This window comes from Neobacillus niacini NBRC 15566, assembly GCF_001591505.1.
Classification (GTDB): Bacteria; Bacillota; Bacilli; order Bacillales; family Cytobacillaceae; genus Neobacillus; species Neobacillus niacini.
Map to the genome: position 1 here is coordinate 1 of NZ_BCVA01000011.1, position 115,343 is coordinate 115,343.

114 protein-coding genes and 2 riboswitches (1 of these 116 running past the window's edge) are annotated in these 115,343 nt (G+C 37.0%); of the genes, 51 read left to right on the forward strand and 63 right to left on the reverse strand.

Annotated features, from left to right (window positions below; translation table 11 throughout):
* Both BANA01_RS30180 and BANA01_RS11180 read left to right on the forward strand, forming a co-directional pair.
* Positions 1-218 (forward strand): hypothetical protein (locus tag BANA01_RS30180; RefSeq protein ID WP_218008392.1); only part of this gene is annotated, 218 nt, incomplete at its 5' end.
* 95 nt (positions 219-313) lie between these two features.
* Positions 314-1,186, forward strand: coding sequence for an SDR family oxidoreductase (locus BANA01_RS11180; protein WP_063253166.1), 873 nt, complete (start codon positions 314-316; stop codon positions 1,184-1,186).
* A 48-nt stretch (positions 1,187-1,234) separates the two neighbouring features.
* On the opposite strand, the gene BANA01_RS11185 is transcribed toward BANA01_RS11180, so the two are convergent.
* Both BANA01_RS11185 and asnB read right to left on the reverse strand, forming a co-directional pair.
* A complete protein-coding gene (locus BANA01_RS11185; RefSeq protein ID WP_063253167.1) occupies positions 1,235-2,743 on the reverse strand; it encodes an alpha-amylase family glycosyl hydrolase in 1,509 nt (502 codons plus the stop codon).
* Between the two features lie 62 nt (positions 2,744-2,805).
* The gene (gene asnB / locus BANA01_RS11190) at positions 2,806-4,656 is read right to left on the reverse strand and encodes an asparagine synthase (glutamine-hydrolyzing) (RefSeq protein WP_063253168.1); all 1,851 of its coding nucleotides are present in this window, start codon (positions 4,654-4,656) and stop codon (positions 2,806-2,808) included.
* A gap of 164 nt (positions 4,657-4,820) precedes the next feature.
* Between asnB and BANA01_RS11195 the strand changes: the two genes are divergently transcribed.
* Positions 4,821-5,384: a DUF2777 domain-containing protein gene (locus BANA01_RS11195; RefSeq protein WP_063253169.1), complete on the forward strand. Its 564-nt coding sequence runs from the start codon at positions 4,821-4,823 to the stop codon at positions 5,382-5,384.
* Positions 5,385-5,426: 42 nt separating this feature from the next.
* Here BANA01_RS11195 and BANA01_RS11200 read toward each other — a convergent pair whose 3' ends face one another.
* Positions 5,427-6,455, reverse strand: coding sequence for a ThiF family adenylyltransferase (locus BANA01_RS11200; protein ID WP_063253170.1), 1,029 nt, complete (start codon positions 6,453-6,455; stop codon positions 5,427-5,429).
* 221 nt (positions 6,456-6,676) lie between these two features.
* Between BANA01_RS11200 and BANA01_RS11205 the strand changes: the two genes are divergently transcribed.
* A complete protein-coding gene (locus BANA01_RS11205; protein WP_063253272.1) occupies positions 6,677-8,506 on the forward strand; it encodes an aldehyde ferredoxin oxidoreductase family protein in 1,830 nt (609 codons plus the stop codon).
* 55 nt (positions 8,507-8,561) lie between these two features.
* On the opposite strand, the gene BANA01_RS11210 is transcribed toward BANA01_RS11205, so the two are convergent.
* The 4 genes from BANA01_RS11210 to BANA01_RS11225 form a co-directional block, all read right to left on the reverse strand.
* The gene (locus tag BANA01_RS11210) at positions 8,562-8,834 is read right to left on the reverse strand and encodes a MoaD-like domain-containing protein (RefSeq protein ID WP_063253171.1); all 273 of its coding nucleotides are present in this window, start codon (positions 8,832-8,834) and stop codon (positions 8,562-8,564) included.
* Between the two features lies 1 nt (position 8,835).
* On the reverse strand, positions 8,836-9,108 hold the full coding sequence (locus tag BANA01_RS11215) for a ubiquitin-like small modifier protein 1 (protein WP_063253172.1): 273 nt from the start codon (positions 9,106-9,108) through the stop codon (positions 8,836-8,838).
* Positions 9,109-9,225: 117 nt separating this feature from the next.
* A complete protein-coding gene (locus BANA01_RS11220) occupies positions 9,226-9,585 on the reverse strand; it encodes a YisL family protein (RefSeq protein ID WP_063253173.1) in 360 nt (119 codons plus the stop codon).
* Between the two features lie 78 nt (positions 9,586-9,663).
* Entirely contained in the window at positions 9,664-10,272 is a 609-nt protein-coding gene (locus tag BANA01_RS11225) for an ATPase, T2SS/T4P/T4SS family (protein WP_063253174.1), read from the reverse strand.
* Positions 10,273-10,478: 206 nt separating this feature from the next.
* A riboswitch (cyclic di-GMP riboswitch) is annotated at positions 10,479-10,565 on the reverse strand.
* A 229-nt stretch (positions 10,566-10,794) separates the two neighbouring features.
* Here BANA01_RS11225 and BANA01_RS11230 point away from each other — a divergent pair.
* From BANA01_RS11230 to BANA01_RS11255, 6 genes are all read left to right on the forward strand, one after another.
* Positions 10,795-11,019, forward strand: a complete 225-nt coding sequence (locus BANA01_RS11230) for a spore germination protein (protein WP_063253175.1) — start codon at positions 10,795-10,797, stop codon at positions 11,017-11,019.
* A gap of 17 nt (positions 11,020-11,036) precedes the next feature.
* Positions 11,037-11,279, forward strand: a complete 243-nt coding sequence (locus tag BANA01_RS11235) for a spore germination protein GerPB (protein WP_063253176.1) — start codon at positions 11,037-11,039, stop codon at positions 11,277-11,279.
* A gap of 9 nt (positions 11,280-11,288) precedes the next feature.
* Positions 11,289-11,909, forward strand: a complete 621-nt coding sequence (gerPC, locus tag BANA01_RS11240) for a spore germination protein GerPC (RefSeq protein ID WP_063253177.1) — start codon at positions 11,289-11,291, stop codon at positions 11,907-11,909.
* Positions 11,899-12,069, forward strand: a complete 171-nt coding sequence (locus BANA01_RS11245) for a hypothetical protein (protein WP_063253178.1) — start codon at positions 11,899-11,901, stop codon at positions 12,067-12,069. The genes gerPC and BANA01_RS11245 overlap by 11 nt, the downstream gene beginning before the upstream one ends.
* A gap of 14 nt (positions 12,070-12,083) precedes the next feature.
* Positions 12,084-12,464 carry a spore germination protein GerPE gene (locus tag BANA01_RS11250; RefSeq protein WP_063253179.1) on the forward strand — a complete coding sequence of 127 codons (381 nt, stop codon included), beginning with the start codon at positions 12,084-12,086 and terminating at the stop codon, positions 12,462-12,464.
* A 64-nt stretch (positions 12,465-12,528) separates the two neighbouring features.
* Positions 12,529-12,747, forward strand: coding sequence for a spore germination protein (locus BANA01_RS11255; protein ID WP_063253180.1), 219 nt, complete (start codon positions 12,529-12,531; stop codon positions 12,745-12,747).
* Positions 12,748-12,788: 41 nt separating this feature from the next.
* Here the strand turns inward: BANA01_RS11255 and addA are convergent, their stop codons facing one another.
* The 5 genes from addA to BANA01_RS11280 form a co-directional block, all read right to left on the reverse strand.
* Positions 12,789-16,565, reverse strand: a complete 3,777-nt coding sequence (gene addA / locus BANA01_RS11260) for a helicase-exonuclease AddAB subunit AddA (protein ID WP_063253181.1) — start codon at positions 16,563-16,565, stop codon at positions 12,789-12,791.
* Positions 16,558-20,052: a helicase-exonuclease AddAB subunit AddB gene (gene addB / locus BANA01_RS11265; protein ID WP_063253182.1), complete on the reverse strand. Its 3,495-nt coding sequence runs from the start codon at positions 20,050-20,052 to the stop codon at positions 16,558-16,560. The genes addA and addB overlap by 8 nt, the downstream gene beginning before the upstream one ends.
* A gap of 176 nt (positions 20,053-20,228) precedes the next feature.
* Entirely contained in the window at positions 20,229-20,783 is a 555-nt protein-coding gene (gene lepB, locus BANA01_RS11270) for a signal peptidase I (protein ID WP_063253183.1), read from the reverse strand.
* Positions 20,784-20,785: 2 nt separating this feature from the next.
* The gene (locus tag BANA01_RS11275) at positions 20,786-21,439 is read right to left on the reverse strand and encodes a TVP38/TMEM64 family protein (RefSeq protein ID WP_063253184.1); all 654 of its coding nucleotides are present in this window, start codon (positions 21,437-21,439) and stop codon (positions 20,786-20,788) included.
* Positions 21,440-21,483: 44 nt separating this feature from the next.
* On the reverse strand, positions 21,484-22,428 hold the full coding sequence (locus BANA01_RS11280) for an LCP family protein (RefSeq protein WP_063253185.1): 945 nt from the start codon (positions 22,426-22,428) through the stop codon (positions 21,484-21,486).
* Between the two features lie 228 nt (positions 22,429-22,656).
* Here BANA01_RS11280 and BANA01_RS11285 point away from each other — a divergent pair, with 228 nt between their 5' ends.
* Positions 22,657-23,022 carry a YhjD family protein gene (locus BANA01_RS11285; RefSeq protein ID WP_063253186.1) on the forward strand — a complete coding sequence of 122 codons (366 nt, stop codon included), beginning with the start codon at positions 22,657-22,659 and terminating at the stop codon, positions 23,020-23,022.
* Between the two features lie 4 nt (positions 23,023-23,026).
* Here BANA01_RS11285 and BANA01_RS11290 read toward each other — a convergent pair whose 3' ends face one another.
* Positions 23,027-23,599, reverse strand: coding sequence for a competence protein ComK (locus BANA01_RS11290; protein ID WP_235847114.1), 573 nt, complete (start codon positions 23,597-23,599; stop codon positions 23,027-23,029).
* Between the two features lie 186 nt (positions 23,600-23,785).
* Here BANA01_RS11290 and BANA01_RS11295 point away from each other — a divergent pair, with 186 nt between their 5' ends.
* Positions 23,786-24,019 carry an IDEAL domain-containing protein gene (locus BANA01_RS11295; protein ID WP_063253188.1) on the forward strand — a complete coding sequence of 78 codons (234 nt, stop codon included), beginning with the start codon at positions 23,786-23,788 and terminating at the stop codon, positions 24,017-24,019.
* 54 nt (positions 24,020-24,073) lie between these two features.
* Here BANA01_RS11295 and BANA01_RS11300 read toward each other — a convergent pair whose 3' ends face one another.
* From BANA01_RS11300 to BANA01_RS11315, 4 genes are all read right to left on the reverse strand, one after another.
* Complete coding sequence (locus tag BANA01_RS11300) at positions 24,074-25,342, reverse strand: M48 family metallopeptidase (protein ID WP_063253189.1); 1,269 nt, start codon at positions 25,340-25,342, stop codon at positions 24,074-24,076.
* Between the two features lie 89 nt (positions 25,343-25,431).
* Complete coding sequence (locus BANA01_RS11305) at positions 25,432-25,740, reverse strand: AzlD domain-containing protein (protein WP_063253190.1); 309 nt, start codon at positions 25,738-25,740, stop codon at positions 25,432-25,434.
* Complete coding sequence (locus tag BANA01_RS11310; RefSeq protein ID WP_063253191.1) at positions 25,730-26,461, reverse strand: AzlC family ABC transporter permease; 732 nt, start codon at positions 26,459-26,461, stop codon at positions 25,730-25,732. Before BANA01_RS11310 ends, BANA01_RS11305 begins: the two co-directional genes overlap by 11 nt.
* 106 nt (positions 26,462-26,567) lie before the next feature.
* The gene (locus tag BANA01_RS11315) at positions 26,568-28,124 is read right to left on the reverse strand and encodes a fatty acid--CoA ligase family protein (protein WP_063253192.1); all 1,557 of its coding nucleotides are present in this window, start codon (positions 28,122-28,124) and stop codon (positions 26,568-26,570) included.
* A gap of 195 nt (positions 28,125-28,319) precedes the next feature.
* Between BANA01_RS11315 and BANA01_RS29105 the strand changes: the two genes are divergently transcribed.
* On the forward strand, positions 28,320-30,515 hold the full coding sequence (locus BANA01_RS29105; RefSeq protein ID WP_082799491.1) for a YheC/YheD family protein: 2,196 nt from the start codon (positions 28,320-28,322) through the stop codon (positions 30,513-30,515).
* 41 nt (positions 30,516-30,556) lie between these two features.
* Here BANA01_RS29105 and BANA01_RS11325 read toward each other — a convergent pair whose 3' ends face one another.
* Complete coding sequence (locus BANA01_RS11325; RefSeq protein WP_063253193.1) at positions 30,557-31,777, reverse strand: ATP-grasp domain-containing protein; 1,221 nt, start codon at positions 31,775-31,777, stop codon at positions 30,557-30,559.
* Between the two features lie 204 nt (positions 31,778-31,981).
* Here BANA01_RS11325 and BANA01_RS11330 point away from each other — a divergent pair, with 204 nt between their 5' ends.
* Both BANA01_RS11330 and BANA01_RS11335 read left to right on the forward strand, forming a co-directional pair.
* Positions 31,982-33,364 carry a Mur ligase family protein gene (locus BANA01_RS11330; RefSeq protein WP_063253194.1) on the forward strand — a complete coding sequence of 461 codons (1,383 nt, stop codon included), beginning with the start codon at positions 31,982-31,984 and terminating at the stop codon, positions 33,362-33,364.
* Between the two features lie 121 nt (positions 33,365-33,485).
* Positions 33,486-34,898, forward strand: coding sequence for a C40 family peptidase (locus BANA01_RS11335; protein ID WP_063253195.1), 1,413 nt, complete (start codon positions 33,486-33,488; stop codon positions 34,896-34,898).
* A gap of 39 nt (positions 34,899-34,937) precedes the next feature.
* Here the strand turns inward: BANA01_RS11335 and BANA01_RS11340 are convergent, their stop codons facing one another.
* The 6 genes from BANA01_RS11340 to hemE all read right to left on the reverse strand — a co-directional run bounded on the left by BANA01_RS11340 (position 34,938) and on the right by hemE (position 40,851).
* A complete protein-coding gene (locus BANA01_RS11340; protein WP_218008393.1) occupies positions 34,938-35,297 on the reverse strand; it encodes a GNAT family N-acetyltransferase in 360 nt (119 codons plus the stop codon).
* Positions 35,298-35,447: 150 nt separating this feature from the next.
* Positions 35,448-36,434 (reverse strand): lipoate--protein ligase, encoded by a 987-nt coding sequence (locus BANA01_RS11345; RefSeq protein WP_063253197.1) that lies wholly within the window; start codon positions 36,432-36,434, stop codon positions 35,448-35,450.
* 15 nt (positions 36,435-36,449) lie between these two features.
* A complete protein-coding gene (locus tag BANA01_RS11350) occupies positions 36,450-37,184 on the reverse strand; it encodes an MBL fold metallo-hydrolase (RefSeq protein WP_063253198.1) in 735 nt (244 codons plus the stop codon).
* Positions 37,185-37,237: 53 nt separating this feature from the next.
* Positions 37,238-38,659: a protoporphyrinogen oxidase gene (hemY, locus tag BANA01_RS11355; protein WP_063253199.1), complete on the reverse strand. Its 1,422-nt coding sequence runs from the start codon at positions 38,657-38,659 to the stop codon at positions 37,238-37,240.
* A gap of 19 nt (positions 38,660-38,678) precedes the next feature.
* Positions 38,679-39,626: a ferrochelatase gene (gene hemH, locus BANA01_RS11360; protein WP_063253200.1), complete on the reverse strand. Its 948-nt coding sequence runs from the start codon at positions 39,624-39,626 to the stop codon at positions 38,679-38,681.
* A gap of 178 nt (positions 39,627-39,804) precedes the next feature.
* The gene (gene hemE, locus BANA01_RS11365) at positions 39,805-40,851 is read right to left on the reverse strand and encodes a uroporphyrinogen decarboxylase (protein ID WP_063253201.1); all 1,047 of its coding nucleotides are present in this window, start codon (positions 40,849-40,851) and stop codon (positions 39,805-39,807) included.
* A 226-nt stretch (positions 40,852-41,077) separates the two neighbouring features.
* Here hemE and BANA01_RS11370 point away from each other — a divergent pair, with 226 nt between their 5' ends.
* Together BANA01_RS11370 and BANA01_RS11375 are read left to right on the forward strand one after the other, a co-directional pair.
* Positions 41,078-41,578, forward strand: a complete 501-nt coding sequence (locus BANA01_RS11370) for an antibiotic biosynthesis monooxygenase family protein (protein WP_235847115.1) — start codon at positions 41,078-41,080, stop codon at positions 41,576-41,578.
* A 208-nt stretch (positions 41,579-41,786) separates the two neighbouring features.
* Positions 41,787-43,184, forward strand: coding sequence for a hypothetical protein (locus BANA01_RS11375; protein ID WP_063253203.1), 1,398 nt, complete (start codon positions 41,787-41,789; stop codon positions 43,182-43,184).
* Between the two features lie 64 nt (positions 43,185-43,248).
* On the opposite strand, the gene BANA01_RS11380 is transcribed toward BANA01_RS11375, so the two are convergent.
* The gene (locus BANA01_RS11380) at positions 43,249-43,887 is read right to left on the reverse strand and encodes a phosphatase PAP2 family protein (protein WP_063253204.1); all 639 of its coding nucleotides are present in this window, start codon (positions 43,885-43,887) and stop codon (positions 43,249-43,251) included.
* A gap of 128 nt (positions 43,888-44,015) precedes the next feature.
* On the opposite strand from BANA01_RS11380, the gene BANA01_RS11385 reads away from it, so the two are divergent.
* Positions 44,016-45,194: a M20 family metallopeptidase gene (locus tag BANA01_RS11385; protein WP_063253205.1), complete on the forward strand. Its 1,179-nt coding sequence runs from the start codon at positions 44,016-44,018 to the stop codon at positions 45,192-45,194.
* Between the two features lie 19 nt (positions 45,195-45,213).
* Here the strand turns inward: BANA01_RS11385 and BANA01_RS11390 are convergent, their stop codons facing one another.
* Genes BANA01_RS11390 through BANA01_RS11400 form a run of 3 tightly spaced genes read right to left on the reverse strand, consistent with a single transcriptional unit; the run spans position 45,214 to position 47,928 of the window.
* A complete protein-coding gene (locus BANA01_RS11390; protein ID WP_063253206.1) occupies positions 45,214-45,936 on the reverse strand; it encodes an EcsC family protein in 723 nt (240 codons plus the stop codon).
* Positions 45,937-45,983: 47 nt separating this feature from the next.
* Positions 45,984-47,195 carry an ABC transporter permease gene (locus BANA01_RS11395; protein ID WP_063253207.1) on the reverse strand — a complete coding sequence of 404 codons (1,212 nt, stop codon included), beginning with the start codon at positions 47,193-47,195 and terminating at the stop codon, positions 45,984-45,986.
* Positions 47,188-47,928 (reverse strand): ABC transporter ATP-binding protein, encoded by a 741-nt coding sequence (locus tag BANA01_RS11400; RefSeq protein WP_063253208.1) that lies wholly within the window; start codon positions 47,926-47,928, stop codon positions 47,188-47,190. The genes BANA01_RS11395 and BANA01_RS11400 overlap by 8 nt, the downstream gene beginning before the upstream one ends.
* A 588-nt stretch (positions 47,929-48,516) precedes the next feature.
* Here BANA01_RS11400 and BANA01_RS11405 point away from each other — a divergent pair.
* Together BANA01_RS11405 and BANA01_RS11410 are read left to right on the forward strand one after the other, a co-directional pair.
* Positions 48,517-48,936: an HIT family protein gene (locus BANA01_RS11405; protein WP_063253209.1), complete on the forward strand. Its 420-nt coding sequence runs from the start codon at positions 48,517-48,519 to the stop codon at positions 48,934-48,936.
* 140 nt (positions 48,937-49,076) lie between these two features.
* Positions 49,077-49,601 carry a tryptophan transporter gene (locus BANA01_RS11410; protein ID WP_063253210.1) on the forward strand — a complete coding sequence of 175 codons (525 nt, stop codon included), beginning with the start codon at positions 49,077-49,079 and terminating at the stop codon, positions 49,599-49,601.
* A gap of 58 nt (positions 49,602-49,659) precedes the next feature.
* On the opposite strand, the gene yhzF is transcribed toward BANA01_RS11410, so the two are convergent.
* On the reverse strand, positions 49,660-49,848 hold the full coding sequence (gene yhzF, locus BANA01_RS11415) for a membrane protein YhzF (RefSeq protein ID WP_063253211.1): 189 nt from the start codon (positions 49,846-49,848) through the stop codon (positions 49,660-49,662).
* A 275-nt stretch (positions 49,849-50,123) separates the two neighbouring features.
* Here yhzF and BANA01_RS11420 point away from each other — a divergent pair, with 275 nt between their 5' ends.
* Entirely contained in the window at positions 50,124-50,699 is a 576-nt protein-coding gene (locus BANA01_RS11420; RefSeq protein WP_063253212.1) for an HTH-type transcriptional regulator Hpr, read from the forward strand.
* On the opposite strand, the gene BANA01_RS11425 is transcribed toward BANA01_RS11420, so the two are convergent.
* On the reverse strand, positions 50,696-51,034 hold the full coding sequence (locus tag BANA01_RS11425) for a DUF1878 family protein (protein WP_063253213.1): 339 nt from the start codon (positions 51,032-51,034) through the stop codon (positions 50,696-50,698). The genes BANA01_RS11420 and BANA01_RS11425 overlap by 4 nt on opposite strands.
* A gap of 219 nt (positions 51,035-51,253) precedes the next feature.
* On the opposite strand from BANA01_RS11425, the gene BANA01_RS11430 reads away from it, so the two are divergent.
* Positions 51,254-51,433, forward strand: a complete 180-nt coding sequence (locus BANA01_RS11430) for a hypothetical protein (RefSeq protein ID WP_063253273.1) — start codon at positions 51,254-51,256, stop codon at positions 51,431-51,433.
* An 83-nt stretch (positions 51,434-51,516) separates the two neighbouring features.
* On the opposite strand, the gene BANA01_RS11435 is transcribed toward BANA01_RS11430, so the two are convergent.
* Both BANA01_RS11435 and BANA01_RS11440 read right to left on the reverse strand, forming a co-directional pair.
* Positions 51,517-51,609, reverse strand: a complete 93-nt coding sequence (locus BANA01_RS11435; protein WP_063253214.1) for a YjcZ family sporulation protein — start codon at positions 51,607-51,609, stop codon at positions 51,517-51,519.
* A gap of 60 nt (positions 51,610-51,669) precedes the next feature.
* On the reverse strand, positions 51,670-51,759 hold the full coding sequence (locus tag BANA01_RS11440) for a YjcZ family sporulation protein (protein ID WP_063253215.1): 90 nt from the start codon (positions 51,757-51,759) through the stop codon (positions 51,670-51,672).
* A 327-nt stretch (positions 51,760-52,086) separates the two neighbouring features.
* On the opposite strand from BANA01_RS11440, the gene BANA01_RS11445 reads away from it, so the two are divergent.
* On the forward strand, positions 52,087-52,947 hold the full coding sequence (locus BANA01_RS11445; RefSeq protein ID WP_063253216.1) for a peptidylprolyl isomerase: 861 nt from the start codon (positions 52,087-52,089) through the stop codon (positions 52,945-52,947).
* A gap of 40 nt (positions 52,948-52,987) precedes the next feature.
* Here the strand turns inward: BANA01_RS11445 and BANA01_RS11450 are convergent, their stop codons facing one another.
* The 6 genes from BANA01_RS11450 to BANA01_RS11475 form a co-directional block, all read right to left on the reverse strand.
* Positions 52,988-53,176 (reverse strand): sporulation YhaL family protein, encoded by a 189-nt coding sequence (locus BANA01_RS11450; protein ID WP_063253217.1) that lies wholly within the window; start codon positions 53,174-53,176, stop codon positions 52,988-52,990.
* Positions 53,177-53,287: 111 nt separating this feature from the next.
* On the reverse strand, positions 53,288-54,232 hold the full coding sequence (gene yhaM / locus BANA01_RS11455; RefSeq protein ID WP_063253218.1) for a 3'-5' exoribonuclease YhaM: 945 nt from the start codon (positions 54,230-54,232) through the stop codon (positions 53,288-53,290).
* Between the two features lie 38 nt (positions 54,233-54,270).
* Complete coding sequence (locus tag BANA01_RS11460; RefSeq protein ID WP_063253219.1) at positions 54,271-57,273, reverse strand: ATP-binding protein; 3,003 nt, start codon at positions 57,271-57,273, stop codon at positions 54,271-54,273.
* A gap of 16 nt (positions 57,274-57,289) precedes the next feature.
* On the reverse strand, positions 57,290-58,507 hold the full coding sequence (locus tag BANA01_RS11465) for a metallophosphoesterase family protein (protein ID WP_063253220.1): 1,218 nt from the start codon (positions 58,505-58,507) through the stop codon (positions 57,290-57,292).
* A gap of 113 nt (positions 58,508-58,620) precedes the next feature.
* Positions 58,621-59,874 (reverse strand): ABC transporter permease, encoded by a 1,254-nt coding sequence (locus BANA01_RS11470; RefSeq protein ID WP_063253221.1) that lies wholly within the window; start codon positions 59,872-59,874, stop codon positions 58,621-58,623.
* The gene (locus tag BANA01_RS11475; protein ID WP_063253222.1) at positions 59,867-60,766 is read right to left on the reverse strand and encodes an ABC transporter ATP-binding protein; all 900 of its coding nucleotides are present in this window, start codon (positions 60,764-60,766) and stop codon (positions 59,867-59,869) included. Before BANA01_RS11475 ends, BANA01_RS11470 begins: the two co-directional genes overlap by 8 nt.
* 116 nt (positions 60,767-60,882) lie before the next feature.
* Between BANA01_RS11475 and BANA01_RS11480 the strand changes: the two genes are divergently transcribed.
* On the forward strand, positions 60,883-61,068 hold the full coding sequence (locus BANA01_RS11480) for a YhzD family protein (RefSeq protein ID WP_063253223.1): 186 nt from the start codon (positions 60,883-60,885) through the stop codon (positions 61,066-61,068).
* Positions 61,069-61,117: 49 nt separating this feature from the next.
* Here BANA01_RS11480 and BANA01_RS11485 read toward each other — a convergent pair whose 3' ends face one another.
* From BANA01_RS11485 to BANA01_RS11510, 5 genes are all read right to left on the reverse strand, one after another.
* Entirely contained in the window at positions 61,118-61,906 is a 789-nt protein-coding gene (locus BANA01_RS11485) for an enoyl-CoA hydratase (protein ID WP_063253224.1), read from the reverse strand.
* A 159-nt stretch (positions 61,907-62,065) separates the two neighbouring features.
* On the reverse strand, positions 62,066-63,682 hold the full coding sequence (locus BANA01_RS11490; RefSeq protein WP_063253225.1) for a long-chain fatty acid--CoA ligase: 1,617 nt from the start codon (positions 63,680-63,682) through the stop codon (positions 62,066-62,068).
* 359 nt (positions 63,683-64,041) lie between these two features.
* A complete protein-coding gene (locus BANA01_RS11500; RefSeq protein WP_063253227.1) occupies positions 64,042-65,553 on the reverse strand; it encodes a coproporphyrinogen III oxidase in 1,512 nt (503 codons plus the stop codon).
* 123 nt (positions 65,554-65,676) lie between these two features.
* Complete coding sequence (locus BANA01_RS11505; protein WP_063253228.1) at positions 65,677-66,546, reverse strand: Cof-type HAD-IIB family hydrolase; 870 nt, start codon at positions 66,544-66,546, stop codon at positions 65,677-65,679.
* 126 nt (positions 66,547-66,672) lie between these two features.
* Positions 66,673-67,023 (reverse strand): YlbF/YmcA family competence regulator, encoded by a 351-nt coding sequence (locus tag BANA01_RS11510; protein ID WP_063253229.1) that lies wholly within the window; start codon positions 67,021-67,023, stop codon positions 66,673-66,675.
* Positions 67,024-67,329: 306 nt separating this feature from the next.
* Here BANA01_RS11510 and BANA01_RS11515 point away from each other — a divergent pair, with 306 nt between their 5' ends.
* The 8 genes from BANA01_RS11515 to BANA01_RS11550 all read left to right on the forward strand — a co-directional run bounded on the left by BANA01_RS11515 (position 67,330) and on the right by BANA01_RS11550 (position 74,855).
* A complete protein-coding gene (locus tag BANA01_RS11515; protein WP_169803685.1) occupies positions 67,330-68,562 on the forward strand; it encodes a YheC/YheD family endospore coat-associated protein in 1,233 nt (410 codons plus the stop codon).
* A complete protein-coding gene (locus BANA01_RS11520) occupies positions 68,563-69,666 on the forward strand; it encodes a YheC/YheD family endospore coat-associated protein (protein ID WP_063253231.1) in 1,104 nt (367 codons plus the stop codon). It begins immediately after the preceding gene.
* Positions 69,644-71,011 (forward strand): YheC/YheD family endospore coat-associated protein, encoded by a 1,368-nt coding sequence (locus BANA01_RS11525; protein ID WP_063253232.1) that lies wholly within the window; start codon positions 69,644-69,646, stop codon positions 71,009-71,011. The genes BANA01_RS11520 and BANA01_RS11525 overlap by 23 nt, the downstream gene beginning before the upstream one ends.
* Positions 71,005-72,069: a YheC/YheD family endospore coat-associated protein gene (locus tag BANA01_RS11530; RefSeq protein ID WP_235847116.1), complete on the forward strand. Its 1,065-nt coding sequence runs from the start codon at positions 71,005-71,007 to the stop codon at positions 72,067-72,069. The genes BANA01_RS11525 and BANA01_RS11530 overlap by 7 nt, the downstream gene beginning before the upstream one ends.
* Before the next feature lie 75 nt (positions 72,070-72,144).
* On the forward strand, positions 72,145-72,354 hold the full coding sequence (locus BANA01_RS11535; RefSeq protein WP_034675245.1) for a YheE family protein: 210 nt from the start codon (positions 72,145-72,147) through the stop codon (positions 72,352-72,354).
* Positions 72,355-72,411: 57 nt separating this feature from the next.
* On the forward strand, positions 72,412-72,615 hold the full coding sequence (locus BANA01_RS11540; protein WP_157411767.1) for a hypothetical protein: 204 nt from the start codon (positions 72,412-72,414) through the stop codon (positions 72,613-72,615).
* Between the two features lie 108 nt (positions 72,616-72,723).
* On the forward strand, positions 72,724-73,626 hold the full coding sequence (locus tag BANA01_RS11545; protein WP_034675248.1) for a PucR family transcriptional regulator: 903 nt from the start codon (positions 72,724-72,726) through the stop codon (positions 73,624-73,626).
* A 119-nt stretch (positions 73,627-73,745) separates the two neighbouring features.
* Entirely contained in the window at positions 73,746-74,855 is a 1,110-nt protein-coding gene (locus tag BANA01_RS11550) for an ABC transporter ATP-binding protein (RefSeq protein WP_034675251.1), read from the forward strand.
* 43 nt (positions 74,856-74,898) lie between these two features.
* Here the strand turns inward: BANA01_RS11550 and BANA01_RS29110 are convergent, their stop codons facing one another.
* On the reverse strand, positions 74,899-75,141 hold the full coding sequence (locus BANA01_RS29110; protein ID WP_082799493.1) for a hypothetical protein: 243 nt from the start codon (positions 75,139-75,141) through the stop codon (positions 74,899-74,901).
* Positions 75,142-75,522: 381 nt separating this feature from the next.
* Here BANA01_RS29110 and BANA01_RS11555 point away from each other — a divergent pair, with 381 nt between their 5' ends.
* Positions 75,523-75,726, forward strand: a complete 204-nt coding sequence (locus tag BANA01_RS11555) for an alpha/beta-type small acid-soluble spore protein (RefSeq protein ID WP_034675254.1) — start codon at positions 75,523-75,525, stop codon at positions 75,724-75,726.
* Between the two features lie 76 nt (positions 75,727-75,802).
* Here the strand turns inward: BANA01_RS11555 and fumC are convergent, their stop codons facing one another.
* The 12 genes from fumC to thiT all read right to left on the reverse strand — a co-directional run bounded on the left by fumC (position 75,803) and on the right by thiT (position 88,571).
* Entirely contained in the window at positions 75,803-77,182 is a 1,380-nt protein-coding gene (gene fumC / locus BANA01_RS11560; RefSeq protein WP_034675257.1) for a class II fumarate hydratase, read from the reverse strand.
* Between the two features lie 273 nt (positions 77,183-77,455).
* On the reverse strand, positions 77,456-79,471 hold the full coding sequence (locus tag BANA01_RS11565; protein ID WP_034675260.1) for an ABC transporter ATP-binding protein: 2,016 nt from the start codon (positions 79,469-79,471) through the stop codon (positions 77,456-77,458).
* Positions 79,468-81,225, reverse strand: coding sequence for an ABC transporter ATP-binding protein (locus BANA01_RS11570; protein WP_063253233.1), 1,758 nt, complete (start codon positions 81,223-81,225; stop codon positions 79,468-79,470). The genes BANA01_RS11565 and BANA01_RS11570 overlap by 4 nt, the downstream gene beginning before the upstream one ends.
* Before the next feature lie 319 nt (positions 81,226-81,544).
* Entirely contained in the window at positions 81,545-81,745 is a 201-nt protein-coding gene (locus BANA01_RS11575) for a hypothetical protein (protein WP_063253234.1), read from the reverse strand.
* On the reverse strand, positions 81,742-82,089 hold the full coding sequence (locus BANA01_RS11580) for a YxlC family protein (RefSeq protein WP_063253235.1): 348 nt from the start codon (positions 82,087-82,089) through the stop codon (positions 81,742-81,744). Before BANA01_RS11580 ends, BANA01_RS11575 begins: the two co-directional genes overlap by 4 nt.
* Complete coding sequence (gene sigY / locus BANA01_RS11585; protein WP_063253236.1) at positions 82,043-82,600, reverse strand: RNA polymerase sigma factor SigY; 558 nt, start codon at positions 82,598-82,600, stop codon at positions 82,043-82,045. The genes BANA01_RS11580 and sigY overlap by 47 nt, the downstream gene beginning before the upstream one ends.
* Positions 82,601-82,738: 138 nt before the next feature.
* A complete protein-coding gene (locus tag BANA01_RS11590; RefSeq protein WP_063253237.1) occupies positions 82,739-84,763 on the reverse strand; it encodes a transglycosylase domain-containing protein in 2,025 nt (674 codons plus the stop codon).
* Between the two features lie 128 nt (positions 84,764-84,891).
* A complete protein-coding gene (locus BANA01_RS11595; protein WP_063253238.1) occupies positions 84,892-85,347 on the reverse strand; it encodes a helix-turn-helix transcriptional regulator in 456 nt (151 codons plus the stop codon).
* A 105-nt stretch (positions 85,348-85,452) separates the two neighbouring features.
* Positions 85,453-85,608 carry a FeoB-associated Cys-rich membrane protein gene (locus BANA01_RS11600; protein ID WP_063253239.1) on the reverse strand — a complete coding sequence of 52 codons (156 nt, stop codon included), beginning with the start codon at positions 85,606-85,608 and terminating at the stop codon, positions 85,453-85,455.
* Between the two features lie 18 nt (positions 85,609-85,626).
* A complete protein-coding gene (gene feoB / locus BANA01_RS11605; protein WP_063253240.1) occupies positions 85,627-87,633 on the reverse strand; it encodes a ferrous iron transport protein B in 2,007 nt (668 codons plus the stop codon).
* Positions 87,634-87,858 carry a FeoA family protein gene (locus BANA01_RS11610; RefSeq protein WP_174524419.1) on the reverse strand — a complete coding sequence of 75 codons (225 nt, stop codon included), beginning with the start codon at positions 87,856-87,858 and terminating at the stop codon, positions 87,634-87,636.
* A gap of 137 nt (positions 87,859-87,995) precedes the next feature.
* Positions 87,996-88,571: an energy-coupled thiamine transporter ThiT gene (gene thiT / locus BANA01_RS11615; RefSeq protein WP_063253242.1), complete on the reverse strand. Its 576-nt coding sequence runs from the start codon at positions 88,569-88,571 to the stop codon at positions 87,996-87,998.
* 128 nt (positions 88,572-88,699) lie between these two features.
* A riboswitch (TPP riboswitch) is annotated at positions 88,700-88,806 on the reverse strand.
* A 196-nt stretch (positions 88,807-89,002) separates the two neighbouring features.
* On the opposite strand from thiT, the gene BANA01_RS11620 reads away from it, so the two are divergent.
* The 4 genes from BANA01_RS11620 (at position 89,003) to BANA01_RS29910 (ending at position 92,431) form a co-directional block, all read left to right on the forward strand.
* Complete coding sequence (locus BANA01_RS11620; protein WP_063253243.1) at positions 89,003-90,136, forward strand: histidine kinase N-terminal domain-containing protein; 1,134 nt, start codon at positions 89,003-89,005, stop codon at positions 90,134-90,136.
* 200 nt (positions 90,137-90,336) lie between these two features.
* Complete coding sequence (locus BANA01_RS11625; RefSeq protein WP_235847117.1) at positions 90,337-90,714, forward strand: MerR family transcriptional regulator; 378 nt, start codon at positions 90,337-90,339, stop codon at positions 90,712-90,714.
* Between the two features lie 63 nt (positions 90,715-90,777).
* Entirely contained in the window at positions 90,778-92,127 is a 1,350-nt protein-coding gene (locus BANA01_RS11630; RefSeq protein ID WP_063253245.1) for a hemolysin family protein, read from the forward strand.
* 127 nt (positions 92,128-92,254) lie between these two features.
* Positions 92,255-92,431 carry a hypothetical protein gene (locus tag BANA01_RS29910; RefSeq protein ID WP_169803686.1) on the forward strand — a complete coding sequence of 59 codons (177 nt, stop codon included), beginning with the start codon at positions 92,255-92,257 and terminating at the stop codon, positions 92,429-92,431.
* An 80-nt stretch (positions 92,432-92,511) separates the two neighbouring features.
* Here BANA01_RS29910 and BANA01_RS11635 read toward each other — a convergent pair whose 3' ends face one another.
* Positions 92,512-92,847, reverse strand: coding sequence for a hypothetical protein (locus BANA01_RS11635; RefSeq protein ID WP_063253246.1), 336 nt, complete (start codon positions 92,845-92,847; stop codon positions 92,512-92,514).
* Positions 92,848-93,069: 222 nt separating this feature from the next.
* Between BANA01_RS11635 and BANA01_RS11640 the strand changes: the two genes are divergently transcribed.
* The 5 genes from BANA01_RS11640 to BANA01_RS11660 all read left to right on the forward strand — a co-directional run bounded on the left by BANA01_RS11640 (position 93,070) and on the right by BANA01_RS11660 (position 97,197).
* Positions 93,070-93,444, forward strand: a complete 375-nt coding sequence (locus BANA01_RS11640; protein WP_063253247.1) for a HesB/YadR/YfhF family protein — start codon at positions 93,070-93,072, stop codon at positions 93,442-93,444.
* 275 nt (positions 93,445-93,719) lie between these two features.
* Positions 93,720-94,433: a F0F1 ATP synthase subunit A gene (atpB, locus tag BANA01_RS11645; RefSeq protein WP_063253248.1), complete on the forward strand. Its 714-nt coding sequence runs from the start codon at positions 93,720-93,722 to the stop codon at positions 94,431-94,433.
* 49 nt (positions 94,434-94,482) lie between these two features.
* The gene (locus tag BANA01_RS11650) at positions 94,483-94,869 is read left to right on the forward strand and encodes an ATP synthase F0 subunit B (RefSeq protein ID WP_063253249.1); all 387 of its coding nucleotides are present in this window, start codon (positions 94,483-94,485) and stop codon (positions 94,867-94,869) included.
* Between the two features lie 5 nt (positions 94,870-94,874).
* A complete protein-coding gene (locus BANA01_RS11655) occupies positions 94,875-95,852 on the forward strand; it encodes a DUF3939 domain-containing protein (RefSeq protein WP_063253250.1) in 978 nt (325 codons plus the stop codon).
* An 88-nt stretch (positions 95,853-95,940) separates the two neighbouring features.
* Positions 95,941-97,197: a DUF445 domain-containing protein gene (locus tag BANA01_RS11660; protein ID WP_082799494.1), complete on the forward strand. Its 1,257-nt coding sequence runs from the start codon at positions 95,941-95,943 to the stop codon at positions 97,195-97,197.
* A gap of 72 nt (positions 97,198-97,269) precedes the next feature.
* Here the strand turns inward: BANA01_RS11660 and BANA01_RS11665 are convergent, their stop codons facing one another.
* Entirely contained in the window at positions 97,270-98,556 is a 1,287-nt protein-coding gene (locus BANA01_RS11665) for a purine/pyrimidine permease (protein ID WP_063253252.1), read from the reverse strand.
* A 284-nt stretch (positions 98,557-98,840) separates the two neighbouring features.
* On the opposite strand from BANA01_RS11665, the gene BANA01_RS11670 reads away from it, so the two are divergent.
* Complete coding sequence (locus tag BANA01_RS11670) at positions 98,841-100,550, forward strand: PucR family transcriptional regulator (RefSeq protein ID WP_063253253.1); 1,710 nt, start codon at positions 98,841-98,843, stop codon at positions 100,548-100,550.
* A 42-nt stretch (positions 100,551-100,592) separates the two neighbouring features.
* On the opposite strand, the gene BANA01_RS11675 is transcribed toward BANA01_RS11670, so the two are convergent.
* The 3 genes from BANA01_RS11675 to BANA01_RS11685 all read right to left on the reverse strand — a co-directional run bounded on the left by BANA01_RS11675 (position 100,593) and on the right by BANA01_RS11685 (position 104,715).
* Positions 100,593-101,813 carry an amidohydrolase family protein gene (locus BANA01_RS11675; protein ID WP_063253254.1) on the reverse strand — a complete coding sequence of 407 codons (1,221 nt, stop codon included), beginning with the start codon at positions 101,811-101,813 and terminating at the stop codon, positions 100,593-100,595.
* 13 nt (positions 101,814-101,826) lie between these two features.
* Positions 101,827-103,065: an amidohydrolase family protein gene (locus tag BANA01_RS11680; protein WP_063253255.1), complete on the reverse strand. Its 1,239-nt coding sequence runs from the start codon at positions 103,063-103,065 to the stop codon at positions 101,827-101,829.
* 72 nt (positions 103,066-103,137) lie between these two features.
* Positions 103,138-104,715: a glutathione ABC transporter substrate-binding protein gene (locus tag BANA01_RS11685; RefSeq protein WP_063253256.1), complete on the reverse strand. Its 1,578-nt coding sequence runs from the start codon at positions 104,713-104,715 to the stop codon at positions 103,138-103,140.
* A 339-nt stretch (positions 104,716-105,054) separates the two neighbouring features.
* On the opposite strand from BANA01_RS11685, the gene BANA01_RS11690 reads away from it, so the two are divergent.
* The 8 genes from BANA01_RS11690 (at position 105,055) to ncs1 (ending at position 113,197) form a co-directional block, all read left to right on the forward strand.
* On the forward strand, positions 105,055-105,909 hold the full coding sequence (locus BANA01_RS11690) for an ABC transporter permease (RefSeq protein ID WP_235847118.1): 855 nt from the start codon (positions 105,055-105,057) through the stop codon (positions 105,907-105,909).
* 14 nt (positions 105,910-105,923) lie between these two features.
* Positions 105,924-106,844 carry a nickel ABC transporter permease gene (gene nikB / locus BANA01_RS11695; RefSeq protein ID WP_063253258.1) on the forward strand — a complete coding sequence of 307 codons (921 nt, stop codon included), beginning with the start codon at positions 105,924-105,926 and terminating at the stop codon, positions 106,842-106,844.
* Between the two features lie 16 nt (positions 106,845-106,860).
* Positions 106,861-107,880 (forward strand): ABC transporter ATP-binding protein, encoded by a 1,020-nt coding sequence (locus BANA01_RS11700; RefSeq protein WP_063253275.1) that lies wholly within the window; start codon positions 106,861-106,863, stop codon positions 107,878-107,880.
* The gene (locus BANA01_RS11705; protein WP_063253259.1) at positions 107,880-108,872 is read left to right on the forward strand and encodes an ABC transporter ATP-binding protein; all 993 of its coding nucleotides are present in this window, start codon (positions 107,880-107,882) and stop codon (positions 108,870-108,872) included. The genes BANA01_RS11700 and BANA01_RS11705 overlap by 1 nt, the downstream gene beginning before the upstream one ends.
* A gap of 99 nt (positions 108,873-108,971) precedes the next feature.
* The gene (locus tag BANA01_RS11710) at positions 108,972-109,721 is read left to right on the forward strand and encodes a sensor histidine kinase (RefSeq protein ID WP_063253260.1); all 750 of its coding nucleotides are present in this window, start codon (positions 108,972-108,974) and stop codon (positions 109,719-109,721) included.
* An 18-nt stretch (positions 109,722-109,739) separates the two neighbouring features.
* Complete coding sequence (locus BANA01_RS11715; RefSeq protein ID WP_063253261.1) at positions 109,740-110,432, forward strand: response regulator transcription factor; 693 nt, start codon at positions 109,740-109,742, stop codon at positions 110,430-110,432.
* Positions 110,429-111,742 carry a sodium:solute symporter family transporter gene (locus BANA01_RS11720; protein WP_063253262.1) on the forward strand — a complete coding sequence of 438 codons (1,314 nt, stop codon included), beginning with the start codon at positions 110,429-110,431 and terminating at the stop codon, positions 111,740-111,742. The genes BANA01_RS11715 and BANA01_RS11720 overlap by 4 nt, the downstream gene beginning before the upstream one ends.
* A gap of 12 nt (positions 111,743-111,754) precedes the next feature.
* A complete protein-coding gene (ncs1, locus tag BANA01_RS11725) occupies positions 111,755-113,197 on the forward strand; it encodes an NCS1 family nucleobase:cation symporter (protein WP_063253263.1) in 1,443 nt (480 codons plus the stop codon).
* Positions 113,198-113,267: 70 nt separating this feature from the next.
* Here the strand turns inward: ncs1 and BANA01_RS11730 are convergent, their stop codons facing one another.
* On the reverse strand, positions 113,268-114,836 hold the full coding sequence (locus BANA01_RS11730) for a glutathione ABC transporter substrate-binding protein (RefSeq protein ID WP_063253264.1): 1,569 nt from the start codon (positions 114,834-114,836) through the stop codon (positions 113,268-113,270).
* Positions 114,837-115,017: 181 nt separating this feature from the next.
* Positions 115,018-115,343, reverse strand: partial view of an amidohydrolase gene (locus BANA01_RS11735; RefSeq protein WP_063253265.1) — the end only. 898 nt of this gene lie beyond the right edge of the window; the window shows 326 of its 1,224 coding nt (coding positions 899-1,224); its start codon lies beyond the right edge, outside the window; its stop codon occupies positions 115,018-115,020.

Below are 115,343 nucleotides of genomic sequence, written 5' to 3' on the forward strand. Positions count from 1 at the left end.
CGGACAGGCAAGCCCCAATTCTGGGGGAAGATGTCCGAATACAGGGCTCATTCAGACAGGGCGAGCCCCATAATAGCTATGCTGTCCAAATCATGGTCCCATTTGGACAGGCAAGCTCCAATTCTAGTAGAAGCTGTCCGAATGAGGGGCTCATTCAGACTCGCCAAACCATAAAATTACAAAAGCTGTCCGAATTGTCGGCCTCACAATGTAGATAAACTCAAAAAAATATCATTGCAGCTTTTTTATTTTCTAATATTTTCGTTCATTTTCCTCAAACTAACAAGGTAAATAAACTTGGAGGTAAAAATGAATGTCCAATAACCAAAAACAACAAAAAAATACTTTTCCATCACAGCACCAAAATCGCCAGCCTGGTATTGAAAGTGACATGAACCCTCGTCCTGTTTCTGTTGATCAAAACTATAAAAGTGCTGGTAAGTTAGCCGGTAAAACAGCCATTATCACCGGAGGGGATAGCGGCATTGGTAAATCCGTTGCCATTTATTTTGCCAAAGAAGGTGCGGATGTCGTGATTGTCTATTTGGATGAGCATCAGGATGCAGAAGAAACACAAGGACTCGTTGAAGCAGAAGGACGCAGATGTCTGCTTTTTTCCGGTGACGCAGGCAATGAGGAATTTTGTAAGGAAACCGTTAGTAAAACGATGGACCAATTTGGGAAAATTGATATTTTAGTCAACAATGCTGCAGAGCAGCACCCACAGAAAAGTCTGTTAGATATTTCGTCCGCGCAGCTTGAAAAAACGTTTCGGACCAATATTTTCTCGTATTTCTATATGGCTAAAATGGTCCTGCCCCATCTGAAACAAGGATCAACCATTATCAATACGGCGTCCGTTACGGCTTATGCCGGCAATGAGCAATTATTAGATTACTCTGCAACAAAAGGTGCGATTGTGACCTTTACACGTTCCCTGGCAAAATCGCTTGCCCCACAAGGTATAAGGGTAAATGGCGTAGCACCGGGTCCTATTTGGACGCCGTTGATTCCCTCTACGTTTAATGAAGACCAGGTGGCAAGCTTTGGTTCAACTACACCAATGGGCAGAGCGGGACAGCCATTTGAGCTTGGCCCAAGCTATGTATACCTCGCTTCTGATGATTCTTCCTACGTAAGCGGACAAATCCTTCATGTAAATGGAGGAGAAATCGTAAATGGATAGCCTATAAAGAAAGCGCGATACTCTATTAGCAGTATCGCGCTTCCCTTTTTACTTTCTTCTTTTCCTAATTTTTAATATAAAAATAGTGAACAAGATGTACACCGCAACCAAGGAACCCACTAAAGGCATATTGATGCCGCTTTTTTTTGTTAAGACATAAATCTCTGATTCATCACGGTCGATGATTAGGTCATATTGATCACCATTGCTCCGAACCAAATCTCCGTTAAGCAATCCTCGTAATTCTTTATCACCTTCAATTTGCTCATTGTTTAAGGTAATGTTTTGAGATTCACTTGTATTATTTATGGCAATAATCGCTGTTTCATCTTGGTAGACACGTTTGTAAACTGCCATTCCATCTTTTTCGTAAATCATTTCCATACTTCCTCGGGTTAACGAAGGAAGTTGATTCCGGAGCTCACCAAGCTTGGTTATATAGTCAATGAGTTCCTTCTCAGTCCGAAAATTCATTGGCTGGCGATTATCTGGAATTTCTCCCCCATTTAAAGCAATTTCACTTCCATAAAAAACAACTGGGATACCGGGTGTTGAATAAATATAAGTTAATGCCGTTTTCCAGCGTGCTCCTGGAAAATGTTTATTTGAAACGATATCTTGTGTAAATCTAGGTGTAAATTCGTTATCAAAAAATTGCGGCTGTACTTCTAGCTTTTGAACCTTGCTATCATTTAATGGGCCAAAGGTTTGATTAGTAGCAGCAAAGGCATTCCTTAAATCTTCAATATGTTGATAATCAGTAAGGCTGTCAATTCCTGCCTCAACATATTTTCTGGGGTCTGCTACACTGTTTGTAGAAGTGATCCCTAACAGAAAAAAGTCTTCCTTTTCGCTTTTAACCTCTTTTGAAAAATCACTCCAAAAGGAAACAGGTACATAATTTACTTCTGGAAGACTATAACCGTCAATATCCGTCTCGTTAATCCACCATTTAGCAGCGTCCAATAAGTATTCCTTTACCTCAGGGTTGTCCTGATTAAGGTCAGGCAAACCGTTCACCCATCCATTTTCTAATTCATCCTGTTCCTTTGAGTCGCTCGTTTCCTGCTTCTCATGAAACCAATTTTTCTTGGATGAATCCATCAACCATGGGTGTTCAAGAGAGACGTTATTGGATACAAAATCAATAACCACCTTCATCTCTCGTTTATGTGCTTCTTGCACAAGTTTTTTAAACGTTTTCATTGAGCCAAAATGTTCATCCGGTTTATAAAAGTCATTCACCCAGTACCCATGATATCCACCAGCAGTATTATCAAATATTGATGTTAATCGGATCGCTGTGAAGCCCATTTCATTAAGATAGTCCAATTTATCAATGACTCCTTGAAAATCACCGCCATTATAGGCGAGCGGGTCGAGTGTATTCACTTCCTTATCATTATTTGTATTTGCATTAAAAAAGCGATCAACCATGATCGAATAAATGGTTTCATCCTGCCATAATCGGCCATCTCTCTGGGTTTCTGCATGTGCAGGTATCACCGTAATAAGCAAAAAACAGATTAAAATAAGTGTAATTAAGGTTTTTTTCATGTTCAATCCCCTTCCATACACTCATTTTAATCTAATAAAGTTGTGAATCCAACTATTAATGTCTACCCATTTACTATATTAATATTGTAATCTTTAAACCATATATCGAGTTGAATGAAGTAAGCTAATAGTTGTGGACCTGACATCAACTGACCAAACCAAGGTTCTTTGAAGGAATTACCACCTGATTCGACAAGTTCATTAAGTAATTCACGATTAAATAATTCATATAGTACCGAGGACTTATCTGCTAATATCTCCTTCAACTGTTGTTGAACTGCTAATGTATATTCTGGATTATGGGTTTTGGGATACGGGCTTTTCTTTCGATAAAGTACTTCCTCTGAAAGTATTCCTTCAAAAGCTTTTCTCAAAATACCCTTTTCTCTGCCATGAATCATTTTTATATCCCAAGGAATATTCCAAACGTATTCAACAAGACGGTGATCTGCAAAAGGAACCCTGACCTCAAGACTTGCTCCCATACTCATCCGATCTTTTCTATCAAGCAGCGTTGTCATAAAATGTGTCATATTAATATAGAAAAGCTCTCGCCTCTTTGCTTCCTCTGGGCTCTCTCCATCCAATCTAGGTGTTTCCCGGATGGCCTGATTGTACTTTTCAATTACATAGTCCTTGAGATTCAATCTTTGCTGCCAATCAGCTCTTAACAAATTATTTCTTTCATGAACAGAACGCATCCAAGGGAAACTCGGTCTCTCTAAATCTTCCTTGCGATGAAACCATGGATATCCTCCAAAAATCTCATCCGCACACTCTCCAGAAAGACTCACAACAAAGTCCTGCTTTATTTCCTTACAGAACCAAAGTAAGGATGAATCAATGTCAGCCATACCAGGACAGTCGCGAACATGAACCGATTCTGTTAAGTCTTTCACTAACTGTTGCTGAGAAATTGTTTTGAAATGGTGCTTTGTATGAAACTCCTTGGTTACAATGTTAATCCATTTCTCATCTGCATTTGGCTGGAATTCATTTGCTTTGAAAAATTGATCGTTTCCTTCATAGTCAATAGAATACGTATGAAGCTGACCTTTTCCTTGGTCTTTAAATCCTTTAGCAGCAATCGCTGTAATAATACTTGAATCAAGCCCGCCTGATAAGAAGGTTGAAAGCGGCACATCTGATACAAGCTGTCTTGTTACAGCGTCTGTTACCAAATATCGTACCTTTTCTGCTGTTTCTTCCACATTATCCTTATGCACATCACTCTTAACATTCCAATAGCGCCATATCTTTAAGCCATTTTTCGAAAAGGTCAGAGCGTGTGCCGGCCTTAATTCCTTAATGCCTTTAAAGATTCCAGATCCAGGTGTTCTCGAAGGGCCTAAACCGAAAATTTCTGCAAGCCCCTCATATTCCAGTTCTGTTTTCATTCCCGGGTTTGCAAGTATAGCCTTAATTTCCGAAGCAAATATAATTCCGTTATTTAATTCCGTATAAAACAATGGTTTTACTCCCAATCGGTCACGGCCAATAAACAATTGTTCTCGCTCTTGATCCCAAATTGCAAATGCATAGATACCGTTGAAATAATTTACGCACTCTTCCGCCCATTCTATATAGGCAGTTAACAGAACTTCTGTATCAGAATGACCTTTGAAAGAATATCCTTTAGTAAGGAGAATTTTGCGGATATCTTCGGTATTATAAAGTTCACCGTTGTAACAAACGGTGTACTCATTACCTTCCTTTTGTTTTGTCATTGGCTGCCTTCCGCCTTCAGGATCCACAACAATCAGGCGCTTATGACCAAACACTGCATGTGTTTGAACCCAGAGATTCGTTTCATCTGGTCCTCTTTTGGCTAGAGTTTTGGTCATTTTTTCGATCGTATCTTTTTCGTCTCTTAAATCTTTTGTAAAATCAACCCATCCTGAAACTCCGCACATATATTTCTCCTCTCTCCAGTAATTGACACTGGATATCATTGAATGCTTTTATTCTATTCAGCCCAATTTATTTGGTAAATTGTCCAAATTAAAGATAAACAAGTTATAAAATCTCACAAAGATGTCTACAAAGAAAAAGAAAGCATTAGGCACGGAGGTTAAACATGAATCGACAACAAAGAATTAAACTATTGGATTTTCAACTGAGGGCCTATAACGAAGGAACAGTTGAACAAATTAGTGATCAATGGATCTTTTTTGATGAAGAAACAGAAGAAGCAGCAATGCTCGATGACTTCCTTCAGCAAGAGATTGAAATATTTCGTGTAAATCGTTGGAGGAAAGGAATCTTAATAGAATCGGGAAAGATTCGATGTGGAAATGAAATTATCATGATTCGTGACCATGACAAGGTTAGAATCAGAAAGCATTTAATTTACTCATTAGAAAGACTTTTAGAGGGAATGAATGATGATGCCTTTTTCCAATTTGTTACCACATTAAATTCTTTAGATTTTTCTATTTATGATTGTATTTATTGTTATAATCATCTATCATTCTTATCCGATGATAATCAAAGAGATGGAGTAAACTTTATTGTCTTCGATAATCAAGAGCAAATTTGTAATGTTCAGCACCATTTTTGCTATTTCGAAAAGGTAAATGACCGCTTTGAATTCACCTTAAATACAGGGAAACGATTGGTTATAGAAAAGATGATATCTTAAGGAAAAAGGTGTGGTTTCTTATTAAGAAGACCACACCTTTTTCTAGTTGCCTATATATTTTGTAAAAAGGGATTTTGCTTTCACGATGTCATCGGTACCATGGACTAGTACACGACCATCCTTGAATACGACGATGGTAGTTTCATCATTGGGAGAAAAACGAAGTAAAAATTCGTTTCCGCTGACTTTCCCATTCTGTTTTAGGCGTTCACTAAGCTTATGTAAATTGCGTTCCCGTTTTTCTCTAAAATATATTTGCACGGTATCTCTCCCGCATAAAGAACTATAAGTTTCCTGGACTGCAGACAAACGATCAAGGAATTCAAATTGTCGTTTTACACATGCAGGGCATTGTGGATTTTTCCCCTCAGTTGTATCCATTGAAAAAAAGGAAGTTTCCCAAATATCGATTTGCTCAAGATTAGTATTCGTCACAGCCCCTAACAGTAATTTAATGGCTTCCATAGCTTGAAAAGAACCTATAATATCTGTAATTGTCGACAAAACACCAATTGTATCACAGGTCTCGCCCCTCCCATCTGGTACTTGTGGAAATAGACATCGATAACACGGTGTTATTCCAGGTTTAATGACGGCAAACATTCCTCTTGAACTTACTGCAGCCCCATGGACCCAGGGAATTTGATATTTAACAGCAACATCATTAATTAGGTAGCGAGTCATAAAATTATCAGTACCATCAACAATAACATCAACCCCAGACAATAATTCCTCTGCGTTATCAAGATTTAAATCTGTGATAACTGCCTCAACCTTAACCGAAGAGTTAATAGAGTTCAGCCTCTTTTTAGCAGCAACTGCCTTTGGAAGATTTAGAGTTACATCTTCTTCATTAAAAAGTGATTGACGCTGCAGATTGGAAAGATCAACTACATCTCTATCAATTAACCGAATATATCCTACACCTGAACGGACCATGTGATTGGCACAGACTGTTCCCAATGCACCGACACCGACAATAGCAACTTTGCTGTTGAGTAGTTTCAGCTGTCCCTCTTTCCCTATCCCTGAAAAAAGAATTTGTCTTGAATATCGCCCTAATTCGTTCATATTATATTCCTCTTTTCTAGATTAGTAGTAAATTCTAACGAGTTCAGCAATCTATGTTAATTTTAGTGGATTTTTGGAAAAGTTTAAATATTAAATATATAAAAATAATTGTATAATAGTAATTGGGTTTATTTATTAATTTTGTGAGGAATATCCTATTAATATTTTTAATATCGATGGGAGATAAGCTTCAATTTATTAATGAAAGAGAGGGAAAAACATTGAATTTAGGCGGTTTTTTAAACAAAGAAGTGGTGGTTGATTTAACATCAGGTACAATCAATTACAGACCTATTAACGAAGAGGATGCAAAAAAGTACATTGGCGGCCGTGGTCTCGGCGTAAAATATGTACTTGATAACGGCCCGGAAGTAGAGCCTTTATCTCCTGAGAACATTCTTTGTATCATGACTGGCCCTGTAACCGGCTCACGTTCTTCCATGAGTGGACGTCTTTGTGTTGTGACGAAGTCTCCGTTAACAGGTACCGTTACAGACTCTCATATGGGTGGATGGACCGCTGCACGATTAAAATGGGCAGGTGTCGATAATATCATCCTAACGGGTAAAAGTGACAAACCAGTTTATCTTTATATTGAGGATGGAAAAGCGGAACTGCGTGATGCTTCTAACCTTTGGGGCAAAGGAACTAGAGAAACAGTTAAAACGTTGCAAGCTAGATACGGAGAACAAGACCTTAGTGTCATGACGATCGGGCAAGCAGGTGAAAACACCGTTAAGTTTGCTTCCTTTATTAACGAACATGATCGCGCTGCTGGACGTGGCGGAACTGCCGCTGTTGCAGGCTATAAAAAATTGAAAGCGGTTGTAATTAAAGCTGCTCAAAAAGGAAATATGCCGCAGCCTAAGTTAGAAACTGAATATAAAGAGGCTAACAAAAAGGCAGTAAAGGCTATTCTTGACGGTGGATTAACGGCTCCAAATAAGGGTGGTCTTTCTGTTTACGGTACAAACGTATTAACAAACATTATCAATGAGGTTGGGGCGCTTCCAACAAAGAATTCACAGTTCACTCATTGGGATGAGGCAGAAAAGCATAGTGGGGAATATGTAAACGAGCACTTGCTGGTTAAAAACAATACTTGCCATGCATGTCCCGTAGGCTGCAAAATCGAAGTTGAAGTGAAAGATGGAAAGTATAAAACAAGAGTCGAAAGTATTGAGTTTGAATCTGCTTGGTCCTTAGGCTCAAACTGCTTATTAAGTGATGCTGAGGCTATTTCTTATCTGATTGACCGCTGTAATGAGTACGGTCTTGATACCATTGAACTTGGCCACTGCTTCTCTGTTACAATGGAGGCTTATGAAAAAGGATTGATTACAGAAGAGCTTATCTGGGGCGATGCCGATTCGATGATTGACTTAACGAAGAAAATTGCATTCCGTGAAGGCTTTGGCGGCACTCTTGCTGAGGGCCCTGCAAAAGCAACAGCTTTATGGGGCGCACCAGAACTTTCGATGTCTGTAAAAGGTCAATCAATTCCTGCCTATGACCCTCGTGGTATTCAAGGAATTGGACTTGGTTATGCCACTAGTAACCGTGGAGCCTGCCATTTACGCGGCTATACCGTTGCCAGTGAGATTGCCGGGATTCCTGAGCCAACTGATCGCCTAAAACCTGAAGGAAAAGGTGAGCTATTAAAAATATTCCAAGATATGCTTGCTTTCTCTGATTCTATGAATATTTGCAAGTTTTCCTCATTCTCAGAAAATGCAGAGCATTATGCAGAGCAATACAGCACAATGACTGGAATACCGATGACAGCAGATGATGTGATGAAGGCTGGAGAAAGAATCTATAATCTTGAGCGCTATTATAATAACTTGGCTGGATTCAACAAAGAAGAAGATGATTATCTGCCAAAACGATTTACGGAAGAGCCTGCCTCTGGTAATAGTGCAGGAGAAGTGAGCCGTATGGATATCATGCTTAAAGAGTATTACCAAGTCCGGGGCTGGCAAGATGGAAAGGTCACCGAAGCTAAGCTTCGCGAGCTAGAAATCATCGACCCTGAAAATCAATTGGTTTAAGGAATAATCAAAGGCTTCTGCATATTTTGCAGAAGCCTTTTGATTGGTTTAGAAATTATCCGCCGATTCTCCTTGTTTTGACCCGGTAATTTTTGATAAGCTCATTAAGCGTCATGTCATCTGAGGCACAAAATCGGATATGAACACTATTGACTTTAAATGTAGAAGTTATCGATAATTCCTCTTCCCTTACGATTTCTCCATACCAGTGGTCAGATTTATATATGTAAGGAAATTGATTCGTAATTTGTTTGCCGCCTAACTCTTCAAAATATAATCCGAGGTGCTCTCGATTGATTCCGCGAAACTCCAATTCCTGCTGCAGCATATTAACCACCTGCAACTGGAGGAAAAAGTGCAAATTGATCGGTTTCTTTTACAATGGTCTTAAGACCATCCAAATGAATAATATTTCTTCCGTTAATGAATACATGAACAAATGGAAGAAGCTCTTTTTCAGGCGTAAATATTTCATCCTTAAGATCAGGGAACATTTCCACCATCTTATCAAGTACATCAATGACCTGCTGCCCTTCCGGTCTAACTTCTACCCCAACTCCGCCGCAAATTTGCCGGAGATTCGCAAACACTCTTACTAGCATAACAAACACTCCTCTCCCCTTACTTAAATAGTAAAACTATTTGCACTTCTTGTCATCTTTTTTTGAACTAAAAAAAGAGCAGCCGGTAAACCGACTGCTCTTTCTAACAAATTAATCTTATACGTAAAAAATCGACATTGGCAGTTTATCAAATCCTAAATACAATACAAGTAAGAAGGCGATAACGAACTGTATCCACAAAACGGAAGTCTTTCTATTTTGTGCAACCTTGCTAAGGATCATTTCAAATAAACCAATGACCCAAATGCCTACTACGGCTTTTAATATATACAACAAATCAATATTAGACACCATGAATAGAAGTCCAACACCCGTTGCAATGATTAACAGATAAAGAACACGCAGAATCATTCGCACAATTTTAGCGCCCTTTTCTTTCCCGCCTTTTAGTAAAAATATAGCGACAATAAACAAAATTAGGGCTAATACCCAAGCTGTAACGTGACCATGAATCATTTAATCTTCCTCCTATGTATCAATAGCTTATAGCAACACTATCATACCATAGGCCTTGCCAAAATTCCTAAAGAAAAGCTAATAATAAGAACCTTCTAGTGGATTCACAGTAAAAATATCTCTAAGCACAATATTGTCATCCTTGATCCCCTGAACCTCTGTTATCTTCGTAATTTTTCTTTTTCCATCATTTAAGCGTGAAAGGTGGATTATGATGTCAATAGTACCAGCGATTTGTTCCCTAATCTCATTGATAGGCAAATTCATCCCTTCAAGATAGGCAATGACTTCTAAACGGTCAATCATATTACGCGGGCTGCTGGAATGTCCTGTTGCAAGAAAACCATCAAGTCCTCTATTTTGTTTCCGAAGTATTTCACGTACATTTTTACCACGAACATCTCCAAGAATATTCCTTTCCTCTCTTGGAATGAAAGTAGAAAGGGCATTGGCAAGGGTTTTTTTACCTGCACCTGCTCCTCCGCTCACTACGATATTTAACCTAGCTCTCACACATGTAGAGAGGAAGAGGGCCATTTCTTTTGACATGGTCCCGTTACAAATTAAATCCTGTAAGTCTAGAGGTTTCCAGGAATACTTTCTATTAGCCAGCCTAGCCGAATTGTATAATTTGTGATTAATACCTTGTCCCTGATGATTTTGTTCGATTTGTTTTAATAGCCCCATAGATTCCACCCACCTTGTTTGTTTTTTGAAAACCAATTTACTCTCAAAACTTAAAGAAAATATGAACGAACGGTTAGGCAGGGGTCGATAAACAGATAAAAACAACCCCGCCTTTACCGAAAGGGGGGTTAACAAATGAAGTACAACAGTGTACATAGAAAGACCTATGTAAACAATGCTGTTATCTACGAAAAACACCCTGTTCTTTCGGTAACTGGCTGGCGTAGTGCAAATGCACCTTAGCCCCTTTAGCTTTGCGTCACTGATTTTCATCAGTTTTGCCTTTATCGAGAATCAGTGTTTTTACATTTCCGACTGATCTCTTAAATCTATCTTAAGTCCTTTTGCCTTCATCTCATATCCTACTATTTTATCATTTTTCACAAACAAATAGGTAATTTTACCTAATTCTATAATTTTCCCAACCAATTAAGGTTGGATTTACTTTATTTGGGCGAATGAATCACATTACACCAACCCATACATAAGATATTAGGAGAAAAAAGGTAAAGGGTGTTGTTTATGCCAGCGATTGTAGGAGTTGCACAAGTCATATCACTTGGCAGCAGTTCCGTTTTTCATATTGGAGATGTCTACAAAATTATGCCATTTTCATCTGCAAGAACTTTCTCCGGTGCCGGTTCATTTAATACGGGTGAAAGTTTAAATGTTCATAATAATAATTTAAGTAATACGAACACAAACGATTCAGATGGTATTGATCAAGGAATCTTCCTTAATGCTTAAGGAAAGGTTGGTTTTTTATGAATTTTTATATCCAGCAATCCATTCAAATAAACTTTATTAAAATTAGCAGTATAACAAATTCTTCTGTCCTGCAGATTGGCAGTGCTGGAATTATTAAACCTGCCTCATATTTGTATAACACTGGAGGTTTTACAACGCCCGCACCAACTGCAGGAGGTACTCAGACTACAACCGGGCAATCTGGCAGCCCCGCAGTGCCATTATCAGGTACAGGTTCGAGAGAAGAAGATTCAAAGTGAGGTGATGGTATGTACCAGGATTATTCACAACTTCTTCAATGGGTCCAGATGACTTTACAGGCACAGGAAAATAGAATTGCAACTCTTGAACACACCATTCTAAAACTTCAGGAAGAAATAAATCAATTAAAAGATAAGCCAAGTATTCGGGTTGATAAGATTGAATACAAATTCGATCAATTAAAGGTTGAAACTCTTGAAGGAACCTTAAACATTGGACTAAATCCATCCGATTTGGCAAATATTGAAGATTTTGCCGTGGAAAATCAATCCTTAAAAACACCTATCCATCCTAAGGCACAAATGCAGCGTTCTATGAAAATCGAAGAATCTATTTATCAGTATTTAGAAACCGAACTGCCAGTGCTATTTAAGGAAACTCAAAACCAAATAAATGTTAGATTAGATGATTCCTATTTAGCTTTTATTAAACAAGATATCATGAAACAGCTTCCAGCCAGGATTGATTACCATATACAAAATGCTGGAGCCAATGAGCGGAATGGCGAACAATTCTCAGAGGAGAGCATTGTCGAATTACTTAAACAGGAAATTAGAAAAGGAATTTTAATCTTTATTAATCATTTACCAGAGAATGTGAAAGGAATGAATACACAAAATGAACTTTGAGGTATATAATCGAGATCTCCATGTTGATACCATTAGAATAATAGGAGTTGCAAGTTCGTCGCTCGTGATGGTAGGCGACACACAAACTATTCAATTGGCGTCAACTTTTGACACTCCCGCTGAATCACTTATCATCGGGCCGTTTGTCCCACTTTTTTAGGGGTGCTAAAGTTTATGCTCCAGAGATCTTCTGTCGTAAACAGGGTTAATGTGACCTCTGCTTCCTTTGCCTCTATCATTCAGCTTGGAGATTCCCGTATTATTAATGGATTTTCACGTGCCTTGGCTGTTCAAAGGGAAGCTGAAGTTTTTAATACAAAAGAAGGTAATTTTTCAAACTATCCTGTGTTTTCTGAACCAATCCCTTTTTTGCCAATAAATGAGAGTATTACGATATCTACTCATAATTGCCTTCCTATCATTAAGGTCAACACTATATCTATCCTTGCAATGTCCTCGGATGCCATACTGCATGTAGGAAACAGTGAAAACGTCTCAATGGAAGTAAGGGTTAAACATATCAGACAACTGCAGCATAGAGGGGGTGAACAATGACAAGGCCGTTAGAATACAATATCACAAGCTCGCTAAGGGCAAGTAAAGAAAAGGATGTTAGTAAATGCCAGCGATAATGGGTCCAGTTCAAATTGTGAATGTAAGCGGTGGAATTGTTCATTTTGGGGATACGGTATATATTTCTCCAAAAAGTGCTACAAAGACCAATGCAGGTTCTGGAGGCTTTAATACAGGAGGAATTATATTTACTGCTAGCGGTTTAAGCGGCACAAATGTTCTTGATGCTAATTTGCTTGACCAGCCAATTGGCGGAAATAATTAGAAACGACATAAACGAGGATGTTTATGTCGTTTTCTAATTGACTATAGCTTTACTACATGAGCACCGTCAAAGAAGAATAAAAATCTTTCATCGACTTTTCTTTTCCAAATTCTCTCCAATGCTTGCGTGTAAAGATTGATTTGCAGCAGGTACCGTTGTTCAAGTATTGGTTTGGCCTGTTCAAAACCACCTTTGTAACGATCTCTTATCCCGTCTGATTTAAAATCAATAAGAACAAGGCCATTTTCATCCTCAAACACACAGTCGATTATCCCCTGAACAAACACAGATTCATCTTGGCCCTTCCATGTTGGATAAACTTCAGCAGCAGGTAAGGATAGGGTAAAAGGAATCTCACGGCTCACTGCCTTTGCCTTTAACATCCTCTTACCTAAATCTGACTCAAAAAATTTCCCAATGAGCTGTGTATCAATGACCTCCGCCTGTTCGACCGTTATCAGCTCATTATTAACCATGGCCTCGATTTGTGTCTTAACAGATTCTATTGTCACAGGTCTTGCTAAATCGACATGCTGCATGACCATATGGAGGGCAGTCCCTCTTTCAGCAGGGCTAAGCGCCTTTTCCTGCATAAACTTAGGGCGTTTTGTAATCGATTTTTTAAATTTGCTTAATAATTCAGTACCACTATGCTCATCGGACATTTCCCTCTGACGTTTCATTTCGGATACGGATTGCTTCGAGCGATGGGTTGAGGCATTGGCAAAGTAGTATTCCCATGTTAAACGAGACTGAATTTCTTCTTTAAAAGGAGATGTTAAAGGTATCATTTCCTTATTCTCTACCTTATCTAGGAGGGTGTCCTCCTCCAAGCTTTTAATAACTTCCTGATTTTTGACTTCGTCTGCATGTATTATTGTAATTTTCCAAGCAGAAGGGTGACAGGTTATTTCATCAGGAAGGAATGAGTTTTGAATCTCACTCTTCATTAATTCTTTACTGTCTTTGTGACGAATTAACGCAGGGCCAACCCAATCCATGTAACAGCCTGCCGCCGCTCTTTCATAATCCTTGAGAAGCCAGTTTTGATTAGTAGAAACATCAGACCACTGATCTATTTTCTTTTCTGTATCCTTCATAGTCCCTATTAAATATAACTTTTCCTTGGCCCGTGTAAGCGCCACATACAGAACCCGCATTTCTTCTGCAAGCATTTCCATCTTCTTTCTACGCTTAAAAGCTATTTGAGGCAAAGATGGATAGGAAATTCGTTTTTCCACATTTACATACTTTGATGCAAAGCCGAACTCTTTGTCGAGCATATAAGGCTTCCGGATATCAGACAGATTAAAATTACGCGACAATCCTGCAATAAACACAACTGGAAATTCTAGTCCTTTACTGCTATGAATGGTCATAATCCGCACAACATCTTCTTGCTCTCCGAGTGCTCTTGCTGCTCCTAGGTCATCGCCTCTTTCAATCATTCTTTCTACAAATCGCAGAAAGCGGAATAACCCTCGAAATGAAGTTTGTTCATATTGCCTTGCACGATCATACAACGCTCGTAAGTTTGCCTGCCGCTGTTTACCACCTGGCAAACCACCTGCAAAGTCATAAAACTGTGTATCCCGGTAAAGCTGCCAAATTAAATCTGATAGCGAACCCTGACGTGCCATCGAACGCCATTGTTCCAAAAAGTCATAAAAACGACGAACCTTTTCATATAAAAACACTGTTTTTTCTGTTGGTCCGCTTCTACAGAAATTCTTAACAGCCTCCCAAAAAGTCCCCTTGTTGTACATACGTATTTGTGCGAGTTCCTCCTCGTTGAGCCCAACAATTGGAGACCGTAAGACCGAAGCCAACGGTATATCTTGAAATGGGTTATCAATCACTCTTAGCAACGACATCATGATCGCTACTTCCGTTGCTTCAAAATAACCAGAGGAAAGGTTCGCATAAATCGGTATGCCCTGTTGTTTAAATTCCTCCATTATTTGTGGTGCCCAGGTCATGGAGCGAAGAAGAATCACTATATCTCGATACATAATCGGACGATAAGAATTGGTTTTTGGGTTATAAACCTTGGTTTCATTCTCGATCAACTGTTTAATTTTTGAAGCCATTACTCTTGCTTCAAGCTGGGATTTTTCTAAATCCACCTCATCAAACTCAGAAGGTCCGATCTCCGTTTCTGCTTCAGCTGCTTCTGCAGATAATTCTTTACTATCATTATTTTGATCGATAAGTAATAGCTCAATTGGAAATGGTTCATCTTCTGGATATGGTGCACCCGGCCTTAATTCAGCAGCTTCATCATATTCAATTTCTCCAACCTTTACACCCATAAGTTGTTTAAATAAATAGTTTGTCCCATCCAGTACTTCTTTCCGGCTTCTAAAATTACGAGCCAGATCAATTCGTAATCCAGTGCCATTACCATCCTGCCTGAAACGGTTATATTTTCCTAAAAATAAATTAGGCTCAGCTAATCGAAACCGATAAATGGACTGTTTGACGTCGCCCACCATGAACAGATTACCATTCGTCTCATCTTCTTTTGATACCAGCTTTAATATGGTTTCCTGAACCATATTGACATCTTGGTATTCATCCACAAATACTTCATTAAACTGTTGGCGATAAGCTACCGCTGCTTCCGATGGAAGAAACTCTCCTGCAGTATTTATTTCTCCTGTCAATATTTCTAGGCAATAATGTTCTAAATCGGCATAGTCCACAAGTCCTTTTTCACGCTTCGCTTTCTCAAAGCGCGAAGAGAAAACAGTGACCAAATGAACCAGTGTTTCAATGAGCGGGCGCATTTCAGCCATATCCCGTAAGAAGCCTTCTGGTTTTCGCAAAAACAGCTCTTCTTTAATATCTTGGATCCTCTTTTTAGCCTTATCACGTAGTTTTTGCGCTTTTTCAGTCAACTCTTTGTCGAAGTGATCGCCTTTAACTTGTTTTGCTCGGGAAAATGACCATGTCTGCATGGCCTGATAAAGAGCTGACCACGAGTCACGGTTTGCCTGGATAAGCGTATTAATCACATTTATATCATCAAGAAAATTTTCCGCCCTTGGTGCCGGACCACCTGGAAGCTTTGTCACTTCCAAGCCCCGCTCAATCAATTCCTTTGCACCTTCCAATTGAAGTTCCATATCAAAAACAAGCGCTTGAATGAATGGTAATTCTTCAAGATTTGTAATAGAAGCAACATCATACATACCTATCATTGACTGTAAATAATGACTAGGCACAGGGTTTGACCGTGCAAAATCATAAATATCTCTCACTATATCCATTAGGGCACTATCACTGCGATCGCTGGTAAAGGAATCTACTAGCCTAAAAAATGGCTCATTATCTTTTTTTCCATACTCCTCTTCAAATAGCTCGTCCATGACTTCATCCCGAATTAATTGTGCCTCTGTTTCATCAGCAATTCTAAATCCAGGGTCAACATCAATAAGGTAATAGTATTTACGGATAACCTCCATGCAAAAGGAATGCAATGTGGAGATGGAGGCTTTGTTTAATAGGCTAAGCTGCTTTCGTAAATGCCTGGATCCGGGATCCTTATTAATCGCTTTTTCCAATGCTTCTCCGATACGATGACGCATTTCAGCTGCAGATGCGTTCGTAAATGTTACCACTAATAACTCATCCACATTAATAGGGTCTTCTTCTGATAGAATCTTTTGGATAATTCGCTCGACCAAAACCGCTGTTTTACCTGAGCCTGCTGCGGCTGCGACAAGAATATCTTTATTTTTCCCCATAATCGCTTTCCATTGGTCTTCCGTCCAGGTTGCCCCCTCTGGTTTAGGAGGTATTACAAAATTACTCATTTACGCCAACCTCCTTCCTTATTAATTCAAAGATTGTTTCCTTAGGCTGCGGTGTTAGAATTCGATATTGATTTTCAATCGACTCATCAAATTGACAAACGGATTTGTAGGCACAAAATGTACATGGTGTTTTATCTTTCAGTTTATAAGGAGCAATGTCAACTTGACCATCCACGATAGCCTCTCCTGTAGTTTGATAGAGCTTCCGGACATAATCCCTTAAATTATCAAATTCATTTAGACTTGCAACTTTTGATTTTTTCGTCAGATTCCCATCTTTTTTTATGCCTGCTGAGATAATCTGTGAATCACCTGATTCAAGTGTTTGGTCCATGAGTTTAAGGACATCTGGGTCACCCATCATTAAACCATTCATCTTGAATTTTTTCATGATTTCCTTTTCGATTTCTTCAATCGTCAATAATTTAGTAGTGCTTATTAATGGGTTATGGACATGGAAATAAAGGACTCCCGCTGGGCTTGCTTTCATTTCTACCAGTTGGTCAGAATGTGTAATGACTATATCTAGGTAGGTTAACATTTGCAGGGCTAGTCCATAGTATACCTCGTTCAGGTTAACATCCTTTTCACTCGATTTATAATCAATTACACGTAAGTACGTACTATCATTAACACCCTTTGCTTGATCGACCCTATCGATACGGCCAGCTAGTTCCATTCGTTTGCCATTTTTTAATGAAAACGTTAATGGCGGAAGCTTGCCATTACGTCCAAAGCTCAATTCTAATCCGATTGGTGAGAATCCACTTACTTTTGCATGTTCGCTTAATACTTGAGATGCCCGGGTAATAATTTGTTCTAATTTTCGTTTGATATAATGATGACGTTCCGAACTTAAAAGAATTTCATTTTGCAGCTTAGGAGCTAAAGCACTCACCGCTTCTTTGGCCAGTTCTTCACATTGTTTCTTTGTAAGAGATGCCCAGCTAAGTCTTTGTTCATTGACATAATCAGAGATATGTTTTAAAGCAGCATGAAATAATTCACCTATGTCAGGAGCTTCCAATCGGAAAACCTTCCGTTCACGAAGCTTTAGCCCGTGCTGTGCAAAATGGGAAAAGGCACAGCCATTGTACAATTCCATTCGTGAAACACTCGCCTGTATGGTATCCCCATATAATTCGTCGGCTGTTTCCTTTGAAAGCTGTACCGTTTGGTTGGTATAGAAGAGACTAGCGAATACTTTCTCTGCTCTTTGCTTCCACTCACCGCTGATATAAAAGTTATATACATCCCACCACAAATCGGATATAGGATAATTCCGCTTTTTCAACTGAAGCTGTGAAGTCAAGTAAGAAAGAGTGGTTTTGTGATTAGTAACAAAGTTTAACTGTTCTTCTTCTGTTAGCTCAGCAGGATCGGTACCATAAAAATGTTCTGCTAAATTTGGATACATATCTTTTAATCTTTTAATATACGAGGAAGCTATTAATGCCTTTCCTTCATCATTGGCAAGCGGGTAACTCACGTAAAGAGATTCTGATGGTGTCGTTAGGGCCTTGTAAGCTATAAAATGCTCATCCAATAGCCGTGTTCTGCTGCTTGGAGCTACGATTAAATCTGATTCCATTAACATTTCACGCTCATCATCAGATAATATCCCTTCATCGGCAATCTTTGCTGGTAATACCCCCTCATTTACACCAACAATAAAAGCTGTTTTTATATCTGTCAGTCGAGATTTCTCCAAGTCTCCGATGATAACCTGATCTAGAGCTGGAGGAATAAGTGAAAAATAGAGTGATTCGAATCCTGCTTCCAAGATAGCAGCGAAAGACTTTAAGGAAACCGCCTCATCTCCTAATATTTCCACATATTGATCCAATAGATCAATACAGGCATTCCATACCTGATCATGCTCACGCATTTTGACTAGATTTCCTTTCTGTTCGGCTTCCATTTTCCAATTTTCTAGTTTTGAAGGAATATCTAATTCTTCTAGATATAAGTAGATTGCTTCACAAAGTTTCCGGCCCGTGTCTGCCTTTTTAAGCCTTCTTGATAACCGTAGAATGGGTGCTGTTACCATAAGCTTTAATTCATTCAATTGCTGTTCTATTTCTTTTTCCGCGTCGGTTTGCACATTTGTTTCCATCTCCAGACCATTGAAGCGACGGTATGTCCAGCGGTCTTTACTTGTCCATTTACTGCCTTTAATTCCATAGGCAAGTACATAGTTTTCTAGTCTATCCATTTTTTCCCGTATTCGATCTGGATTTTCATGCAGCGGGTATATCAATTCAGTTTTTATTACTCTAAAAACAGGCTCATAACGCCAAAATGATTGAATTACCTCCATAGTTGACCGGATTAATTCAATCAATGGGTGATTCAGCATTGTTCTCTTTTGGTCAATAAAAAACGGAATTTGATAATCAGAGAAAACAGGCTCTACGATATCATGATAATCAGTGCCATTCCTTATCAATAGGGCTACGTCTTTATACCGATAATTCTTTTCCCGAACTAACTGAAGAATTTCGCGTGCAATCCCCTCTATCTCTGCTCTTCGATTAACAGCTTGCCCTATATAGATGTCTGTTTTTCCATCATAAGGGGCTGCTGGTCTGGTATCAAAATGTCTCTCTAAATGCTGTAAAGATAACTGATTCCATTTCTGCTGCTCAGATAGAAAGAGCGGAGACTCCATTTCAATTCCTTCCGCTTGTGCTAAATTGTATAAAGTGGTGCACGTATCACTTGTTAATCGAAATAAATCCAATTCATCTGGCACCATTTCAAAGGAAGTTTTGTCAGTTGTCATGGTAATCGTTACTCTCTGACAATGTTTCATTATCTGTTGTATGACAAGGTATTCTTGTGGCGTAAAGCTATAAAATCCATCTATATAGATTTCTGCCTCTTTTAAGTAGGTGGATTCAGAAACCTTTTCTGAAAGCAAACGAAAATAATCTTCTGAACTGATATACTTACCAAAGACTTCATCTTCAAATTGTCTATATATAATCTCTAAATCATTTAGTTTATCTTGTAAGGCTCTAGAAGCATTTTCACTATTTCTATTACCCTTCCCTGCCTTATCAATCAACTCATCTGGGGTAATACAATAACGTTTAAACTCAGTAATCATCTGTTCAACTTGCTGAACAAAACCATTTTTATCAGCGGCCCGCTGGAATAATTTTAATTCGTCTTTCTTATCCTCTATAATTTTTCTAATAAGCATGCTTAGTCCAACACTACTTAGATGATATCGGCTAATACCTCCAGCCTCCTGCAATATTCTCCAAGCTAACCGTGAGAAACTGTACACTTGTGCACGTATCATTCCACCAAGTTTTGGATTGGTCGCTAAGCGGTATTCTGTTGAAAAAGTCATCTGTTCTGGAACAATATAAATAATCGGTGCACCCTCTGGATTTTCCAGCAGCCGATCTTCAATTTCATTCATACACATTTGTGTTTTACCGCTTCCCGACCTTCCGGTAATCATTCTTAATGACATGTTTCTTCCTCACTTTCCGATTACCCTGTTTTAAAATTACTTACTCTCATTTTATCATAAAATGAGCACAAACGTTTGGAACACTTCTTACAGATTAAAACCAGTAATGGTAATTTATAAACAAAAAAGAGAGTCGATATTATCATCGTACTCTCAGGTTTCTACTCTATTCTAATTTAGAATTGTACATCCATTTCGTTTAGCGGCCAATACCGGAGGTCAACCTTTCCTACAACCTGGGTTACAGAGATGAATCCAAAATGTCTGCTGTCCCAGCTGCCTAAGCGATTATCTCCTAGCACGAATAGCTTTCCTTCTGGTACTGTACTTTCACCTGTTATTTCCTTCAAACTAAAATCACCTGTAAGTTTGATACCAGGTATTTCTTGCTTATAAACAGATAAAAACGGTTCGTTGTATTTGTGTCCATTGATATATAATTGATCATCTTTAAACTCAATCTTATCTCCTGGAAGCCCGATTACTCGCTTGACGTAATCTTCTTTCTCATTTGCATGGAATACTATGACATCAAAACGGCTCAAATCACTAATTTGGTAGCCCAGCTTATTAACTACTAATTTGTTCCCATCCTGGAGAGTAGGCATCATTGATTCTCCCTCGACCACATAATTAGAAAAGAAAAAAGTTCGTATAAAAGCGAAAATAATAATACCAATTGCAAAAGCCTTAACCCATTCGATCCCCTCTTTTTTCCATTCAATATTCACCTTTAACTCCTCCTTTTCTTCAACTCTTTACCTCTATTTATCTCCTCATTATGGTCATTTTCCATCCTCTTATTCAATCTTACTTCAATTCTTTTTCCAACATACCAAAGAATAAAAATAACTAGAAAAACGATGGCAGTACGGTAAGGCTGAGTAATCAATGATTGAAGGTCATAGCCAACAAAGCTGATGGTAAAAATCATCACCATCTTACCAATTGCTACAGCAAGCATATATTGATAAATACTAATTTTCGAAAGAGCCGCTACAACATTTACCACAACAGATGGTGTAAATGGGAAACAAAGGAGCAAAAAGAGCGGTCCAAAGCCATGTCGATCTACCCAGTCCATCAACTTTTGAACCTTTGAGTGTTTTGATAGAAAAGAAAAAACTCTCTTTTGTCCATACTTCCTTATAAGGAAAAAAAGCAGCAGCGCTCCTAAAAAAGACCCCAGCCAAGAATATAAAAATCCCAGCCATAATCCAAAAGCACTGGCATTAGCCATTACAAAAATAACCAATGGCAAAAAAGGTAAAAATGCTTCAATCATGGGCAGCACTACACCGGGTATTGGGCCAAAGGACCGGTACTCTTGAATTAAGTCCATTATATTTTCTAGTGTGAACCATGCCTTGATTGCTTCAATGTCCATATGATTGCTCCTTACTTCATACATTGTTGCTGTTTGTTTGTTTTTTATTTAGTTAAAAACTGGTGAAAAGCTTCCCTATTCATCTCTAAATTTAAATCTAGAACAGATCCTTCCCCTTTTATTCTTGCGTCTTCATATCCGTTATCAATTGGAATTCTAAAGGTCTGAATATTTCCTCTATCTTTTGCAAAGAAATCTTTTGCCATAAACAATATATCCCCGGTATCCATGTTTGTATTGATATAGGGTGTAACTACACCAATTAATTTCGGGAGTTTGGGGATGGTTTGAATTCCTGAAAGCTGGTCGCTTATCGCCTGAAGTGCCTGCTGCTGACGTTGAACCCGGCCAAAGTCACCTATCGCATCGTGTCGAAAACGTACAAAACTAAGCATTTGTTCGCCATTTAGTCTTTGCAGTCCTGGTTCTAGTGGAACTTCAACATATGCTGACATTTTCTTTTCAACATTTATTTCTACGCCATTCGGAAATGCCTCATCAACCAATTGCACAAAGCCTTCAAAATCGACAATGGCATAATATTGTAAATCAATATCAAAGTTTTCTTTTATTGTTTTCCTCATTAATTCAGGACCGCCACGCATAAAGGCAGAATTAATTTTATGTTTACCCTCACCTGGGATATTTACATAAATGTCTCTCATTATAGAAGTCAGCTTATAAGTGCCTTTGTCTTCATTATAATGTGCAATCATGATAGTATCCGCCCGTGATACTTCCTCGCCCGCTCTGGCATCGCTTCCTAATAAAAGAATATTGGTGGCCCCATATTGATCTTTTTTACCTTCAAACGTGTAAACTTCTTCATTAACATTATTTTCCTTATTCATTTTCTTTAATGATTGATTAACTCCTTGTTTATACTGAAAATATGTATAACCTGCAGTTCCTCCAAATAGTAGCAGCAGGACCAATAGTATTGAAGTCTTTTTCCTTTTTTTCTTTTTTGTGTGTCTATCGTATCTCATACCAGATTCACCTATCTATGTCATATTTTTTAGAACAAATTTATTGTGTACATATATAATTCATTTTCCCCGAAGAAATATCCTTCTATCAAAAACTTTCTCATACAAGTACCAAATTTTGCAAACAAAAAACGCAAGCTTTAAAGCATTGCGTTTTCCATCAGACTTTTGTATGATAAATTAAGAACAAATGTTCGAATTCATTATTTGAAAGGGGTCGATGACGGGATGACCAGAATTCCAGAGGAAGATCGTAATATAATGGAAAAAGCCATCTATTTGCCTATGGTATTAATTGTCTTAAATCGTGATTTAACCGTTGTAGAAAACAGTCCTTTTAAATTAAAAAAACCATACTTAGAACTAATTGAAGAAACCATGAAAAGCATTCAAACGGAATTAGCTGAAGTGAAACGATATATGAAGAAGAATAATCTGAGAGTAATGGAAACAAAACGGGATGAAGCCTTTACCATGTATATGTTTTTATATAAAGGGTATGAAGAGGCTCATAATTACTTTAATCCAAGAATACGCAACAAAGTTCAAGAACTAATGGAGTTCTATTTTCTAAAACAGTACCTGTCCCGTTAAGATATTATTGTTTATCCTTAACCTTATGTTTGCCATATTGATAAAAGTTTTCTGAAGCCTCCATGGGTTTTGGCCGTTGTAATAAATAAAAGGATTTTTTTTCATTGTACTCAATTCTTTGCATTAACTTCGTTCTTAAGTAAGCTGTTCTCTCCAGTTGAGAAATGATTGAACTGCACGAAACAGGGAATTTAAAAGACTGATTATTATTAAAAAGGATTAAAGTTTCTTGGGGATTTACTCGATCGTAATCTTTTACATGTTCATGGGAAATCCAAATACATTCTTGACGGGTTGGTGATGTGGTAGGGAAGAAAAAAATGCGGTTTGTAGGATCAATTGCAATGGGAATCTTATGCGCATACCCAACTAACTGTTTGGTGCCATTCCTACGACCTTCATAATCACTTCCATAGTATTCACAACTATTTCTTATAATTTCGAGTGGTTTATAGGGAGATAAAAATTTGTCCTCTACTTCGAAAATCTCCGAATAAATTTTACTGCCATACGCGATAGGTTTAATAAACATCGTAAATGGATTTACCTCATACTCTTCAATTTGTTTTAGCTTCAATATGCTCAACTCCATTAGCAATTTTATCCATCATATCATGTTTAAAATTTGGTTTATTTATTTTTCTGAATTGTTGCGAATTTATTCACAAAGTTATTACAGAAAAATAAAACTGAAAATTATAAATATTAATTGATATTATCAAAAAAACCCCATATAATATTAAAAAGCATCGAGGTGATTTTGATGAATGAGAAATCATACACGGAATTAATGAAAATTGGTGCCATGAAACGTCAACGGAAAGAGAATTTTGTCCAGGATTTGTACATTGAAATGCTCTTATCAGAGATTCAATTAAATGTCGAAAGAGAAAAACTGCTGAAGAAAATTGACCGTGCGATTGACCATCGCGATAAACAAAACTTTTACCTTTTATCAAAACAATTAGTTGAAATAAACAAACGGTTTGGAACGTAAGCTTTTTAAAATAAAAACGGGAAAGGAGATTAAATTCTCCTTTCCCGTTTTTATTTATTTGCGTTGTTTAACTTCATATTCTTCAAGCATTGAAATACGCTCAAGCATTGAAGGATGACTGTAACGGAATATTTTTACTAATAAAGGCGGGTTAATCTGGCTTAGTCCCGAGCGGGTTAATTCTTGGAAGGATGTTATCGCAGCTTCAGGATTCTGTGTCATATTAATCGCATATCTGTCAGCCCTGGTTTCCTCATACCGAGAAATGAGATTAGAGATTGGACTGGACGCAAACAAAAGCATGGAAATGATCATGAAAAAGAGCGGTAAGGAACGAATATCTTTTACGTCTGGAATTTTCAATTCTTTTCCATATCGCCCAATTGCCCAATTCATAATTCGATACGTTAAATACAACCCCAAAAGTGAGAACAATAAATATAAAGCGATTCCGATATAGATATGCTTTTCAACATAATGACAGATTTCATGTGCCATGATAAATAAAATTTGATCATCTGATAATTTATTTAAAGTAGTATCCCATAGTACAATCCTTGCGTTTGAGCCAATCCCTGATACATATGCATTTAAGGAATTTGTCTCCTTGGACATATTCACTTCAAAAACATGTTCGGCGGGAATTTGCGCTTTATCTGCTAAAGCTAATATCTTCGTTTCTAATTCTTTATTTTTCAAAGGATAAAAATCATTATATAACGGGTCAATGATTACGGGCTGTAGAAACATCATAAACAAGGTAAAGGGTATCGACAATATCCAGGCATAGAGCCACCAGCGTTTAACACTTTTTTTCATGAGCCAATATAAAACTGGGACAATAATCAGTAAAGTCCCGTAATTAATCCAAAAATCAATTAACTCCTCCTTCATCCAAGAAGCAAAGGTTTGTGTTGAAATGTTATAAGTTTTTGACAAAGTGTAACTGATATAGCTTAGTGGCAATGTAGCCAAAAAAGCAAAAAATGAAAGCCATATCATATATATAGCTGTTTGAAGCAGCTTATACTTGGACGAATTTTCAGCCCATGATTTAAATGCTTTTGAAAAGCCAAACAGTAAAATCAGAAAATAGAAAAGCCATTCAAATGGTGTTGATAAGAAAAATAACAAATTTCTAATTTTTGAATACTCTTCACTCAGCATTAATTCCCTGCCATTTAAAAAAGTAGCAGGATCAGCTTTCGTCCCTTGATATTCAAAAGGCAGGTTTGAGTCTGCAAAGTAAAATAAATACCAATAAAAAAACAACCCATATATTACATAGGCCAAAACTGCATAGACTCCCATTTTTCTAACCATGTTTTGTCCCCCTTTTTGTACAAACTCTCTATATTTAGTTTAGTTATAAAGTTCATATTTAGAACTAAAAAAAGCCGGGCTATACCGGCTTAGAGAAAATAAGAATATATAGCAAGAACTGTAATCGAGCCTAGAACTACAATGATAACATTTGCCCCTAAAAAAGCAGCACCAAAGGCGGCAGCGGCACCAGCAATTCCATACCAAATATCATCTTTTTGAAGAAATAAAATCGCCGGGAATATTAGTGCACCAAGGGTTGCATACGGAACATTTTTTAGTACACCTTGGATAAATGGCGGCAGCTCCATACCTTTAAACAATACAAACGGAAGCATTCTTGGTATATATGTAACTAACCCCATTCCAATAATCATCCATACTATTTCACTTTTCATGCTTTACACCCCAATGCCTTGCTTTTATGACGTCAATCAGTTCAATTATTATAGCGGATAAAATGGTAGATATAACGATTGCCCATCCTTGAGCCATAATGCCTCCGAATGTAAAAATCGTATTAAATATCGCCGCAAGAAGTGCTAGAAATATTACCTTCGCACTTTTTTTCAGCGAAGGAACTAAGAGGCCAATAAACATGGCATAAAGCGCCACGCCCATACTCTCTTGTAATGTTTGTGGAAGACTTGCCCCTATCAAATGACCAATCCCAGTGAATATTACCCAACTCGAATAGGCTAACAAATTAACTCCAAACATAAAACCAGAAGTCACTGTCCCTTCTCTCGTTGCAGCCACTGAAAAGGTCTCATCTGTAATTCCAAATGAATAAAGCATTTTAGTGCCAAGATGATCATCTTCACACTTTTCAGTTAAAGAAGTCGACATTAAAAAATGACGAATGTTTACAATAAAAGTAGTTAAAACTATTTCAACTATTCCTGTCCCATAGGCAATTAAACTTAATGAAATATACTGTGAGGCACCAGCAAATACAATCAAGCTCATCAATACCGATTCATAAATAGAAAGCCCTGATGTTTTGGCAAGAAGACCAAAAGTCAATGCAATCGGAAAATAACCAATACCAATGCTAATTCCTGCCTGTAGTCCTTTTTTAAATTCAGTCGATTCTTTTCCTATTGCAAAATCAGACAACCTTATCTCCCTCTTTCTCCCCTTGAATCAAAAGTAAATTTTATCAAACTTTTGAAAATAATGAAATAAAAAAACATGGCGAGGATTCAGCCATGTTTCCTTGTTTTTATACCGTCTGTGTAATTTGTGCTTTTAACGCCCTTCGCAGGATTTTTCCAGTTGTGTTTTTTGGAAGTTCTTCTAGAAATTCTATTGTTGAAGGAACTTTATACTTAGCTAAATGTTCTCTGCAAAACTCAAGTAATTGCTCCTCAGTCGTATTCGGATTTTTGCTCACAACATAACATTTTACTGCTTCTCCGAGATTTGAATCTGGTACACCAAGAACGGCTGCTTCTACTACATCAGGATGATTATAGAGGACTTCTTCTACCTCACGAGGATAGACATTAAAACCGCCGACAATAATCAAATCCTTCTTCCTATCTACGATATAAAAATATCCATCTTCATCCATTCTTGCTAAATCACCTGTATATAACCAGCCATCACGTATAGCTGCTGCTGTTTCTTCCGGCATTTTGTAATAGCCTTTCATGATATTGGGACCAGATACAATTAATTCACCCACTGCTCCAACCGGCAGGTCCTCTCCTAGTTCATTTACAATTTTGTTCTCAACGTGAAGAATAGAGGTTCCAATTGAACCAGCTTTACGCGGTCGGTCCAGTGGATTGAAGCAGGTAACCGGTGAAGCCTCAGACAAACCGTATCCCTCAGAAACACGGACATTAAATTTCTTTTCAAAGTTAGAAAGCAGGGCAACTGGTAATGAAGCTCCGCCAGATATACATAATCTTAGAGATTTAAAATCTTCAGGGTTGCCTTCAGGGTATTGGAATAAGAAATTATACATCGTTGGAACTCCGGCAAAAACGGTTGCTTCATACTCTTTGGCTAATTCAAAAATTTCTTTCGGACTAAATTTTGGGGCAATCAATAAGGTAGCCCCACTTAATAATGGTGCATTTAAAGCCACAGTTAAGCAAAACACATGGAACATAGGGAGAGTAGTGATGACACGATCTTGATCATTCATCCTTAAATAATCGCCCACATCGCTAGCATTGCTATATAAATTTTTATGAGTTAGCATTGCACCTTTAGGTTTCCCAGTGGTACCAGAAGTATAAAGAATAATCGCAGTGTCATCATCCTGAAGCTCCGGTCCTATAAAGGAAAGATCACCAGAGGCAACTACTTCTGTAAACGATTTCATTTTAGAGTAAAGTGAGAGTGATTCAATATTTTGCTGGGGGATACCATTTTGACTAGTTTCACAGAATACAAATTTCTCTACCTTAGGTAAAAAAGCATGGACTTTTTCTGCTAATGGAATAGCCATATCGAGCGCAACGACAACTTTTACATCACCGTTATTTAATATGTAACCAATTTCATCTGGTGTATAGATTGGATTAACTGGAATGACAGTAGCTCCCAACCTCAATGCCCCATATAAACTTATAACGAAATGAGGTGAGTTCCCAAGTAACAAAGCTACATGATCACCTTGTTTAACCCCTAACTTTTCAAGCCCAGAAGCGAAGCTTGTAATCGCTCCATCCAATTCGGCATATGTAGTACCTTGTCCCATAAAATAGTAGGCAGTTTTGTCTGCTGCATATTTAGCAGTTTCCTGAAGTCTAGATGATAAATTCATAATTTCCCTCCTCCTTATGAATGAATACTCATTCACTAAATCGTAAAAATTTTCTAAATATATTATATTTAAAGAAATTTAAGTATTCAAGCAAAATTTTTTTGTATTAGTCAAATTTCTACTTCCGCAGATATCCATATCAAAATCCCCTTCTACATCATATTTTATCAGTATGTAATAAGAAGGGGGATTTGTATGACCTTAATAGGCATGCTGCATCATAGAAAAGATCCTAATACTGTTATTAAGTCCTATGCCTATGCTGTTGTCGCAATGGCAGAAGGCGCGGATTTCATATATTTTACTCCAAAGAGTGTAAGTTTCGAAAATCAAACCATTGAGGGTTATGTATATAAAAATGGCTCTTGGCAGAAAAAAATTACACCATTCCCAGATGTTATCTATAATACAGGGAGCCCTGAGAAACTTGAAGCCTCAAAAGATATCATTAATCAGCTAAGGGAAACCATTCCTTTTACTACTGTTTCATTAGGGAATAAATGGGGTATTAATGAACGCTTAAAAAAAGGGAAGGAATTTTCTAAGTACTTAATTCCAGCCAAGATTCTTCAGGAATGGAAAGATCTACTGAATTTTCAAACCTTGTATCAGGATGTGGTTGTCAAACCGATGGATGGAAGGAAAGGACAAGGTATTTATTTTATTAAGAAGTGCGACCAAGGATTTATTGTTAATAAAGATTCTAAGGATAAAGTCTATACCCAAAATGAGTTGAAAGAGTTTCTCCAATCTTTACTTCAAGAAAACACATATATTGTTCAGCCATATGTTAAAAGCAAAACAAAAACGGGTCTTATTTTTGACTTTCGTCTGCATGCGCAAAAAAATGGAGAAGGCAAATGGGTCATTACGACTATTTATCCTCGAATAGCCTCAGATGGTACGATTGTAACCAATATTAATAATGGCGGGTACACCAATTATTTAATGCCGTTTCTCAACCAAGAATTTAATGACGAGGAAGCCCTTAATATTAAGCGAACATTAGAATACTTTACACTTGCTCTTGCCCGTCATCTTGACGAGCTTCAAATGCTGGAATTTTCAGAAGTCATTGATGAGATAGGAATTGATGTTGGTTTAGATGAAAATCAAAAACTATGGATTTATGAAGTAAACTGGCGTCCCGGCTGTCCCCCAGCATTTTATTTAGAACTTGATGTTGTTCGAAATACAATTCAATATGCAATTTATTTAGCCAATAATTACGAAAAAGTTAAACAGGACATCAGGCAATTTAAAAAGAAAGATATGGAAAAAAGAAAAGTGCCCATTATTGCAGTAACAGGCAGCGCCGGAAAAACCACGACAAAATCGTTTATTACATCAATTCTTAAAACAAGATGGAACACCTTCGAATCGAAAGATTATTGGAATCGGACAGATCATACACAAATACATGCTGATTTAATTAATTCCAGTCATCAAGCGGTTGTTTTAGAGTATGGAATGGGGTTCCCCGGAGTCATTACAGAACATTGCCGTATCATTCAGCCAAATATTAGTGTCATTACAAATGTGGGAATGGCACATATAGGTAACTTCGACGGAGATATCAAAAAAATTGCCAAGGCAAAATCTGAATTAATTCATGGAACAAAGAAAAACGGTATCTTATTTATTAACAAGGATTGCGAAAATTCAAAGTTACTCGAAACCGATCAGTTTAAAGGAAAAATTATCACAACAGGAATAAAAAATCCGGCTGATTATCGTGCATATGATGTCTCTTATGCTGAGAATGGGATGGAATTTAAAGTAAAACTTCAAGACAAAGAATGGTTATTCTTTATTCCGATTTATGGTGAACATCATGTTTATAACGCACTGAATGCTATAGGCGTTGCTGATTATTTAGGATTTTCTCCGGAGGAAATAAAATCCGGTTTACTCTTTAGAAAGCCTCCGCGCCGTTTAACGGTCTACCAATTAAAACAAGCCATCACCTTAATTGATGACTCTGTTCATTCCACACCGCAAGGAGTTAAAGCAGCCATCGATGTCTTTAAAAATATTAGCCCCAATCGAAAAATAGCCGTCCTTGGCCGAATGATTGGGCTTGGTAACCGAAGAGTTGAGCAATATCAACAAATTGGTAAATACCTTGTTAAACAGGGAGTTGACATGGTTATTACTTACGGTCGTTATGCACAGGGGATTGGATATGAGGCAATTGCTGCAGGTCTTCCGATTGAAAATTTCAAACATTTCATGGATGAAGATGCGATGCACGAATACCTCCTAAATGTTTTGCAAGAAAATGATTCCATTCTTGTAAAAGGAGCAAGTATTATGAATATGTTTAATACCGTCCAATTTCTCAAATCCGCTATTGGTATCGATAATAGACAAACTACTTCAGAAAAATAACGATAAAAAGATCCCCATATAAACCAGTATGGGGATCTTTTCTACTCTATTCTAAGATGAAAGGTAATCTCATTTGCAGCCTGCTTTGCTATCCTTTCTGCTTCTTCTAGCGTATCTCCTTTTGCAATAACATACGCATAGCGGTGCCCCATGGATAAAGGAGGTGTCACATACGTTCCACTCTTCGGTTTGACGTACACTTCCACCACACCAGGTATAGACATTGCCCTTCTCTTGCCTGTTACTTTTTCTAAAAAGCCTTTATTTTCAAGGATGACATACTGTGTAAAGACATAATGACTTGTGGTCTTTTCTAAAGAGGGGGTCTCACCTATTAACAATTTTAGTGTTTCTTCTACTAAGCTATAACCAAAAGCAGCTTGAATCATCTTATTCATTGCCCCGCCGGAAATTCGTGGGTTTATTTCGATTAGTTTCCATCCATCCTCCGTCAATCTTAGTTCTAAATGAAAGGCACCATTTTGAAATTTTAAGGAGGATACAATTGTGTCTATTATATCTAGTAAACCCTCCTCTAGCTGCTTGGGTACTTCTGCTAACACGCCATATCCCGTTACAATAAACCGTTTTCCCTTGGTAATTTCTTGCTTGATAACGGCACAAATGAGAACTTCCCAGTTAGTGACTAAAACCTCAACTAAATATTGGTCTCCCTCCACATATTCTTCAATGATGATCGTTTCATTTGGGTTTTTTGCACGCACCTTACCTGCGTTTTTTTCTAATGCTTTCATATTCTCTGCAAAGATGACATCCTTTGAGCCAGTTGAGGAAGCACACTTCACCACCACAGGAAACTTTAATTTCGGGTCAGTAAGATCAACTGGCATTTGCATATCTTTTGTAATTAACTTAAATCTTGGAGTAAATGATTGGTTGGCGAAAGTTGATCTAGTGGTATCTTTATTTTCCATTATAGCAAGGGCTTCCGTTGATAAATAGTTCACGCAATATTCATCAGCCAACCTTGAAGCTGTCTGAACATATTTTGCAACAAAAGTAGTAATGATTACGATCTCATGTCCACGTTGCTGCAATAACTCAATTTGTTGTTTTATTTCTTCGATCTTGCTAAGGTCGATTAAAGTCATATGATGGACATCCTGATATTCGCTTCTTTGCTGCATTTGCTTTTCAAGATTAGTAAAAACAACCGTATAATAACCTAATTCATTTGCGACTTTTACAGCCTCTCTGCTTGACCCGGATTTATTTACACCGATAAATATGATCGTTCTCATTCTTCTCACTCCTATTTTCCACTGACAAAGATGAACGCCCTATATGTTATGAAGGAATTAAACTTTTGTATGGACTTTTTCAACATTTCTTGGAATTTAGACGGACCAAACCATGTATTTACATGGTTAAATGTACAGTCCCATCGTAAAAGAACTCATAAAATAACAGGTAACGTATTATAGGATTGGAAGTGAATAAAATTCATGAAAGCTTTTTCCATTTTCGAAATTCGCCTTATCATCAATGGTGAATTGCTTCAAGGCTCTGATGATTTACTTGTTGACTATATACCTTATTATCAAAATATAAATAGGAGAAAAAGAAATGTACTCATTTTTATAAGAAATAAATCTGATTTGGACCTCGGCTATATTAAGACAAGACTTCCTTGTGCAATTGTAATTGACAATGATTTCGATGGACTTAAATCCATAGAGGAATTAACGGTCATTAAAGTAAAAAATGTAAAGAGAGCATTTTGGAACTTTGTTCAATTTTATCGAGGGTTATTTACGATTCCGGTAATAGCAGTAACCGGTACATGTGGCAAGACAACCACTAAGGAAATGATTGCGCATATCCTTAGAGAGGAGAAGAAAAAGGTCCAAGCCACTAAAAGCAGCGCTAATTCCCGGCTTGCACATTTACACTATTTACTTGGAATAAATGAGGATACGGATGCTGCAGTAATTGAAACGGCTGTAGGCAAGCCAGGGGATATTTTATATGCTTCTAGATTTTTCAAACCAACAATTGGGATTATTACAAACATTGGTGCCTGTCATTTAAATGCCTGCAAAACCATTGACGCCTATGTTGCAGCAAAAGGAGAAATGGTTTCATGCTTAGACGATAGTGGTGTTTTGATTTTAAATGCAGACGATGAAAAAACGAAAACAATTTCCTTAGAGCACTTTAAAGGTAAGATTGTATACTTTGGCATTAAGAACCATGCTGACTTCTATGCAACAGACATTCAATATGGTAACGGCGGCATGAATTTTAATCTTAAACTAAAAGAGATTAGTTTACCTGTATTTGTTCCAGGGTATGGAGAACACCAGGTTGCCAATGCCCTGGCTGCCTTTGCTGCTATAAATGAATTAGGCATAGACGTAACACAGGCGGCAAAACGGTTGCACTCATTTAAGAACCTTGGGAGACATTTGGAAATAACTAAGGGGTACAATGGCGCTACTATTATTGATGATACTTGGAATTTTAATACTACTTCGTTGGAAGCAGCGATGCAGGTTTTAAACTATGCAGCTGAAGGAAAACATAGAATCGCTTTGTTTACTGATATGGCTGCACTCGGAGATTACAGTCTTCAACTGCATAAGGAAGCAGGTGAAATCGTCAAAAAATATGGGGTAGATACAATTATTACAATTGGTAATCGCTCTAAAGAAATGGCCCACTATACACATGACCTTGGGTTAAAATGCACGATCCATTCATTACATGAATATGAACAGGTGTATTCACTGCTAAAGGAAATTTTAAATAAAAATTCAACATTATTAATTAAAAGCTTTGGAAATAACACCTCCATGATTGAATTAGCTTCTTTTTTTAAAAGATAATTTCTCCTAAAATATGGAACCACAGGTGGGAATTTCCTCGGTTTCTCCTCCAATTTCTATGTTAAGATGAGGTTGTTCCTACTCGAGGAGTAAACAAAACAGGAAGCGAGGAGAAACATTTATGAAAAAGAAATTGATTACAACATCTGTGGCGCTAATGATAACTTTTAGTGGAATGAGTATTCCTACTTTAAATATAACGACAAATCATGCAGCAGCTGCCACAACGGCAATACCTAACCCTTATAATAACCAAGCTGCAGTTGACGCTAAAGCAGACCAAATCATCGCAACAGCGAAGGATTTAATCGGAAAAGCTACGTACGGTACGAAGAAACTAACCTACCCTTATCAATTTACTTGTGCAACATTTGTAAATTATGTATTTGCGCAAAATGGTGTTGATATAGCGACTGAGACAGAAGAATATATGATGGAACAAGGCTATGAAGTTCCAAGAGATCAACTACAAAAAGGTGACCTCGTTTTCTTTGACGCTAATCCAACTAATACTGATCCTACCGATCATCTTGGGATCTATATTGGCGATAATAAGATTATTCACATGGCAAACCCTGAATTAGATATTACCATTTCTGATTTGGATAGCACTTCTTATTACCGTAACAATTATGTGAAAGCGAAAAGAGTACTTCCTAGTCTCTTATCAGCAAATCCTGCTACAAAAGGTGACCAAGTGGTGGCTGGTTACTTCGCTTTGAAAGACAAGGTGAAAATTAATTCAACAACGAATAACGCAGCAACTTCAACCTTTACAAATGCGGGATTAATTGATCATATCTATAAGACAGCAGGTATTAATTTAGGTACAACAAACATGACTGAGCAAATGAAATTAGGTGAGCCCGTTTCTAAGGATAATCTAAAAAAAGGTGACCTTGTATTCTTCAACAATACTACAGGTTCTAACACACCAGCTTTAGTAGGTATTTACGGAGGCGACCATCGTTTACTTTTAGCATCTACTGCCTATGGAACTGTGACTAGAATTTTGTTCCTGCCTTATTATAATGACTTGCACTATATTACTGCGAGACGTGTGATTACGGAAACACCAGTAACAACTACAGCACCTGCACCAACGCCAGCACCTGCACCAACGCCGGCACCTGCACCAACGCCGGCACCTGCACCTGTAGTGCCAACTAAAGCTGATTCTATTGTTACTACTGCTACAAGCCTCATAGGAAAAGCAAACTTTGGCTATGTTTATAATGAAAGTACGTTAACATTTACGCCTGGTGGTTTTACAAAGTATGTTTATAATCAGCATGGGATAAACTTAAAGTCAACTCTAGCCAGTTACCAAGCTACATTAGGACAGCATGTCGAGAAGGCTAATCTTCAAAAAGGCGATTTAATTTTCTTTGGCGGAACAACCATTAGCAACGTAGGAATCTATATAGGTGATAACCAATTCATCCATCTAATTAGAGGTAAAGGAACCATCAAAGAAACTTTAAATTCTGATTGGGCAACGCAAAATTACAAAACTGCCCGCCGAGTTTTATAAACGAAAGAGGAGCAAATTTGCTCCTCTTTTTGTTATAGTTCATATTCTTTTTTCCACATAAGTTATACTCTTTCTTTTTCCAGTTGCGACAAAATCATTTTTTAAGTAAAGTCTCAAAGAATAAGGAGTACACTTTGCTTTAATAAGATTCTTATTTAAGGTTTCCACATACTTGTCCCGTTCTTCAAATAAACGTTTGTAAATACCCTTCCCCCTAAATTCTTTTCTAACAAAATCCGTATTGTAATAAACAAATGTTTCCTTTATAACACATGACACAATACCCACAATCTCTTCTCCATACTTGGCGCCAAACCAAATTGTATTTTCTGTATTCCTAATTCTCATATTTCCCCTGAGTACGTAAGGCACAATTGGAGATATTTCATGAAATGTCATCAGAGAAATGGTAATATTCATCATCCTCAACTCCAGCAGATATTTAGTACCTTTGATACTATATGAAAAGGATTTATAACTTGTCTGTGTAAAGATACCGGATAGATGGCCTAAAAAAACACACGGTGAATATTTTCACCGTGCTGAACTCTAATAAATTAGGTCGATAAATTCTTCTTTTGATACGTTTCCGAAATAATAAGTTATGTCGACATCTTTAAGTACAGCTTCTAGCTCACTTTTTTCATAGCGAACATGCTTTAGTTTAGTTTCAATATCACTTACATCACCAACACCAAAAAAGTCGCCATAGATTTTACAGTTCTCGATGACTCCTTTATCAACATCCAAGCGGACATCTATGTGCCCCACTGGGAAACGATGAGAATGCTGAAGATTGAATTTCGGCGATTTCCCGTAGTTCCATTCCCAATTCTGGTAGCGTTCCTTGGATAGTTGGTGGATTTTCTCCCAATCCTCTTCCGTTAGTACATATTCCGTTACCGCTTGCCCTTGGAAGATAAACTTCAACAAGGCAGAACGAAACTCTTCAATCGTCCATTTATCTGTCAAGAATTCTGAAATATTAGCCACTCTACTCCGAACAGACTTGATTCCCTTGGATTCAATTTTGTCTTTCTTCACTCTTAAGCTTGAGACAATGTGATCCATTTCCGAATTAAAGAGAAGCGTCCCATGGGTGAACATACTCCCTCTTGTTGAGAACTGAGCATTCCCTGATATTTTCCTGCCCTCAGCTAAAATATCATTTCTACCACTTAATTCTGCATTAACTCCCATCTGTTTCAGTGCCGCAATTACAGGCTCTGTAAACTTGCGGAAGTTATGAAAGCTATCGCCGTCATCTTTTGTGATAAAGCTATAATTAAGATTGCCAAGGTCGTGATAGACGGCTCCCCCGCCAGACAATCTGCGTACCACATGGATACCGTTACTCTCAACATACTCTGTATTAATTTCTTCTACTGAATTTTGGTTTTTTCCAATGATAATTGATGGTTCATTTATGTAAAATAATAAATAGGATTCATTAATATCGAGATTTTTTAACGCATACTCTTCAATGGCAAGATTTATTCTCGGGTCGGTAATACCTTTATTATCGATAAATAACATACTTTCTTCCCCTTCTTATAGTGAAATGGTTTGAAATTCTTCTGCTAGTTTTATTATACCAGTATATTCTGTACTAGCTTCACTAATCAGCTTAGATAAATCTCCGTAATGCGGCAAATGGGTTAAAATCAATTGTTTAACACCGGCTCTGGCAGCAAATCTTCCCGCGTCAATGCTATTCATATGTCCCGCAGACTTCCCATTTTGGTGTTGATAAAAATTACATTCACATAACAATAGATCAGCACCTTTAGTAAACTCAATAAATTCTTCTTTAAAGGAACTATCTGCTGTGTAAACAATTGACTTTCCGTTTGCTTCTATCCTCATGGCATAGCAAGCCACTGGATGATCTGTTTTTAAAAAGGAAACCTTAAAGGGTCCAACAGTAAGCACTGCATTAGGTGAATATGTAATTCCCTTTGTAATTTCTTTATAGGTTAACTTCGTAAATTCCGCATTGTCCAATGAGTGTCCATAGATTGGTAATGTCGGAAAACTCTTTCCTAAGAAGCCCTGGATTAACCGAGCGTGCTGCAGGACTCCAATATCCGCAATGTGATCTGGATGATAGTGAGAAACTAAAACAGCGTCGAGCTCTTCCGGCTCAATGATATTTTGCATTTTTGCAAGAATGCCGCTGCCACAATCAATCAATAGTTTAAATTCTTCATGTTCCAGTAAATACCCTGAACTTGCGCCATTTTGTTTTGGGTATCCGCCCCAAAACCCAATAATTGTTAACTTCAACTAAATACCCCCTTGGTTAAAAAAAAGAAGCTATTTATAAAACAGCTTCGCGTTTATTCTTTAACATTTAGATACTCTAATACAGATTTTACAGCTTCTTCACCTTGATCAATACAATCAGGAAGCCCTACACCGCCGAATGAGGCACTCGCTAAAAAGACACCTGGAAGCTCTGATTTGATATGCTTTCTGATGGTCTCTAAACGCTGTTTATGTCCCACTGTGTATTGCGGCATGGAATCCTTCCAGCGTGAAACAACAGCAAACTCAGGCTGCATTCCAATATCCATTGTCCTGCTTAAATCATCAAGAACAATCTGAATAATTCTATCATCAGAAAGATCAACTATCGTTTCGTCTCCTGCTCTTCCTACATAACAGCGAAGCAGCACCTTACCTTTTGGAGTAGAATGAACCCACTTTTTATGTGTCCAAGTGCAAGCTGTTATTGAATAATCACCATTTCTAGATACAACAAATCCTGTGCCGTCAATATCATTTTTTATTGCTTCTTCAGGAAATGCCAGAGCCACCGTTGCCACAGATGTTGACGGTACTGACTTAAAAGGATCAAAAAAACGATAGTCTGAAAACATAGATTGAGTTATTTTATGCGGTGTTGCCGCAACAATACAATCCGCAATCAATGTTTCACCGTTATTCAGATATAGCTCATATAGATGATTAGTCTTTGTAATTTTATCGACTCTGTGCCCTTTTAAGATTGATTTAGGGTCCAGTTTCGCTTCAATACCTTCTGCAAAGGACTGAAGGCCAGACTTAAAGGTTAAAAATACCCCTTTTTTCTTCTCAGCAGGTTGATTTGCTATCGGTTTGGATGGTGTGGTTTTCTTCATCCCAAGGATAAGGCTGCGATATTTTTGTTCAACCTCATAAAATTGTGGAAAGGTTGACATTAAACTCATTTGATCAATATCACCCGCATAAATACCCGATAATAACGGTTCAATTAAATTTTCAACTACCTCATCGCCCAACCTTCTTCGAAAAAACTCACCTAAAGATTGGTCAGTATTTCCTGCGGACCTTGGTAAGATAAAATCCGCAGCTGCTCTTAGTTTACCTGGTATTGAAAACAACCCCGTCGTTATAAATGGTCCTATTTCAGTCGGAATACCCATAATGGAGCCCCCAGGCATCGAATAGAGCTTGTCATTTACAAGAACATAGGATTTCCCGGTAGAATTAGATACCAGCTGCTCCTCCATCCCTACTTCCTTAGCAAGTCTAATCATGCTCACTTTTCTAGCTAAGAAGGAATCGGGACCTCTTTCAATGGTGAAACCGTCTCTTATCACGGTTTGCATTTTACCTCCGAGACGTTGTGAAGCTTCGATCAATTTGATTTCAAGAGGCAGCTTTTTATCATTTATGATTTTTTGAAGATAGAATGCCGCAGTAAGGCCCGCTATTCCGCCCCCAATAATGGCTACCTTCTTTTTTTCTTCCGTCACGGATGTCACCCTTCTTTCTTTATTCTGATTGCAATTGGCTGGATAATTTTTTTAGTATGACCGTTGCCATAGCATCAATTAAATCATCATGTGCGTTCGGCATTTCAGGACGGTAGTATTTTGCTCCTACCTCCTCTGCCGCTATTCTACACTCATAATCGTTATCATAGAGGACTTCCAAGTGTTCGCATACAAAGCCCACTGGCGCATAAACAAATGCTTTATAGGAATGTTCTTTTGCTAAGTCCCTCGTTAAATCCTGTACGTCTGGTCCTAACCATGGATCAAGAGTGTTCCCCGCACTTTGCCAGCCAATCGTATATTTAGTGACACCAGCATGTCTTGCAATTAAATCAGCGGTTTCCTGAAGCTGGCTTGGATAAGGGTCACCAAACTGTAAGATTTTCTCTGGAAGACTATGCGCTGAAACAATCATCATAGCGTCATTTTTTTCTTCTTGGGGCATTTGATCATATATTTCCTTAATTCTATCTGCCCAGTAATTAATAAATTTAGGTTCATCATACCAGCTATCAACGGAAGTAATTTTAATACCTCCAAGTTTTTCTGCTTCTTCATTTGCCCTGTTATTATAGGACTTAATGCTAAAAGTGGAATAATGAGGCGCCAATACAATACTAATTGCCTCTTTCATTCCATCTGCGTGCATTTCCTTAACAGCATCCTCGATAAATGGTTCAATATGCTTTAAGCCAAGATACATTTTGAATTGTATTTCATCTTGAAGCTTATTAAGATGTTCTTCTAGTTTTTTTGCCTGCTCCATCGTAATTTTAGCTAATGGTGAAATACCGCCAATTGCTTCATAGCGATTTCTTAACTCTTCAATCATTTCTGGAGTAGGCTTTCTGCCACGGCGAATATGTGTATAGTAACGTTCCAAGTCATCTAAATGATAGGGGGTACCGTATGCCATTACGAGTAAACCCATTTTCTTTTTCGTCATCTTCCGCACCTCGTTTTTATTTCTTGCTGCTTTATCAAAAATGAAGATTTCATCCTATGTTAAGGGCTCATATCAGGATTTAGAGGGCCTCTAATTTTTTAGGGCCCTCTTTTTCATGCATATTATATTGTGCCAAAAAAACACTTATCTTACCAATATTAACACTCGATGACAGTATTTATCTGCTTCGTTTTGAGGCAGAATACTCATGGACAAATGAAGTTAATTTCTTTAAGGTTGCAGGGTTTACGGATGGGAAAACGCCATGGCCAAGATTAAAGATATAGCCGCCCTGAGCCATCCCTTGGTCTAAAATTGCTTTAGCTCTTTCTTCAATCACTTCCCAAGGGGATAACAGGATTGCTGGATCGAGATTACCTTGAACCGTTTTATGAATCCCCATTTCTCTTGCTTGTTGAATCGGAAGACGCCAGTCCAATCCAACTACATCAACCGGAAGGTCATTCCACTCTAAAGCAAGATGACTCGCACCTACTCCAAACATAATAAGTGGAACATTCTCTTCTTTCAGTTCTGTGAAAATCCTATTCATGACTGGCTTAATAAAATAGCGGTAGTCCTCGACATTTAGAGCTCCAACCCAAGAATCAAAAATTTGAATCGCTTTAACTCCGGCCGTAATTTGTGATTTCACATATGTAATAATCATATCAGCAAGTTTTTCCATAAGCGCAAACCATGCTTTTGGTTCTGAGTACATGAATGCTTTCGTCTTATTATAGTTTTTCGAAGGTCCTCCCTCAATCATATAACTAGCGAGCGTGAAAGGAGCCCCGGAAAATCCAATTAAAGGTACTGACAATTGTTCTTCGGTTAATAATTTAATCGTATCTAAAACGTATGGTACATCCTCCTCCGGATGAATTTCTCCAAGTTTTTCAACATCTGCTAATGATGTAATTGGATTGTCGATGACAGGACCAATTCCTGATTTTATTTCAACCTGCATACCAATCGCCGGCAGCGGCGTCATGATATCTTTATAAAGTATAGCCGCATCAACATTGTACTGCTCTACTGGAAGGCGGGTTACATACGCACAAAGCTCAGGCTGGTGAGTAATTTCAAATAATGAGTACTTTTCTTTAATTTCTCTGTACTCTGGCTGTGAACGACCTGCTTGACGCATGTACCAAACTGGGACATGATCTGTCTTTTCTCCTCTTGCTGCTTTTAAAAATGTATCGTTGATTTGCTTCATCATGTAAATAAATCCACCTTTCAAAAGACATGTCTCGTTATATTCTAATATATGTAGCAAAAAATTAACAACTTTATAGAGTACATAGCACTGTTTTCACTATATCGATTATTCCTATTTATGTATAGGTTACAATGGAAAGTGTCAAAAAAAAGTCGTTTTTATGTAGGAATGAATTTATATAAGTTAGGGAACATACCCTTATAAATAAAAATTAACGAATGAGGTAATGAAAATGAATGTATATATCACCACAGGGACTTTTGAATACTTGAAAGGAATAGAAATGACGTATCCTTCTGAATCAATGGCAACCATGGTTAACCAAGATGGTGCCCTCCTGTTGCATGAAACTAGTAAAACGTCAGTATTTAAGGAGCCAAGGAAATATGAGATATTAGAATCATCAGGGTTAATTGGGAAGGAAGGCTTTGCTGTTATAAACAACATACCAATAACAGAAGAAAGCGTCCCTCTATTTGAACACCAATTTAAGGATCTTCCCAGCCTGCTAGAGAAAGAAAAGGGTTTTATAGCCATTCGAGTCCTACGCCCTTTATCATCAAATACTTATATAATCCTAACAATTTGGGAAAGTGCGATTACCTTTGAAAACAGAAAAACACTTTTGGATTCTGAGATAAAAAAAGCTTATGAAAATGTTAAACACTCACACATATTTACTAGCGCACCATATGTCAGCAAATATACTATCGTTACTCCACAATAAGGTTTCAAAATAAATCCCCGACACTTGGTCACATGAACCTCTCATGTGATCTTTTTTGCTTTTTCCTACACTTGATTTGGTCACATTTTATAAATAAATTTTTTTAAAAACCTCTCACCACAGAAATCTTATTTCATATTCTGTATTACATCCAAAGGGCGAATTACCTAATTATTGCACTTAGATGAAGATGAAAGGAGGTCATTGTATGCTTGTCGAGCTTTCCGCTCTTCATTGGATATATGTTGTCTTTATTGCTCTTATTATCGGATTTATGGTCAAACGAAGAGATACCACCCTAATTTGTATCCTCGGAATATTCCTTATTGCTATTACTGCGACGGGCTCCTTAAGCAGTTCGGTTAGCAGCATCTTCAACAGTTTTATTTACGCAATTACAGAGTTGTTATCGACTATTTTAGTCATCTCGATTATTGTAGCTATGAGTAAAACATTAACATCTACTGGAATAAACGATGTCATGATTTCACCTTTTACAAAACTAATTCGTAACCCTGCGCTCGCCTATTGGACCATTGGTATATTAATGATGGTCATTTCCTGGTTCTTTTGGCCGTCACCGGCTGTTGCGCTTCTTGGAGCCGTACTGCTTCCAGTCGCCTTACGAGCAGGTCTGCCAGCTTTGGGAGTGGCCATGGCAATGAACTTGTTTGGGCATGGTATAGCCTTATCAGGAGACTTCGTCATTCAGGCAGCGCCAAAATTAACATCGGACGCAGCAGGAATTCCAATCGGTGATGTTATCAATGCTAGTATTCCTTTAGTATTTGTAATGGGGATTGTGACTACTATCGCTGCCTTCTATTTTTTAAGAAGAGATATGAAGAATGGTGTGTTGCAGCCAACCCCATTTGTACCTATAGAATCAACCGAAGAAACCACATCCGAGAAAAAACTTCTCACGATTGGGCAAAAGCGATTTTTTGCCATTCTCGTTCCGATTTTATTTGCTATAGACGTTGCCTCTATGTTTATCCTTGACCTTACTGGAGGAGACGCCACTGCTTTAGTCGGGGGAACATCGATTTTCATCCTTCTCTTAATCACAATGGTAAGCCATAAAAACAAAGGTCTCGAAAAAACAACCAGCTATTTAATAGAAGGATTTACTTTCGGATTTAAAGTCTTTGGTCCGGTAATCCCAATAGCAGCCTTCTTCTATTTAGGTGATGCTGGATTTGGTAAGATAATCGGAGATTTTTTACCAGATGGTTCTCAAGGTATTGTAAATGATCTAGGGATTGCACTAGCCAATATTGTTCCATTAAGTAAAGTGGTCGGAGCAGTCACTCTAACCACTGTAGGAGCGATTACAGGTTTAGATGGTTCTGGATTTTCAGGAATATCACTCGCAGGTTCAGTAGCAGGTTTGTTTGCTGTTGCAATTGGTAAAGGTGTGGCAACTCTAACAGCCCTTGGCCAAATAGCAGCCATTTGGATTGGGGGCGGAACATTGGTACCCTGGGCATTAATCCCTGCAGCCGCAATTTGTAACGTCGACCCTTTTGAATTAGCAAGGCGAAATCTTCTCCCAGTGGTTATTGGTCTTGTAGTGACTACTATCGTAGCAATGTTTTTAATCTAAAGGTATCATCCTGACTAAATGATTAACATTACAGCAAACAAAAAAGAGGCATCCGCCTCTTTTTCTATGTTTTTCTCAATCTTTTTTTAACAAGTTGGTATATATAGATCGATAAGAACAGCCAGATATATCCAAATGCAAAACCAGCGATTACATCTGTTGGATAATGTACTTGGAGTATGATACGGCTTGCACCAATCAGCAAGAGTAACAATACGGTGACAGTCACAACAATCCTTTTAGCAGCTGGAGACTTCATCCCCTCTTGCATGAGATAAGCTGTAAAAAAGTAAAAAACTAATCCAACCATTGCATGTCCACTAGGAAAACTTAAACTGTCAACATGTGCAAAATGTTCTAATTCGGGTCTTGGACGTGCAATCCAATCCTTTAAAAGCCTATTCGCTTCATTTCCCAATCCGGTTGATAAGGAGAGTGCCGCTGCTCCCAAGAAATGCCGTTTTCTTAATAATAGCCAAACCAATACAATCAATGCAACGATACCAATACCCTTTTTATCACCTAATTCGGTCACCAAAAGAAAAAAAGGATGCAGGGTGTCAGGTACATCTGCAAATAAATCTGCTAGTTTAGTATCTAACCAAAAAGCTTCTTTTGCTGCCACTTTAATAGAAATAAAAATGGCAATGATAACAGCTAAACATAAGAATATGTACGAAAAATTATTCCCTTTTGTTTTCATAGATTAGTTAAATCCTTTCTGATTCAAAATTCTTTAAAATTATAAATAAAAAGACAGTAAAAATCTACATAATAGTGTAAAAGTGTTAAAATAGTTTGAAAATGGGATTATTGATTGGAGGATGCCATATGTTGAACCATTTGTTTTCAAAATTAGAAGATTACTATGATGAAATGGTCACAATACGCAGGTTTATGCACCAACACCCAGAATTGTCCTTTCAGGAATTTAACACGGCCCAATATATAAAGAAGTTTTACGAAAAACTTGGAATCGAAGTAAAAGGAAATGTTGGCGGAAATGGTGTTATTGCAAAAGTATATGGCAATACTCCCGGCAAAACTGTGGCATTAAGGGCAGACTTTGATGCGTTACCCATTCATGATGAAAAGGATGTACCTTATAAATCATTAATTCCTGGTGTGATGCATGCTTGTGGTCATGATGGACATACCGCTACCCTTCTTATCCTTGCAAAAGTTCTAAATGAACTGAGGGGTGACCTAGAAGGAAACTATGTCTTCATCCATCAGCACGCTGAAGAATATGCACCAGGTGGAGCAATCACCATGATTGAGGATGGCTGCTTAGAAGGTGTTGATGTCATATTTGGAACTCATTTGTGGGCAAGTGAACCGACGGGGACAATCCAATATCGTACTGGTCCAATAATGGCTGCAGCTGATCGCTTCGAAATAGATCTACAGGGTAAAGGTGGCCACGGTGCACAGCCTCATAAAACAAAGGATGCCATCGTCACAGCTTCACAGTTAGTTTTAAATCTTCAACAAATTGTCAGCCGGAAGGTGAATCCAGTTGAATCAGCTGTAGTCACCGTAGGCTCTTTTATGTCTGAAAATGCCTTTAATGTAATCGCGGATAAAGCGAAGCTCGTCGGCACCGTCCGAACCTTTAATGATGATGTTCGCCAATACATTGAAGAAGAAATGGAAAGAATTATTCAAGGCACATGCCACTTGTCCGGCAGCACCTATACCTTTTTATATGAGAGAGGTTATCCAGCAGTAGTCAATCATGCAAAAGAAACAGAATTTCTCATTACTGCGGCTAAGGATGTTCCTGAGGTATTGAACATTGAAGAATCGGAGCCGCAAATGGGGGGAGAAGATTTTTCTTATTACTTAAAGGAAATACCCGGAACTTTCTTTTTTACAGGCGCAAAACCACCTGGTGCCACCCCAGGATATCCGCATCATCATCCAAAGTTTGATATCGATGAAAACGCAATGTTGATAGCAGCCAAAACACTCGGGACAGCCGCAATAAAAATACACAGTACTAAATAAGCTAAGCCCCTAAACTCGGTTAAAGTTCAGGGGCTTTTTTTAGGATCCTCAATCTATATACGTTCATCGCAGTTTCTCCCAAATGTTTGAGAAGATTGTTATTGGCATAAGCACCTACAAACGCTCCAATTCCAGGAACTAACTGGAACATCTTAACGAGATCGATATAATCTCTATATTCCTGTTGAAATTTACGCCAATCCATTTCAACGAGCTCCTGCTTTCTCATATCCCAATTTTCAATCTCTGATAATGTTTCGCGGCGTATTTCATCACTAGAAAATGCAAGCTGGAAAATATGAAGAATAAACAGCCGCTCTTCAAACTCTTTCGTGTTAAAACCATAAATGGCAGCCGCTTCAAAAAGAAATTTCATTTTAATCGACAGGAGTAAGGGAAAATCAGCCAGCCCCAGAAGAATTCCACCGGCGCCCGTTCCTGCACCTTCGACCAAAGCTGTTTTTTGGAAGACCGCTGTTTTTTTTCGCATTAATTCATCGCGTTCTTCCAGTGTCAGACCAGCAGCTTGATTTTTGTTGGTCGTAAGCTGCGATCCAAATAAGGTGGTTTTCACCATACCCTTTATGCTTTCTGTCATCACCTCGTGTACCTTATCAGGGATCATTTCATTTATTTTCCCTTGCGCTTTTTTAGAAATCCGATTCATCATCCCCGAACGTCTGGTTAATTTTCTTTTCCATTCGACCACTTCACCATATACTTTTAGCTCATATTCATTCATACTTACACCCCCTCAGCAAATAGATATTAGGCTTTTATCCAATCCATTCATGCTTTTAGTCTTTTCTTACTATAAACAGTAACAAATAAAAAACTAAACAAGAGTCCAGATAGGAAAATTAATAACGAAAAGATCCATTCCCCTTTAAACAAGATCACTAACGCAAATATGGAGGATTGAATAAACAAAATCCTAGTAAGAAGGGAATGAAAAGCAGTTAATTTATACTCTTGGGAAACTGGATACAAATCAATCCAAAGCTTGTTCTGGTGATGATTCCATAATGGCAGAAGCTGGAATCCGGTTAAATAGATAAATAAGAGCGAAAATACGACCTGCCCTGCTCCAAAGGAGATAAAATACAGTGCTACCCCGCCTATTACCGTTAATCGAATAAAAAGACCCAAATAATCAGATGATCTCAAGAATGTTCTTGCGAATAAATAATCAAAGGTTTTAGCTTGTGAAAAGGGTATCTGATTAATCAACATATCAAGCCATTTTCTTCTTTTCACGGTATCTTTTAATTTTGGTACATCTGTGAATAAATTCGCTAATCGATAAAAAGAAGCCATCCTCTTTTCTTCTTGTGCAATAAGCAAATCCCATTTCAAACCCATTTTTTCCGCCCTGACATAGAACGCGCGATAATAAGAAGCCATAATCAAAGCAAATATTAATAAAAAAAGGATAGGTGCGTTATTGAAAAGCAAAAAAGTAAATAACACATTAATGAAAAAACGGACGACCATGTCCGAAGTATAAACGGACGGCTGCACATAAAAGTGGATTTTCCAATTTACTGCAATATTCCAGCCCTTGATAACCAACAAAACCATTAAGAAGATAAAAAAGGATTGAAAGCCATTTTCGCTGACATGAGCATACATAGGCATGACAATGGCTAAAACCATTAATAGAATGTATCCCTGAAAAACTAAACTAAGCAGCCCAGAACGTAAAAAGTACCCTTTTAAACGCGTTTCAAGTGGAATTAAAAACACTTGGTCTGCTTCAAGTAAAAAAGTATAAACAGGGCTGTGTGTTAAAAATACACCTAAAATAACAGCAATAATGATCTCCGCGGGAAAATCAGGAGACAATGATTTTACCCAGTCTTGATAATAAAAAGCAGCTGTGCCTAATAAAAACAAAAGGACAACGACTAGATGGCCATTAAGAATATATCGAAGATAAACACCAAATTCTTTTAAACGATGAACAGATCGGTCTTTCCATAGCTTTTTATCATCAAACATAATTTTCTTCCTTCGTTAATTGGATATATAGGTCATCTAAAGAAGCTTGTGGCATCGAGAACTGTTCTCTCAAATCAGTAAGAGTACCCTTTGCACGAATCTTTCCTTCATGAAGAATAACGAATCTGTCACAGTACTTTTCTGCGGTGGTAAGAATATGGGTTGACATTAATATGCCCGCCCCGTTTTCTTTCATTTTTTTCATTAAATCAAGTAATGACTGAATTCCTAGTGGATCAAGACCTACAAATGGCTCATCAACAATATAGAGGGAAGGCTGCACCAGAAAAGCACACATGATCATTACCTTTTGTTTCATTCCTTTTGAAAAATGAGCTGGAAACCATTTCAGTCTTTTCTCCATTCGAAACTGTGTTAATAAATTTCCAATTCTTTTTTTATATGTAGACTCATCTAATCCGTATGCCATAGCCGTTAATCGTAAATGTTCTTCAAGGGTGAGTTCTTCGTAGAGTACCGGAGTTTCCGGGACAAAGGTAAACATTTTTCGATAAGCTTCCTTATTTTCAGTAATTGATTTTCCATTTATTTTCACGGCCCCGCTATGAGGCTCCATTAAACCGATAATGTGTTTAATCGTTGTACTTTTCCCGGCACCATTTAGACCGATTAGTCCTACTAATTCTTTTTCCTTTACCTCAAAAGTGACATCTTTTAGGACTGGATTTCTTGTATATCCTCCTGTAAGGCTTTCTATCGATAATAAAGACATGTGCTCCGTCCTTCCATAGCATAATAATTACCTTACATTTTACCAAAACAATGGCCATAAAAATAGGAATTCAAATTTTTGATGTTTTTTTGTATATTCTTCTCGAAACGGGTTATCATAATATTCGAAGGGGAAACACCTACTCGATGAAGTGATTCATCAAAAATTTGAAATGAGGTGTCTGTCAAAGACATTTAACTTTTCAAACCAGTAGCTTCTAAACGTTTCAAATAAGGGGATGGTTGTTTTGCACAAGTTGCCTGGTAACCATTTAGAGTTCATTTAACACCAGCTATTTATCAAAAAATAAATGAGGTGTTTACGGCAGATTATCATCCGTTTTTATAAGTTGATGCAACTATAAAAACAACATAGGGGATGGTCAGCTTGAACAATAATTACTGTTTATAAAAAACACTAAATTGTCAAATGAGGTGTTTATCAAACGTAATTCCTGATGAACGTATAATATGAAGCAATTCCCCTTCGAGAGGGCAGGATTCCATGCGGATCCTGTCTCTTTCTTTTTTTATTGCTCATTTATATGGTAAAATACGGATATAAAAACCAAAAGGGGTTGTATAGATAATGAGTGATTGTATCTTTTGTAAAATTGTTAATGGTGATATCCCTGCTGCGAAGGTGTATGAAAATGAACATATTATTGCCTTCCTTGATATCAGTCAGGTGACAAAAGGACATACATTGGTCATCCCGAAAGTACATAAAGAAAATTTATTTGAATTGACTCCTGAAATATCTAAAAACCTGTTCGAATCTGTACCCGAAATTGCCAATGCACTAAAAAAGGAGTTTAGTCCACTCGGATTAAATCTCGTTAATAATAACGGGGAACATGCAGGGCAAACAGTATTTCATTTCCATATTCATTTAATCCCGCGCTATGGTAAAGGAGACGGATTTGGAGCAGTTTGGAAAAGCAATACTAGCGATTATACTCAACAGACACTGCAAGAAATGGCAGCAAATATCAATAAACACCTCTAACAAAAGATTGAATTGTCCGAAAATTATTTCTTTATCATTTTTATATTCCTGTGATATAATGAAAACAAGTTTTTCGCTGCAGGCATTTAGGGCACTGCAGGAGGAACTAATAGCTTAGTTAAGCAGAGGAGAGATGAGAAATGAATACAAAGAATCTAGTAGTCCTATCACTGTTGGCGGGAATTGGGGTAGTTTTGCATACGGTAATGCCAGCCTTCCTCACTATTAAACCAGATATGATGCTGGCAATGATGTTTTTGGGTATTATTCTTATTCCAGAAATTAAAAGTGTTATGTTACTGTCAATTGTAACTGGAGGTCTTTCCGCACTCACAACAGGTTTTCCCGGAGGCCAACTTCCAAATATCATTGATAAGCCCATAACTGCCTTAGTCTTTTTTGGTTTATTTTTGGCATTAAAGCAATACCGAAACTCCATTATTAGTGTGGCCGTCTTAACTGCAATTGGGACATTAGTTTCAGGATCTGTCTTTTTAGGTTCTGCCTATTACATTGTAGGCTTACCAAGTTCTTTCACAGCTTTATTTGCTGCTGGTGTTTTACCTGCAGTTGCACTGAACACAATTATTATGGTTATTTTGTATCCAGTTGCTCTTTCAGTTGTAAAAAGAACAAAGACATCACCTATTGTCATTTCAAAATAACACAAAAAGAAAAGAACCCGAGAAAGGTTCTTTTCTTTCTATAACATCAAATACATGATTAAAAGCGTGATAAAATAATTGTCACTAGCAAAAATATCACGCCAGCGCCTGCTAAAGATGCAGCTCTCTTCTTTAAAACTTGTTTAGGTGGATAAAATCCTGGTCTTTTTAAAGCTAGAGCATTCCAAAAAGCACTGATAAATAGCACTATACTTAGCAAAAAAAGGACCGAAGTTACGCTCTTCATTTAATACCCCCTATTAAAGAAACAAGAGTTGATATTATCATTAGTATGTATTGCCGTGCTCCCCTATGTAGAATATTCAAAAGGTTGGCATTATTTAAAGAAAAACCTTAAAATAAGGGAGAGTTATTTTTTTACATTTGTATTATATAAAAAAATATAAATTACAAGTAGAAAAAAACGTAATTTCTAAAAATTTTGTGAATTTACATCTTTATTAATTTTTATTTTATTGGCATAATGTTAATAGAGAAATAAAAAAGTAGGTGAAATTGGGGATGTCGGAGAAACAGTATTCAATGAAAGAAGCGATGCTATTTAGCCAAAGGATTGCACAATTAAGTAAAGCCCTATGGAAATCGATTGAGAAGGATTGGCAGCAATGGTTAAAGCCTTTTGATTTAAATATTAATGAACATCATATCCTTTGGATTGCATACCATTTAAATGGAGCATCTATTTCGGATGTGGCAAAGTTTGGTGTTATGCATGTCTCAACAGCGTTCAATTTTTCGAAAAAGTTAGAAGAAAGAGGTTTACTTACATTTTCAAAGAAAGAAAATGATAAACGAAATACGTATATTCAGCTCACCCCTGAAGGTGATGAGATCTTTCTTCGCTTAATGGAATCCTACCATCCCAGTGGCAATGCTGCATTTGTTGGTGCCTTGCCATTAAGAGATTTGTATGGAAAGTTTCCCGATATTATTGAAATGATGGCGATTGTTCGTAATATTTATGGTGAAGATTTTATGGAAATCTTTGAACGTTCTTTTCATAATATTGAAACAGAATTTAACGAGAATGATGGAAAACTTAAAAAGTCAGAAAAAACTGAACAAGAACTCTCTTAAAGACATTTAGTAAACTCTTTAAAAAGCGGTTCGAATAAATGTTGTTTTAAACAAGCATGAACAACTTCCTTCGCATTAAGTTTTTCCGGTAAACAATATAGAAACTCATTAAAAAGCGGATGAAAGTTAATAAACCCTTCCGCTTTTTGTTCTTCCATTTTTTTGTTCAAATGCTCACATAGCTGGTTAAATGCCTCTACCTCATGTTCTGATACCCCGTTCTCGATTACCAATCTATAGAATTCAAGATTTGGGGAAGTCAGCAACTTTAAAAGTAATTTTTGATGGTATTCGAGAAGATTAACACGAGCTTGCAGTTCAACGTAATTGTCCATTGATTTTCGACCTCCGGGTCATTGCTTTACATTTCTACATTCATTATGTACCTTTATCAGTCCGAGATAAACCTTTCTAGAATAGAACGCGAAATAAAATTTTTCATAGTTTTTATTTCAATTTATTTCCTACTTTTCTACCATTCCTTTTAACTATCTTTTTATGTGAATTTTTGATAATGTATTAACATATCATGAACATCAGGGAGGGAATCGATGATGATCTCCATTTTTATTGTTTTGGCCATTTTCATTTTGTTCTACATTAACAAAATGACCAATTCCCTATGTATTCAAAAGGATATTCCGGAAGAACGTCAGCATAAAGTATTTCGCACAATAAATGTACTTGTCACGATATTATTGATCACATCCTATGTGGAAATTTTGTATACATAGGTTTACTTTATGTAATGTTTAAATGTTAGAGAAAAACAGAAGCGATGAGAAAACTTTCTCATCGCTTTTACATTTGTTTTTGATTAAAACCAAGAAGCTCCAATAATTATTAATAGGATGAATAGGACCACGACTAACGCAAATCCTCCACCGTAGAAACCAGTTGCTCCAGACACACATTTCTCCCCTTTCGTAGATGGTAAAGTTGTTGTCTGCCTCAGGCGGTAAGGCTTAAATTAAAACCAAGCCGCTCCAACAATAACCAATAGAATGAATAGGACTACAATCAATGCAAATCCTGCTCCGTATCCGTGTCCACCACTCATCGTAATACCTCCTTTATTATTTACTACGATATACTATTCAAGCTGTATGCTTTTCGACTAGGCGCTTACCTTATTTCTTAGGAAAAAGTCCACCTTTTTCTTACTGGGTTCTTATCCATAGAAATCATGACGTTCAGCCGATGAGCTTAAATAGATCTTTTTTGTTACAGGTTATCGTATGTACCAATTTCTAAATTCGCAATGGTTAAATGCCCAAATTTCAGTTCACAAATTCAGGAAATATTTTTGCAGACGTTACCATTTATGATATAGTATAGTTTGTGGACAAAAACCCACAAGAATTTTACTGTTTAGGAGAGGTTCCTCATGAAAAAATGGATGTTAGCCCTTACATTAGCTGGCGGGGTTTTTGCCTTAACTGCGTGTAATCAGAGTGGAGGTTCAACTGTGGCAGAAAGCTCTGCTGGAGATATTACACAGGATGAACTTTATGAAGCAATGAAGGAAAAGGTGGGTGCACAAGCACTACAACAGCTTGTCTATGAAAAAGTCCTATCTGAGAAATACGAAGTAACGGACAAAGAATTAGACGCAAAAGTAGATGAATTGAAGGCTCAGCTCGGAGACAACTTTCAAGCGGCGCTGGCACAATACGGATACGCTAATGAAGAAGATTTTAAAGAGACAATGAAACTTGGTATGATGCAAGAAAAAGCTGCCATGAAGTCTATAAAAGTAACAGATAAAGAAGTAAAGGAATACTACGACAACTACAAGCCTGAAATCAAGGCTCGTCATATTCTCGTTGCTGATGAAAAAACAGCTTTAGAAGTTAAGCAAAAACTTGACGCTGGCGAAAAATTTGAAGATGTAAGCAATAAATATTCTACTGATGAAGCTGCAAAGCAAGCTGGCGGTGACTTAGGCTGGTTTGGTCCTGGAGCAATGGATCCGGATTTTGAAGCTGCTGCATATGCCCTTAAAAAAGATGAAATTAGCGGTCCAGTAAAGAGCTCATTTGGATATCATATCATTCAATTAACAGACAAAAAAGAAAAGAAGTCCTATGAAGAAATGAAAGACCAAATGGAGAAAGAATTAAAATCTTCAAAATTAACAAATGAGAAGATTAACGAAATTATGCAAAAAGAAATTAAGGATGCAAAAGTAAAAATTAGCGATAAAGATTTAAAGGGTGCGTTAGATCCAGCACCTGCGGCTCAGTAATTGATGCAAAGAAGGAACTCTCATGGAGTCCCTTCTTTTTTTATTCCCCTGTGGCTCTTTCTCCTTCACGTCGTTCTTTTTCTTGTTCCAACCGTGTTAAATAAATTTCTCCCTCTTTTTCAATATTTTCCATCTCCAACATACGTTCTTCTCTACCCGTTTTGATTGCCATCAACGCGCTTATAACGATACCAACCACGACTGCATATACCCAAATAGGAATAGTCATTTATTATTGCTCCCTTCATTAGTGGTTGTCCACTTTTTTATACAACATATTCGATTTATTGATAAATATTCATACTGACTATAAAAAAAAATAACCCAGTAGATGGGTTATTTATTTATGAAATATCGGTTTGTAGAATGATCGGTTGTCTAAGGCAAATACACGTTCAGTAAATTCACCAGGTTTAACTCTTTCTAATGCACGATCGAGCATGTTCATTTTTGCATCGAGATTATCGATATAATGAAGAATTTCTGCTTCTTTAATTAATGGCGGCTTTGGACTTCCCCACTCAGCCTTTCCATGATGACTTAAGACTAAGTGTTTTAGTATTAACACTTCCTCACCAGTTATCCCGAGTTCTTCAGCTGCTTTGCCGATTTCATTTACCATAATGGTAATATGACCTAGTAAATTACCTTCCACTGTATAAACTGTAGATATTGGTCCGGATAATTCAACCACTTTACCCATATCATGTAATATCACTCCAGCATAGAGTAAGTCCTTATCAAGACTAGGATAAAGTGCAGAAATTGATTTTGCTAGGTCGAGCATACTAACAACATGATAGACAAGTCCTGATACAAACTCATGATGATTCTTCGTTGCTGCCGGATATTCTAAAAAAGCCTTTTGATGTTTTTTCAATAAGTGGCGGGTAATTCTTTGGATATTTGGATTTTTCATATCAAAGATATATTGTGTCAGTTTACTCATCATCTCTTCTTGGCTTAATGGTGCGGTCTCTAAAAAATCCTCCAGCTTTACTGAGTCACTTGGGCCTGTTCTTCGAATCTGCCGAATTTTCAGCTGGCTTTTTCCACGATAATTATGAATATCCCCAATAATCTTAACTATTTTTTGCGCGGTATAATTCTTTTCATCCTCTTCATTAGAGTCCCATAGTTTTGCTTCTATTTCACCACTTTGGTCTTGAAGGATAAGTGTTAAAAACGGCTTACCATTACTTGCAATCCCTTTTGTGGCGCTTTTAATAAGTAAATACAGATCAACCTGTACTCCGAAATCATAATCAAGTATTCCTTTAGTCATCTGTCTCTCTCCTCCCCATAGCACTAGTATAACATTCTCTATGAAATTACTTCGACATTACCTTTATGAAGATAATAAACATTTTCTGGGTGAAAATATTGAAGCAAATGTGTGTGACAAGTAAAAAATAAAATTTGATTATATTTAAGATTGGTTAAAAGCTCCATTACCTTTTTGGTACGATTAGCGTCAAAATTCACGAAACTATCATCAATGATAATGGGAAAGCGATACTTTTCGTAGAGGGTGGCGGCAAGCGCCAATCTTATAGAAACGTACACTTGCTCGGTAGTAGCTTGACTTAACTCATTTGCCTCAAATAGAGTATAATCACTTCTTTCTATTAAAAAACCAGTTCCTGACTGTTGCAGATGTATACGCTGATATTGTTTTTCTGTCAGGAAGTATAGGTACTCCTCTGCTTTCTCCAGTATTCTCGGCAAATGAACGTTTTTGTACTTTTCAACTGTTTGGGTTAGTATGTTTTGTGCTAAACAAAAAACTGACCATTCTTTTGCTGCTTCTTCAAACTCAAACTTTTGCTGTTTATAGTGGTGGAGTAACTCAGAATATGATCCTCCTTCTTCAAGAATTTGAATCTGGTAATTTACAGCCGCTTGCTTTTCCTGCAGTTCCATTAGTCTTGACGATAACCTTTCGATCTCATCATGATAAGAAATTAATTGTTCTTCTACATTATGAATTTGTAAGAATCTTTCTATATCGTCTGCCTTTAGAAAAGAGTATTGGACCTGCTTACTAATATCCTCCAGCCTCTCGATGAGCTTTAACTTTGTTTCAAATTTTTTCCCAAGCTCATAAAATGCCCCTTCTTCCTCCACATTCGCTTCTTCCAGAAGTTTTTTCTTTTCCGAAATGAGATGTGCTTGTTCCTGTTTCATTTGGTGCAGGTCTGCCTCAAGATCATCTAGCTTTTCCTGCTTTTCTTGGACTTTTATTAACTTTCCATGTTCTTCCTTTAATTTAGTCCGCAATAAGTACCCCATCTTCGATAAGTCACTACCAAGGTCTGCTAAATATTGTTTTGCGTAAGAGAAGAGCCTTTCGGAAATGTCAGTCTGTGCGAGGTGAATCTGTTTCAACCTTGCATGCAAATTCTTTTTTTCTCTGCTAATTAGTTTATATTGTTCAATTAACTCAAAGGCTTCAAGAAAAAAAGCATCGGCGATATACTCTGGTATATGAAGTTCACTACTCAGTTTCAGTAACATTTCCCTATTTTCAGCTGCTTCAATCTCCCACTCTTCAAATTTCATGATGACTTTTTCATATTGTGTTTGCTGCTGTTCGAGCTTTATTTTGTATAGCTGCTGCTGTTCTTTCCAATAATTATCCTGCTTCAATTTTTCTTGGAGAGCTGGAATGTTACTATTTTTATATCTCTCGAGTATTTGAATGCACCTTTTTTCATCGTCTAACAACCGACTTAGAGCCACATTGATTTTTGCATCATTTTTACGACTATTGTTATTACCTAGAAAAAAAACGATTAGTAAGGTTCCTAATACCCCCATCACTACCAGTATCCATTGCTTGGAATACAAACCATATAGTGATAGAACCAGCAATAATACTCCAATGGTTAAAAATTGAATTTGTTTTTGCTTTTTTATTGCAGCAAATGTTTTCTTATCCTGTTCCTGAGTATGCTGATAATACTCTATTTTGTCTTGTACAGCTTTTAATTCGTATTCAACTTTTCTTTTTTCACTTTCATCATTGACTAATTTTTCAAGGCGCGATCTATCATCAGCTGGAATCATCTGAGTTTCTGCAAAGCTAACTTTCTTTTCCAGCTCCTCAAGAGAGTTTTTTTCTTCTCGAAACTTCTCCTCAAGTTCCTGTTTTACCTCTAAGAGCTTTTGCTTTTTCCTTGCTGCCTGCTCCACCTGATTTTTCATATAGATATTGGTGTTAATCGTATGAACGTCTTCTTCTCTTAAAGGTAAGTGAAGTTTCTCATTTATGATGATGATTTTATCTTCTAAATCTACTAATTTTAATTCACACTGTTGTTTTTCTAGGACCAACTGTTCATAGATGGGAATTTGGTCTAATGCACCTAGGAGCTGGGATTCATCCGCAAGCATTTGCTTATTTGGCTGTTTTGAGGAAACTTCACTTTTAATTTGAGTGATTCTTTCCAGTAAACTTGAAATCTGAGCATTGTACGGATAAATGAGCTGATTTAATTTTTCTATTCGTTCAATACCTCTGGCAGGGAATGGGTCTTCCCCAAGTAATTTGATTTCTGTATTTATCCATCTTTCTTCTTTGACGAGGGAATGGATTCTTTGCCATTCACTTAGCCTCTCTACCTCGCTTTTTACATTCTTAAGTGCCTGGCTTACCTCTTCCATTTCCTTAGTGATTTTTTCTTTATCAGAAACTATTACTTCATATTCAAGATTTTTGGCGGCTGCTTTTTTTAGCTCACCGCTAAGTTCATGAAGTGCTTTAAGTTTTTCATTTATCAACGGCTTCTTTCCGCTTGGTTTAAAACGAGCTTCTAACTCCTTCTGAAGTTCTGCTTCTGTTTTCGCTAGGCGCTCTGTTCCAAGTGTACCAGTAGAAAATAAAAACTTACCCAATTCCTCCCCTTTCATTTGATGGATATTTTGCAGCCCATGTAAATTAAAAGAAAATATAGCTTGAAAAAGTCCTTTATCAATATTCCCAAGCAGTTGTTTAAGCAGTTCTTCTTCACCTTGGGTACCATCCTCCAGTGTGACTGTAACGTCCCCAGAAGCCTTGCCTCTAATCCTTTCTATCGTGGCAACACCAAACTCATCAAACAATATTCTAAGCTTACCGCCATAGTTTGAGCCGTTTTTCGGTACATAGCGATGTTCTGATGATTGCTTCGTTGGGAACCCAAACAGGATTCCATGAATAAATGCCATGATCGTTGATTTTCCTGCCTCATTTTCACCATAAAACACGTGAAAATCAGATAGGTCCTTAATAACGGTATTCGTTAATTGACCAAAGCCATATATATGTATCTCCTGGATTTTCAATCAATCATCTCCTTCACTATTGATATAATAAGCCAATTAATAGTTTCTCAGCTTTATCCATTACTTCTTTCTGTTCACTTTCTGTTAGACTTATTAAATATTTCCTACCCAATTGGTGCTGATATAAAGGTGCAATTGCCTCCTCAGTAGTTTGGTAGTCATCGATGGTGGCAAACAGCTCTGTATAAAAATCTGCTTCATTCATTAATTTTTTTCTATCAAGCTGCTGGTTCTCTTCCAGGTTTAATTTAACGGTCCAAACAAATGATTCTTCATCATTTTCATAGTCTAACAGTACCTCTAGAAGTTCAGTATCTAGAATTCTTTTCTCTTGAGTATTATCTAATTGAACATTTTTTAGGTTTAAGGTAACAAGCGTACCTTTACCAGCTTTACGCAACCGTTCAATGGTTAGCTGACATAATTGCAGTATTTCTTGGAAATTGTTTGCCCCTGCAGCGTCAATCGTAACTTCCTCCCAAAGAATATCCGAAGTTTCGATAAATTCCTTTTTAACTTCGAAATCATTTAATGTAATGTGATAACATCCTTTTACGCCTACTTCTTTCTTATTACGCCCTTGAAGGTTTCCTGGGTAAATGATGGGCGGCGATTCTGATAATATCGTCCGTTTATGAATATGACCTAAAGCCCAATAATCAAATCCTTTCTCATAGAGATCTTTAATAGAAAAAGGAGCGTAATTATCATGGTCTGTTCCTCCACCTTCATTCCCGTGGAGAATGCCGATATGAAAATCCGCAGGATCATGTTTTTGATAGTCATCTATTCTTTTATCAAAAATATGTCTTTGTAAATAACTAAAACCATAGAGATGGACGGTATCCCCACGTTTCGTATGAAATACCTTGATTTCGACATCACTGCCAAAAAAATGAACGTTTGAAGGCATATCAAGGTTTACCCATGAGCCACTTAAATGATCATGGTTTCCATGGATAACATAAACAGGAATATCCTTTTTTGAAAGCTTTTGCATTTCATTACGAAAGCGAGATTGTGCACGTAAACTTCTATCCTCACCATCATATAAATCCCCGGCTAAAATGACAAAATCAACGTTGTTGTCAATAGCGGCTGCTGTAAGCTTTCCTAACGCAGTGAACGTACTCTCTCTCACTCTTGAAAGGATATTCGCAGGTAAATGCTTTAAACCAACCATAGGACTGTCCAAATGCAGGTCAGCAGCGTGTATAAATGATATCTGTTTCATTAGAAAGCTCCTTTCAGAGTTTTCTTTCATTGTAACATCTCAAAAAAGCGAATGCACGTTCTTAAATAAAATATTAAAAGGGCTTTGTCCGTTTTGACAAAGCCCTTCACATTTTATTCTTTTTTGGTTAGTTGCAAGGCCTTTTTTATATCTTTAAAGGAATTCGATTTTCCATACATTAGTACTCCTCCGCGGTAAACACGTGCACCAAATACCGCTAAGATGGCGATCGTAGCCATCAGGATGGAAATTCCTAAGACTGCTTCCCAAACCGGAATATTCAGCATACCTACTCGTAAAAACATAATCATTGGGGTGAAGAATGGGATATACGATGTTATAACAATAAACGGTGAATCTGGCTTTCCAAGACCAAACATCGCAATCATAAATCCTGCTACAACGAGTAACGTCATTGGTGTAATCATTTGTTGAACATCCTCAATCCTGCTGACCAATGAACCTAAAAATGCCGCAAGAGTAGCATAGAGAAAATAACCTAAGATGAAGAAAATAACCGCATAGGCAATGGTTGATAAAGAAATATTCCCAAATCCAAATGCGTCAAAAAAGCCGCCTTCAAGAGAGGACATATTCCGTTTTATAGAAAAATAACCTACAGAAAGAAGTACCGCAAGCTGAGTTAAGCTTAATAAACCAATACCAAGTATCTTACCAAACATTTGCTTTATGGGAGACACACTTGAGATCAGTATTTCCATCACCCTTGAAGACTTTTCCGTAGCCACTTCCATTGCAATCATACTGGCATACATGATGACAGCAAAATAGATGATAAAAAGCAGGACATAGACGAGTCCCCGGGCCTGATTTAGTTCTTCTTCGGTTTTCGCATTTTCTTCAAGAGCAATTTTCTCGAAAGAAACTGGTTCGTATAGCTGCTGAAGCTGTGCTGGTGTTAGATTAATTTTTGAAGCCGCAAGCATCGTCTTGATTTGTTGGAGCCCCGTCTGAAGATCAGAAAATAATGATGAATCTGCAACAGTCAATGCTTTATATGTAGCTTTAGGCAATTGTTCCTCATCAAATTGGAGCTGAACAAACGCAACAAAATTCCCCTCTTCCACTTCCTTTTCTGCCTCTTCTTCTGTACCATCAAACTCTGTTAGCTGCAGGTTTTTATTTAATGCACTCATTTGTTCTTTAAGCGGTGAATACAACTGACCTGTTTCATCTAAAACAGCTACCTTTTCTTTACCTCCGCCTTTATCGAAAGCTTCAATAATATTATTCATATTGGTTAATGCTAGCGTGATAACTACCGTCATTAAGGTTGTGATCAAAAATGACTTTGTTTTCAATTTGTTTACATACGTATGGGATAAAATAATCCAAAATTTATTCATAGGAATCACCCACTTTCTCGATAAAAATATCATTTAAAGAAGGCTCTTCAAGGTCAAATTTTCTGATAAATCCTTGGTTGACGATCTCTTTAAGGATTTTTTCTGCAACAGATTCGCCATTGATTTGCAGATGAATCCCCTCGGTTGTCGATTTAGCTTTCACTACCCCTGGATATTTTTTTAGAAAATCCAATGGAAAATCAGAATGAATAACAAGGTTTTTTTTACCAAACGCACGTTTAATTTCTTTTAAAGAACCATGAACAATGGGGGCCCCTTTATGCATAATACAAAGATGCTCACACATCTCTTCAACATGATGCATTTGATGGCTTGAAAATACAATTGTAGTTCCCTTTAGCTTTAATGAGAGAACGGCCTCTTTAAGCATTTCAACGTTTACAGGATCCAAACCGCTGAATGGCTCATCAAGAATTAATAATTTGGGTTTATGTATGACCGCTGCAATGAATTGGATTTTTTGTTGGTTTCCTTTTGAAAGCTCTTCTACTTTTTTATTTTCATATTCTGGGACTTTAAATTTCTCAAGCCAATATTTTAATTCAGAAACAGCCTCACTTTTCGAAACACCTCTTAATCTTGCAAGGTAGACAATCTGATCACTAACCTTTAATTTTGGGTATAGCCCTCTTTCTTCAGGAAGATAACCTACTAAATGACTTGTAGAATAATTTATGGGCTTTCCATCCCAAGTAATCTTTCCCTCACTAGAATCTAGCAGCCCTAAAATCATCCGAAAGGTTGTCGTCTTTCCTGCACCATTTGCTCCTAAAAAGCCAAACATTTCATTTTCAGGTATCGTGATGGAAAGGTCATTAACAGCTGTGAAATCCCCAAATCGTTTTGTTACATGTTCAAGTTTTAAAACCATACAAATTCCCCCTCTCAAAGATTACAATACGAAAGTCCTATGGAAAAGTTTCACTTTTGCAAAATATCAAGAATTGTGCAAATATTATAATATCAATATTTTAGGGGGAGAACTAAATGAATACTTACAAATTAACAGCCTTTGAGGCAAATGGGGAAAAAATAATAGATGAGGCTATTCAAGCTGAACATGATGAGGCAGCAAAAGAATTAGCTGAGAAATTATTAGCAGAAAAGAATTTACTAGATAAAACACATCGTTTTACATCACCTAGCGGGAAGCTTTTATTGTTCCATTCTTAGTCTTCAGACAGAAAAAAGAAGCAACAAATGCTTCTTTTTTCTGTCTAACTTATTTGCCGATAAATTTTGCTGGTCGTTTTTCTATAAAGGCTCTTATTCCTTCTTGGTGGTCGAATGTTCGACGCATGTTTAGCTGGCCATTTTTTTCTAACTCTAGAATCTTAAGCAAATGGGGTCTGTTCATATCTGCTAGTATCTTTTTGGTTTTGATCATTGCCTGAACTGGACGTTCCAGCCAATCGGATATTCTTGCTTCTAGAGTTTCTTGCAAATCTTCTGCAACTTCTTGGACTAATCCTATTTCCAATGCTTCTTGTGCGCTCATCATTTTTCCATCCCATATAACTTGTTTTGCCTTGACTTCTCCTAATCTTTTTTCTAAAAAGAAGTGAGAACCGCCATCTGGGATTAAACCGATTCCGATAAAATTCATTGCCAGTTTGCTCGTTTTATCAGCTATGATGTGGTCTGTAGCCAACGCAAGACTAAATCCAAGCCCCGCCGCTGCACCACTCACAGTACTAATTGTTAATTTAGGTAAACTATAAAGAGTTATGATTAATTCACTAATACAATCCATCACAGGAAAGAATTCGCTTTCATCCAGGTTAGAAAGCATCGTTTTAATATCTCCCCCTGCTGAAAAGGCTTTACCGTTACCGGTTAAAACCACAACATCTATATCATCCGATTCAGCTATTTCCTTGAATTTGCTTACCAGCCCCTTTATCATATCCACATCGATTGCATTTAATGATTCAGGCCTGTTCATCTCTACCGTTGCAACTCGTCCATTCACCCACAACTTCACCTTATCCGTTACAAAATTGATTGTCACCCCAAACGCCTCCCATAATCTTAGTCACTTCCATTATAGCTTGAATACCATGGTTAAAAAATAAATTTTCATAATATATAAAATTTTCACTGATAGTAATTTTATATATTTTTTTTATACGTAAAAAGGACAAAGATCAGACTCTTTGTCCTTTACAACTTATTTTCTTAGTACTTCCTTTTGAACCTGTTCTCTTAGTGTCATCTTTAAGAACTTCCCAACCGAGGTCTTCGGAATTTCCTCCAAAAACAAAATTTCATCGGGAAGCCACCACTTAGCAAACTGCGGTGTTAAAAATTCAATTAAATCTTCCTTTTTCACCTTATCCTTATATGAATCTTTTAATACCACACAAGCAACCGGTCTTTCTTGCCATTGTTCATGCGGGACTGCAACAACCGCCGCTTCAAACACTGACTCATGCGCCATTAATGCATTCTCTAAATCAACGGAGGATATCCATTCTCCGCCGCTCTTAATTAAATCCTTTGTTCGATCGACAATTTTCACAAAGCCTTCTTCGTCGATGGTTACAACATCACCAGTGTGGAGCCAGCCGTCATGGAAGGCGTCTTGTGTTCTCTCATCCTTATAATACTCTGAGGCAATCCACGGACCCTTAATACATAACTCTCCCATTTCTTTACCATCCCAAGCAACTTCCCCATCCTTGCCCACGACTTTTATGCTTAAGCCAGGAACAAGAACGCCTTGCTTTGCTCTTATTTCTAGTCTTTCTTCATAATCTAAATTCTCCTGATAGCTTTTTAATGTTGAAATAACCACGAGTGGGCTTGTTTCAGTCATTCCATAAGCATGTAGGAATGGTACGTTATGCCGCTGCTCAAAGGCCTTAATCATCCCTTTAGGCGCAGCTGAACCTCCGCAAAGCACTCCTCTTAAACTACTTAGATCATAAGAGCCCTCATCAAGTTGCTTTAACAGACCAAGCCATATGGTTGGAACACCAGCAGTGATAGTAACCTTTTCGCTTTCTATAAACTCTGCCAGCAGTTTTGGAGTAAAATATGGTCCAGGCAGCACCAATGATGTCCCAAACCAAACTGCCGCAAAGGGCATACCCCAGGCATTGGCATGAAACATCGGGACAACTGGCAATGCTATGTCTTTCTCACTCATAGCGGCACTATCTGCCAGCCCTAACGCCATACTATGAAGAAAAATCCCTCTATGCGAGTATACAACCCCTTTTGGATTTCCTGTAGTCGCAGAGGTATAGCACATACCTGCAGGGTCGTTCTCTTCTATATCATCTGGATATTGAAAGTTAGGATTTGCTTCCGCTAATAATGTTTCATAATCATAGATTGGTGAAAGTGTAGTTTTAGGGAGTACCTTGTCGTCTGTCATAATCACATAAGCCTTAACGCTTTTTAACTCATGTGCACATTTTTCTAGTAATGGAACTAAGTCTGGGTCTACTAAGAGGATACTATCTTCTGCATGATTGATGATATACGAAATATGCTGCGGAGAGAGTCGAATGTTAATGGTATGTAGGACAGCACCCATACATGGAATGGCAAAATATGCTTCTAAATGACGGTGATGATTCCACGCTAGTGTTCCTACCCTATCACCTTTTTCTACTCCTAGTTTATTTAAACTATCTGCAAGTCGTCTTGTTCTTTCACCGATTTGTTTATACGTAAACCGATGAATGCCACTTGATGTTCTGGAAATAACCTGTTTCTTTGGAAAATACTTTTCTGCTCTCTCAATCATCTGTGTCATTGTTAAAGGTGTTTGCATCATTGCTAAATCCCCTCCATAATTGAAAGCGTTTTCAAATCATAGTATTCTTTTGTCCTATTAAATATTCGTTATGTATAAGACATTTCCTCTATAGAGAACGATTTTTTTTTTAGCAAATATGCATGAGCAATGCTATTTGACCTAATTTTTGATTTTTCCTTTTTTCGGTCAAGTGGGAGTCTCCCATTTGACCCAATTTCTGATTTTCGCTTTTTTCGGTCAAGTGGGAGCCTCCCATTTCACCCAATTTCTGATTTTCGCTTTTTTCGGTCAGGTAGGAGCCTCCCATTTGACCCAATTTCTGATTTTCGCTTTTTTCGGTCAAGTAAAAGCTTACTCCATTAAAAATCCCCTGCCATTTAAGCAGGGGATCCCTTTTCTGAGAAGATTGTATCTAGTATTTTTATTTTTTCTTCCGTATAAGCTTCAAAGCTTTCATTATATGTTTTAGGATCTTTAGGATTAGCAAACTGAGTGATTTTTCCTGAAAGCGGGTCAATAAATTTGCTTGAAGCACCACAGCCAATCCCGATAATCGTCTGCTGCTCCTCCATAATCATGATATTGTATATGCTTTCTTGATTTGGAAACGCATAGCCGACATTCTCAAGGTTACCAAGAATATTTTTTTGACGGTAGAGATAATAAGGAACATAGCCATGACATTCAGTCCACTCTGTTGCAAGATTCATCATTTGTTCTACTTCATCTCGACCTGCAACTTTATATTTATCCTTGTTTTTTGTCATTTCAGAAGCACGTTTAAACGATAAAGTATGCACCGTTAGGGATTCTGGCATAAGTTTTTCGGTTTCAGCAAGTGAATGTGAAAATTCAGCCATCCCCTCACCTGGCAGACCAATAATGAGATCCATATTGATATTGTTCATGCCCATTTCTCTCGCTAAATGATACTTATCAATAGTTTCTTTAACAGTGTGATGACGCCCAATTGCCTTTAATGTTTCTTGTGTATAAGATTGAGGATTTATACTAATCCTGTCTATTTTCCACTTCTTTAATACCTCTAATTTTTCAGGAGTAATCGTATCCGGACGGCCTGCCTCAACAGTTATTTCTCGTATATTTTCAACATCCGGGAATGACTGGTACATCTCTTCATAAAGCATATCCATTTCTTCTGCCGTAATACTGGTTGGTGTACCACCGCCATAGTAAACCGTTGTAATTCGTACACCTTTTTTCTTTAGCCATTCACCAATTTTCTTCATTTCATAGTGGAGACCACCTAAGAAGGAATCCACTGATCCTTGTCTGCCGTTTATTGCATAAGCGGGGAATGTACAGTAGGCACATTTTGTTGGACAAAACGGAATCCCGATATAAATGCTGACTTCCTTATGCAGGTCATAAAGATCAGGAACAACGGCCAACTGCCTGTCGACAATATGCTGCATGAGCTTGATTTTTTCATCTGAAATCAGATAATCATTTTTTAATTGCTCGTGGGCAAGTTCTTCAGACACACCCTCCTGGACTTTACGATGTAAAAGCTTTGTCGGTCTGACCCCGGTTAAGATTCCCCACTTTTGAGTTATGCCTGTCCAATTCTGCAATAGAGTTAAATATACATGGGCGACAGCATTTTTGACCTGTTTAAAATATTCCTTATCTGTTTGAAAGGGCTGTACAGCTTTTTGATAATCTGTTGAAAAGGATTTCCCTTCAGTATCTAGTAAATCGGCCGAAACCTGAATGTGGTGATCTACATTTATAATAAATTTTATCGTTAAATCTGCCTCATCGTCTAAAATCTTCACAATCTCTGTTTCTTCAAAAAACAAATTTGCAATCAGGGTCAATTGCCGGTCGAATCTTGTGTCCCCTAACCCGATTATCGAAATTTTCATTAGAATCACTCTTTCAAAATAAACTTCTTTAAGTGTACATAATCACCAAAATAAGGTCAATACAATGGAAATCATTCACAAACGTAAAAGACATCATCGTGCGGGACGATGATGTCTGCTCATTTACTTTTTAATAATATTCATTTTTCTTAAAAACTCAATTGGCTGCTGCTTTCTGAAGTGTTCCTTAACCATATAGGCGACACCATGCTCATTTTTCGATCTAGTCACCCAGTCTGCTGCTCTTTTTACTTCAAATTCAGCATTCCACATAGCCACTCCTAATCCCGCTGCCTCAATCGCTGGGATATCATCCAACCCTTCGCCAATTACGACCATTTCCTTGAGCTGGATACCAAGATGACTGCCAAGAAAAGCTAATCCCTTTAACTTTGAAACACCAGCTGGGACAATATCTAATCGTAAACGATCTAGTTGAATGGTTTCAATTTCTGTAAACATTTTTTCAATCGCCTTTTTTGCATCCTGAAGATCACTTTCCTCTTCAAAATAAACCTCAATTTTCGGAGGAGTCACTGGTTGATCATGTAAGTATTCACTTAATGACGAAACAAATTGCTGAGAATAAAAAACAGGATCACCTGATGTAAAGACAGTTTTGACTAACAAACTGTTATTTAATTTCAACCTATTTGCTAAAGAAAATTGTTCATGCACCAGCCTGATTTGGCACGGCATACCTTCTAAGAAACGAACGGTATCATAAGTAATATTCTCGTTAATTCTTTCGACATAATTTTGTTTATCCTGAATATTTGCAATAACGGCACCTTGATGCGTAATTAGCGGGTTTTTTATTTTTAATGCCCTTGCAACCTTCTTGGCTGAGGGAAAACTTCTCGATGTCATAAGCGTTACATAAATTCCCTTTTGCTGAACATACTCAATGGCTTCCTTTGTTGACTTATGGATTTTCCCATTACTTTGTAAAAGAGTTCCATCAATATTTAATGCAAGCAAACGATAAATCATTACGCTGCCCCCTGTTCTTGGTGAAGTTACCCTTATAACACTTTTATGATTTTTCATCCAAAGATAGAACGAGTGCAGCAGAAAAGAAAAAACTTCCGGAAAAACCGAAAGCTTTTTTTAATGAGATTATATATTATTTCCGTATAGTTCCTCTAAAGGCTTCATAATTAATTGATTTAGTTCCCCAATTATCATGCTCATTCGCTGTTCTGCCTGCATGAGTCGGGCTATTTTTTCATTTTGTTGTACAACGGCCACCGTTGATTGAGCCTGCTGAACTTCCTGCTCCGATATCTCTTGCCCCATCATTTGTTTTTGCTGTAAATTCATCTGAATTTGACGAAATTGATCAAACATTCTTTTTGCTGTGGGGTCTGCATTTACTTCATGATACATCTGCTGTAATTGTTTATATTCATCACTTTGACGAATCGCCTTTTCTAATGCATAAGCCGCATCGTATAAATTAACGGACATTTTTTCCACTCCTCTTAAGAAAATAATCCTACTAACTATAACAAACTATGTTGGTAAATGCGAGGATGTTCAACCTGCGCACAATTAAGTATCACCAACCTATGGGCGATAACATACGATACCATATCTACGAATGCCTATTTTTAACATATATTCGCTTATAAATGAGGAGTGACTATGCCCCCAATCACAATTATTCCTATAGAAGCAGGAAGCAGAACTGACATTTTTGCTCAGATGTCCTCGCAACTGTTCAAACTACTGAGACTTTATGAACACCAAATCAAAATTTCTATAGGAAAAAAAATGGTGAATGTAACTATCCAAACAGTCGAGATGAAACCTAATGAGATTCATTTCCCTGAGTATCTATTTCAACAATTTTCCTTACCCATTCAACCATATAAATTTCTCGCTATATATAAAAAAGACATGAATTTACTTTCTTTAGGTCCAATCATTGGTTTGGTTACAGATTTTAAACATAAAGGAAATGATGAACCCCATTTTGGTTCGATCCATAACTTTTGTGAAGAACTTCATCACGGGATAACAGATAATGGCGGATTTCTATATGTATTTTCCTATCCAAACTTTTCTGTTCAAGGTTTTTATTTTGACGCTGGCATTTGGAAACCTGCAGAACTCCCTCTGCCAGATGTAATTTATAATCGCATTCACTCCCGAAGGTTGGAATTTGGTAAAGAGTATCAGCTATTTCGTCAAACGCTTGCAGAGTTATGTATTCCTATTTTTAATGATCGCTTTCTTTCGAAATGGGAGGTTCATGAGCACTTAATTCATGAAAACCATCTTCATTCTTATATACCAGATACAAATATTTTCACAAAAGATAATCTAAGTTCCTTTGCAGAAAGATATGAAACCATTTTTATTAAACCTGTCCATGGAAGCCAGGGTAGAAATATTTTTAAACTACAAAGAGAAAACAATCTTTTTTCATTAGAATCATCTGTTACATTACCACTAGAAAAAAAACAAACAATCCTTTCTTTTGAGGAGATATATCGGCTTCTAAGACCTTTACTGAACAATCGCATCTACATTATTCAACAAGGAATCTCCCTTCTTACTTACCAGTCTAGAGGAATGGATTACCGAGTATTGTGTCATAAAAATCATCAAAACAACTGGGATGTTACTTCGGTGGTTGCACGGATTTCCGCTGAAAATGAGTTTGTATCGAATATTGCAAGGGGCGGGGAAATCATGACTCCAATAAATGCCCTAAAAGAGAACATGAGCATTAGTAACGCAAAATCGATCATATCTCAAATGAAAGATTTAGCCATTGAAACGGCCTTGATTATTGAAAGAAAAACACCTGGAATCACGGGAGAACTAGGAATCGATATTGGTCTTGACCAAGATGGAAAGCCCTGGATTATAGAAGTAAATTCAAAGCCTTCAAAAAACTTTGAAGATGGCCAAATGAAAATACGACCATCTGCCAAGGCAATTATTCAGTTTTGTACAAAGCTTGCATTAGATACAACCTCAGAAATGGAGGATTCATAGATGATACCCTTTGGAATTATGACCTTAAACATAGAGAGTGAAGCATCATATATTCATGAGATTGCAGCACGCAGCCACTCCTGCGGCATGGTGTGTTATCACTTTCTTCCCTCTTCTATTAATCCCCTGACCAAGCTGGTTCAAGGGAGACGCTTTTGTGAGACGAAACAGCGCTGGGTCGATGATCAATTTCTAATTCCCTCCCTTATCTATGATCGCTGTTTTTATGGAGATGATGCACATTCAAAGCAATGTATCCCGATTGTTTCTTGGTTAAAAAGCAGAGATGATATTACTTTTTTGGGCTTTGGCCTTCCTAACAAACTAGCATTATATGAAACTTTGTCCAGCTCTCGATTAGCTCCCTACCTACCTCATTCAGGTTTAATCAAAGATTGCTCACAAGTAATATCTGCCTTAAACAAACAAAAAAAGATTATTATAAAACCCATTAATGGATCTCAAGGTTATGGGATTTATTATTTAAGGAAAAACGATAAAACCATCCATGTGAAAACCGAAAAGAATAAAAAAATTATCTCTAGAATATTCCCAAATGAAACGAAACTGTTTCAATGGCTGCAGCCCCTGATTAATTTTCGGCCATACCTTATCCAGCCATACCTTGAATTATCAAATACTGTATCACAGCCTTTTGACATTAGAATCCTGCTTCAAAAGGATGTACAGGGGGTCTGGCTAGAACGCGGGAAGGGAATTCGAATCGGAAATACTGGAGGTATTCTTTCAAACTTAAGTGCTGGAGGCTCAGTGTTGGACTTCACTACCTGGTCCTCCACTTTATTACAGGCCAGCAAAGAATCTATTTGCTCGGAGCTGCATTTTATCACCACCAATCTCCCGCATATTCTTGAAAAAGAAATTTCACCATTATTTGAAATAGGAATAGATATCGGTGTGGCGAAGAATGGTGCCCTTTGGATTCTCGATGTGAATTCAAAGCCAGGAAGAAAAGTAGTTTTAAAAACAGATCCAGATTTAAAAGAAACCTTATTCTTTGCACCACTTCTATATGGAAAATACCTTTTTCAATCCGATAGTAAAGAAAGGAAGAGCCACTATGAGAAAACGCTATACCATTGAAATTGCAGATAACAGCCATTTAGTTGTATATTGCCCTCAAGAGCTCTTACAGGATAAGGTTATTAAGAAAATTGCATTTGGATCAAAAGCGATTGAAGTTGACTTTAGACCTCACCGGCTGAAAAATAATTGTATCGCAATCAGTAATGAGGTAAAAAAACAATTACTTTTTCCTGACTTTTCCCTAAAATTGCATGTATTTATTGAGGATTCTGTTCTCAATGTGGGGCCGCTAGTTGGAATATTTACTGCAGGTTTCACCCCATTCCCCCACCGGCCAATAGGAGACAGAACTAGTTTTTTCTCAAAATTATTATCGGTTAAAGCAAACGTTGGGGCGATTCCGTTTGTTTTTGGAGAAAAGCATATCAATTGGGATACGGGGACCATTACCGGGTATGTTTATCATGATCACAATTGGGACCGTATTGAGGTGCCTTTCCCAAACGTTATATACGACCGGCTGCCAAATCGAAAAAGTGAAAGAAACCCCAAACTGGCAAAAGTGAAAGAAACTTTACAAAGAGACTATCTTATTCCATGGTATAACCCCGGCTTTTTCAGTAAACTGGATATTTATGAGAGATTACAGCAGGAGCATTTAGTCACTAGATATCTCCCAGAAACACACCCATTTACTTCCTTTTCAATGATTGAAGACATGCTTTCCAAATATGGTCATATCTATTTAAAACCAATTAATGGAAGTTTAGGATTAGGAGTACATCAAATCCTTTATGATAAAGTCCAAGACGAATATTACTGTCGTTATCAAGACCGCGAGGGTGTGAATCGTCTACGAAAGTTCTCCTCCTTAGAAGGAATGTTTAAAACCGTTCTCGCAAACCGTAATCTAGACAAAATGATTGTGCAGCAAGGAATCCATTTATTGCGGCATGAACAGCGGCCAATCGACTTTCGGCTACACACAAACAAAGATGATAAAGGTGTTTGGCATGTCACTGCATTGGCTGCAAAAATAGCAGGACTTGGAAGTGTAACTACCCATTCCCGAAATGGCGGGGAAATTAAAACCCTTTCTGAAATTTTCCAACCTGAAGAATGTAATCTTTTTAAAGAAAAGCTGGTAAATGCTGCACTTCTGTTAAGTAAAGCAATAGCAAACAACATGGAAGGCTTTATTGCCGAGATTGGTTTTGATTTAGGAATTGATAAACACGGTGATGTTTGGTTATTTGAAGCAAATTCCAAGCCAGGGAGATCGATATTCAGTCATCCAGAGTTAAAGGATTTCGATCAACTGACATGTAAATTATCGCTGGCGTTTGCAGTTTTTTTGACTGAACAATCTATCCTTTATCCCGAGGAAATTATCAAATGGTAATGAACCGTTCATGGAGCAATAGAAAAACACCCGTTATCGGTATTTTGACTGCACGGAAGAAAGATGGATTGATTGCTGGGAATGGCACACTTTTTATGGAACTTCAAAAAAAGCTTATTTCACTTAATGGAATAAGCTTTATCTTTACACTGGATGGAGTCCACCAAGAAGCTATTGATGGATTCATATTTAATCCTGAAAGAAATGGATGGGAAAAGATTACCACTCCTTTTCCCGATCTTGTTTATAATCGAATACCCTTTCGAAGGTCAGAAGAAGAACTAAAAAGGAGTATGTTCTTTGCTTCCTTAAAAGAAAAAAATATTCCCTTTTTTAATCCTGGATTTATTGATAAATCTGAGCTCTATCACCTCTTTAAAAACCATCCCTTTCTTCATACCTTCATACCAGCTACCATACCAGCCAATCATAAACAAATGCTTTCTGCCTTTTTATCTCACCATCAATCAATATACTTAAAACCTTCTCGGTCAGCTAGAGGGAATGGGATTTTTAAATTAGAACTAGATACGGAGAAAAAAATACAAATAAAAGGATTAATAGAATATCATGAATTCATCTCATTCGATTATTTTTGGGAAGAATGGGAAAGCAGGCTATTGGAAAATAAATATTTGGCTCAAGAGGAGATAAAGTCCATTCTTTATGAAGGAAAAAGAATCGATTTTCGTATTCTTGCACATGCCGAAAATAATCATTATAAGGTGACTGGAATCGGAATCAGACAATCCCAAAAACAGGATATCACCACTCATATTCCTTCAGGGGGAAGACTTTTGCCCTATGAGCTGTTACAGAATGAGGAATATGATCTCTTTTTCGAAACACTTGTCCAACATATCGGTGCTTCACTATCTGAAACGTTTGGCTTTTTCGGTGAATTTTCCATCGATATGGGAATTAGTCAATCAGGGCAGTACTATATTTACGAAGTAAACTCAAAACCGATGAGCTTTGATGAGACCGACATTGAAGAAAGAAAAATTGAACACCTTTGTCAGCTGTTCCTGGAATTAACCGGCAAAAATAAAGACTGAAAACTTTTACTGGAATGTATTCCTAATTTCCCGTAATCTAGTAGTAATCACTAGTATGTAAGGGAGATGTAGCCGTTGCTGACACACTTTCAATTTAAGCCTTTATTTGAAAATAAGAATATTCCAGGTTGGAATTTTTCCTTTTACTATAAAAGACAAAGATACTCAGGTATCTATCACCAAACCGGAAAAATTGAATGGACAGTGAATACTCCCGAACAAGATGACATTGAAACATTAACCAGCCAAATTCATGAATTAATGCTATTTCATGTATACGAATAATCCCTGGCCTGAATGAAATATCCCCCTTTCCGCAAACTAATAAAAACAGGAAAGGGAATGGTCATTGTGGAGGAAAAAAATAACGTTCAGGCAAAAACAGATTTGCAATATGAAGGAAAAGACAAGGTCTATTTAGATATTGACAGAATGATAAATGAAGGATTATCAGGCGGTTCAGTCCATGCGCGTCACGACACTGCCAATATAGAAGAGGCAAGAAATCTGACAGAAGAAGAGCCTCCATCTAAAGTAAATGAATAAGCAGAAAAAGGCTGACATGTTAACATCTTAACGAGTCAGCCTTTTATAATTTAAGCAGGATTAATGTTATAATTAGTGCATTATTCTAAAAAATAGGAGAAGTTAATCTTGTTAAAAAATCTCAGGACCTTATATAAAAATTCAATATTATATACTGAACAGCCGCAACATACATCCGATCAATTTTACATATTCTTTGACGAATCCGAAAAAAACTGGCTTGCCATACCAAAATCAACTTTAACTGAAAAAGAATATAACCTTCTTCAAGTACTATATGAACAAGTGGAGTTTTCGTACAAGCCCTTAACCACACAATCAAGAAAATGGCATGATTTTCTTCTATTAAATGGGCCCGTGCCCTCACTTAGTACCGACAGTAATTTTCGATTCATTCAGTTCCATATTAAAGGTCTTGGAGTTGACCCGACAGAAATTGAACCCGCAATCAAAGGTTTTTTTTCAGATGAAGTACAAATCATTTGGGAAAATGGCCATACTGGGATTGTGATTGAAGAGAGAAGACAATTGTCCCTTACAGAAAGTGAATTAACTTCAATGGCAGATACACTAGAAAGTGATTTTTATGTAAAGATATCTTTTTATTTCGGAAAAGTTTACCCATTCTCCAGTCATTTACGTACCAACTTTTTACAAGAAAAAGAGTATTTTGATTTCGCTAAAGAAAATCTTGAACGTACCAATATTCTTACCTTTGAAAAGATTTTTCCGGCTTTTGTGGCATTCAATCTTCCTGAATACATGAAAGAAAAAATTAATATGGAGCTTTCCTCTGTATTCTCAGAAGATCTTGAGTTATATACAACAATAAAAGTCTTCCTTGAAAATAATCTGAATGCTAGTTTAACGGCAAAAAAGTTATATATCCACCGTAATACACTTCAGTATCGGATTGATAAATTTATTGATAAAACAGGAGTACAATTGAAAGACTTTTATGGAGCTTTTACCGTCTTTTTAGCATGCCTGCTTTTTGAACAAAAGAAATAGAAATTGGGATAGGACACAATGCACAAAATTTTCTTTAGGAACTTTGTGCATTGTGTCCATATTTTTTGTAAACCTTTTCATTTAAACTTAAGTTAATCAAATCAGGGAGGTTTTACACAATGGCTGAATTAAAATTAGATCACATTTATAAAATCTATGACAATAAAGTAACAGCGGTTACAGACTTTAATCTACATATTCAAGATAAGGAGTTTATCGTATTTGTAGGTCCGTCTGGCTGCGGTAAATCAACAACTTTACGTATGGTTGCCGGTCTTGAAGAAATTTCAAAAGGTGACTTTTATATTGACGGTAAAAGAGTAAATGATGTAGCTCCTAAAGATCGTGATATCGCAATGGTATTCCAAAACTATGCACTATATCCGCATATGACGGTTTATGATAATATGGCTTTTGGTCTAAAACTTCGTAAATTTCCGAAGGATGAAATTGATCGCCGTGTAAATGAAGCAGCTAAAATCCTAGGATTAGAAGCTTACCTAAAAAGAAAGCCAAAGGCTTTATCCGGTGGTCAACGTCAGCGTGTTGCCTTAGGACGTGCGATTGTCCGTGACGCGAAGGTATTCTTAATGGACGAGCCTCTTTCAAACCTTGATGCGAAACTTCGTGTAGCCATGCGTGCTGAAATCGCTAAGCTTCACCGCCGTTTAAACACAACGACTATTTATGTAACCCATGACCAAACAGAAGCAATGACAATGGCTTCTAGACTTGTAGTTATGAAGGATGGAATTATCCAACAAGTGGGAACACCAAAAGAAGTATATGAAAAGCCTGAAAACGTATTCGTTGGCGGATTTATCGGGTCTCCTGCAATGAACTTCTTCAACGGAAGACTTGAAGATGGTAAATTTGTAGCTGGCAAAACTTCTATTGCTGTTCCTGAAGGTAAAATGAAAGTCCTTCGTGAACAAGGTTATGTAGGAAAAGAAATTATCCTTGGTGTTCGTCCAGAAGATATCCATGATGAGCCTGTATTTATTGAAGCATCTGCTGGTACAAAAATTACCGCAAATGTTGATGTAGCTGAATTAACTGGTGCAGAATTAATGGTTTACTCTAGTATCGACGGTCAGGACTTCGTTGCCCGCCTAGATTCAAGAGCTGATATTCACCCAGGAGATAAATTAGATCTTGCATTTGATTTAAATAAAGGTCACTTCTTTGACGCTGAAACTGAGTCCCGCATTCGCGTGGCTAATGAATAAAATAGATTAAGGTCCTGCATAATGCGGGACCTTTTTTTTATTGCTATTCTTTAATAAAGATGACATCATCGTTATGACAGGATGGACACGTATACAGGTGGGGGCATTTTTGCCCTGAATTCGTGTCGGAAAATCCGTCCTCCATTTTCATTAAATCAATTTCCATGTATGGACTGTAATCATCATAAAAATCAATAAGTCTTCCGCTATCCAACATTTGTTCCCCGCAATGCGTACACAATAAATACATTTCACGTAAACCATTACATATTGGGCATATTGACATTTCCATTCACCCTTTTATTTTTTGTATGAGGTTAGTTTGCGTTACTACGACTCCACTAAGTAGAGGGAAAAATTACCATAAAAATAATCGAATAAGCAGTCCGATTTTAATCATAATAAATATTACAAAGCAAGCAACACCACAAGCCGCAACATTAAATCAATGGGTTACCAAGTGAAAAAGAATTCGCTTTTTCACAACTAAAGGGTCTAAAGCCGGTGCAAGTCCGGCTAACCCAGCCACACCAAAAGAAAGTATGAAATAGCTCCACTATCTTATAACTTACAAGATGGGTTAGGCCATGGTGGCAATGGTTAGCATAACCATAATGGTTCAATTCCATACTGACCCCAAAATTATTAAGAGGAGTGTTATTCAACTATGGCTAGTAACAACAACTCTAATCAACTTTTAGTACCAGGCGTTCAACAAGCACTTGATCAAATGAAGTACGAAATCGCTTCAGAATTTGGTGTAAACCTTGGAGCAGACACTACTTCACGTGCTAACGGTTCTGTCGGAGGAGAAATCACTAAGCGTCTTGTAGCAATGGCAGAGCAACAACTTGGCGGATTCCAACGCTAATTTTAAGTAAAACATTGTAAAAAATTAAATAATATGGCTTAAGCCCCCTCCACTCTCGGAGGGGGCTTTCAATGTCTTAGATCATATTTTCAGGTTTAACCCATTCATCGAATTGCTTCGGGGAAACATATCCCGTTTTTACGGCTGCTTCCTTTAACGTACTATTTTCTTTGTAGGCAAGCTTTGCAATCTCTGCAGCCTTTTCATATCCGATATAGGGATTTAACGCTGTAACAAGCATTAACGATCGCTCCACATGCTGTTTCACTACTTTTTCATTTATTTCAATTCCAATCGCACATTTTTCATTAAAAGAACGAATGCTGTCTGTTAACAGGGATAGCGATTGAATGAAATTATAAATAATGACCGGCTTAAAAACATTCAATTCAAAATTACCTTGGCTAGCTGCAAATCCGATCGTCGCGTCATTTCCAAAAACCTGGCAGGCAACCATTGTTAATGCTTCACTTTGAGTGGGGTTTACCTTACCTGGCATAATGGAACTTCCCGGCTCGTTTGCCGGTATGATTAATTCACCTATTCCACTGCGAGGTCCGCTTGCCAGCCATCTGACATCATTGGCAATTTTCATTAAATCTGCTGCCAGAGCCTTTAATGCACCATGTGCAAAAACAATTTCATCATGACTCGTTAAGGCGTGAAATTTATTGGTTGATGTCTTAAACGGGAAACCCGTTAACGCTGAAAGCTGTTCCGCCATTTTTTCTCCAAATTCACGATGGGCATTAATTCCAGTACCAACCGCGGTACCGCCAATTGCAAGATTGAGTAAATAGTGACTTGAATCTGCAATCATCTTTTCTTCCTTCTCAAGCATAAACCTCCAGCCGCTTATTTCTTGACCAAAAGTTAAAGGGGTCGCATCCTGCAAATGGGTTCTGCCAATCTTTATGACATGCATAAATGCCTTTTCCTTTTTTAATAAAGTGGCTTTTAGCTCCCCAATAGCAGGCAGTAAATTCTCCGTAACTTTTAAGTAGGCAGCGATATGCATGGCAGTTGGGAAAGTATCATTCGAACTCTGCGACATATTTACGTCATCATTTGGATGAACTCTCTCCCTACTTCCTTGACCTATAAACCATTCGTTTGCCCGGTTAGCAATCACCTCGTTTACATTCATATTCGTTTGGGTCCCGCTCCCCGTCTGCCAGACCGCAAGAGGAAAATGTCCGTTATATTTTCCTGAAAGGATCTCGTCGCAAACCGAAACAATGGCTGTCATTTTACTTTCAGCCAATTTCCCTAATTGGTGATTAACAATTGCTGCAGCTTTTTTAATTAATGCTAACGCATGGACAACTTCAATCGGCATCTTTTCGTTGCCAATATTGAAGTTGTTAAGGCTCCTTTGTGTTTGTGCACCCCAAAATTTATCAGCCGGTACCTTAACCTCACCAAGTGTATCTTTTTCGATTCTACTATTTTCCATGTATGATTCACCTCACTATCATATGTATTCCCAATAAATAAAAAAAAACTACAGACATTTGTCTGCAGTTTAATGTTTTACGATCATATAACCAATATAATATGAAAGAATTAAGAAACTACCAATTACATTAACAATTGAAAAGTCTGTCATTATATCCCACCCCTTTAATGATGTTAGACCTTAAACATATTTAAATTATCATAATAAAGGGTATTTACCTGTGATAAAAATAACAGTTTATCACTAAAATATTGAATATTTTATGAACAATCATCCTGCGAGTCCGGCACTGCCTTTTTGGAGTTGATACATTTGATAGTATTTGCCTCCTAGAACCATCAATTCTTCATGTGAACCACGTTCAACTATCTTTCCACGGTCCAACACAAGTATTTGATCAGCATTTCGAATGGTTGATAACCTGTGTGCAATAATAAACGTCGTTCTTCCTTTTTTTAAGACATCCATGGCTTCTTGGATAACGGCTTCGGTTTCAGTATCTATACTTGACGTGGCTTCATCTAAGATTAAAATAGCTGGATTAAAAGCTAGGGCCCTGGCAAAGGAAACTAACTGTCGCTGACCACTGGATAAAGTACTTCCTTTTTCGATTACTGGTTCATCATAACCATTTTCTAAGTTTTTAAAGACCTTATCTGCTCCAACATCCTTTAACGCCTTTTCTACCATTTCTCTCGTTATCAATGGATCACTTAAACTCACATTGGAGGCAATCGTACCCGTAAATAGATATGGATCCTGTAGGACGATACCCATATGATTACGAATCGTTTGACGTGGAATGCTGACAATATCCTTTCCATCAATCAAAATTTTACCCTTTTGACAATCATAGAAACGGAAGAGCAAATTCATGATTGAGCTTTTTCCAGATCCAGTGTGTCCTACGAGGGCTACAGTCTGCCCTTGTTTAGCCTCAAAGTCAATATCTTTCAACACAAACTCGCCATCTTTATATCCAAATGACACATGTTCAAATGTAACATTACCATCAAATCGTTCCATTCTATCAGAACTTACATTCTCACCTGGTTCATCCATAAGTTTAAACACTCTTTCACCAGCCACTAATGCGGCTTCCAAGTTGGCTAATTGATTGACAATCCCCTGTACTGGCTGAAAAAGACGATTAATATAATCCACAAATGCATATAGCACACCTAGCGAAATAACGGTAGCCGGATTTAATGATAACCCGCCAAAATACCATATGAATGCAACAAACACGATATTTCTAAGAACTCCCACTAAATTATGAGAAGTTAAAGCATTCAAGCTTAATAATTTATTTTGATAAGTAAAATGTTCCGTATTAAGTTTTTCAAATTCCGTTTCTGTTTCCTTTTCTCTCCTAAATGCTTGAATAATACTCATACCGCCAATAGATTCATTAATGGTCGCATTGATATCACTTATCCGAGAACGAATAACATGATTGTAACTTGAGGCAAACTTCCGATAAACTAACATCCATCCGTAAAGGATTGGCAATAGCATTAAACAAATGGCTGCCAGCTTCACATCCAAGATAAAAAGGGCAGCATATATACCCGTAATATAAATCGCACTGGTAAAAAATTGGGCAAGAACGGTTACATATAGTTCACGGATTGCTTCAGTGTCATTGGTAATCCTGGCAACCACTTTTCCGGCTGGAAGATTATCAAAGTATTGGATTGGAAGCCGTTGTATCTGACCAAAGACATCCTCCCGCATTTTTTGGATGATTCGATTTGCTGACTTCTGAAGTAAAAAGCGCTGACCATATTGGAAAATCGCTGAAATGACTAATAGGCAAAAATAAATGACCAACAGCGTAATAATACCCGGTATCTCCAACTCATAAAACGCCATCAGTTCTTTCGTTGTAAGGACTTGTGCGTTATATTCCGCTTTTTCCGTTCCCTTTTGAACCGTTAAAACACCTTCTCTAAAGGTTCTTTTCCCATCAAATTCAAGATTTCCTTCTACAATGACAAACCTTGGCCCAACCTGCAAAATTCTTACTTCTTTCCCCTTTTCTTCACTGTTTGAGAAGTTCTTTTCCTTTTTATAAAATTGTCCATTATATGCTGCAGTGTTTTCCCCACTAGATGTTTCATACCAAACAGATTCAATACCTAAAATATGCTGGTCAATAATATTTTTCGCAATGAATGGACCTGCTAAATCAGTAACAACGGAAATGGACAGCATAAATAGTGCTGCAAAAATGATTTTTTTATAGTTTAATGCATATTGCATTAATCGCCGGCCTGTATTCATGCTGTCACCTCTTCTTCTAAATTATTTTCCACTTGTTGGCGTAAAAATTGCTCTTTATACCAGCCATCATTTGAAAGCAGTTGTTCATGTGTTCCTGCTTCAATAACTTTTCCATCATCGAAAACGAGAATTCGGTCTGCATGCTCAACCGCTGACATTCGGTGAGTTGTGATAATCGTGGTTTTGTCTTTTCTAATCTCACGAATATTATCAATAATTCTCTTTTCTGTTTTAGCGTCAACGGCTGACAACGAATCGTCTAGTATCAAGATGTCAGGATTTTTTATTAACGCTCGCGCAATCGATATTCTTTGTTTTTGACCGCCGGAGAGAGCTACACCTTTTTCACCCACCAGTGTTTCTAATCCTTCCGGGAGCATCTCTAAATCCTTTCTTAGAGCTGCTAAATCAATCGCTTTTTCCAATTCTTCACCTGTTGCCTCCGAATTCCCAAATAGAATATTTTCTTTAACACTTTTTGAAAAAAGAACATGATCTTGAGGCACATAACCAATCCATTGACGAACTTGATTTAGTGTCTGCTCTTGTAGAGGTACACCTGAAATAGACAGTTCACCGGTTCCAAGAGGATATTGTCGTAATAACTGTTTAACCAGTGTTGTTTTTCCGCTGCCTGTTTTTCCGACAATCCCCAACGTCTGCCCTTGAAGCAATTGTACAGAAACATTTTTTAAATTATCCTCCTTTGAAGATGGATAGCGAAACCGTACCTCTTTAAAATCGATTCTGTCCGGTGTTTCCACTGTAACTGGCTTTTTAGGATTCTCAACGGTTTCCTGAAAGGCCAATGTTTCATTTACCCTGTCCAGGGACGCATTGCCTCTTTGCATGATATTAATTAATTCACCTATCGCAAACATTGGCCAGATTAACATTCCTAAATAAACATTAAAGGAAACAAGGTCACCCAAGGTTATGACCTGGTTAAAGACTAAAAATGCACCATACCCAAGACCAATCATGTAGCTTATTCCAACCAGTATTTTTACTGTTGGGTCAAATAACGAGTCAATTCTTGCTACTTTTATATTTTTTTGAAAGACATCTTCTGTTAGTTGGTGGAACCTCCTGCCATCGGCCTCTTCTTGAACATAGGCACGAATAACCCTTACACCCGCAACTGATTCTAAAACCCGATCGTTTAATTCCCCAAATGCATCCTGAGCTTCCATAAAGCGCTTATGAATTCTATTTCCATAAATTTGCATGATATAAGCCATAATTGGCAATGGAAGGATTGCAGCAAGGGTTAATTTCCAGCTAATTAATATCCCCATCGTAATAATTAGTGTAAGCATCCAAACACTTGAATCTACCAAGGTTAATATCCCAAAGCCGGCTGTTGTGGAGATTGCCTTTAAATCATTTGTGGCTCTTGCCATTAGGTCACCCGTTCGATTTTTTTCATAAAATGTTGGCGACATTTTTAACAAGTGCTTCATAAATCGTGATCTTAACTTCCTTTCGACCAGGAAAGCTCCACCGAATAATTTATACATCCACACATAGGTGATTCCATATGAGAAAACCATTATTAAAATTAGATAGCCTAGGTATTTTATGATTTTGCTATTATCCATAACACCAAGATGAATATCATCAATTGCCATCCCGATTAATTTAGGCGGAACAACGTCAAGAATCCCAACTAGAATTAATAACGATACAGCAATTAGATACCGCTTCCAATATTCTTTAAAAAACCAACCCAATTTCTTTAAAACCGAAAACATCCCATTTCCCCCCTTGTAAAAAAAAGAGACATACCACACAAGAGTGCAGTATGCCTCAGAAACTAAAAAAAGAGACAAAAAAACACACGTTACGTATAAAAAAGAACGCAACCTGTGTTTTGATTATCAATGAATTAAAATAGACTCACTTAAAAAAAGTTATTAGGGAGCAGGTTACATTCGGATATTCAGTTGCTGATAAAGTTCTGTGTAAAACAATCATTTTGTAACCCTCCTTTTCCTTTTTTTACATCCTTTGTTAGATTATCACCAGTTTATTTATATGTCAATTCCTATTTTTCAGAATTATCTCAGTTGATTAATCAGCCCTTTTTCGAAAAATCTTTCGAACAAATAATAAATAAAAAAGTGTTGGCATTGGAGCTTGAATAAGACCAACGATTCCCCATAACCAATAATTGTGATTGCGTTTCCTCGCATCTAAAAATAAATAGATACTTTGCAGTAAAAGAATAGCAGCAACGAGAATAATCACAGTGGGTGATAAGTCTTGAGTCATTGATTCCTCACCTTCTTACGAAGCCCATTAATGGTGTAGAATGCCACAAAAACCGGAGTAACGATTTGAATGAAGAGAAAAACGACTGGCATTTGATAGAAAGAAACAATGATTCCACTTAATATCAATAATGCGATGATAAGAAATAACGATAATTCTTTCATTAATTTTTTTCTGCTCTTTTCCTTTTCGGTTACTACCATATTTTCAAACCATTGTAAATCCGGAGTATAGACAGGGAATTGATCAACCTTGCTTAACCCATCTTGCAGTTTGTGAATAGCACCCAAGTCATGATTATTTAGTTGTTCGTTGTCGAGTATGACGACCTTCTGTTTCTTCACCTAGTTTCAGCTCCCTTCTTACCGCCAAAATCCCATTATGAACTCTTGATTTCACCGTTCCCGAGGAAATTTTCATCCATGCACCAATCTCATCATATGAGTAGCCATAATAATGCTTAAGTACAATAGGAACTCGAACGTCTACTGGTAATCGCCCTAATGCTTCCAACGCGTCGTTCCATTCCTCATTCCGGCTTTCAAAATGCCATTTTAGCTTACGATAAACTTCTTCTTGTCCTTTCCAATTAGATTCTCTCTTTTGCTTTCGGCATTGGTCGATATAAGCATTAGTGGCAATTGAAATCAACCAAGTGGAAAATTTACTTTGACCATTATAGAGATGAATTTTTTGTATACATTTCGCCATGGTTTCTTGTGCTAGTTCCTCTGCAATATCTGGATTCATTGTAATCTTCATTAAATATTTTACAAGGAACGGATAATTTTCTTTAAACAACATGGCAAATGCAAGATGATCCCCTTCTTTTGCACTTTTAACCAACGGATCCATCACACTTGTCCTCTCTTTCCCCCATCTACCCTTTAATTCTGTCTATGTATAAGACGTAAAAGTGCCAATTTCGTTCATTATTTTGGTGAATAATTAAAATTCTATCACAAAAGGCACGAATTTCTTCGTGCCTTCCTGTTAATGATTCATGTTTGGACCTATATTTTTCCATCGCTTTTCCCACTTTTCTTTTTGCTTTCTCCACCTATCTTCCCATTTACTTGAACCCTTTTTAAAATGTTCTTCAAGTGATTTTCGGTTCTGTTCTACCTCTTCCTTCTTTTTCATCAATATGTCAATGTGCAGCACTCTAAAACTACTTGGGGGTAACCCTTGTAATGCCTCTTTCATTACTTCGCGAAATACGATAGCAGCTCCCGCTCCGCTTGTCGTTTTTAGATAATGTTTTTCATCTGTTTTATCATAGCCCACCCACACTGCTCCTACAAGTTGCGGTGTATAGCCAACAAACCATTGGTCCTTTACCCCTTTAACTCCTTCGATTGGTACTTGTGTTGAACCAGTTTTCCCAGCAATTTCTCTTCCAGAAATTTGTGCGCTTTTTCCAGATCCATGTTCAACAACTCCAAGGAGCATGGTATTAATGCGATCAGTTACAGCTTTTGAAGTGACTTTTTCCTTTTTTTCCTTCCACTCAGAAACTATATCACCCTGTGCATTAACGATCTTTTTAATTACATGAGCTTTCATTCTAACCCCATTATTAGGGAAAACAGAATATGCCTCGGCCATTACAAGCGGTGATACTCCTTCTTCTAATCCACCTAATGCCAGTGAAAGATTACGATCACCTCTTCGTAAAGGAATTCCAAAGCGTCTAGTGGAAGCCACTCCTTTTTCTATCCCTATTTCATTTAATAACCAGACTGCTGATACATTCTTAGAATCCTTCACAGCTTCGTACATCGGTACTTCTCCACTATATTCATAATTATAATTTTTCGGCTCATATTCGCCAAAGCTCATTGGTTCATCCTTTAACATATCTGTTATTTTCCAGCCAGCTTCGAGTGCAGGTGTAAAAACTGCAATCGGTTTAATAGAGGAACCAGGCTGTGCTTTTAATTGCGTGGCACGGTTATACCCTCTAAAGGTATGTTCCCCTCGACCGCCTACAATTGCCCGGATTCCGCCTGTTTTTGGATCGAGTAATATCCCGCCGCTTTGGACCACCTGGTCTGATCCTCTTGGAAATAAATCATCTCTTTGATAGGTTTTCTCCATTGCATTCTGCATAGCAGGGTCGAGTTCAGTATAAATTTGATAACCACCTGTTAATAATTCATCCTGTGATAAATGATAGACATTTATCGCTTCTTCAAATACTTGATCCACATAATGCGGATACTTCCCTCGGAAGGGATCACTCCCTTCATTATTCAAGACTACTTTTTCATTTATTGCTTCTTCATATTGCACTGTTGATATGTAGCCTTGATTCTTCATTTGAGATAGTACAATATCTCTCCTCTGGGTTGCTTTATCTAAGTGCCGATAGGGATTTAGTAAAGAAGGCGCTTTTATTAGACCTGCTAGTAAGGCTGATTCGCTAATCGTAAGATCCTCTACCTCTTTGGCAAAATAATTGCTGGCTGCATGCTTAATCCCCCATGCACCATCACCAAAATAGATTTGATTTAGATACATTTGAAGGATTTCTGATTTACTGTATTGCCTCTCAATTTCAATAGCTAAAAACACTTCATCTATTTTTCTTTTCAGAGTTTTCTGGGAGGTGAGTAAAGTATTCTTTGTTAATTGCTGGGTAATTGTACTGCCTCCTTCTACCATTCCACGAGCTTTTATGTCCCGTATGAGTGCTCTTGTAATACCAAGATAATCGATACCATGGTGTTCATAAAATCGACGGTCTTCTATCGCAATCACTGCATTTTTCATTGAGTCAGGTACCTGATTAATCGAAATACCTTCATTTTTATTCGCAGATACTTTACTTGCAACCTCACCATTCAAATCATAAAATACGGTTGCCTGGGGAAGTTCATTCTTTAGTGAAGAAATATCTGCATCCATGGAATAAGCGTACACAATACCAAGAAAGCCCAAAACTAAAAGAGATAACGATAGAACCAATACCTGGTTCATATGCCATCGCTTCCAATTATTCACTACCTTTTTCATAATTCCTCCTTAATCATAATACGGAATGAATGACATCATTTTCTTTTTCCCAAAAAGGGGAAAAATTAACCAATTTAATGGATATAAAAAAAGAAAAGCATTCGACTAGAAAATTCGAATGCTTTCCTTTATTCATTCTTGGTTAATTCTTTAAAGCGGATTTTGGATTGCTTTTCATCAAAGCTGCTATACACTCGATAGTGTTTTTCGTCCAATATCCGGAAATGTTTACTAAGAATATTCTGCTGGAGGATAAATCCGTTCTTTCTCGAGATTTGACGCCACCAAATTCTCCCTCCAAAGGTTTTCATACCTCGATAATCTATTCCTTCGCGTGCTACAGTTTCCAGGACCTCAAGTGGTTCATTTCCAAATAAAAATTGGACGGTTTCCGTTTCTCTAAATAAAGCACAAATGGTGACAACCGTAGACCAGCCTGCTTGCAATCTTCCTTTTTCTATTTGAACCAAGGTTTTCTTTGAAACACCAATGATTTCTGCCATTTTATCCTGGGTATATCCTGCTTCTGTACGAATTAATCGTAGTTTATCTGAAACTAGCTTAATAATTTCATCCCTTTTCAATTAAAAACCCTTCCTTCAAAACACCTATTAGTGTAATTTTACACAAGTTCTATCATAATGAAAAGAAAAAAACTGCTATCTTTAAATCGATAGCAGTTTCAGGACTTATTTAGACGGAATTCCACATTGACTTTGACTAGAGCAAGATTTTTCGAGGTCACATGCAGCACATTTCCCTTTTTTAGATTTATTTACAAACTTAACTAATGCCCAAGTGGCATAACCAAATATTGCAGCGCCAATGATGATATTCGCTATCATACAGTACACCTTCCTTATTTAGACTAATCCAACCAGTTTGCCGCCCTGATAAATAATCAAGCATAAAACATAGGCAATAAATAATGCATAAAGAATGGAAAACATAGTCCATTTCTTTGAGCCTGTTTCTTTATAAATAGTAGCCGTAGTTGCTAAACATGGAATATATAAAAGAATAAAGACCATAAAGCTATAAGCTGCAAGCGGTGTATAGTAATGACTCAATAAACCTTGTAAGCTCGCATCATTTGGGACAAAGTAAATAATATTCATCGTTGATATAATTGCTTCTTTTGCTAAAAATCCTGTTATTAAGGAAGCGGCTGCCTGCCAAGTACCGAATCCAATCGGTTCTAAAATCGGGGCAAACAAATTACCTATAGCCGCTAAAAAGCTGTTATCCATATCCACTTTTAAACCCTCCGGACCAGCATATGATAACAGCCATATGAAAACCGATCCTGCGAAAATGAATGTGCCTGCTTTTCTAACAAAACCTTTCCCCTTATCCCACGTACTTCTCCAAAGCGACTGAATTTGAGGAAGGCGATAAGGCGGCAGTTCAATGACAAATAGTGATGTTTCTGATTTTAATAATGTTTTCGTAAATATCTTTGCTAAAACTAAAGCGACAACGATACCCAGAACATAAAGACTTAATACCACGAGTGCTTTATGACCTACAAAAAATGCGCCAACAAATAATGCGTACACTGGTAATCGCGCAGAACATGACATTAGTGGAGTTAATAGTATTGTCATTAGTCTCTCACGCGGTGTTTCAATTGTTCTAGCAGCCATAATACCAGGTACATTACAGCCAAATCCAATCATCATCGGAATAAAGGCCTTGCCATTCAGCCCAACCGACTCCATAATCCTGTCCATTACAAGAGCTACCCTCGCCATGTAACCAGAATCCTCTAATAAGGATATAAAAAAGAAAAGAATAAATATCTGTGGCACAAACACAAGTACTCCACCAACACCAGCAATTAGTCCTTCAATTATCAATGCATGTATAAAGTCTGAGGCGTGAATAGCGCCAAGGAGTTTTTCTACTCCTATTGTCACTGGCCCAGTTAGTATTCCATCCAGAACATCTGATAATGGAGTTCCCAGCCAATCAAAGGTCAACATAAACATTAAATACATACATATTAAAAAGATTGGCATTCCTAAATAACGATTTGTAACGATGGCATCAATCTTCTCTGACAGTGGTACAACGGTACTTACCTTTCGAACCGAAGCTTCTAGTATTTTTTCGATAACTTCTTTTCTCTTTAAATAAATATAATTGGACAGCGATTTTACATGATCATTGTCCTGAATTAATAGTGAATGCAAATCAGAAATATATGATTCAAGTTTTGCAGTTTCTAAAATGTTAGATAGATAATTTTTTACGTATTCATTCTCCTCAAATAATTGAACAGCCAGCCATCTAGGTGAATGATCGGTTTTACCGGTCAGTTCAATACTTAATTTGGTAATAGCGTCTTCGACTTCTTTTCCATAATAAACATGTTTTTTCACCTTAGAATGACTTGAATTGGTTGAAATGACCTCTATTAATCGATCGCAGCCTTTACCACTTCGCGCTACAACAGGAACAACAGGTACTCCTAAAATCTGAGAAAGTTTCTCAGTATCAATTTGTATGCCTCGATTGGCAGCGACATCGACCATATTCAAACCAATAAGGGCAGGCTTTTCATATTCCAGCAATTGTAGTGTTAAATGCAAGTTACGCTCTAATTGTGAGGCGTCCAAAATATTAAGCAGCCGGTCCACAGGTTCCTCTAAGAAATAGGTAGTCACCACCCCTTCATCCTTAGATAATGGATTCAGTGAATAAACTCCTGGTAAATCAATTAATCGTCCTATATGATTCTTAAAGACTCCGACCTTCTTTTCAACTGTAACACCGCTCCAATTCCCAACATACTCATAGGACCCTGTAAGATTATTAAACAAAGAAGTTTTTCCAGTATTGGGATTTCCAATCAGTGCGATTTCCATTTAGACTCTCTCCACTTCTATTAAACATGCTTCTTTACGGCGGATTCCGATACATTGTCCACATGATTCAATCATGACTGGTCCCCCAAAAGGCATGACGCATTTAACACAAACCTCAGAACCTTCCGTTATTCCCAGGTCCAACAACCGTCTTTGCACCAATCGTCCAACTTTCGATATATTAATGATTTTTCCTTTATCTCCTACTTTAAATGAACCGAACATCGCTATCACCCTTACATAGGTTAATTGAGAATGATTATCTTTATTTATATCATTATTTTACCATTGAAAAATAGCAGATTTTGTGACAAAAGTTCGAAAAAAAAATAGAAAAGTCACAGACTTTTCTATTTTCCAACTTATATCATTTTTTTCGGTGCAGCACTTATGATTAGGATGACAATAATCGCACATACAATAAAGCTCGGAAGCATGTAGGTTCCATTGTATATCAGGGAATATACCGCTGCAGGCTGCCCTTCAGGTGCATATTCGCCAAAAAACACAATTCCTGAGTAGACATGGGCTAGATATCTTAGTGCACTGCCTAAAAATGTTCCCATTAACACAAATGTAATCCATTTTCTTCTATTATTATTTGAAAGAGAATCTTTTACTTTAGTAGCAAAAACACCTGCCAAACCAACTACAGAAAAAGCAATACCATAATCAATAATACCTTGCAGTAGTGTATAGATTTGTGAGAAACCAAGAATGAATTGAAGTAATCCCAGTAAAAATCCAGATAAGATTCCACCTTTTACCCCCCAACGGAATGACATTAGGAAGATAGGAATCATCGCAATAGAAATGGAACCTCCCTGTGGCCAAATTTTCAGTGACAACATTCCTGATACCAAATCCAATAAATATGCTAATGCCGAAAATACTGCTACCTCAACTAAGAATAATGTGTTACTACGCTTTTTCTCCATACATGTTCCCCCTAATTTGTTTGTATTGTGGAGAACGTTCGAAAGGATATGCTGAACTATTCGTATGGTGCCATCTAACAAAAAAAGCAATGCAGGACATATAAGGATAGTCTGCATTGCTTGCATTCATTTTCGGCAAACCACATCCCTACGCTAGTCTTAACTAACAGGTTCATAGGGTCAGAACTCGAACGTTCACTCTCAGCCACCAAAAGCAGCTCCCCCTGTGGAAATATTTAATTGTCCATTATTGAATATACTATTTTTATAGTACTTTTACAAGGTAAAACTTCCAATCATGTTATAATTAGTTTACAAAGAGAACTGGGATAGAAATTGATAAAATTTACCTATATTTATTTAAAGGGATTCCAAGCGATCATCACGAATTTAATTTAATCAGTTCGGCAATGTCTTAGGAGGAAACTGTGATGTTATCTGAAGTACGAATGGATTTAATAGCTTTTTTTGAAAAGAATAAGGACCAATTGCTTCGTGAATGGGAGAATTCCATTGTTATTTCTAAAGGCGATCCCTATAAAGAAAAAATAAGTCAAAATGGAATAGCCATTTTTAATATAGTGTTAAACATGCATACTATGAGTGAAAAGGAACTCTTAAATTCTATTGAAAAGTATGCGATAGAAATTTCCGAAGAAAGAGCCCTAGCTAATATCAATATTGGGGACTTTGTTTATAATGTTAACCTGGGCAGAACGGTTTTATATAGCTATTTAAGTAAGACGGGTATAGAATGGGCTGATCTTCAAGAGTCCATAAATAACATAAACTTCTGCTTTGATAAATTTCTATATTTCGCTGTTACTCATTATACAGAAGCTAAGAACAAAATTATTGAAGAAAAAACGATGTTTATAGATTCAACACATCAAGACCGTTTAACCCTTTTAGGACAAATGACATCAAGTTTTATTCATGAATTTAGAAACCCGCTTACTTCTATACAAGGATTTATCCAGCTTCTAAAAGCAGACTATCCAGAAATGAAATATCTTGATATTATCTCCAGTGAGCTGGATCAGCTTAATTTCCGCATCTCACAATTTTTGCTATTGTCTAAAAAAGAACTAATCGGAAAAGAAAAAGAACAATTTAATCAGAATAAATTAATTGATGAAGTGTTAAATTTCTTATACCCAAGTATTTTAGACGGTAAAGTGAAAATAAAAAAGGATATCGTCGATGATATTACCCTTTATGGATATGCAGATGAAATGAGACAAGTCTTTATTAATATTATATTTAATGCGATTGATGTGTTAAACCATAACAGAATACCAAATCCCACAATTGAAATTAAATGCTGCATAGAAAATAATACACATATTGTTATATCTATTTCTAATAATGGTCCAATGATTCCTGCTGAATTAAGTAAAACCATTTTTGAGCCTTTTTTCACAACAAAAAAACTAGGTACTGGTCTTGGTCTATTTGTCTGTAAAGAAATCATTGAAAAACATAAAGGTAACTTACACTGTATTTCAACTCCCGAGCTAACAGTATTTACGATTAAATTACCTCTCGCTGCGTCTTCATTGTAGAAGACGTTTATTTTTTAAATTTTATAATTTTCCGACTCATATAAACAAGACTTTTTTCATAAAATGTTAATACCATCCAATTATACAAACCAGTACGTTTGACTGTACAGTTGTAATTGACTATAATTATTTCTAAATTTAGAATACCGAGGTGATTTGATGGGGCTGTCTATCGTATCGGTGAATTAGCAGAAATTGCAATGGTTTCTAAACGGACAATTGATTATTACACATCAATTGGTTTACTAAGTGCAGAACGATCCAAATCTAATTACCGAATATATTCTGATGAATCCTTAAAGGATTTAAAGTTTATTGAAGAATGTAAGAGTTTGCACTACCCGCTCGACGAGATTAAAAGAAAACTAGATATGAAGAAGGATAAAACAATTCGTGATTCAGAAGTGGAGAAATATGTAAATGCCGTTATACAGGAAATGCAGCAGCTGCAAAATGGTTTATTTGACTTAATTCCAATCGTTGAAAAATTGGATGACCTTCAGAAAGAAAAACTTAAATCGAACCTATTGATGCTAAAATCAGTGTTGACGAACTCCCTTTTGAATGAAACGAGTTAATTTTTTTTTAAATTACTAGGAGGTGACTCCTTAACTCGTATGTAACGAGCTAAGGGAATTTATTTGGACATATTTAACTTGGTTTTAATAGCCATTTTAATTGCGTTAACTGCTTTTTTTGTAACTTCAGAGTTTGCTATTGTTAAAATTCGCAGTTCAAGAATTGACCAGTTAATTGAGGAAGGTAATTCGAGTGCCATTTCAGCAAAAAAAGTCATTTCAAACTTAGACGAATATCTTTCAGCTTGTCAGCTTGGAATTACCATTACTGCCCTTGCTTTAGGATGGATTGGGGAATCAACCATTGAACATTTACTCACTCCCCTTTTCAATGGACTAGAAATTCCTGAAGGCGTTTCCCACGTGTTATCAATCGGGATTGCATTTGCGACCATTACTTTTTTACACGTTGTCGTAGGGGAACTAGCACCTAAAACACTGGCTATTCAAAAAGCTGAACTAATTACTCTGATTATGTCGCGGCCACTAATCTTTTTTTATAAGGTGATGTATCCATTTATTTGGTTATTAAATGGGTCTGCTCGCATTGTAACGAGCATTTTTGGTCTTAAGCCGGTCTCTGAAAGCGAAATGGCACATACTGAGGAAGAACTCCGAATTATCCTCTCAGAAAGCTATAAAAGTGGCGAAATTAACCAATCTGAGTTTAAGTATGTAAATAAGATTTTTGAATTTGATAATCGGATTGCCAAAGAAATTATGGTACCAAGGACAGAAATTGTCTCATTGTCTAAAGACGATACGCTGGATACTTTTCTCGAAGTGATTCGTGAGGAAAAATATACGAGATATCCAATTATTGATGGTGATAAAGACCATATCATTGGGCTGGTAAATATTAAGGAAATGGTTACGGATTTAATCAGTAAAGAAACGCTATCAACTAAAACACTTGAGCACTACACTCGTCCGATTATTAGAGTTATCGAAACGATTCCGATCCATGATTTGCTTGTAAAAATGCAAAAGGATCGAATGCACATGGCTATATTAATGGATGAATATGGTGGTACATCCGGGCTTGTTACAGTTGAAGATATCCTTGAGGAGATTGTTGGTGAAATCCGTGATGAATTTGATTCGGATGAGATTCCAATGATACGTAAAATTAAAGAAAACCATTATATTATAGATTCTAAGGTTTTAGTCACTGAAGTAAATGATTTATTGGGGGTCGATATCGATGATGAGGATATTGACACTATTGGCGGTTGGATATTGACCGAGAATTATGAGGCCAAAGAAGGAGACTCGATTCATCACGAATCCTATACCTTTAAAATACTTGATATGGAGGATCACCATATTAAATATGTTGAGGTAACAAAGATTGCAAACGATGAACCAATTACAAATAAAATACCTTTGCCTCAAACAGAAGTACTTTCTTAAATGGGCATTCTAAAAACAGACCAATCTTGGTCTGTTTTTTTGTAATAAAACTGTAATATTTCCTCAATAATCCAATCACCTTCATTCTTGGATTCATACTCTATAACTAAAGGGGGGAGAAATTACAATGGAATTAATTTTCTTATTTTTAGCATCAATACTTTCTGGCTTTGCATTAATGAGCTTTGAGCCGGTATCATTTTTAAGTTTCTTAGGTCCGATTTTAGATATAGTGGGCGCATTAGCAATTATTATTTTCTCATTAGCGCTACTATTCAAAGGTGTAAAATCACTATTTAAGTAATTTTGTAAGCGATTGCAGTGTTGTTTAAATAATTGAAAAGGAAAAGATCAGATACAAAAATCTGATCTTTTCCTTTTCAATTATTTGTTTCTTAACATGATAATTTCTTCTTCTGCTTTAGCTAATTTAATTAGGTGTGAATCCAGGCGGCGATTAATGTGCTTAATTTCCTCTCCATTACCTGCGTTTTCTTCTAACTGTTTTACCACATTACCTTGTACGTCTTCAATGCGCTGCAGTGATTCTTTTATATCTGATAAGTCAATTTGATTAACCTCAACTCGATGCTCAATTCTGTCCATTTGCTCCAAACGAGAAAGTCTATGTTCAATGTTTTCTAACGTTTTATTAAACGTATTTATTAGCGTTTTAATATCAGAAATGTTCTCAGTTAACTGATCAAGTTTTTTCTCCATAGTTCGTATCTCCCTTTTGGTATTAAGTTCATTTTATCACCTTTAACACTCTGAAGATGTTACAAATTCTAAAACAATACTAAACGGTATTTTTTAGTATCCACTTTTCATTAGTTTATTGCGAAAATATGAACATTTTTTAAAATAATCTATAGAAGAGAATTCCTTGTGAAAAATATCACATGCAAAACTAATGAAAAGCCTTAATCTAATGTATAAGAAATGGTTAACATTTCTTTTAAATTATCAGTTTTTCAATTTAATTATGACTTTTACCATTTTGAAAAGGTTGGTGCATTTTATATGTTACTTTCTATTGATGAAAAAGCGGCAAAGTGGTTTACGAGTGAATTTGATGTCAATACTGTAAGAATGTTTCCCCAATATGCTGGTTTTGGAGAAAAGCACAAGGGTTTTACCTTGGCATTTTCTGCAGAGCCACCATCAAATATTGGCTTTACGAAAGAAATAAATGGTATTAACTTCTATGTAGAAGGAAATGATGTATGGTTTTTCGAGGATACCGAAACTTGTTTATCCTATAACGACGAAATAAATGAGATTCAAATAAGCTTTAAGGAAAAAATAGTTAACTAATTGCTTCGATATTTTTTAGGGCAACCATTCAAAATGGCTGCCCTTTTCCTTTATAAAAACTATTCAAAACAATTTTAATTGTGCAATCAGACCTACAGTAAAATGCTTACTAACTATGCTAACTAAATAATTCCGAATATTAAGAATTAATTGTGAACTATGTTGCAATAATAAATATTTAGCTTTATAATAAAAGCGCTACCTAGTAAGAATTTCCTATGTCTGAGAAGTATAACTTACTTCTTTAACCTACTATAAGAAAGGGGTTGGACATCATGGAACACACTAGGCCTCAAGTAGTTCTTTTAAACTTAACCTTCGATTTATCCATTATCCTGACCACCACCATTGCCGCAATGATTGTTTTTATTATTGCCTACTTTGCTACAAGACAGCTCACAGAAGGAATTCCGTACAAATGGCAAAATTTTATGGAATGGCTCCTTGACTTTGTTAGGGACATTATGATTAATTCTTTGGGTCAAAATACGAATTTATTTATTCTGTCAACTGGCGTATCTCTTCTAATGTATCTGTTCATTGCCAATATTTTAGGTGTCCCATTTTCTATTATTACAAGTGAAGAACATCCTGTTTCGTGGTGGCGCTCTCCTACAGCTGATGCTCATGTCACCATGACTTTAGCAATCATGATTATCGCCTACACACACTTTATCGACATACGCCTGCATGGTTTTAAGCATTATTTTCTCAGCTTTTTTAAACCCTTTAAAGCTTTGTTTGCAATTAATATATTGGAACAATTTGCAACAACCTTAACCCTTGGCCTTCGATTATTTGGTAACATATATGCAGGAGAGGTTATGCTTGCATTATTGGCTGGTGCTGTAACCCATGGATTTGCCATTGCCTCGTTAGCAATCTTCCCGATGCTCATTTGGCAGGCATTCTGTGTCTTCATTGGTGCTATCCAAGCTTACATATTTGTAACACTTACAATGGTTTATATTGCTCACCGCTTAACATAATAAGAAAAGTGGAGGATAGACAATGAAAAGTGAAAGGAGTTGAATTATTTTGGGTGATATTACACTGTTTGGACTCCCTATCTCATTAGGAACTATGGTGTATCAGGCTCTTATTTTTACTGTTTTAGTATTTATTTTAAAGAAACTTGTTTTCAAAAAATTAATTGGTGTCTTGGACAACAGGAAACAACATATTGAAAATCAACTTTTATTGACGGAACAATATAAGCAAGAAGCTGAAAAAAACTTGGAACTTAGTACAGAAGTTCTTATTCAGGCTAGGAAAGACGCTAGAGAAATCAGGAAACATAGTGAACACCAAGCAAAATTAATGATTTTGGATGCGAGAGCTAAGGCGAAAGATATTCTCAAGGAAGCAAAAGAAGAATCATCCCGTTCCCGGTCATTTTTGCATAAAGATAGTAAGGGGGCGTAAATGGTATGAGACATAAATTCACAAAATACTTAGGCAGAGTGACAGAGAATCTTGAATTAGGTTTTGAAGAAAAGTTTATTTACGTACATTACACAAAAGGAGAAATAGAAAAAACTGCATGTATCTTAAAAAATAATAATAAAACCAAAGCGGAATACTTAGAGCCATTTTTCGAAGAAAATAAAGTTTCCGAGGACATGAAGAAAGAGGTTCGAAACTTTTTGAACAATGAAAAAAACTTTAACAATGAACATTGGAGCGAATTTACAAATTTTTTAATGAAGACTCTATCTTTAAATATGGTATTTGGCTTAACAATTGCACTAACTGTGTTCGGATTCTATAAACTAGGTACCTATTTCGATCATCGTTATGGCTTTGAACCATGGCTAACAGTTATTTTCACTTTTGGCGGTTTAGGTTTAGGCGGTCTTACTGGATATGTCATGGTTCAAAAATATTTTAAGAAATCAGTTGATAAGAACCCTAAGACCGATACTCAGTTTCAATCACAAAGACAAGTAAATGATAAAACTGAGTACCCAGTAGTTGATGTTACGATTGATCAGGTTCGTAAAGCTATACGCCAATTTTCAGATAATCTTCCAAAAGGCGTATACAGGACAATCATAGTACAAGATGATAACAGTATTGATTTTAAACAACTAGCGACTATTTTAAGCGGTATTCCTTCTAAGAAGTTTTATATGTCGAAGGAAACTTATGATCTGTTTGAGGAAAAAGATAAGAAAATACCTCCCGAAATGGACATGGTTCAAAAGGCAGTAGACTTATATGTTAAAGAACGAAAAGAATATCCTATGCTGCAATTTGATCCACAGCGAAGAGTGAACTATTATCAATTAGTTCAAGAGAAATATTTAAAATCCACTCCTGATACACAGTTCTATATTACTGAAATGGATGGGCTCATTACTCATATTAGGCCTGAAAAAAAGAAAGTAGAAAACTCTTCTCATTAACGGTAGAAGAGTTTTTTTTTGCTTTTTTACATGATATTGAGATAATATCAATAAACAACCATATTTAGTAAAAATGAGGGAGACACAGATGTCGAATAAAAAGAATAAATCGAAGCATTTAGCGACGATTTCTCTAGCTGTTATGGGAGCAGGTTTTATTGTAACAATCCCTTTTCAGGATTCTCTTTGGGGATTAATCCTTCAAGGAGGTTTTGAAGCAGGCTTGGTTGGTGGTCTTGCAGATTGGTTCGCCGTTACTGCGTTATTTCGCCACCCTCTCGGTCTACCAATCCCGCATACCGCCCTTTTACCAAAAAACCGTAAAAGAATTATTGCAGCAATTATCTCAATGCTTGAAAATGATTGGCTGACAAAAGAAAGTATTAGAAAGAAAGTCTCAAGTATTCCTTTTATCGAAAAACTCTTTAATTTTGCCGAGCAGGCCATCACAGGGCAGCATGTAAGAAATGTTACGATTAAACTCATCCAACATTTACTTCTTTCGGTTGATAGTAAAAAATTAGCCCCCATCATTGAAAGTGAATTGAAGTTAAAGCTAAAAGATTTAGATGCAAGTAAGTACCTTCCTGCTGCTATTGATCAACTACTAAAAAGGAAATATGACGAAAAGGCACTTGATTTTGTCCTTAAGGAAGTCGATGATTGGTCTAAGAAAGAGAGCACAAAAGAAAAACTTGGCAGGATGGCCGTTGACGCTCTTGAAAATATTAAAGCCGATGGTTTTATGCAATTTGCTTTAAAATCCTTTACTAATATCGTTAATGAAGAAAAGTTAGGAAACATCATTCAAGGTCTTATCCAAAAGGGTGTACAAAGCTTTAAGGATCCGTTTAATCAAAATAGACAAACCTTACTTTTTCATATAGACACCAAACTACAAGATATTAAAAGCGATGAAAACCTAGCTTCGGAAATAAACAACATAAAAGAACAAATGCTTTCACAATGGCACTTAGAGGATAAAATTACCAATTTTATTGAACAACTAAAAGAAAAAGCACTTACCCTAATTGAATCACCTAATTTTTACGAGGGTTATCTCCTTCCTCAATTATCAAAAGCACTTGAAAGTTTGAAAAATGATCATGAAAAAATGAATGCGATTGAACTCTGGATTCAGCAGCAAATTTCCATTTTCGTTGATAATAATCATTCGAAAATTGGAAAACTCGTAGAAGAAAACTTAGAAAAATTGGATAATAAAACACTTATTGATATGATTGAAAACAATGTTGGAAAAGACCTGCAATGGATTCGTGTAAATGGTGCGGTCTGCGGCTTTCTGATTGGGCTCGTTTTAGTAGGCTTAAAATTAATTTTTTAGAAGTTTATTTGAAGAAAGATCTCAGACAGCAAAAAAAATAAAAAATAGCTGCCGAACAAAAGTGTTCAGCAGCTATTTTTTAGGTTTCCAAAGTTGTTCCACAATTATTGCTAGTAAGGTACCTACTAATAAACCATTTTTACCTATGTTTTGGGCGATGTATGGAAGACCGCTAAAGATTTCATCTGGTAAAAACATAACTCCAATTCCTACTAGTAAGGATAACCCAATAATTGTACTATTCCGGTCATTTAATGGCTGCTTTGTCAATGAGCGAATGGCTATCCCAAGCATCTCAATTAATGTGGTCAGGAGAGCAGCACTGGCTATGGGTAATGGTAAGGAAGCCAATAAACCTACAATACTTGGAAACATTGAAATGATTACCATAGTCCCACATGCAAAGAGAAAAGGAAGGATTCGATATTCTTTTGTTAATCTGACAAAGCCAGCTGTAGCTGGTAAAGGTACCACACCAATGGTTGAGAATACAGCAGAAAAAAGATGAGAAACTCCCCCTATCCAAGTTCCACGATAAAGCCTAACACGGAATTGACCTTTATTATTTGGGATTGCTTCCTCTGCAGCGGTAATTGCGGCAAATGTATTAGAAATGAGTAAAAAAGTAAATAAGATCGTTGTGACCAATACACTCCCAGTTATCACGGGGAAACCCCATGGGAAAACTTCTGGCAGCTTAATGATATCAGTTGTTACTATTGTATTGCTTGGACGTACTTTTCCAAAAATCAGGAACGCACCCCATCCTGCTATGATTCCTAATAAGATTGCATAGTTTTTTATCCATCCCTTAGCTTTAGAGGAAAGTACAATGATAACAGAAAAAGTAAAAATAGCTATGAGACAGCTCACTACATCCAGCTGACCCGTGTTGCTATCCATTGTCACCATTCCCTTTAAAAAGACACCACTTAATTGAATAGCTAATATAAACAGAAACGTGCCAGTTACAATTGGTGTAAAGAGAACCAATAAGTGTTGAACCCACTTAGTTAAACCTAACAGCAATAATATTACCCCAGCAATGATTAATCCCGCCTCAAGGGTTTGTAATGTCTCCATCGATGTCAATCCTTGCTGTGTCCCAATGCTTGCAAAGATAACAAAAATACTAACCCAAGAACCAGCTGGTCCATCTACTATTGGATATCTATGACCAAACTTCCCTTGAATAAAAGAGCTTAATCCTACGACAAAAAACGTTCGTTGCATTAAGGATGATATTTCTGTTGCAGGTAGATGAAATACATTCCCAATTACGATTGGGAGCGCAATAGAATTAGCAAGTAAGTAGATAAACCATTGAAACACACTTAAATATTTGTTTTTTGTATTCATTGATCAATTAGTAACCTTTCAAATTCAAGAATATCAAAGTCCCGTAAGTGACAGCAACGGACTTTCTCAATTATAACAAAATGTGATGAAATGTTAAGCTTATGATAGAACCCAAAAATTAATTAGTTATCTTGCCCAAAATATTTCTTAATTATTTAGGCATTATGCATAACAAATTGTGTTTATATTTTCATAAATACTACTCTAGGATACATAGACTTGATTTCATTTGAGCATGTTGTACAATAAAATGTGATGAAATGATAATTTAGGATGTGTATAGATTGCTGACTGTTAAGGACCTTTTTGAGATTAAAGCCATTGATGGATTAAAAATTGTAGCTGGAGAAAATGGAATTAATAATGAGATCGCGATTGTAAATATTATCGAAAATCCTGAGGTGTTCGATTGGCTATCACCAAATGAATTGCTTCTATCAACAGGATATATATTTAAAGACAATGAAGAATTACAAAATCGAATCATTCAAGAGCTCTCTCAAATTAACTGTGCCGGACTTATTGTTAAAATGAAGAGATACTTTGATAAACTCCCGCAGAACATGATTGACCAAGCAAATAAGCTTGGATTACCTTTAATTGAGTTACCATTTGAATATACATTATCTAGAGTCATTTCGATTATTAATGAAAAAGCTTCAGGAAGATATGATTTATTAAATAGAAAAACCCTAGACATACATAATTTATTTTTTAGGATTACACTTGAAGGCGGAGGTATTGATAGAATTTTATCGATGTTGTCTGAGACCATTAATAATCCTATTATTTTTGTAAATGAAGATTGGAAGCTAGTGGACTTTACAGAACATATGAATAATAAAGTTCCTCTGTCATACTGTCTTAATTTGGTGAAAAATAGACCTGCGTTCCCAAAAGATTTCATTGACTCAATTCCAAAAAACGTTAGTGAAATGAAAAAGACTATTAAACGAATATATCAATTAGAAGGTATGGAAATAAATTGTAGAATCTTGCCTGTTGCTGCGGCAAGCTATATTTATGGATATATCATTGTATGGCAAACAGTCAGCGAACTAACTGAATTTGACTTCATCATTTTAGAACAGGCATCGACGAACATTGCGCTAGAAAGAATAAAAGCCAAAGAAATAGAAGAAGTGAAATTAAAAATTCGACAGGACTTTTTCGATGATTTACTCACTGGTAAAATAACCTCTAGTGAAACCCTCCATACGCTAAGTGAAATGCACGGACTTCATTCAAATTATATGTACTACTGTATTGTGATTCATATCCAATCAGAGGAGTTTGAAAAGTATGAGGATATGGTGGCTAGAAGGGTAAGCTTGGAGAATAAAGCTAGAAAATGTGTAGAGTTAATTTATGATTACGCTAATAAAGCAGACGGGGAAGTTACTTGCTTTTATCGAAACAATCGCATCATCATCTTAATTGGACAGCATGAAAACCGGCCAGCTGTTTCTGTTTATGAAGCAAAACAATACACTAATAACCTTTATAATGTCTTGAATAAGCAAATTAGCAATTCCACCTTCTTAATCGGGATTGGCAGACAGTACGAAACGATTCGTTTTCTACATAAAAGCTTTTCGGAGGCAAACGAATCGATAAGATTAATGCAAAAATTTGAAAACAGTGGCGGAGTATCCCATTTTGAAGATCATTCTATCTATCACTTCTTAGATTCCAATATAAGAGACATGGAATTAGAAGAATTTTTTATGAAGCGGCTTGGAAAGGTTTATGATCATGATCAGTTACATGGAACGAGTTACATTATTACATTAGAAAATTATTTTCAGAATAACCTTAATATCAGTGAGACAGCAAAAGCGATGTTCTTGCATCGGAACACGCTCATTTATAGAATTGAGAAAATCAAAGAAATATTAAATTCTGATTTAAAGAATTCAGAAGAACTACTTCAAATCCAATTAGCATTAAAAATATTTAGATTACTAAATAAAAAACTCCGTACAGATTCATAAGGCAACAAGCCCCGTTAATGTATAATCAACGGGGCTCTTCATTTACAATTTTCCTGATACTATTTTTCCTTTAAACATAACAGCCTCGCGCATTGGTGTTCTTGCTACTGCTTCTGCAGAACAGGAGGCATTGACTAGAATAAGACTTGCTTCATCACCTTGAAGCGGCCAGGCAATTTCACCATCCTTATTTAGAGGTGTTGGACCACCTGTTGCCCATTTTAAAGACTGCGCTAATGAACGTTCATCACTTTTTCGAAAAAGTTCACCGTAGCGCGTTACCTTTTCCAATACATCACCTGTGCCAAATGGTCCCCAGGAATCATAGAAACCATCGCACCCTAAGTAAACATTTACTCCTTTTTGATCCAACAAATCGATTGGCGGAAGTGTCCTATTAATAGGTATCGTAGACATAATTGACATACCTGCTTTGTTCAATTTGTCTGCCATTTCCTCCTGTTGGGGCTGTGGTACTTCTCCTAAACAAAATGCATGACTAACTGCAGCCCGATGACGCCATTTTGCTTCTTCTACCATTTCAACAAATTTATCAACCGTATACAAGCCGACATGTCCATTATCATGTAAATGAATATCAATATCAGCATCAAATTCTGTTGCAAGATTCATCACTTCATATAGGGATTTTTCAATGTTGCAGTCAATTCCTGCTGGGTCTAGCCCTCCTACAAGGTTAGCTCCTGATCTCATCGCTTCTTTCATTAACGGAATCACGTTTTCTCTTAATAACCCATGTTGCGGGAAAGCTACGATTTCATAAGTTAGTTTATCTGAATAATCCTCAAGCGCTGCTTTAACACCCTCAAGATTTTTCAAACCAATATAAGGATCAATATTTACATGTGACCGAATGTGTGTAGAACCATGAGAAAGAAGCAATTCAATCATCGCACTAGCACGCTGTTTGGTTGTTGGCGCTAAAACCTCAAGCTCTGCCGCTTCTAACCGCAGTCGTTCTTCTAAGTTTTTAGCAGGTGTAGGTGCCTTCCAATCAAGTGATAGATAAGTTTTATCTAAATGATTGTGCATTTCTTTAAAAGTTGGTAATGCTAAAAGTCCTTTTCCATCGATCGTTTTTTCACTTGGTTGAATACGAAAGCTATTACTCTGCTTTTCTACAATTCTTCCGTCCTCAATTTTCAAGTGAAAAAGCTCTGTTTTTGTTTCATAAATACCTTTTTCATCCTGTATATAGCCAGTTTCTAATTTTACGTTTTTTAACCAATATGGTGTGGTCATTCTATTTCCTCCTTTATACCTGCACCGGATTTGCTTCTTCTAGCTTACGTTCAACCTTTTTCCCTTTGAAATATAGCGATTCAACAGAAGCTCTCCTCGCGACTGTTTCGGCAGAACAGGAGGCATTTACGAGCATCATCGTTGCTTCATCGCCAATCTTTGGCCAAACACGCTCGCCTTTCTCATTTAACGGGGTAACTCCTCCCGTTCCAAATTTTAAGGTTTTAGAAAGTGAATATTCATCAGACAATCGGAATCGCTCTGCTAGAATGCCAAGCTTTTGAATCGTATTCCCTGTTCCAAATGGGGACCAATGATCCGTAATACTGTCATGTCCTACGGAAACTTGAATTCCAAACTTGTCTAGAGTTGGAATTGGAATGGTAGGCCGATTTACTGGAACAGTTGTAGTAATATCAATCTCTTGATCTTTTAATATTGTAATAATTTCTGCGAGCTCCTCCCCATGTAAGTCACCTAATGCATTGGCGTGGCTGATTGTTGCTCTCCCTTTCAGACCTGCTTCTTTCGTATATTGTGCCATTCGTTCAAATGTAAATGCTCCTAAAGTGTTGGGGTCATGTAAATGGAGATCGACACCTTTATTGTTTTCAACGGCAATATCAAAAATGGTATATAAAGATTTTTCGATATTCCGGTCTACAGTTGCTGGGTCAACGCCGCCAACTAATGTTGCCCCATTCTTCATTGCTTCACGAATCAATTGGACAGAGTTACTCTTCAACAATCCATGCTGCGGAAAAGCAACGATTTCATATGTCAGAACATCCTCGTATTTTTTCAATGCGTTCACTGTTGCCTCTAAATTTTTAAGACCAATTACAGGATCCACATTACAATGAGTCCGAATATGGGTATGACCATTTTCCAAATACAATTCAATCATTTTCTCAGCACGTTCTTGGGCGGTTGGCAGCAACTTCGGCAGTAGTTCTTTTTCCTCTTCTAACCGGGTAAATATGCCTTTTTTAAGTGGAGTACAAGCCTTCCATGGTCCTCCGTAGTATGTTTTATCGATGTGAATATGCATATCTCGTAACGAAGGAAGAAGGAGTTGATTGCAAGCGTCAACCTGTTTCTCTTCGACATTGGGAAGAATATTTGTAATTTCGGCAATCTTTTCATCTTCAATTTTCAAGTGGCATATTTCTGTCTCAGTACCAGAAATACGTCCATTTTCTTTTATGAAGCCTTTTTCTAAACGGACATTCGTAAGCCAATAAGTAGTCAATCCTATTCCTCCTATTTAAAAAAATTAGGAAAAGTACTTTTTTTACAAAAGTACTTTTCCTCTTGGTTACCTTTACTTAATTACTACATCATCAATCATGAGATAGTTTGCAGCATTCAGCCAAAAGCCGCTGACGTTTTTACTGTGAGCCGCTAAATGCTCGTAGTTCCGAATTGGAATATAAACCGCATCGTCCATTTCAATTTGCATAACTTCTTCATATAGCTTTAAACGTTTCGCTTCATCTGTTTCTTGACGTGCCGCTTCAATTTTTTTATCTACCTCTGGATTACTGTAGTAGAAATGGTTACCTGCTGGCCCCTGTGATGCAGTGTGGAATAAATTATACTGGTTATAGTCTCCGTCACCAGTTGCATTTCCCCAACCGTTAATTACCATTTCATGCTCACCATTATTAATCATTTCAATAAATGCACCATACTCCATTACTTGAATTTCCACATTGACTCCAATCCCTTTTAATTGAGATTGAATTACTTCTGCCATGTTAATTCGTTCTTTTCGATCACTTGTTAATAATTTAATTTCTAAACCATTTTCGTATCCGGCTTCTTTTAACAATTGCTTTGCTTCATTTAAATCATAATCATAAGGCTTAATCTTGTCGCTATATCCTAATACTTTAGGGCTCATCGCTACGTTTGCGAGTGTTCCTACATTATTATAAACACCTTTAATAATAGCTGCTCTTTCAATCGCATGGCTGATTGCTTTACGGACTTTTACATCATCAAATGGCTTCTTCTTTGTGTTAAATCCAAGATATTCGACTGCTAGTCCTTCTGTACGATAGAGACCCATTGTATCGGAAGCTTCGATTCGATCAATTTCGGTTACAGGTACTTGGTCGTTGATATGTGCTTCACCTGTTTCAATCATTGCAAGACGTGTTGCATCTTCAGGTACTACTTTAAAAACTACACGATCAATATTTGGCTTCTTACCCCAGTAATTATCATTTTTCGTTAATGATATTTCTTGACCACTCTTCCAAGCTTCAAATACAAATGGTCCTGTTCCAACTGGGTGCTCAGCCAGTTTTTCTGGATTTTCAGCTAAAGCTTTTGGACTGATGATGCTGCCTTCCTGACTTGCCAAAATTGATAGAAGTGGGGCATAAGGATAGGCAAGTAATAATTGTACTGTGTATTCATCTATTACTTTTACTTCTGTAATCATTTCAAATTTCGTACGTTGTGGTGAGCCAGTATTTGGATCTAATAAACGATCAAATGTTGTTTTTACTGCCTCTGCGTTAAATGGGGTTCCATCATGGAAAGTAACATCATCTCTTAATTTAAATTCCCAAGTTGTATCATTTACTACAGTCCATTCTTTCGCCAACAGCGGTTGCACTTTAAAGTCTTTATCTGGAACTACAAGTCCCTGATAAACTTTTTGATAGATAATATTGGCTGATGGAATATCAGTAATAAAATGCGGGTCTAGCTTTGTTGCATCAGAAAGTCGAACAACTGTTAATGTACCGCCTTGTTTTTCCCCTTCTTTTTTACTTGCTCCTTCATTAGAAGAAGTTGATTTTGTTGAACACGCTTGAGTAATCACTAGCATTAATCCTATTAATACTAATAGAAACGCATTTCTTATAACTCGTTTCTTTCTCTCCATTTTCGTCTCTCCTTCGTTGATTTTTTACAAGATTCTGAATTCAAACGGAATAAAGATTTTCGCAATTCCTTTTAAATCCTTATCTGAATTATAGAAGAAGATTTACTGGAATATTTACAGAATATTTACAAGAATTTAAACTATTTTGACAAGAAAATTAAAAAATATTTACTTTCCCATTAATTTTGATAATTTTGTACATATCCCCAAAAAATAATAGTTTCTAAAGAGGAGGATTATGACAGCTAGAGACGACATCATTCTTTCAAAAAAAATTAAGGAGGGTTTTACATGACATTAGAAGCAAAAACCGAACAACCAGTTGTAATTACACAAACAATGAATCAACCGAAAGAATCTAAAATAAAAGATTTTTTATCAATTTTAACCATGAACAAAGCTGCAATGGTCGGTGCAATTATCATTCTTTTCTATATATTTGTCGCACTCTTCGCACCCTTACTTGCTCCCTATGATCCATATGAAATAAATTTAGAAAATAAATTAATACCTCCCTCATCAGATCACTGGATGGGCACAGATGATAAAGGAAGAGATATCTTAAGCCGTATCCTATATGGTTCAAGACTTTCGATGGGGATTGGAATAACCGCTGTCATTTTCGGTGCCTTTTTTGGAATTATTTTAGGACTTATCGCAGGCTACTATGGAAAATGGATTGATTCAACCATTATGAGAATTATGGATATTCTCTTAGCATTCCCTGGTATTTTACTTGCTTTAGCCATTATTAGTGCACTTGGCCCTGGTTTAATCAATGTAACGATAGCTGTCGGTGCATACTCAATTCCATTATTCGCAAGGATTGTCCGCGGATCAACCTTAGAAGTAAAACGACTCGAATATATTGACGCCGTCCGTTCACTGGGAGCAAATGATTTTACGATTATTTTTAAACATATTTTACCGAATATTCTTTCACCTATTATTGTACAAGGAACTCTAAGACTAGCTACCGTCATACTATCAGCAGCTGGTTTATCATTCCTTGGTCTTGGTGCCCAGCCACCATCTCCAGAGTGGGGAACGATGTTAAGCAGCGGCAGGGATTTCTTATTTTCTGCACCTTATATCGCGATATTTCCAGGGCTGGCTATTTCTATACTAGTTTTAGGTTTTAATATTTTTGGAGATGGATTACGTGATGCTTTTGATCCAAGAATGAAGAAATAGAGGAGGTATATTAGATGTTAATGTTTATAGTACGCCGGTTAATGCAAACGATTCCGGTCATTATAGGGGTAACTTTTGTCGTATTCTTTATTATGCAGCTAGTTCCAGGTGATCCAGCAGTTTTGCTTGCCGGCGAAGGAGCTTCAAAGGAAACTATTAATGCCATACGAGAGCAATTAGGGTTAAATAGACCATTATTAGTACAATATTTCGATTACTTAACGAGCGTTTTTCGTGGAGATTTTGGAGTATCACTTAAGAATAGTCAGCCTGTCTTAGATGAAATATTAGTGAGATTGCCTATTACTATTGAACTTGCCTTTTTTAGTATCCTTATAACCATTGTTTTAGGAATGGCCGCTGGAATTATTTCTGCGATTAAGCCTTATTCCTTAAAAGATACATTAGTTATGATTGTAGCTTTATTAGGTATTTCATTACCAAGCTTTTGGTTTGGATTAATGTTAATGTATTTCTTCTCAGTAAAACTGCAAATCCTCCCTGTTGCCGGCTGGGATAGCCTCCTTCATGTTATCCTGCCTGCTCTAACATTAGGTGCGGGCGGTGCCGCCATTGTAGCCCGAATGACAAGATCAAGTATGCTTGAAGTTATTCGTCAGGATTATATCCGAACAGCTCGTGCTAAAGGGGTACGTGAAAGTGTAATTATTTATAAGCATGGATTACGTAATGCTTTAATTCCAGTTATTACAGTAGTTGGTTTACAATTCGGAGCCTTACTTGGCGGGACAGTTCTAGTTGAATCCATCTTCGCTATAAATGGACTTGGAAGAATGATTGTCGACTCGATTCGGATGCGAGATTTACCAATGGTTCAAGGCGGGGTATTAGTTGCCTCTCTTGTTTTCGTCGTAGTGAATTTGTTGGTCGATGTACTATACCGATTCTTTAATAAACGGATTGAATTAAATTAACAGGTGGTGATAGATGATGACGGAGAATAACAAACCAATATTAGAAGTAAAAGGATTAAAAACACATTTCTTTACAAAACGCGGGGTAAGTAAGGCGGTAGATGGGATCGATTTTAGTTTGCATAAAGGGGAAACCTTAGGAATTGTCGGTGAATCCGGCTGTGGAAAAAGTATAACATCTCTTTCCATTCTGCGTTTGATCCCCTCCCCTCCAGGGAAAATAGCGGGCGGACAAGTTTTGTTTAAAGGAAAAGATTTGGTAACAATGTCTGAAGATGAAATGAGAAGGGTTCGTGGTAATGAGATTTCGATGATTTTTCAGGAGCCAATGACTTCATTGAATCCTGTTTTACCGGTTGGAGAACAAATTGCTGAAGCGTTACGAATGCACCAAAACATGGGACGTAAAGCCGCGTGGGAAAAGTCAGTCGAAATGTTAAAGCTTGTTGGTATTCCTTCCCCGGAAAAAAGAGCAAAACAAGAACCTTTCCAATTAAGCGGCGGAATGCGTCAACGTGTTATGATTGCGATGGCTCTTGCATGTACCCCAGAGGTATTAATTGCAGACGAACCAACAACAGCTTTGGATGTAACCATACAAGCTCAAATCCTAGAGTTAATTAAAGACTTGCAAAATAGGCTGGGCATGGGTGTCATCATGATTACCCATGATTTAGGTGTCGTTGCTGAAACTTGTGATACGGTAGCCGTCATGTATGCAGGTAATATTATTGAACATGCACCAACCGAGAAAATTTTTGCTAATCCAAGACATCCATACACACAAGGTTTACTAGATTCACTGCCTAAAATTCATGAAGACCAGGAAGAATTACAAACGATTGAAGGCAGTGTTCCTAGTCCCTACAATATGCCTGCTGGCTGTCGCTTTGCTTCAAGGTGCCCTCATCAGCAACCGATTTGTCACGAGAAGCAGCCAGAGCTTATTGAACAAAATGATGGTGTAAAGGTTCGCTGCTGGATGTATACAGATCAATGGACAGCAAAAATGGTAAAAGAGGAGGCTGTAAAATAATGCAGGCTGCAGCAGATAAGAAAGTATTATTGGAGGTAGAACATTTAAAGCAATATTTTCCTGTTAAAACAGACTCCCTTTTCAAGCCTAAAGCCTATGTACAAGCCGTAGACGACATCTCCTTTAAGCTATATGAAGGTGAGACTTTAAGTATTGTAGGAGAATCTGGCTGTGGAAAATCCACAACAGGCCGTGCGATTTTAAGACTTGATGAACCTACAGATGGAAAGGTTTATTATTCAGGAACAGACATTTTAGGATTAAATAAGAAAGACATGAGAAAGCTTCGAGGGGATTTACAGGTAATATTTCAGGATCCTTTCGCTTCTCTTAACCCAAGGCAAACCGTAAAGCAAATTTTAAATGAAGCCATGGCAATCCAAGAAGTAGTGGAAAAGTCAAAAAGAATGGATCGAATGCAAGAACTACTTGGCTATGTTGGTCTTCCCCAAGAAGCACTTGATCGTTACCCTCACGAATTTAGCGGTGGTCAGCGTCAACGAATTGGGATTGCCAGAGCACTTGCCGTTAATCCCAAACTAATAATATGTGATGAAGCTGTTTCGGCCTTGGATGTATCGGTTCAAGCACAAGTGTTAAATCTACTAAAGAAACTTCAAAAGCAATTTGGACTTACCTTTTTATTTATCTCTCACGATTTGAGTGTAGTCAGACATATTTCTGATCGGGTAATGGTTATGTACCTTGGGAAAGTCGTTGAGATTGCAGATAAAAAAGATTTATTTGACACACCGCTGCATCCATATACACGGGCCTTACTTTCATCGATTCCTGTACCAAATCCGGAATTAAAACGGGAGCGGATCATCTTAAAAGGAGACGTCCCCTCCCCTATTAATCCGCCAAAAGGCTGCCGATTCCATACCCGCTGTCCTTTTGCAACAGAGAAATGTAAAACGGAAGAACCAGCTTTAAGAGAATTAGATACAAATCATATGGTAAGCTGTCATTACGCAGAAAATTTTAAGTAAGAGTGTTTTATAATTATAAGGTATTACGGTAAAATATTATATTAAAAAAGGGAGAAGCAACTGCCTCCCTTTTTCTTCATATAAAGGAGAATTTCGGTTATGTTATCAGTTGAAGCTTTCTCCCTAAATATTATGATTGCAGCTCTAGTGCCTTTACTAGGGGCCTTTACATTGCTTTTTTTGTTTATTTTTGAAAAGCGAATAGACCTGTTGGAAAAAAAGACACGGGAAATCGCTTTAGAAAGAGAGCTGCAAACTGCCCTCTACAACCAATTGAATCAAGAGATTCAGCCACATTTCTTTTTTAATACATTAAATTCAATCTTAAGCTTAGCGAGGCTGGACCGTAAAACAGAATTAATACGTTCGATTGAGACGCTATCAAAGCTGCTTAAATTCAAATATCAAACAAATAATACTTTTATTACAATCGATGAGGAAATAACCTATGTTAATTATTATTTAGAAATACAAAAAATACGTTTTCGGGACAGGCTGCATTATGAATTTTCAATCGATTCAAATGTTAACCAAGCCATTACCATCCCTTTTATTATTCAAACCTTTATCGAAAATGCTTTTAAACATTCTTTTGAGAAATATGTTGGCGAAGCCTTTTTAAAAACAACGATTGAAAAACGGGGTAAAGACATCCATATCACAGTGTGGAACAATGCGGTTGAAGGTGCTGAGGAACTCTCACGGGAAAGGGGACTTGGTTTAGAAAACATTACAAAAAGACTGGAGTTATTATTTCCGGATGGTAAAACATCTGTACAATTAATCAACTCAGACAATGGGACAAGTGTTTTAGCTATTTTTCCATTTATACTGAGTTCTGAAATTTAAGGAAGGTGAACATTACGTATGAATATCCTGCTAGTTGATGATGAACCGCTAGAATTAGAGCAGCTCGAGTATTTAATCCTTAAAAAATTCCCAAACTGGAAGATTTTCAAAGCTCAAGATGCTTCCATAGCACTCCAAATCGTTAAGCAGCATGACATCTTTCTAGCATTTCTAGATATTCAGATTCCTGGGAAGAATGGATTGGATTTAGCTAAAGAACTAACACAAACTTATACGATTGATATTATAATGGTTACTGCTTTTCAAAATTTTGAATATGCTCAAACTTCGATAAGACTTGGGGTTGTTGATTACATAACCAAACCAATTATTGAAGATGAATTAATGGCCGTATTAAGCAAGTATGAAAGATTAGGGCGTTACTCAGAACAAATTGTTAATGCGATAAACATTATTCATGCGGAATATAGTGAAAAATTAACATTAAATTATTTAGCGTCAAAAATTCATATTAATTCTGCTTATTTAAGCAGAAAATTTCATGAGGAGGTTGGGATGGGCTTTTCCGAATATTTAAACGAGTTTCGCTTAAAGGAAGCTCAAAGAATGCTCGTTGAGTATCCCGATTTAAGTATTAGTACGGTTTCTGAAAGATGCGGTTTTAACAGCCAGCATTATTTCAGCCAAATTTTCCGAAAAATGACAGGACAATCACCAAGGGATTTTCGCCTAAGGGAGACATTCCATTGAAAAAGAATGATTATCAGTTATATATCAGTGGTGCCATTAAACTCGGTGTAAGCTTTGGGGTTGTTAGTTTATTGGCTCGATGGGTAACAGGAAATACAATCCTTTCATCACCGGAAACCTTGATCAAATACGGTCTTATCGGTGGAATTGGATATTCACTAGTAGGAGCGTTGTCCTCTATTTTATTTGGATTTTTAGCAAAAAAGATTCGTGAAAATCACCCTGGTCAGCACACGATTGGAGATGTTTTAAGACAAAAATTAACACCAAACGGATATTGGTTAATGATAACAGTTCTTATCCTAACAAGCTTTCATTCCTTATTTGTACAAGCTATGGGCGCAGGAATTCTTATTCAGATGATTTTTCCAATTCCTTATTTTATTGGGTTATTGCTCTTTTTAACTTTTTGTTTTTTTATCGGAGGAGCCGGGGGAATGCAGCGCCTTCACCAAGTAGCAGGTGTTAATGTCACCCTGATTTTTGCAGCGGTCATTATTATCCCCGTCTACTTTTATATTCAAGAAGGGGTTTATCCTGTTTATGACGGAATTAAGCTATATCATCCTTATTTATTGTATATAAAGAACACGGATGCCTTTTGGTTTATTTTTACAGCAATCTTTGTCTTTTTTGGTCAAATTTTGATTGACCGTGCTTCATGGCAAAGAATGTTTATCATTCAAAAAGAAAAGGTTCAACTAACCTTTACTTTAACAGGATTAATATGGGCAACCATCCCACTAGCTTTATCCTCCTTGTTAATGATTACAATATTCGGCAGAAGCTTTGAAAATGTTTATTCCTTGTTCTCTGAACTAGTAAACAGAATCCAATCATCTATATTAATCGTCCTATTCGTGGTCTTTGTTTTTAGTTCAATCGCTTCGGCCCTCAGTGCAGAATTACACGCCACAACTACCCTTTTTGTAAAAAATATAATGGAACTGTTTTTTACTCTAACAAATAATGAAAAATGGAAATACACGTATTTTTTTTCGGGAGTAGTGTGTCTATGCTTACTTGTCATAGTTAGTATACTTACTCCGAGCCCGCTCACGTTATTATTTTTCACAGGGAATATTTATGCGGCGGTGATCAGCCCCATGATATATATCATCCTTAGTAAAGGTGTTCTTCCTTTCATAGTCCCCTTTTCATCCTTTATTGGATCTATTGGAGGCTATATTTTTGTAACCAGAACGGAAGACTTTAAAGGAATATGGTTAAGCTTTACCATTTCAACAGCTCTTTGTTTACTTGTCTTAATCTATAAAACAATAACAAGAAATAATAATAAGCTACTATAGGGGGCGGTATGTTTGGGACAAAGTCATGCACAAGTCGAAAATCAAGCCCATTATAGCCCAGATTTATTACCAACTCCATCTGAGGCTAGGACATGGAAAGTAAGTCAATTTTTCTCTATCTGGATGGGCTCTGTTCATAATGTGCCCTCCTATGTAACAATTGGCGGATTCTTTGCATTAGGCTTATCGATTTGGCAGGTATTCTTTATCATTATCATTTCTTCGATATTATTATCAGTCATGATGGTATTAAATGGGCACGCCGGCAGCAAATATGGAATTCCATTCTCTATTCTGCTCCGTGCAAGCTATGGAATAAAGGGTGCTCTCTTTCCAGGAGTCCTAAGAGGCGTTATTGCCGCGATTATGTGGTTTGGTCTTCAAACCTATGCAGGCAGTCTTGCCCTTAGTATTTTAATAGGTGAATTTTGGCCAGAGTATTTATCTTTAGGCGGAAGTTTTAACTTTTTCGGATTAACCCTTTCTGGTCTTCTTTCCTTTCTACTCTTCTGGATCATTAATGTTTTATTCATTTTTGCCGGTATCGATCGATTAGGGAAGTTAACAAAAATGGTATCCCCATTAATTTTTGTGGTTTTTGGCGGAATGGCTATCTGGTCCATTAAATTGGCAGGTGGAATTGAACCTATACTAAACTATAGTTCAAGAGGAGTACAAGGAAATAGTATTTTCGTTTTCATAAGTTGTGTTTCAGCAATTATGGCAACCTGGGTTGCACAAATTCTAAGTGTTTCTGATATTACTAGGTTTTCTCGTTCTAATAAAGATCAGTCAATGGGCCAGATTTCTGGGTTGTTTATTACGTATTTATTATTTGCTGTAGCCAGCATTTCAATCATTGTGGGTTCAGAGATTGCTTTTGGTGTTCCGATTTGGAATGTACTTGAAGTGGTAGAGCGATTTGATAGTAGATTTGCGATTACCCTTTCACTGTTAACGATTTGCTTATCAACTTTATCAGTAAATATTGTTGGCAATATCATACCTGCCGGCTATCAACTTGCTTCTCTTTTTCCAAAGAGATTGAATTTCAAAACAGGAGCTCTAGCTGCAACCATTATCGGTATACTTATTATGCCTTGGAAGCTAATGGAGAACCCAACAAGCATATTTGCCTTTTTAAATGTTGTAGGAGGATTGTTAAGTCCCGTCATTGGTGTAACACTGACGAATTATTTCCTAATTTGTAAAAAAGAAATTAATTTACAAGAATTATATTCTATTAACCACAATCGATATTCTAACGGGGTTAATCTCCCCGCTATGATTGCAACCATCTTTGCAGGCATAATAAGCCTAATGGGTAATTTTGTACCCCTGCTTGGTCCGTTAACTCGGATTTCTTGGTTTACAGGGATATTTCTAGCCATTCCTTTATATCTAGCTTTATATTATTTTAATAAACAATTTGGATTAAGTGCAATAAAGGAATAAAAAAAGAGGCTAGTTCTAATGATTGTCACTTACCAGCCATTAGAGCTAGCCTCTCCCTACTATTAACTGGTTATTTAATTGAGACATCATTAAGTTCTAAATACCCAGCCGCACTGATTTTAAAACCATTAACATCTTTAGAAACAGCAGCTACGTTTTCAATGACACGTACAGGTACATATACAGCATCCTGCATTTCTAACTCTTGTGCCTCCGCATAAATCTGTAGGCGTTTTTCTGGATCACTCTCGATTCGTCCAGCATTAACTAACTGATCAACCCTTTCATTACTGTAAAAGAAGACATTACCAGCAGGTCCCTTTGAAGACGAGTGGAAAAGATTGTATTGATTGTAATCGGCGTCACCAGTTGCATTTCTCCAGCTATTAATAAACATTTGGGATTCGCCTCTATTTCTTTTCTCAATAAAAGTTCCAGCTTCAAATACCTGTATTTCTACGTCAACACCAATCCCTTTTAACTGTGATTGAACAACTTCTGCAAGGCTTACTCTTTCCTTTACATCATTGGTTGACAAGATTATTTTTAAACCATTAGGATATCCTGCTTCTGCCAATAATCTCTTAGCTTCATTTAAGTTATAATCATATGCTTTCAAACCTTCATGATATCCAAATACTTGAGATCCTAATAGAGAATTTGCTTTTTTTCCTACGTTATTAAATACACCCTTGATAATAGAATCCATTTCAATGGCATGTGCAATCGCTTTTCGGACACGAATATCATTAAATGGTTTTTTCTCCGTGTTAAAGCCAATATATTCCGTACCAAAACCTTCACTCCGATAGACTTCCATTGCTGATGAAGCGTCTACTGTATCCATCATCGTAACAGAAAGCGGCTCTGCTATATGTGCTTCACCTGTCTCAATCATTGAGGTTCTGGTTGTTTCCTCTGGAACAATTTTAAAAATAACCTTATCGACCTTTGCTTTATCTCCAAAATATTGTTCATTTTTAGCTAATACTATTTCTTGTCCAGGTGTCCAAGATTCAAATGAAAAAGGCCCGGTTCCATTTGGTTCATTGATGATGTTCTTACCAAACTTCTCAATCGCATTAGGGCTAATAATTCCTCCCTCATGACTGGCTAGGATGGAGAGTAAAGGTGCAAACGGTTCATCTAAGATAAATTGAACTGTAAATTCATCGATGACTTTCACATCACTAACCATTTTGAAAACACCAGCTCTAGGTGCTTTTACTTTCGGATCTAAAAGCCGGTCAAAATTCTTTTTGACAGCGCTTGCATCAAAAAGTGTTCCATCATGAAATTTCACATCATCTCTTAATTTAAATTCCCATGTTTTACTATCAATCTCTTTCCACGATTTTGCCAATAAAGGCTGGATTTGAGCATCTTTATCTCGTCCTACTAAACCCTCATACACTTTTCCATGTGTTACACTTGCTGCATTAATGGTATTCATAAAATGGTGATCCAAATTCTCTGCGTCTGCTAAACGAACTATCACTAAAGTACCGCCATCTTTAGCTTTATCATCTTCCTTTTTATTACCAATTGAACTGCTACTTTGATTTGTAGAACAACCAGTAATTAACATTACCATTAGCAGTGCTAAAATAAATTTTCCAATAATAAGTTTTTCTTTCATCAGCTTTCCCCCCATTTCCCTTTAGTTACCTTATATAAATCTGATTATATAGAAAATTCAAACTCCTGTTGTCGAATATTTTTACTTAATTTTTCGATTTCTTTACTACTTTTTATAATCTATTAAAAAAAGAGGATGTGAAAAATACATCCTCTTTACTGTATTTATTTACAAAAATTAATTATTGTAGGGATTCAAAAACTACATTACCTTTATAGATCACGGCTTTGCGTTTTGCCCGTCTTGCAACTGCTTCAGCGGTACAGCTAGCTTCAACTAGTACCATACTAGCCACATCGCCTACTTTCGGCCATGACTGGTTCCCCTCGTGGTCTAATAGGGTCTTTCCACCTGTAATATACTTTAACGTTTGACCAAGTGAAACCTCATCTGTCCATCTGAATCGTTCAAGCAGACGTCCAGCCCTTTCAAGAACATCACCATTTCCTGTTGGCCACCAAGAATCATAGATATTATCATTCCCAACGGCTACATCCACTCCACAAT

What these genes read in the sequence shown, in the direction of transcription:
- BANA01_RS11180 (WP_063253166.1), top strand. Translation starts at nt 314, where the DNA reads ATGTCCAATAACCAAAAACAACAAAAAAATACTTTTCCATCACAGCAC.
- BANA01_RS11185 (WP_063253167.1), bottom strand. Translation starts at nt 2,743, where the DNA reads ATGAAAAAAACCTTAATTACACTTATTTTAATCTGTTTTTTGCTTATT.
- asnB (WP_063253168.1), bottom strand. Translation starts at nt 4,656, where the DNA reads ATGTGCGGAGTTTCAGGATGGGTTGATTTTACAAAAGATTTAAGAGAC.
- BANA01_RS11195 (WP_063253169.1), top strand. Translation starts at nt 4,821, where the DNA reads ATGAATCGACAACAAAGAATTAAACTATTGGATTTTCAACTGAGGGCC.
- BANA01_RS11200 (WP_063253170.1), bottom strand. Translation starts at nt 6,455, where the DNA reads ATGAACGAATTAGGGCGATATTCAAGACAAATTCTTTTTTCAGGGATA.
- BANA01_RS11210 (WP_063253171.1), bottom strand. Translation starts at nt 8,834, where the DNA reads ATGCTGCAGCAGGAATTGGAGTTTCGCGGAATCAATCGAGAGCACCTC.
- BANA01_RS11215 (WP_063253172.1), bottom strand. Translation starts at nt 9,108, where the DNA reads ATGCTAGTAAGAGTGTTTGCGAATCTCCGGCAAATTTGCGGCGGAGTT.
- BANA01_RS11220 (WP_063253173.1), bottom strand. Translation starts at nt 9,585, where the DNA reads ATGATTCATGGTCACGTTACAGCTTGGGTATTAGCCCTAATTTTGTTT.
- BANA01_RS11225 (WP_063253174.1), bottom strand. Translation starts at nt 10,272, where the DNA reads ATGGGGCTATTAAAACAAATCGAACAAAATCATCAGGGACAAGGTATT.
- BANA01_RS11230 (WP_063253175.1), top strand. Translation starts at nt 10,795, where the DNA reads ATGCCAGCGATTGTAGGAGTTGCACAAGTCATATCACTTGGCAGCAGT.
- BANA01_RS11235 (WP_063253176.1), top strand. Translation starts at nt 11,037, where the DNA reads ATGAATTTTTATATCCAGCAATCCATTCAAATAAACTTTATTAAAATT.
- gerPC (WP_063253177.1), top strand. Translation starts at nt 11,289, where the DNA reads ATGTACCAGGATTATTCACAACTTCTTCAATGGGTCCAGATGACTTTA.
- BANA01_RS11245 (WP_063253178.1), top strand. Translation starts at nt 11,899, where the DNA reads ATGAACTTTGAGGTATATAATCGAGATCTCCATGTTGATACCATTAGA.
- BANA01_RS11250 (WP_063253179.1), top strand. Translation starts at nt 12,084, where the DNA reads ATGCTCCAGAGATCTTCTGTCGTAAACAGGGTTAATGTGACCTCTGCT.
- BANA01_RS11255 (WP_063253180.1), top strand. Translation starts at nt 12,529, where the DNA reads ATGCCAGCGATAATGGGTCCAGTTCAAATTGTGAATGTAAGCGGTGGA.
- addA (WP_063253181.1), bottom strand. Translation starts at nt 16,565, where the DNA reads ATGAGTAATTTTGTAATACCTCCTAAACCAGAGGGGGCAACCTGGACG.
- addB (WP_063253182.1), bottom strand. Translation starts at nt 20,052, where the DNA reads ATGTCATTAAGAATGATTACCGGAAGGTCGGGAAGCGGTAAAACACAA.
- BANA01_RS11275 (WP_063253184.1), bottom strand. Translation starts at nt 21,439, where the DNA reads ATGGACATTGAAGCAATCAAGGCATGGTTCACACTAGAAAATATAATG.
- BANA01_RS11280 (WP_063253185.1), bottom strand. Translation starts at nt 22,428, where the DNA reads ATGAGATACGATAGACACACAAAAAAGAAAAAAAGGAAAAAGACTTCA.
- BANA01_RS11285 (WP_063253186.1), top strand. Translation starts at nt 22,657, where the DNA reads ATGACCAGAATTCCAGAGGAAGATCGTAATATAATGGAAAAAGCCATC.
- BANA01_RS11295 (WP_063253188.1), top strand. Translation starts at nt 23,786, where the DNA reads ATGAATGAGAAATCATACACGGAATTAATGAAAATTGGTGCCATGAAA.
- BANA01_RS11300 (WP_063253189.1), bottom strand. Translation starts at nt 25,342, where the DNA reads ATGGTTAGAAAAATGGGAGTCTATGCAGTTTTGGCCTATGTAATATAT.
- BANA01_RS11305 (WP_063253190.1), bottom strand. Translation starts at nt 25,740, where the DNA reads ATGAAAAGTGAAATAGTATGGATGATTATTGGAATGGGGTTAGTTACA.
- BANA01_RS11315 (WP_063253192.1), bottom strand. Translation starts at nt 28,124, where the DNA reads ATGAATTTATCATCTAGACTTCAGGAAACTGCTAAATATGCAGCAGAC.
- BANA01_RS29105 (WP_082799491.1), top strand. Translation starts at nt 28,320, where the DNA reads ATGACCTTAATAGGCATGCTGCATCATAGAAAAGATCCTAATACTGTT.
- BANA01_RS11325 (WP_063253193.1), bottom strand. Translation starts at nt 31,777, where the DNA reads ATGAGAACGATCATATTTATCGGTGTAAATAAATCCGGGTCAAGCAGA.
- BANA01_RS11330 (WP_063253194.1), top strand. Translation starts at nt 31,982, where the DNA reads ATGAAAGCTTTTTCCATTTTCGAAATTCGCCTTATCATCAATGGTGAA.
- BANA01_RS11335 (WP_063253195.1), top strand. Translation starts at nt 33,486, where the DNA reads ATGAAAAAGAAATTGATTACAACATCTGTGGCGCTAATGATAACTTTT.
- BANA01_RS11340 (WP_218008393.1), bottom strand. Translation starts at nt 35,297, where the DNA reads ATGACATTTCATGAAATATCTCCAATTGTGCCTTACGTACTCAGGGGA.
- BANA01_RS11345 (WP_063253197.1), bottom strand. Translation starts at nt 36,434, where the DNA reads ATGTTATTTATCGATAATAAAGGTATTACCGACCCGAGAATAAATCTT.
- hemH (WP_063253200.1), bottom strand. Translation starts at nt 39,626, where the DNA reads ATGACGAAAAAGAAAATGGGTTTACTCGTAATGGCATACGGTACCCCC.
- hemE (WP_063253201.1), bottom strand. Translation starts at nt 40,851, where the DNA reads ATGATGAAGCAAATCAACGATACATTTTTAAAAGCAGCAAGAGGAGAA.
- BANA01_RS11370 (WP_235847115.1), top strand. Translation starts at nt 41,078, where the DNA reads ATGAAAATGAATGTATATATCACCACAGGGACTTTTGAATACTTGAAA.
- BANA01_RS11375 (WP_063253203.1), top strand. Translation starts at nt 41,787, where the DNA reads ATGCTTGTCGAGCTTTCCGCTCTTCATTGGATATATGTTGTCTTTATT.
- BANA01_RS11380 (WP_063253204.1), bottom strand. Translation starts at nt 43,887, where the DNA reads ATGAAAACAAAAGGGAATAATTTTTCGTACATATTCTTATGTTTAGCT.
- BANA01_RS11385 (WP_063253205.1), top strand. Translation starts at nt 44,016, where the DNA reads ATGTTGAACCATTTGTTTTCAAAATTAGAAGATTACTATGATGAAATG.
- BANA01_RS11390 (WP_063253206.1), bottom strand. Translation starts at nt 45,936, where the DNA reads ATGAATGAATATGAGCTAAAAGTATATGGTGAAGTGGTCGAATGGAAA.
- BANA01_RS11395 (WP_063253207.1), bottom strand. Translation starts at nt 47,195, where the DNA reads ATGTTTGATGATAAAAAGCTATGGAAAGACCGATCTGTTCATCGTTTA.
- BANA01_RS11400 (WP_063253208.1), bottom strand. Translation starts at nt 47,928, where the DNA reads ATGTCTTTATTATCGATAGAAAGCCTTACAGGAGGATATACAAGAAAT.
- BANA01_RS11405 (WP_063253209.1), top strand. Translation starts at nt 48,517, where the DNA reads ATGAGTGATTGTATCTTTTGTAAAATTGTTAATGGTGATATCCCTGCT.
- BANA01_RS11410 (WP_063253210.1), top strand. Translation starts at nt 49,077, where the DNA reads ATGAATACAAAGAATCTAGTAGTCCTATCACTGTTGGCGGGAATTGGG.
- yhzF (WP_063253211.1), bottom strand. Translation starts at nt 49,848, where the DNA reads ATGAAGAGCGTAACTTCGGTCCTTTTTTTGCTAAGTATAGTGCTATTT.
- BANA01_RS11420 (WP_063253212.1), top strand. Translation starts at nt 50,124, where the DNA reads ATGTCGGAGAAACAGTATTCAATGAAAGAAGCGATGCTATTTAGCCAA.
- BANA01_RS11425 (WP_063253213.1), bottom strand. Translation starts at nt 51,034, where the DNA reads ATGGACAATTACGTTGAACTGCAAGCTCGTGTTAATCTTCTCGAATAC.
- BANA01_RS11430 (WP_063253273.1), top strand. Translation starts at nt 51,254, where the DNA reads ATGATCTCCATTTTTATTGTTTTGGCCATTTTCATTTTGTTCTACATT.
- BANA01_RS11440 (WP_063253215.1), bottom strand. Translation starts at nt 51,759, where the DNA reads ATGAGTGGTGGACACGGATACGGAGCAGGATTTGCATTGATTGTAGTC.
- BANA01_RS11445 (WP_063253216.1), top strand. Translation starts at nt 52,087, where the DNA reads ATGAAAAAATGGATGTTAGCCCTTACATTAGCTGGCGGGGTTTTTGCC.
- BANA01_RS11450 (WP_063253217.1), bottom strand. Translation starts at nt 53,176, where the DNA reads ATGACTATTCCTATTTGGGTATATGCAGTCGTGGTTGGTATCGTTATA.
- yhaM (WP_063253218.1), bottom strand. Translation starts at nt 54,232, where the DNA reads ATGACTAAAGGAATACTTGATTATGATTTCGGAGTACAGGTTGATCTG.
- BANA01_RS11465 (WP_063253220.1), bottom strand. Translation starts at nt 58,507, where the DNA reads ATGAAACAGATATCATTTATACACGCTGCTGACCTGCATTTGGACAGT.
- BANA01_RS11470 (WP_063253221.1), bottom strand. Translation starts at nt 59,874, where the DNA reads ATGAATAAATTTTGGATTATTTTATCCCATACGTATGTAAACAAATTG.
- BANA01_RS11475 (WP_063253222.1), bottom strand. Translation starts at nt 60,766, where the DNA reads ATGGTTTTAAAACTTGAACATGTAACAAAACGATTTGGGGATTTCACA.
- BANA01_RS11480 (WP_063253223.1), top strand. Translation starts at nt 60,883, where the DNA reads ATGAATACTTACAAATTAACAGCCTTTGAGGCAAATGGGGAAAAAATA.
- BANA01_RS11490 (WP_063253225.1), bottom strand. Translation starts at nt 63,682, where the DNA reads ATGATGCAAACACCTTTAACAATGACACAGATGATTGAGAGAGCAGAA.
- BANA01_RS11500 (WP_063253227.1), bottom strand. Translation starts at nt 65,553, where the DNA reads ATGAAAATTTCGATAATCGGGTTAGGGGACACAAGATTCGACCGGCAA.
- BANA01_RS11505 (WP_063253228.1), bottom strand. Translation starts at nt 66,546, where the DNA reads ATGATTTATCGTTTGCTTGCATTAAATATTGATGGAACTCTTTTACAA.
- BANA01_RS11510 (WP_063253229.1), bottom strand. Translation starts at nt 67,023, where the DNA reads ATGTCCGTTAATTTATACGATGCGGCTTATGCATTAGAAAAGGCGATT.
- BANA01_RS11515 (WP_169803685.1), top strand. Translation starts at nt 67,330, where the DNA reads ATGGTGAATGTAACTATCCAAACAGTCGAGATGAAACCTAATGAGATT.
- BANA01_RS11520 (WP_063253231.1), top strand. Translation starts at nt 68,563, where the DNA reads ATGATACCCTTTGGAATTATGACCTTAAACATAGAGAGTGAAGCATCA.
- BANA01_RS11525 (WP_063253232.1), top strand. Translation starts at nt 69,644, where the DNA reads ATGAGAAAACGCTATACCATTGAAATTGCAGATAACAGCCATTTAGTT.
- BANA01_RS11530 (WP_235847116.1), top strand. Translation starts at nt 71,005, where the DNA reads ATGGTAATGAACCGTTCATGGAGCAATAGAAAAACACCCGTTATCGGT.
- BANA01_RS11540 (WP_157411767.1), top strand. Translation starts at nt 72,412, where the DNA reads ATGGTCATTGTGGAGGAAAAAAATAACGTTCAGGCAAAAACAGATTTG.
- BANA01_RS11550 (WP_034675251.1), top strand. Translation starts at nt 73,746, where the DNA reads ATGGCTGAATTAAAATTAGATCACATTTATAAAATCTATGACAATAAA.
- BANA01_RS29110 (WP_082799493.1), bottom strand. Translation starts at nt 75,141, where the DNA reads ATGTCAATATGCCCAATATGTAATGGTTTACGTGAAATGTATTTATTG.
- BANA01_RS11555 (WP_034675254.1), top strand. Translation starts at nt 75,523, where the DNA reads ATGGCTAGTAACAACAACTCTAATCAACTTTTAGTACCAGGCGTTCAA.
- fumC (WP_034675257.1), bottom strand. Translation starts at nt 77,182, where the DNA reads ATGGAAAATAGTAGAATCGAAAAAGATACACTTGGTGAGGTTAAGGTA.
- BANA01_RS11565 (WP_034675260.1), bottom strand. Translation starts at nt 79,471, where the DNA reads ATGAATACAGGCCGGCGATTAATGCAATATGCATTAAACTATAAAAAA.
- BANA01_RS11570 (WP_063253233.1), bottom strand. Translation starts at nt 81,225, where the DNA reads ATGTTTTCGGTTTTAAAGAAATTGGGTTGGTTTTTTAAAGAATATTGG.
- BANA01_RS11575 (WP_063253234.1), bottom strand. Translation starts at nt 81,745, where the DNA reads ATGACTCAAGACTTATCACCCACTGTGATTATTCTCGTTGCTGCTATT.
- sigY (WP_063253236.1), bottom strand. Translation starts at nt 82,600, where the DNA reads ATGGATCCGTTGGTTAAAAGTGCAAAAGAAGGGGATCATCTTGCATTT.
- BANA01_RS11590 (WP_063253237.1), bottom strand. Translation starts at nt 84,763, where the DNA reads ATGAAAAAGGTAGTGAATAATTGGAAGCGATGGCATATGAACCAGGTA.
- BANA01_RS11600 (WP_063253239.1), bottom strand. Translation starts at nt 85,608, where the DNA reads ATGATAGCGAATATCATCATTGGCGCTGCAATATTTGGTTATGCCACT.
- feoB (WP_063253240.1), bottom strand. Translation starts at nt 87,633, where the DNA reads ATGGAAATCGCACTGATTGGAAATCCCAATACTGGAAAAACTTCTTTG.
- BANA01_RS11610 (WP_174524419.1), bottom strand. Translation starts at nt 87,858, where the DNA reads ATGTTCGGTTCATTTAAAGTAGGAGATAAAGGAAAAATCATTAATATA.
- thiT (WP_063253242.1), bottom strand. Translation starts at nt 88,571, where the DNA reads ATGGAGAAAAAGCGTAGTAACACATTATTCTTAGTTGAGGTAGCAGTA.
- BANA01_RS11620 (WP_063253243.1), top strand. Translation starts at nt 89,003, where the DNA reads ATGTTATCTGAAGTACGAATGGATTTAATAGCTTTTTTTGAAAAGAAT.
- BANA01_RS11625 (WP_235847117.1), top strand. Translation starts at nt 90,337, where the DNA reads ATGGTTTCTAAACGGACAATTGATTATTACACATCAATTGGTTTACTA.
- BANA01_RS29910 (WP_169803686.1), top strand. Translation starts at nt 92,255, where the DNA reads ATGGAATTAATTTTCTTATTTTTAGCATCAATACTTTCTGGCTTTGCA.
- BANA01_RS11635 (WP_063253246.1), bottom strand. Translation starts at nt 92,847, where the DNA reads ATGGAGAAAAAACTTGATCAGTTAACTGAGAACATTTCTGATATTAAA.
- BANA01_RS11640 (WP_063253247.1), top strand. Translation starts at nt 93,070, where the DNA reads ATGGTTAACATTTCTTTTAAATTATCAGTTTTTCAATTTAATTATGAC.
- atpB (WP_063253248.1), top strand. Translation starts at nt 93,720, where the DNA reads ATGGAACACACTAGGCCTCAAGTAGTTCTTTTAAACTTAACCTTCGAT.
- BANA01_RS11655 (WP_063253250.1), top strand. Translation starts at nt 94,875, where the DNA reads ATGAGACATAAATTCACAAAATACTTAGGCAGAGTGACAGAGAATCTT.
- BANA01_RS11660 (WP_082799494.1), top strand. Translation starts at nt 95,941, where the DNA reads ATGTCGAATAAAAAGAATAAATCGAAGCATTTAGCGACGATTTCTCTA.
- BANA01_RS11665 (WP_063253252.1), bottom strand. Translation starts at nt 98,556, where the DNA reads ATGAATACAAAAAACAAATATTTAAGTGTGTTTCAATGGTTTATCTAC.
- BANA01_RS11675 (WP_063253254.1), bottom strand. Translation starts at nt 101,813, where the DNA reads ATGACCACACCATATTGGTTAAAAAACGTAAAATTAGAAACTGGCTAT.
- BANA01_RS11685 (WP_063253256.1), bottom strand. Translation starts at nt 104,715, where the DNA reads ATGGAGAGAAAGAAACGAGTTATAAGAAATGCGTTTCTATTAGTATTA.
- BANA01_RS11690 (WP_235847118.1), top strand. Translation starts at nt 105,055, where the DNA reads ATGAATCAACCGAAAGAATCTAAAATAAAAGATTTTTTATCAATTTTA.
- nikB (WP_063253258.1), top strand. Translation starts at nt 105,924, where the DNA reads ATGTTAATGTTTATAGTACGCCGGTTAATGCAAACGATTCCGGTCATT.
- BANA01_RS11700 (WP_063253275.1), top strand. Translation starts at nt 106,861, where the DNA reads ATGACGGAGAATAACAAACCAATATTAGAAGTAAAAGGATTAAAAACA.
- BANA01_RS11705 (WP_063253259.1), top strand. Translation starts at nt 107,880, where the DNA reads ATGCAGGCTGCAGCAGATAAGAAAGTATTATTGGAGGTAGAACATTTA.
- BANA01_RS11710 (WP_063253260.1), top strand. Translation starts at nt 108,972, where the DNA reads ATGTTATCAGTTGAAGCTTTCTCCCTAAATATTATGATTGCAGCTCTA.
- BANA01_RS11715 (WP_063253261.1), top strand. Translation starts at nt 109,740, where the DNA reads ATGAATATCCTGCTAGTTGATGATGAACCGCTAGAATTAGAGCAGCTC.
- BANA01_RS11730 (WP_063253264.1), bottom strand. Translation starts at nt 114,836, where the DNA reads ATGAAAGAAAAACTTATTATTGGAAAATTTATTTTAGCACTGCTAATG.